The sequence below is a fragment of the Leptotrichia trevisanii DSM 22070 genome (assembly GCF_000482505.1).
In the GTDB taxonomy this organism is placed as follows: domain Bacteria; phylum Fusobacteriota; class Fusobacteriia; order Fusobacteriales; family Leptotrichiaceae; genus Leptotrichia; species Leptotrichia trevisanii.
This window is the reverse complement of sequence record NZ_AXVL01000005.1, coordinates 57,672-165,141: the sequence shown is the minus strand read 5'-3', so window position 1 is coordinate 165,141 and position 107,470 is coordinate 57,672. Positions and strand designations below refer to the sequence as shown.

Genomic DNA, 107,470 nt, shown 5'->3' with positions numbered 1-107,470 from the left:
AGTCATTGTTAAATTGAAATTGAAAAACAGGCTGCAAGTTATCATTACAACAGAAGCAGTTGTGTTTGTCTTTAGAGACATCGATACCGATATAGAACATAAGAATACCACCTTTCAAAAAGAAAATATTGATACTGTAAAACCACAAACTCTTTGCGAATGTAACCTCGTTCTATATAAACCGTCAAGCGGTATCTAACTAATTAACAATTTAACAAAGAGACTGTGGCTAGAGCCTTTTTAAAACCATCAAGTGGTAGGAGGAGATTAACTAATCCACAGTATCTTAATAATAGTATATTACAAAATCCTTGAAGAGGGATGTAAAAAACTACAAATATATTATACGAGGAGTCAAAATGAGCTATATTGAAAATCTGGAAAGTGTCAATAAAAAGATGATTGTAAGGGAAAAAGGGCTAAAAATAACACAGGATGCCATTTTACTGTCTGAATTTATAAAAAAATATTTTGATACAAAATATAAAAACATAAAGAAGAAAAAAACATTTCTGGAAATTGGGGCAGGACAGGGAATAATTTCCCTATTGCTTTCTGAGATGGATATTATTTCAAAAATTTTTGCAATAGAAATACAAAAAGATATTTTTAAAATATTGGAAAAAAATATGGGAATAAATAATTTAGAAGAAAAAATAATGCCAATTAATGAAAATATAAAAAATATTAATGGAGAATATGATTTTATTTTTTCAAATCCTCCATATAAAAAAATAAATTCTGGAAAAATGCCGGAAGATGAAGCGGAGAAAATCAGTAAATATGAAGTTTTGCTTACATTAGAAGAGCTTTTTCAGGAAATAAGAAGGCTTTTAAAAAATTATGGGGAATTTTTTATAATTGTGCCGAATGACAGGCTAAATGATGTGTTTAGATATATTTATGCGAATAATATGAATATATTGAAAATTGAAGTTAATAAATATAAAAAAACGGATTTAGTGATTGTACATGGAAGAAAAGGGGGAAAAGTAAATTCTGGAATTGAAATTAATAATCAAATATAAAAAATATTTACCAAGAAACTGGAAAATAATAAAAAGGAATTATTTCTAATTTGATTAGTTATAATTCCTTAAATAAAATCTGTTGTTTAGTTTTTTTATATTTTTCCAGTTTAAAATAAAAAAACTATTTAGCTAATTCTTTTATTACTTTCAACGCTTTTTCATAATCTGGATGTTCTCCAACTTCTGATACATATTCCACATATCTTATAACACCATCTTTATCAACAATAACTGTTCCTCTTGACAACAGTCTCAACTCTTTTATTACAAAACCATATTTTGTCCCAAAATCCAACTCTCTATGATCTGATGCTGTCAAAGCGTTTGCAATCCCCTTATCTGCACAATATCTGCCAAGTGCAAAGGGTAAATCAGCCGAAATAGTTAATAATTGGACATCATCTCCAAAACTTGCCGCCTCCTGATTAAATCTTGCCAGCTGTAATGCACACACTCCTGTGTCAACTGATGGAAATACTGCTATTACCACAACTTTTCCTTTATAGTCGCTCAATTTCACTTCCTTTAGCTCGGGTGATAAAACTGTAAAGTCAGGTGCTGTATCACCGGCTTTTACTTCATTTCCCACAAGAGTTACTGGGTTTCCTTTAAATGTTACTTTATTTTTAATTTCTGTCATATTTTTATCTCCTTTACTTTTTTGTAATTATATCATATTTAATATTGTTTGTATAGCAAAATTATTTGACTTACAAATTTAAAGATTATCTTTTTTCCAGAATATGTGTCATCCCCTGCTCCACAATATGCTTTATATGCTCATCTTCCAGCGAATAATAGACAACTTTCCCTTCTTTTCTATGTTTTACAAATCTGCCCTGCTTCAATACCCGAAGCTGATGTGAAATAGCAGACTGTGTCATTTTCAACAGATTTGCAATATCATAAACACACATTTCCTCATGAAATAAGGCGCTTAATATCCTCATTCTCGTGGTATCTCCCAGTATCTTAAAAAAATCTGCCAAATCATATATAACTTCCTCTTCTGGCATTAATTTTTCCACTTTTTCCACAATTTCCTTATGAATAGCCTTTGTTTCATAATTTATATTTTCTTCTTCCATTATTTTAGCCATTTTCACTCCCAATTTTTGAAATATATGTTGTTATTATATCACGTATTTGAATTACTGCAAAATAAAACCTCCCCAGGGACAGAGAAAAGTAAATTGCAAGTGTAAATATCACTTTTATTAAATTTCATCTAAGATAAAAAAAAGTGAAAAACTGTTAAAAAGTTGTTATAATGTAATAAAATTACTTTTGTATTTTTACTAAAAAAGCTAAATATTTTAAAACGATAATTTTAATAAAAAAGGAGTGGACTTATGAAAAGAAATAAATGTAAATTATTAATTTTAGCCAGTATTATGGCAATTTCGATGGCGTCATTTGGACTTTCCAATAAAAACGTGGCAAAAATGCCTTCAAAACCTGATGCCATGGATACGAATAAGAAAGCTGGACTTACAATTTCAAAGGCGGAACTGGATGTTGTGGCTGAGAAGATTTTTAAGAATGAGGCTGGCGGAAAAAAGGAGGATCTTGTTTACTGGAATACAGGGGAAGATTTCCCATCGCTGGGAATTGGGCATTTTATTTGGTACAAACAGGGGCAGCGGGGAAGATTTGCAGAGAGTTTTCCGCAGCTTGTTGCGTATTATAGGAAGCATGATATAAAATTGCCTAAGATTGTTGAAGAAAACAGTTATTCGCCTTGGGAAAGCCGTGAGGAACTTTTTAAACTTAGAAGTATTGGAAATAAGGATATTGTCGAATTGATAAATTTCCTTTATAATACAAAGGCTATTCAAGTTTCGTTTATTTTTGAGCGACTTGAAAACTCGTTGGAGAAAATGTTGGAAATAGCGGATAATCCAGAAAATGTAAAAAAACAATTTTACCGTGTTGCACACTCTCCAAACGGGCTATATCCATTGATTGATTACGTGAATTTCAAAGGTGAAGGAACTTCCCGGACTGAAACTTACAACGGGGATGGCTGGGGACTTCTGCAAGTCTTGGAAAATATGAAAGGTACCGGCAGTGGGAAAGCGGCTCTTGAAGAATTTAGCGACTCTGCAAAATTCGTTCTTGAAAGACGTGTAAAAAACTCTGATCCTGCAAGAAACGAGAAAAAATGGCTGGCAGGATGGTTAAATCGTTGCAATACATATAAAAACTGAATTTGAATAGAAAACGTCTTATTGACAAAGCTGGAACTATAAATATGCCTGAATGGGAATAAGCAGTTTAACAGCACATAAATATAGCCATAACTTTTATTCTGAATCGAATTTTTTTATAAATAAACAAGTAGTCTAAATTTTTATATTTAATTTTAATATAAATTTAGGCTATTTTTTATATTGCTTGAAATTCAGTAAATATATTATATTTAGAGAACTATTATTTATCCATAAAAAAAATTAATAGTAAAAAAATACTCATTATAAACAAAATTGCTTGCAAAACTTACTGAATATAAGATATAATATAGGTATATAAAATTTTAGTGAAAGGAAGCGAGTATGAAAAATATTTTAAAGTTTTTAATTAAGAGAATCGCAATGGGGCTTGTAACGTTGTGGCTGGTTATTACTATTACATTCTTTCTGATACATATGTTACCGGGTGATCCGTTTCAAAGTGAAAAAGCGATTCCACCTAAAGTAAAGGAAAATCTAATGGCAAAATACCATTTGGATCGTCCACTTGGGGAACAGTATGTTGAATACCTGAAAAACATAGCAAAAGGGGATCTGGGGGCATCCATGAAAGTTCGGGGAAGAACTGTTAATGATGTTATTAAGAAAAGTTTTCTGACATCAGCAGATCTGGGAGCCAGATCTATTATCTTTGCATTGGCTTTAGGAATTCCACTTGGGATTGTCGCAGCTTTGAAAAGAGGAAAATATCAGGATAGGTTAGCGATGATTGTGGCAATAATTGGAATATCCGTACCGAGTTTTGTATTAGCGGGACTAATGCAGAAGTATTTTGTCGATATACATAATGGTATCTTAATCGATGAATATAATTTACCACTTGTAAGGATTTTGTTATCAGGATGGGACAGGCCTGAGAAAAAAATATTGCCGGTTGTTGCACTTGGACTTTACACAGTGGCATTGATTGCACGGTTATTAAGAGATAAGATGATCGAGGTAATGGGACAGGATTATATAAGATTGGCGATTGCAAAAGGGGTAAAACCAAAAAATATCGTTTTTAAACATGCTTTAAGAAATGCAATTTTACCAATTATTACAATAATGGGGCCGACAATTGCTGCGGTTCTGACAGGTTCATTTGTAATTGAAAAGATGTTTTCGATTCCAGGATTAGGAAAATACTTTGTAGACAGTATCAATGACAGGGATTACACGATGGTACTTGGAGTTACTGTGTTTTATGCGATATTCCTTATTATAATGATGATACTTGTTGATATTGTATACGTTATGGTTGATCCTAAAATTAAACTTGGAAAAGGAGATGAAATATAGTGGCAGAAAATATAAAAAAAATTATAACTGAAAATGATTATATCCCAACACCTGAAGATTTTAAAATCGTAGGTGCAGACACCACTCAAAGTGAAGAAATCTACAAACCAAGTTTAACATTCTGGCAGGATGGATGGAGAAGATTCAAGAAAAATAAATTAGCTTTATCGTTTTTAGGAATAACACTTATTTTCCTATTTTTAGCAATTTTTGGGCAAAGTTTGACAAAATATTCTTATAGAGCTCAGGATTTATCAGCTAAATTTTTAAGTCCAGCAAAGGGACTTGCAAAAGGGCATTATTTAGGAACGGATAACCTTGGACGTGACTTGTTTGCAAGACTTTCGCAAGGAATAAGAATTTCAATGGAACTATCCTTGATAACGGCTGCAATTTGTGTTGTTTTTGGAACAATTTATGGGGCTGTATCAGCATATTTTGGCGGAATTATTGATACCATAATGACTAGAATTGTGGAAATCTTATTAATCATTCCATCAATGATTTACATAATTTTATTAATGGTTGTAATGGGAAACAGTGTAAAAACAATAATTATTGCAATGTCATTGACAAGATGGCTAAACTATTCGCTGTTAGTGCGTGGAGAAGTGCTTAAAATTAAAGAAAATGAATTTGTACTGGCTTCAAAATCACTTGGCGGTAACTTTTTATGGATAACGTTGAAGCACTTAATCCCAAATACACTAAGTGTAATAATAATCAGACTTACAACAGACATACCAAACATTATCTTTACAGAAGCATTTTTAAGTTTCATCGGACTTGGAGTTCCAATTCCACAGGCATCACTTGGAAACTTGGTATTTGATGGTTTCGTAAATATGACTTCATATCCATATTTATTCATTATTCCATCAGTTGTAATTTCATTAATTACATTGGCATTCAATATTGTTGGAGATGCTTTAAATGACGCATTAAATCCAAAATTAAGAGATTAAAAATAAAAAACAATCCATATTAATACAGAGAGGATTAGAAAATGGGAAAAAAATTATTAGAAGTAAAGGACTTGAGTGTTTCTTTTAATACGTATGCCGGGGAAGTTCAGGCTCTTAGAGGGATCAGCTTTTCTGTGGATCGTGGGGAAACGCTTGCAATCGTTGGAGAGTCTGGTTCAGGAAAATCAGTTACTGTACAGACAATTATGAGATTAATACCAATGCCACCAGGAGAAATTAAAAATGGGGAAATACTTTTTGAAGGGGAAGATTTGGTAAAAGCTCCTATCGAAAGAATGAGAGAACTTCGTGGTGGAAAAATCGGGATGATATTTCAGGATCCTATGACATCGCTTAATCCAACGATTAAAGTTGGAAAACAGATTATGGAAGGAATCCTGATTCATAAAAATGTAACAAGGGAAGAGGCAAAACAGCAGGCTATCGAAATGCTTAGAAAAGTCGGGATCCCTAAACCGGAAGAAAGATTTCATCAGTATCCGCATGAGTTTTCTGGAGGAATGCGTCAAAGGGCGGTTATAGCCATTGCCCTTTCATGTGAGCCAGACTTGTTAATCTGTGATGAGCCAACAACGGCTTTAGACGTTACAATTCAGGCACAAATACTGGATTTGATAAATGAACTGAAAAAAGAATTAAACATTGCTGTAATACTTATAACACATGATTTGGGAGTAGTTGCCGAAACTGCTGACAGAGTGGTTGTTATGTATGCTGGAGAAAAACTGGAAGAAGCTCCTGTAAAGGAACTTTTCAAAAATCCAAAACATCCGTATACTTGGGGCCTTTTAAAATCCTTGCCAAGACTGGATATGAAAATTGGGGAAAAACTGGCTTCCATTCCAGGAACTCCTCCAGATTTGTTAAAACCGCCTGTGGGAGATCCGTTTGCGGCACGTTCTGAATATGCAATGAAAATTGACTATGAAAGAAAACCTCCAATGATTGACTTGGGGAACGGACATTTTGTAAAATCGTGGCTTTATGTTGCCGGTGCTCCAAAAATAAAATCTCCTTTTGAACAGGAAAATTCCCTAAAATCAGATAATATAGAAACGGAGGGGAAATAATGTCAGCTAATGAAAATAAAAAAGAAAAATTAATAGAAATGAAAAACTTAAAAAAATATTTTCCAATGAAAAAAAGACAAGTGCTAAAGGCTGTGGAAAATGTTACAATGGACATCTACAAAGGTGAAATTCTAAGTCTTGTTGGAGAATCAGGTTCTGGAAAAACTACACTTGGAAGAACTGTCAGCAGACTTTACTCAAAGACAAATGGGGATATTTTATTTAATGGAAAACCAATTGAAGATTATGGAAGAAAAGAATTTACAAAAAAAGTGCAAATGATATTTCAGGATCCGCAGGCTTCCCTTAATCCAAGAATGACTGTCGGAGATATTATTGCCGAAGGGATTGATATTCATAAACTGGCAACTTCAAAACAGGAAAGAATGGAAAGAGTTTACAGCCTTTTGGAAATTGTTGGGCTTAACAGGGAGCATGCCAGCCGTTTTCCACATGAATTTTCTGGAGGACAAAGACAGAGAATCGGGATTGCAAGGGCACTTGCAGTTAGTCCAGAAGTATTAGTGTGTGATGAGCCAATCTCGGCTCTGGATGTGTCAATTCAGGCACAAGTTGTAAATTTGCTGAAGGATTTGCAAAAGGAAAGAAACTTAACTTTATTATTTATCGCACACGACTTGTCAATGGTAAAATATATTTCAGACAGAGTGGCAGTTATGTATCGTGGAAAAGTGGTTGAACTGGGAACTCCAGAAGTTGTTTACAGCGATCCTGTCCACAGCTACACAAAATCACTTATTTCTGCCGTACCGATAGCAGATCCTGATTACAAGAAGACAACAAAAATTGATATGGATGAATCATATTTAAGAAGTCCAATGGGAGATGCCTCTGAAATAGGGATTATCCCTGAAACTCCCGAATTAACCGAATATAAGCCCGGACATTTTGTAGAAACTTCTTTCTTAAAGGAAAAAGGACTTATTTAATAAAAAAGCAACAAAAAAGTAAATAATAAATGATTTGGAAAGGAAGTATCTATGAAAAAAACTTTTTTAATATTTTGTTTAATTGTATCAATGCTTATAGTTTCTTGCGGAAAAAGTGCCAAACCTGCGGGAAATTCAGTATCGTTTAATATGGAAGCTGAGCCAACTTCATTGGATCCGCAACTTTTGACTGATATGAGTGGAATTTTTATTACAAGTATGACTTATGAAAGTCTTGTAAGATTAAATGATAAAAATGAAATTGTTCCTTCTGGAGCTGAAAGCTGGACTAAATCAGATGACGGAAAAGTATGGACATTTAAAATCAGACAAGGAATGAAATGGAGCAATGGGGATCCGCTTACTGCCAAAGACTATTTTAACGGTATCAAAAGAGGACTTGATCCTAAAACAGGCTCTGAATATTCAGTGCTTGCTTATTATATTGAAAATGCCGAAAATTACAACAATGGAACTTTGAAGGATTTTGGACAAGTTGGAATAAAAGCAAAAGATGATTATACACTTGAATTTACCTTATCAAAACCAGCTCCATTCTTCTTAAAGACATTAATTATGCCTGTCTACTTCCCAGTTAATGAAAAAGCATTGGCTGATAATGGGGAAGGATATGCAACAGAAGCTGGTAAATCTGTTTACAGCGGGCCGTTTATAATGGAAGAATGGGTACATGATAACAAAGTTGTTATGAAAAAAAATCCTAACTACTGGAATGCACAAAATATAAAGGTGGATACACTTACAGGTTTAATCGTAACTGATTTTGAAGCTGCTACAAACCTTTTTGAAAATAAAGAATTGGACTTGACAAAAATTTCAGTTGAAAAAATGGCAAACTTTGAAGGAAAACCTGAATTACATAAATTTCCTGATGGAAGAGTCTATTACTTAGGATTTAATACATCAAATCCTGTATTAAAGAATAAAAAGGTTAGACAGGCGCTATCACTTGCAATAGATAGAAAAGAATTAGTAAACAGCATCTTAAATGGTGCCGGAATTATTGGTTCTGGAATTGTTTCAAATGGAACAGTTGGTGAAAAAGGCGATTTCAGGGAAGAAGCTGGAGATTTGTTTGCAGAATTTGCAAATGTTAATGTGAAACAAGTGTTTGAAGAAGGGCTAAAAGAGTTAAATATGACTCCTGCACAAGTTAAATTGCATTTACTTGTGGATGAAAATGGAACTGGTAAAAAGGAAGCTGAATTTTATCAATCTCAATGGAAGGATAAATTAGGAATTGATGTGGAAGTGGAAGTTCTTACTAAAAAAGAAAGAATTGCACGTGCAAAAGCTGGAGAATTTGAAATTGTAAGATATGCCTGGGGGCCTGACTATGCCGATCCAATGACTTATCTGGAAATGTTCCATTCGAAAGTAAAAGATCTTAACTTTGCAAAATATGCGGATCCTAAATACGATGAACTGGTTGATCTAGCTAAAGTTAATCAAGATAACAAAACAAGAATGGATGCAATGAAACAGGCTGAAAAATTACTGTCTGATGATTTCAGATATTCTGTACTTTATTATGAAGTGGGAGTTTATTTGATAAATCCTAAGTTAAAAGGTGTTGTAATACGTTCTGTTGGAGATTCCATTGATTTTTATAATGCATCTATAACAAAATAATTTTTACATTTTCCACTAAAGCAGCAGCTATTTGGATGGATAACTAAGATTAATGATAAAATATTTTTAATTTTACTATTTTATTCTAGTAAAAGGAAAGAGGGAGTATGAGTATGAAAAAAATCTTATTAGTTTTGACAATATTAATGGCTTTTGTAATTTCTTGTGGAAAAAACGAGGATGCAGAAACTCTTAAATTGAATCTGAAGGAAGAGGGAAAATCTTATGATCCTCAGCTGGCAAATGATTCAACCAGTGAATTTGTTGATTCGCTTATTGCTGAAACATTAACTAGACAGGCAGAGGATGGAAAATCTCTTCCTGGTGTGGCAGAAAAATGGGAACACAATGAAAATTCAACAGTATGGACATTCCATTTGAGAAAAGATGCAAAATGGAGCAACGGTGATCCGATTACGGCAAAAGACTTTAAAGATGGCTGGGTTAGAGCATTAAATCCTGAAACCGCAGGAGAATACGCAGATAAATTATTTTACATAAAAAATGCAAAAGAATTTAATGCTGGACAGATTAAGGACGAAAATCAGCTGGGAATTAAAGTCGTTGACGACTATACGTTGGAAGTTACGTTGAATAACCCTCTTACATACTTTGATTCAATTGTAAGAATACAAACTTATGCTCCTCTGAACAAGAAGTTCTATGATAAAGTTGGAGAAAAATATATGACATCTCCTGAAACATCTATTTCATCTGGTGTCTATACAATAAAATCATGGACAAGGGATTCAGAAATTGTCTTTGAAAAAAATGAAAATTACTGGAATAAAGATAATATCAAGTTGAAATTTGTAAAAATATTATTCATAAACGACGCCAGTGCCAGTGTGAATGCCTTTAAAAATGGAGAAATTGACTCAACAAACATCTCTATCGAACAGGCTAAGGAATTTAAGAATGATAAACGTAAATTACTTACAAAAGACGGTTCTGTCTGGTATATGACATACAATATGAAAAATAAAGTGCTTGCAAATAAAAAAATTAGACAGGCATTGTCACTTGCGGTAGACAGGGAAAAATTAATTACAGATGTACTTGATAACACAGGAGAAGTGGCTTACACCTATACAACAAAAGGAGTAGGAATTACTGGCGTTTCAAAAGATTTCTCTGAAGAAGCGGGAAAAGTGTTCCCAGCTTATGATCCACAAAAAGCAAAACAACTACTAGCTGAAGGATTAAAGGAACTGGGATTACAAAAATTGCCTGATTTGACAATGATTTTCAATGATTCTGGAAACAATAAGGTTATTTCTGAATATATTCAGGAAAGTTTAAGAACAAACCTGGGAGTAAACCTTAAAATTGAAGGAATGACATTCCAGTCAAGACTGGATAAAATGCAGCATAGAGATTATGAAATCGCCCTTGCAGGCTACAACGGGGATTATAACGATGCAATTACTTATCTGGACAGATTCCTGACAAAAGACGGAAACAATTATTCAGATTACTCAAATCCACGTTACGACGAGCTTGTAAAAAAAGTTAAAAGTTCTGGAAATCAGGAAGAAAGAGTTAAAGATATGATTGAAATGGAAAAAATAATTGCCGAAGATATGCCTGTAGGATTACTTTATTACAGACAACATACAAAATTATTAAATCCAAAAGTCCACAATATCGTATTTAGCCCAATTGGAAAAGATTTTGTACTGGATAATACTTATATAAAATAATACACAAACTTATTTAATTTTTAAATTTAGATTATTAATATAAAATTTTGAAAGAGAGGAAAACTATCATGAAAAAAATATTAGTTTTATTAATGATGCTAATTGTCATCATTTCTTGTGGGAAAAGTGGTGGAAGCAGCAAAACATTCACATTAAATTTATCAGATGAGCCAAAATCTATTGATCCGCAATTATCAACAGACGTGCTAGGTGGAACTGTCGATGATCTTATAACGGAAGGATTGACTAGAAAAGGTAAGGATGGGACATTTGTACCAGGGCTTGCTGAAAAATGGGATAAATCTGCTGACGGACTTGTATGGACATTCCATTTAAGAGATGGAATAAAATGGAGCAACGGTGATCCAATTACTGCAAACGACTTTAAAAATGGATGGCTTCGTGCATTAAAACCTGAAACAGCTTCAGAATATGCTTATATGCTTTATGCAATAAAAAATGCCGAAAATTACAACAAGAAAAAAGGAACTGCTGAACAAGTTGGAATAAAAGTTATTGATGATAAGACTCTGGAAGTAACATTGGAAGCTCCAGTTCCATATTTTGACAGCCTGGTGGCATTTAAGACATATGCACCTCTAAATCAGAAATTCTTTGATGAAACAGGTGACAAATATTTTACAGAAGCTGATAAGACTGTATCTTCAGGAGCATATACTATGGAAAGCTGGACACATGGATCAGAAATGACATTCAAAAAAAATCCTAACTACTGGGATAATAGCAACGTAAACCTTGAAACTGTCGTATATAAAATAATTCCTGATAATAATTCAGCATTAAACGCATTTAATAACAAAGAAGTAGATGTAACTGCCATTACATCTGAACAGGCAAAAGGATTCAAGGACAATCCAAAAATGGTTTCTAAAAATGACGGTTCAGTATGGTATCTGCTATTTAACTTTAATAACAAGACATTGGCAAACTTGAAAATCAGAAAAGCACTTCTTATGGCAATCGACAGGGAAGGACTTGTAAATAATGTATTAAATGGATACGGAACAGCAGCAAAGACATTTGTTCCAAAAGGAATTGGGATAAAGGGGCTTAACGACAAAGACTTTACAGAAGGTGTTCCGACTTCAATACTTACATACAATCCTCAGGAAGCGAAAAAATTACTTGAAGAAGGACTGAAGGAAACAGGGGCAACTAAATTCCCTAGTATGTCTATGTTAATCAATGAAAGCGGAAACAACAAAGTTATCGCCGAATATATTCAAGAGCAATTAAGAAAAAATTTAGGCATTGAAATAGCGTTAGAAGCAATGACTGCTCAAGAAAGATTTTCAAGAATGAGTCAAAAAAACTTTGATCTAGTATTTGCAGGATGGTCTGGAGATTACCCTGACGCAATTACATACCTTGATTTATTTGAATCAACAGGTGGAAATAATCACGGTTCATACAAAAATCCTCAATACGATGCATTAGTTAAAACTGTAAGAAGTACAGCTGATCAAAATGTAAGAATTCCTGCACTTATGCAAATTGAAAAAATAATCGCAGAAGATGTACCAGTTGGTGTACTTTTCCACAGAGAAAAACAATATCTGGTTGATAAAAAAGTGAATGGAATTGGATTTACTCCAATTGGTGGAGAATTCTATTTTGGAAGTTTATCATTAAAATAACAACTATTTAGGGGTGTAACAGCCCCTTTGGCCAATTATTCTTGAAAAAAGAGGAGGAAACATATTAATGAAAAAATTGTTCTTTATATTGACATTACTGATGTTTGTACTTTCATGCGGAAATAAAAATGGAGGTAATGGCAGCACATTTACATTAAATATTGTTACAGAGCCAACTTCGATTGATCCTCAAATAACTACGGATATTCCAGGTGGGACTGTTGATGAATTGATTTTGGAAGGACTTCTGAGAAAAGACAAAACTGGAAAATCAGTAGCTGGACTTGCTGAAAAATGGGAAAAATCAGAAGACGGACTTGTATGGACGTTTCACTTAAGAGATGGAATAAAATGGAGCAATGGTGATCCAATTACTGCAAACGACTTTAAAGCGGGATGGCTTCGTGGATTAAACCCTGATACAGCAGCAGGTAATGCAAGTATGCTATTTGTAATAAAAAATGGAGAAAATTACAATGCAAAAAAAGTCTCAGAAAATGAAGTTGGAATAAAAGTTATTGATGATAAAACTTTACAAGTAACTTTGGAAGCACCTACTCCATATTTTGATGATTTAGTTACATTCAAGTCATTTATGCCGTTAAATCAGAAATATTATAATGAAGTAAAGGATAAATACTTTACAGAAGCTGAATACACAATTTCAAACGGGCCTTATACATTAGAAAGCTGGACTCATGATTCAGAATTAAAATTCAAGAAAAACCCTAATTACTGGGATGCAAAAAATGTAAAGACAGATAACGTTGTATTAAAGATAATTGCTACAGACTCAGCTGTAAATGCCTTTAAAAATAAAGAAGTTGATGTAACAGCCGTTACATTTGAACAGGCAAAAGAATTTGCTGGAAAAAAAGAACTTGTAAAAGCAGATGATGGTGGAATCTACTATTTACTATTCAACACAGGTGAAAATGTATTTAAAAACGCAAAAGTAAGACGAGCATTAACTATGGCAATAAACAGGGAAGAACTTGTAAATAAAGTTCTTGAAGGTTCTGAAAAAACTACTAAGGCATTCACTCCAAGTGGAATTGGATTAAATGGACTTGAAAAGGACTTTGCTTCTGAAGTTACAACTGATCAGCCTAAATTTAATGCAGAAGAAGCTAAGAAATTATTAGCAGAAGGCCTTAGGGAAGAAGGACTGTCAGAACTTCCAAGATTTGAAATTTTATTTAACGATACAGGAAGCAGAAAAGCCATTGCCGAATACATTCAAGAAAGTTTAAGAAATAACCTGGGTGCAAATGTTGAATTAGACGTTGTAAGCGGTAAGGAACGTATTGAAAGAACTAAAAAAAGGGATTACCAAATTTCCCTTATGAACTGGACTGGAGACTTCTTGGATCCAATTACATATTTAGATTTATTTGACAGCACAAACGCAAACAATCGTGGAGATTTCAAAAATGCAAGATATGACGAATTAACTAAAATTGTAAAAAGCTCTGCTGATCCAAAAGTAAGAGTTCCAGCAATGTTAGAAATGGAAAAACTTATCTCTGAAGAGCAGCCAGTTACAATCCTTTTCCAAAAACAAAAACTTTACTTAGTAAATCAAAAAGTTAAAAATCTAGGATTCGTATCAATTGGTGGAGAATTCTTTATTAGAGATGTTGTAATGAATTAACTTAATGTAATGTTTTATTAAATACATTTTACTATTTACAAAATTTAACAGAAAATTTTTCTAGTAAATTTTTTATAAATTTTAGTTATTTTAAGCACTACAATTAATATGACTAAATTAAAAATATAAAAAATAAGAGGAAATATAATTTTATGAAAAATAAATTTATCCTGCTGGATAGAGATGGTGTAATAAATGTGGAAAAATCATATTTATATAAAATCGAAGATTTTGAATATGAAAAAAATGTAATCGAAGGACTTAGGAAATTACATGATTTAGGCTATAAATTTGCGATTATAACAAATCAGGCGGGAATTGCGAGAGGCTATTACACAGAAGATGATTACTTAAACTTACAGAATTACATCGAAAAGGATTTGATAAAAAATGGTATAAAAATCGAAAAATCATATTTTTGTCCACATCATCCAAGCGTTGATGGAAAATACGGAATTGAATGTAACTGCCGAAAGCCAAATACTGGTAATTTTGAGCGGGCAATAGACGAATTTAATATTGATACAGAAAATTCCTTTATGATAGGTGATAAGACAACTGATTTAATTCCTGCGGAAAAATTGGGAATCACACCAGTTCTGGTAAAAACAGGCTATGGACTAAAAAGTCTTGAAAAATTAAAGAATACCAACTTAAATCCAATTGTTGCAAATGATATTCTGGATTTTGCAAAAATTCTAAAAAATAGAAAATAAATTTAAAAAGGGCATTATTCAAATTGTAATGTCCTTTTTGATTTATACTAAACCTCATTAAAAAATAGAAATTGTACTAATTACAAGAAATTTTAAATACTTGCTAAATCATATATAATTCAAAATTTATAAAATGTCTACTATATTAAACGAAGAACAGTATTAGTTATTATTTATTATATAATTTTGATTTTTCTTCCAAAAGTAAAAAATTCACAGTTTGATTTACATATCCAATGGAAAAATTTTTAATTTTTTGTCTATATAACGTATTTGCATATTTAATTATTAATTTTTTATTTGAATTTATAAAGTCTAATTGATCAAAAACTAAATTTTTATATTTTGTATCAATCTCATGATTTATATCGTATTCCTTAATAACTGATTTATCATACACAGGAACCATACTGCTCAACTTTATTTTTCCAAGTAAAGTTATTTCTCCTGATTTTGATTTAACAATTCTTACTATCGGAATAATAGATTTTCTTATAGCTCCATTTAAATAATCTGTTTGACTAGGTGATGACAAAGGTGCTATATAATCACAATCGTTAATTTTTAATAAAATTCCCAAATACTTTCTTGTATGTCTATATTTTTCCCCTAATCTATTTAATACTCTGTTATCAAAGGACTTTAAATAATCAAGGTAGCTATCACTTATTTCGTATAATTTCATTTCCCTCCCCTATATTTATAGAAAAAGCCACCATAAATGGTAGCTTTGAATTTACAACTCCTCACTTCTTGGTGGCGGATCACCTGAATTTACAACTCCTCGCTTCTTGGTGGTGGATCACCTGAATTTAATTATTTATCTCTTTAATTAATATTATCATTTTTTCAATAAAGATGTCAAGATTTTTTCTGTATTTAAAATTTTTATGAATATAATTGTTTTATAAAATCAAACTTATGTCTTTATAATAAATTTAATCTTTCATAGAATAATCTTTTAATTTAAAATTTATAAAAATCATTGACTTTTTGAAAAAATGTGGGATAATATTAATGTAGGGAAAAAATAATGTTGAATACAATTATAAACAATTCTATAGGTTAAATAATAAAGAATATGTATATTGAAGGTGAGATTACATAGACTTTCAAAATACATTTTTAAAAAATATTTACTATAAAATTGTGATTTTTTGATACATACTCATATAAAATACAATTTATTTTGAATAAATCATTGAAAATTTTTTAGATTAATTTTTAAAATAAAATTATTATAAACTTAATATCACCCAAAAAATTCAAAATCAGATTTTTTTAAATAAAAGTTTTAAAAATTAATATTGTTTTGCCTTTCCCTACATAATGTAGGGGTTTTTTTGTAATTTGAATTTATAAAAAAATAATAAATAAAAACATAAAAAATATTATTAAAATTTTAAAATTTAAAATTTTCTAAGATACGGAGGAAATATTATGAAAAAATTGACAAAAGACTTGGAAAAATTAGGAATCGTAAATGTGGCAGAAATTCACAGAAACTTAACACCGTCAGAATTGATTGAGCATGCCTTGAAGAGAGGAGAGGGAACGTTGTCAGATACAGGAGCCTTGGTTGTAACAACAGGGAAATATACTGGGCGTTCGCCTAAGGACAAGTATATTGTTGATACTGCCGGTATTCACGATAAAATTGCCTGGGGAAATGTAAATAAACCAATTGAAAAAGAAAAATTTAATTCTATTTATAATAAATTAATTGCATATTTGCAAAATCGGGAAATTTTTATATTTGATGGAATGGCAGGGGCAGATCCAACTTGCAGACGAAAATTTAGAATAATAAATGAACGGGCAAGCCAAAATTTGTTTATTCATCAATTATTGATACGTCCAACAGAAGAAGAGTTAAATGATTATGGACACGCTGATTTTACAATCATTGCGGCACCTGGATTTAAATGCAATGCCAAAATTGATGGAATAAATTCTTCAGCTGCAATAATTATTAATTATGAAGCAAGAGTTGGGATTATATGCGGAACAGAATATTCTGGGGAAATTAAAAAGAGTGTATTCTCAATAATGAACTTTGTAATGCCTGAAATCGATGTACTGCCTATGCACTGTTCTGCCAATATGGATCCACGAACTGGACAGACTGCTGTATTTTTTGGACTTTCCGGAACAGGGAAAACTACTCTTTCAACAGATCCTAACCGTAAATTAATAGGAGATGACGAACACGGCTGGTCCGATCACAGCATTTTCAACTTTGAGGGAGGATGTTATGCAAAATGTATAAACCTTGATCCTGAACATGAACCAGACATTTTTAATGCAATAAAATTTGGAAGTTTAGTGGAAAATGTTGTAATGAACCCTAAAACACGAGAGCTTGACTTTTATGATAAAAGTTTGACAGAAAATACAAGGGTTGGTTATCCGATTAACCATATAAAAAATGCACAGATTCCAGGAATCGGAGGAATTCCTAATGTTGTAATATTTCTGACAGCAGATGCCTTTGGAGTTTTACCGCCTATTTCCAGACTTTCAAGAGATGCGGCAATCTATCACTTTGTAACAGGATTTACATCTAAACTGGCTGGGACAGAACGTGGAATTACAGAGCCGCAACCTACATTTTCAACTTGTTTTGGAGAACCATTTATGCCATTAGATCCATTAGTTTATGCAGAAATGCTAGGTAAAAAAATAGAACTTCACAACACAAAAGTATTTTTAATAAATACAGGATGGTCTGGCGGCCCTTACGGTGTCGGAAACCGTATGAACTTAAAATATACAAGGGCAATGGTTACTGCTGCACTAAATGGCGAATTAGACGAAGTGGAATACAGACATGATGACATTTTCAACGTGGAAATCCCACAATATTGTCCAAACGTTCCAAGTGAACTGCTAAATCCAATAGACACTTGGGCAAACAAGGAGGCATATGGTGCAGCAGCAAGAAAACTGGCTAAAATGTTTAGAGAAAATTTTGCAGAAAAATATCCGAATATGCCGGAACATATTGTAAATGCAGGGCCAGTATTTTTTGAATAGAAATTTTTAAATGTTTACTAAACAATGGAGGTTTTTTATGGGGAAAGTAAAAATAACGGAAACATCACTAAGGGACGGACATCAGTCACTTATGGCAACGAGAATGACTACCGCCGAAATGCTTCCAATAATAGAAACTATGGATAAAATCGGGTATCACGCAATGGAAGTCTGGGGTGGTGCAACTTATGATGCAGCAATCAGATTTTTACACGAAGATCCTTGGGAAAGATTGAGGGAAATTAGGAAAAGGGCTAAAAATACGAAGCTGCAAATGTTATTAAGAGGGCAGAATTTGCTGGGGTATCGGCATTATGCAGACGATATTGTGGACAAGTTTGTGGAACTTTCTATAAAAAATGGTATTGATATTATTAGGACATTTGATGCTTTGAATGATACAAGAAATATTAGAAAAGCGTCAGAAAGTACTAAAAAATATGGAGGACACAGCCAGCTTGCGATTTGCTACACAATAAGCCCTGTTCACACGATAGAATATTACAAAAAACTGGCACTTGAAATGCAGAACATGGGGGCGGATTCCATCGCTATAAAGGATATGTCTGGAATTTTATTACCTAATGTGGCATATATATTAGTGAGCGAATTAAAGAGTATTTTGAATATTCCGCTTGAACTTCACACACATTCTACGGCGGGACTTGCTGAAATGAGCATAATAGAAGCCATTGACGCAGGGGTGGATATTGTTGATACTGCTATTTCTCCATTTGGGGGAGGAACTTCACAGCCGTGTACAGAACCACTTGTAAGAACATTGCAAGGTACAGAATACGATACTGAATTAAATCTGGAACTTTTAAAGGAAGTGGCAGAATATTTTAAACCGATAAGAAAAAAATACATTGATAACGGGATATTAAACCCAAAGGCTTTGGGAGTAGAGCCAAATATCGTGGAGTATCAGCTGCCAGGAGGTATGCTTTCAAACTTGCTGTCGCAACTGAAATCACAAGGGGCAGAAGAAAAATATGAGGACGTACTTCGTGAAATTCCAAGAGTCCGAAAGGATATGGGTTATCCACCACTTGTAACTCCAATGAGCCAGATGGTTGGAACCCAGTCAGTTATGAATATTTTGACAGGGAAAAAATATCATATGATTCCTAAGGAAATAAAGGATTATGTAAAAGGGATGTACGGAAAATCTCCTGTTCCAATTTCTGAAGAAATTAAAAAAACTGTAATTGGGGAGGAAGATCTATTTAATGGACGTCCTGCTGATTTATTAAAAGATGAATATGACACAATGAAAGCTGAAATTGGAGATTTGGCAAAATCTGAGGAGGATGTGCTGACTTATGCTTGTTTTCCTCAAATTGCCAAAGGTTATTTAAAAGAAAAATATTCTGAAAAAAAAGATAAAGAAACTAAAATAGAGAATAAAGAGGAGGTGAAAATTCAAAATATTAACGTAATTTTTTAAAAGATTTTGAGGTAAAATAAATTTTTATTGATATCGCTTATCAGGATAGTCAAAAACTAAAGTAAAAGTTTAGGCTATGCAGCTCAAATTTAATATTTGAGCCTGTTCAAAAAGAGAGGTGAAAAGATGAATTTAGATATAGAATATTTCAAGAATAAATTAAAGGAAATATCAGAATGGTATGAAAATAATAGATGGAACAAAAAAACACTACTTGAAAAAATATCAGAACTGGAAATAGAAATCAATAAGACACGTGATGAAGAACACTTGATAGATTGGGATAAATTAACATATATGGAAGAAAAAATTATAACTGATATGGTTCATTTAAGAAATAAAATGAAACTTTCCCACAAGGAAAAATTTGACAGTTATTACAAAATAAAATGAACATAATTAAAACCAAACTTAAAAGTGATGATTATACTACTCAAACCCCAATATTATCTGATTTTAACGGTTTGATATTAAAAGGGCTTGAGTATGAATTCAGACACAAAAACTTTATAGGTTTGAGTTTAAAAACTTGAAAGGAATAATTAAAATATGAAAAGTATTTTATTTGGGAATTCGGCCGTGTCAATCGGAGATGCTGTTTATATTACTGTTGTAAGTATGCTAATCGTTTTTTTCATATTGTTTTTAATTTCATTTGTACTGTCGTTTTTTAAATATTTTTCAAATTCTGAACAATTAAATCAGGATGTTATAAATAAAAAAACAAACGACAACAAAACTTTTCAAAATTCAGAAAAACTTGACTCAAAAAGAATTGTTAATGAAAAAAAATTCAGTCTGGAAAAAATAAAAGATGAAACTATGCTGGCAGCAATGATGGCGGCTCTGATTGAAGCGGCTGGAGAAAATGAAAACTGCTGTATAAGAGTAAAAAGCGTAAAAGAAATCAAGTAAACTTTGATAAACGAGGAGTAGACAGATATGATTAAATTATACAAAATTAGAATTGGAGAGAAAGTTTATGAAGTGGAAGTGGAAGCCGTTTCAGAAAAAGAGGGTTCTATTGCAACTTCAAAAGATGTAAAAAATGAACCAGAGGAAAAAATGGATGAACATAATTCAGCCCAAAACAATATTAGCAATTCCAGTGAAAATGGTGAAGCTATAAATGCACCTATGCAGGGACTTATTGTTGATGTAAAAGTTGAAGCTGGACAAAAGGTAAAAGCTGGGGACGAAATTGTCATTCTGGAAGCCATGAAAATGGAAAATCCCATTGTGGCATCAAAGGATGGTACAGTCCTTGCGGTTAAAGTATCAAAGGGAAGCACTGTAAATACTGGTGATACTTTAATAATATTATCATAAGAACATTTTTAATTCATCTTTATATACTCAAAAACAACAATTGATTTTATAGTAACACCACTTTAAATTTTAATGCAACAATGATATTACATCACTATAAAACCTGAAAGAAAGGAATGGTTTTGAAATGGAATTACTAAAAATTCTTTACGGAACAACAGGATTATCAATGATAACTGTAAAACAGATTATTATGATAATAATAGCCTTAACTCTATTATATCTGGCAATAAAAAAACAATATGAACCATATTTGCTGCTTCCAATTTCTTTTGGAATGCTGCTGGCAAACTTACCTGCCATGGCAAATGAAGGACTTATGGAAAAGGGCGGACTCCTGTGTTATCTTTATCAGGGAGTAAAATTAGGAATTTATCCACCAATGATATTTCTGGCAATCGGAGCAAGTACAGACTTTGGGCCACTTATTGCAAATCCAAAAAGTTTGTTACTGGGAGCCGCTGCACAATTTGGAATTTTTGTGGCATTCATAGGAGCGATTTTACTCGGATTAACTGGACGAGAAGCAGCTTCAATCGGGATTATTGGAGGAGCAGACGGGCCTACCGCCATTTATACCGCAACAAAATTAGCCCCTCATTTACTAGGTTCCATCGCTATTGCAGCCTATTCCTACATGGCTCTGGTTCCTGTTATCCAGCCACCAATTATAAAACTTTTGACAACAAAAAAGGAAAGAATGGTGGAAATGACACAACTGCGATTTGTAAGCCAGCGTGAAAAGATTATTTTTCCAATAGCGGTAACAATTATCGTAATTCTTTTAGTTCCATCATCAGCACCGTTAATTGGAATGCTAATGCTGGGAAATCTTATAAAGGAAGCTGGAATTGTTTCAAATTTAGTTGAACATGTGCGAGGGGCATTACTTTACTGTATCACAATCGTACTGGGAATGACAGTTGGAGCAACAGCCAATGCAGAAACTTTCTTAAGTATTAAGACAATAAATATTATTATTTTAGGACTAATTGCATTTTCCTTTGGAACAGTTGGAGGAGTAATATTTGGAAAAATAATGTATAAACTTACGAAAGGAAAAGTAAACCCAATGATTGGAGCGGCTGGAGTTTCCGCAGTACCAATGGCAGCAAGAGTTGTGCAAAAAATAGGACAACAGGAAAATCCAAAAAACTTTCTGCTAATGCACGCAATGGGGCCAAATATAGCTGGTGTAATCGGTTCAGCAGTTGCAGCAGGAGTTCTTTTAATCATATTTAAATAACAAATTATTGCTCTCATTTATTGATATAGTTAAAATGGTTAAAAACTGTTTAATTGTATTTAATGAGAGTTTTTTTATAAATTTAAAATTTAAGAATAAAACAATATTCCCCATTTAAATAACAAATTTATCAGAAATTTTATAACAAATATCTTTGTATTTAATAAACCGACGGAGCTTTCATTTGTTCAACTACGACTGTTTGACGACTGTAAGGAGAAGTTTTGGAGTTGGGCAAATAAAAGTTGGAGTCTAGCCATAAGTATTGCATAGCAATCTTGCCACAATTTTAATTATCAGGATAAACCTTTACTGCAAGATAAGGATTTGCGGCAATGAGTAATCCTGCGAAAAAGTTTGTAATAAATTCGTTATTTAAATGGGGGATTAATATAAACAATTTTTTAAAAAATTATGATATAAAATCATTTAAAATATGATATAATAACTCTGTATATAGAAACTTCATAACATTTATGTAAAAGATGTAAAAAATCCTTTATTTATAAGGAGTTTTGGAAATAAATTGGTACTTATAAAAGGGAGAGAGAATGAAAATATTGATAATACATACGGCGTTTATAGGAGATATTGTACTGTCTACACCATTGATACAAAGGCTAAAGGATATGTACCCAAATTCTGAGATAGATTATCTGACATTGCCAACAAATCAAAGTGTGATAACCAATAATCCTAATTTACACGAAATACTGCTTTATGATAAAAAAGGGAAAGACAAAGGAATAAAGGGATTTTTGAGGGTATTAAAAATTTTAAGGCAAAAAAAATATGACTATGCCGTGATACCGCATAGATTTATAAAATCAATATTGCTTGCAAAACTGGCAAAAATTCCCAATATTGTTGGTTTTGATGTAGCAACAGGCTCATTTCTGCTAAATAAGAAGGTTCATTATGATATGAAAAAGCATGAAGTGGAAAGATTGCTTGATTTGGTTGAATACAAAGAGGAAAAAATTCCGATTAGAATTTATCCTGCAAAGGAGAATTTTATTAAAATTGATAAAATTCTGGAAAATCATGGATATTTGGGGAATGAAGGACAAAAGTTGATATTAATTGCACCGGGCAGCCAAAGGGCTGAAAAAATGTGGCCAATAGAAAAATATCATGAGGTTATTGAAAAATTGAAAAAAAATAAAAATTATTTTATTGGAATAACTGGCTCAAAAGCTGAAAAGGAACTGCCCCTAAATTTTGAAAATGATAAAAATGTGATTGATTTTCGTGGGGAAATTAATCTTGTAGAATTTGGAGCATTGATTTCAAAGGCTGATATCGTTGTAGGAAATGACAGTTCCCCAGTTCATATTGCGAGCGGATTTGAAAAGCCATTTGTAATTGGGATTTTTGGGCCGGGAAAACGGGCTTTGGGATTTTTTCCCTGGACTGAAAAAAGCAATGTTATTGAGGACAATGAGTTTTATGAAAATAATATTGTAACCATTCCCAAAAATCAGCACAAATATAAAAAGGACTATTATAGAGGGATACCTTTAATTAGTGTAGATAGAGTTTATAATGAAATTATGAAACAAATTTAGAAAAATATAAAATTATAAAAAGGATGAAAATAATTAAATATGAAGAATAAATTTAACTTAACTATAAATATGATGGGATATATCGTAAGTTTGTTAGTTGGAATATCTCTGTTTTTATCAGAAAAATTTGAAAATAATGTTTTAATTCCTTTATTATTGCTAGTATTTGTAATTGCTATGTTTTTAAAGGAAAATCGAAAAAAACTTTTGAAAAATATAGATATAAAATTTTCAATCGTATTATTGCTATTTGTTTTTGTACCATTTGTAATAGCGTATTTTGATGGAGGGATTGACACTCGATTGGATAGCTACATTTTAAGATTTTTATTGTTTTTTCCATTTGCGTTCTTTTTAAGCAGCACAAGAAAAGTTTTGAATCTTTTAAAGGCGTGTTTATTTGGCGGAACAATAATTTCAATTTTGGCCACTTTTGATTTTATAAAAAATTATAATGCGTGGGCTCATCCTATAGGTGCTTATTATCCGAGAGTTACTGCTATTTTAACTGTTCAGGATTTTGCCAATATTATGTGTATAGTGCTTTTATTTTTACTATCTTTTTTATTTTTTTATAAAAATGGAAACAATAAAAAAAACATGATAATTAAAATTTGTTTAGCTATTTTGTCTGCATTTATACTTTTTCTAGTTATTGTAAACAGATCCAAAATGGTTTATATCTGCCTAATACCGACAATTTTATACATCTTGTACAAAATAAGAAAAAGATACGTCTTAATTGGAATTTTAATATGCTTTGGAGGTTATTTTGCACTTCCAAGTTCAATTTCAAGCAGATTGCAATACATAGTAAACTATAAAAATGATCCATCCAGTAATTTAAGAGTGATTTTCTGGGAAACTGGAATAGAAGCATTTAAACAGAAACCATTATTGGGCTGGCAGGCGGAAGATAGAAAGCAGTTTAATCTTGACTACTATGAAAAAATCGGAGTTAAAGATTATGTATATAAAAATTTTCTTGATAAGCTGAGCGAATGGCCGATTTATTATGTCCATACACACAATGCCTATTTACAGTTTATTCTGGATTATGGAATTGTAGGATTTGCATTTTTAGTAATTTTCTTTGTAAGCATACTTATAAAGGCGATTGGCATAAACTTTTCAAAAGACAGGGAAAACTCAGATTCCAGACTGGTTGCACTTGAAATTGGGACAAAAACCACTTTAGCAGCTTGGATAATACAGGGAACTACTGATATTAACCTGAATAACAAATACATGATTATAACTTCTGCAATATTAATATTTGTATTAAATCACTTGTGGAAGAAAAAAATAAAAGCAGAAAAAGGAAAATAGGAGATGAATAACTATAAATTTAATATTTCAAAATTGGACAGGCTTAACAAAAAATTACGTCAAAAGCCATACAAATACATATACAAGGAAATGATGCCAAAAAAATTGTTTAACAAAATTCAAAACAGAGTTTACTTTATAACTCAAAAAATGGTTGGGCAAGACTGGAATGAACTTTTGAAGGAATATTTTACAAAAGGAATAGAAACAGAGCAAATTAAGCCTAAAAAATCATTTGAAACCGAAAAAATTATATGGCAATTCTGGGGGCAAGGTTGGAATTTTGAAAAGTTGCCTGATGTTGTGAAAATAAGCTATAAATCTGTACAAAAGTATAAAAAGGACTACACAGTTATACATCTAGATATGAATAATATAAACGATTATTTAGAAATCCCAGAATATATTTTGGAAAAAGTGAAAAGTAAAAAAATTAATTTTGCCCATTTTACAGATATAATAAGGCTTGCACTGTTAATTAACTATGGTGGTGTCTGGATTGATGCGACAATTTTGTTTACGGACTATTTGCCGCAGGAGTATTTTGAAATGGATTATTTTATGTTTCAAAGGGACGACAGCCTTAGTTTAGAAGAGAAAAAGGACTGGGAAGATTATGATGATTTTTATTTTTCGTGGAATGATGAAATGAAAGTCAGAGTCCTAAATAGCGTAATTTTTGCGAAAAAAAATAACGAAGTGATAAAAGTATTACTGGATATGTTGCTAATCTTCTGGAAACATAATGATTTAGCTCCAAATTACTTTTTCTTTCAAGTACTGTATACTGAGTTAATTGAAAATTATTACAAGGATAAAAAATGCAAAGTTGTTTCAGATACATTGACGCATGAAATGATAAGAGTCTGGTTTGATAAATTTTCGCAGGAAAAACTGGATGAAATGACAAAAAGAATTAATATTCATAAACTTACGTACAAAATAGACGCTGGGAAACGTAATACAGCAGGAAGTTTTCTGGAACATTTCAAAAAAATGTATGAGATAGACTGAAAAAGTTATATAAAGCAATTAAAATAATATTTTTTGTAATAATTTTTTTGAAAATCAAAAAGATATTAATAATATAGATTGATATAAAAAAATAATATTTTATAGTAATTAAGAATGGGGAAAAAATGAAAGTATTGGTATTGCATGGACATCTTAGTATGGGTGGAGAAGAGAGAGTTTTACTTAATGTTTTAAAAAATCTGGTGGAACTGGATTACGATGTTGATTTGCTTATAACTTGGAATCATGGGGAAAATAACTTATTTGAAAATGAAATTCCTGAAAAGGTGAATTATAAATTCCTATTTGATAATTATGATGGTAAAAGTAAGATTATCAAAGAAATTTATCGAATAAAGGCAAAGACAGTTTATTTGAAAAAAGTTGAAAAAATAATAAAAGAAAAAAAATATGATGTTATTATAGATTATTCTTCAAATTTATTGAAATATAATAATTTTGATATAAAAGTGCCTGTATTTGCATGGATTCATTTTTCACTTACTTTTGGGGAACAGCTAAGTACAGACAAAATAGAAAAATATAAAAAACAATATAAAAAATATGATAAAATACTGGCAATATGTGATACAATGAAAGATGAATTTGTAGAAATTCTAGGGATAGATAAAAACAAGGTGGAATTGGTTTATAATCCAATAAATCTTGAAATAATCAAGGAAAAAGCAGAAGATATAAACCCTGAGTATGAAAATTATTTAAAAGAGGATTATTTTTTACAGGTATCACGACTGACACAGCAAAAGCAGCCTGAGCATCTGGTTGACATTTATTACAAATTAAAGCAGCGGGGAATAAAGGAAAAACTTTATTTCATTGGAGATGGTGAAAAAGTAGAACTGATTAAGCAGAAAATCAAGGAATATAATTTGGAAAATGATGTAATTCTGCTTGGACAAATTGAAAATCCATATCCATTCTTTAAAAATGCAAAATTATTTGTGCATACGGGAAGATATGAGGGATTGCCGACTGTACTGCTGGAAAGCCTTGCTTTTGGAACGCCTGTCGTGGCTTATGACTGTCCTACAGGGCCAAAAGATATACTTGGGAAAAATAGTAAATATGGAGCGTTAATTCCATTAAATGATAAAGATACATTTGTGGAAAAAGTTTATGAATTAATGAACAATAACGAAAAATATGAAAATTATAAAAATCAGTCACTTATAAGGGCTAATGATTTTTCAATGGAAAGTAACAGGACAAAACTGAAGGAATTAATAGAAAATACAAATTTCTAAAATATAATATAAATAGCTATTTAAATAATGTAAAGAAAGGTTACACATGAGTATAGTAAATGGAATAAAATCCAAAATAATAATATGGCTGTTTGGTACTAAAAAGAGGCATAAAAATGTTGATTTAAAAAATATGGAAACGATACTTTTAAATCCTAAAGACTCTATTGGTGATACTTTAATGTCTTTTTGCTATGCAAGGCAATTAAAAAAAATATATCCTAATGTCAAATTAGGAATGGTAGTAACAAATAGAAATATGGAATTTACGAAATTATGTAATGAAAATGAAAAAATAATAGATACTGTCGTAAAACGGAATGATGTGCTTAAAAATCATAAAAAATGGGATATGCTGCTTGATTTTTTAAGTAAGGAAAATACAAAGCGGATGATTTGGAAAAAGGTGTTAAGTCCAAAAATTACAATGATTTTTGGAGAAAGTGACGAAGGGCATTATTATAATAGAAAAAATGTGAAAAATTATGATTTTGACTGTACTCCACCTATTGAAACCCACATTATAGATTATTTGATAAATTCTGAGTTTTCTAAATATTTTAAAATAGAAAAACAGAAACCGCATATCGAACTTTTGAAAAAAGATATTATTAAAATGGAAAAATTTTGGAAATCTGATTCTGAAAAATTGGAAAAAAAGACAAAAACAGTAAAAATTTTATTAATACCGCAAGGCAGTGATAGGGAAATGAAACCTAAAGAAATTGCTGATTTATTGAATAATATTGAAATCGAAAAAATAAAAAATGTGAAAATTATTATGGGTAAAACTAATGGAAGTGAAGAATACTATAAAAAACTGATGACTTATGTAAATAAGGATTTGAATATTGCCTTATCTGAAAAATTCGATATTAAGGAGTATGTCTTATTTATGGCGGCAGCTGATCTGGTAATCGGTGTCGATGGAGGAGGTGTTCACATAGCTTCTTCGCTAAATAAACCTCTTTTGAGCTTCTATGCAAACAACAAGTACAATTTATGCAGATGGTCACCTAAAACAACCGCTGACAGCCTGCAAGTAATTTCAAAAACCATCGGAAACCACAATCAGACATATAATTTTTCACTATCTGAACCAATAAAATGGTTAAATGACAAAATAGAAGAAGTATTAAAAAATTAACTACAATAAAGGATTATACGTTATCCACAAACTAACGTAAATAAACGTATCTATACAAGGAATAATAATATAATGAAAAAAATAAACTGGAAATTTTATAGGCCTTACAGGGATAGACTGGTTGATAAAAAAAATGAAATGTTAAGCCACATATTCGATAAAAGTAAAAAAAATATCAATTTAGTGCCTACAAAAATAAATCGAATTTTATTTTTAAGAACTGATGGAAAAATTGGAGATTTCATAATAAGTTCATTTATTTTTAGAGAAATAAAAAAGCATTATCCTAATATAAAAATAGATGTTGTTGCTGACAAATCTTTAGAAAATTTATTGAAATTAAATAAAAATATAGATAAATACTATATTCTTGACAGAAAGAAGATGCACGAATGGAGAAATATTGTAAAAATATTGAGAAAAAACAAATATGACGCTCTGTTTGATTCGACTGAAGGACTGAAATATAAGCAGGTTTACCTCTTGAACAGGGTAAATGCCACTGTTAATGTTGGATACAACAAGGACGATTATAAAATATATAATAAAAATATAAAACAGAATAACACTTTAAAAATGATTGAAATTTATAAACAGATGATGAAAAGTATAAATATTGAAATAGAAGATACGAAGTATGATGTTCCAGTTTCTGAAGAATCTGAAAAAAATGTAGCCAAATTTCTTGAAGAAAATAATGTGAAAGGGAAAATAATAGCATTAAACTTTTTTGGAGCTTCAAGAGGAAGGAAGATAAACGAGGAAAATGCACTTATTATAATAAGAAGGCTAGGAGAAATGTACAAGGATTATACAATTATAATTCTAGATTCGCCAAATGACAGGGAAACAATACATAATATCCTAAAAAGAACAGATAATAAAAATATTTTATTCTTTGAAAAATCCAGAACAATTCTGGATTCTATATCAATAATTAAGAGCTGTGATTTAGTAGTGTCGCTTGATACTTCAATTTTGCATATTGCTGAAGGGCTAAATAAAAAGGTAATGGCTTTTTACGGGCCTAAAATCAATAAAAATAAATGGCGGATAAAGGAAGAAAACAATATATTAATTGATTATTCTGAAAATCGAATTAATGATGTGGATTTTGAAAAAATGTTTGATGATTTATGCAATCAGATTGGCCTGCCTGTTACTAAAAAAATAAAAAATATGAAATAGGAGAAATGCTGATGAAATTATCGGTAGGAATAATAACTTTTAATGAGGAAAATAGAATCGGGAAAACTCTGGATTCAGTAAAGGGAATAGCTGATGAAATAATAGTTGTAGATAGTGAAAGCAGTGATAGAACCGTAGAAATCGCCCTTTCCAAAGGTGCAAAAGTTTTTTCTGAAAAATGGAAGGGCTACGGGCCACAAAAAAATTCCGTACTTGAAAAATGCAAAGGTGAATGGATTTTACTAATAGACGCTGATGAAGTAATTTCACCAAAACTGAAAGAAAAAATAAAATCCATTATAAACAGTGATAATCCATCAAGTGATGTCTACAAAATAAAATTAAGAAATATTGCATTCAGGAAAGAAATAAAATTCGGGGGCTGGGATGACTATGTAATTAGACTTTGGAAAAATGGAAAAGTTAAAATTAGTGATAGGGAAGTCCACGAGCAGTACCAGACTGAAAATAAAATAAGAAAAATAAATGAAATGATAATACATTATACATACGACAGCATCGAAGAATTTTTAGAAAAATTGAACCGGTATACTTCACAAAGTGCAAAAGAATATATAAAAAAAGAAAAAAATCCAAGTTTTATAAAAATATATTCCAAAATGCTGTTTAGGTTTATAAAGATGTATATTTTGCAATTGGGGTTTCTGGACGGTTACGAAGGCTATCTGCTCGCTAAATACAGCTCAATTTACACAATGACAAAATATACGAAATTACGTGAAGAATATTATAACAATCTGGGAAATGATACTTCCCTCGTCATTACCACATATAACTGGCCAAAGGCTCTGGAAGCCTGCCTAAACAGTGCATTAGATCAGACTGTAACTCCAAAGGAGATTATAATTGCCGATGATGGCTCAAAGCAGGAAACTATTAACTTGGTAAAAAGTTTTCAGCAAAGCTATCCAAATAATAATATTATTCACTCGTGGCAGGAGGACAAGGGATTTCGGGCTGGAATGTCTCGAAACAGGGCTATAAGCAAGGCGACTGGAAACTATATAATAATAATAGACGGCGATTTGATATTAAATAGGCATTTTGTTGAAGATCATATAAAAAATATGGAAAGAGGATGCTTTATTCAAGGCTCAAGGGTAATAACTTCGCCGATTGTTGCCCAAAAAATGATGGAAGGCAAAAAGATAAACCTTTTTACTAAAGGGCTTAAAAACAATATGAATATGGTGAGAAGCAAGCTCCTTTCTAAAATTTTTACAAAAGTGGATAAAAACTTACGTGGAATACGTTCCTGCAACATGTCGTTCTTCAAGGAGGACTTAATTAGGGTAAACGGCTTTGAAGAGGAAATAAAAGGCTGGGGAAGGGAAGACAGTGAACTTGCTGTAAGGCTGTTTAATATTGGCTGCAAAAAGAAAAAATTAAAATTTGAGGCTTTGACTTGCCATTTGTATCATAATGAAAACGACAGAAGCAGACTGAAAAAAAATGATGAATACTTGGCAAATGCGATAAAAAACAAAAAAACGAAAGCTAAGAAAGGGCTTGATAGATATGAAGGAAGTAACGCTGGTAATAACTAGCTGCGGAAGATTCGACTTGCTGGAGGAAACACTTGACAGTTTTTTTGAATACAATACTTATCCGATTAAAAAAATTATAATAACCGAGGACAGCACAGAAGGAAAAAAGTTGGAAAAGCTGATTTCCAAATACTACAGTAAAAATCAGAATTTTAGGCTTATAGTGAATGAAACACGGCTGGGGCAGTTAAAGTCCATCGACAAGGCTTATCGTGAAATTGATACCGAGTACATCTTTCACTGTGAGGATGACTGGAAATTTTTAAAAAAGGGATTTATTGAAAAATCAATGAAATTGCTTGAAGAAGATGAAAAAATTCTAGTTGTCGGCTTACGTGATAAAAAAGATTTTGCAGAAGATTTTTTCTATGATGAGGATTATATTTCCAAAACTGGCGAGAAATATTACAATGTGAAAGGGGAAATATTTACCTATAATCCAGCTTTGAGAAGAAAAAAGGATATGGATTTATTTGGGCTCCATGAAAAACTGGAAAACCAGCGATATGAGGAAGTATTGTCGAATTTTTACAAGGAGCGTGGATTTAAGACAATATTTTTTAAAGAACCATATGTAACTCATATTGGAAATAAACGACACGTTCACTTTAGTAAAAACAGGAAAAATACTGTACTTAGCTTTAAAATTGATAGACTAATTAAAAAAATACGAGCTAAAATTTTGAAAATCAAAGGAAAAATTTAATCATTTTTCAATAAATATTTTTTCAATTTTTAGTTGTTATTTTTTTATATTTCGTATAAAATATAGGTGTAAAAATTTGTAATAATTTTCTATTAAATTAAACGTAATAAATTAAGATTATTCTATTTAAACTTCTAATATTTTAACTTTATTCATACAATTCAAGTATTAGAATAGATAAATTAAGTAATATTTTTATATTTTTTTTAATAAAACAAGATAATTTTAGTAAAACAATAATAATTCCTAATGGAAAAGGAAGGAAAAAATGTTATATACATATTTATTTTTAGTAATAGTTCTGATATTTTTAATATTTATTATTTATAACAGGACTAGAAAAAATTTCGTTTTATGCCTTATGTATCACAGTGTTGACAGTGAGAAGGGGAAAGGTGGGATTTTTGTAGATGAATTTGAAAAGCATATAAAATGGATAAAAGATAAAAAAACTTTTAAAATGGAAGAATTAAAGGGGTTAAATTATACATTGCCACAAAATTCAATACTTATAACTTTTGATGATGGCTATAAAAATAATTACACTTTAGCTTTTCCAATTTTGAAAAAGTACAATATGAAGGCTACGATTTTTTTAAATACAAAATTCATTGAAAAAGACGAGGCTTATCTCAATTGGGATGAAATTAGGGAAATGTATGAAAGTGGACTTATTGATTTTCAGCTTCATACACATTCACATCAATTAACAATAAAGGATATTGATGTGCTTGCTTTTTATGATAATGAAAGTTCGCCATATTTTAAAAGGGAAAGTTATAATTTATTTTTTGAAGGAAATTATGATGAAAAAAAAGATATGGAAAAATTAAATGGACTTCCTGTTTTTAAATTAAGAAGTAAAATTTCAATTCCTGGATACAAACCTAAAAAGGATTTCGTCAAAAAATATGAAAATATTGCAGAACTTCAAAAAAATAATAAATCAGAAAAAGAAAAAATAGAATTTTTGAATAAATTATTTAAAGAAAAACAAAATGAATTTTTTAACAAAATCAGTGAGGAAGATTTTGGAAAAATTGTAGAATTTGAAATTTTGGAAAACAAAAAGATTATTGAAGAAAAACTGGGGAAAACTCCAGATTGTCTGGCTTATCCTTGGGGACACCGATACAAAGGGAACCGTGAAGATATAAGAAAACTAGGTGTCGATGTGTTTATTACTACTAGAAAAGGCGCAAATTCCTTAAAACTTAATAAAAATTGGATTTACCGTGTAAGCGGAGATGACTTTGAAAGTTTTGATGAGTTTAAGAGGGAATTGACTGATGGTAGCGGTGCATATTACAGAAAATTACGAAATATTTTTGTAAAAAAACATTAATCTGAAAATAAATAAAAAATGATTTAAAATTTTTTCAAGTCTAAAAAGATTGAACTAACTTAAAGAATAATAAATCATAACTTGGCGTAAAATGTAAGTTCACTTTTAAAATAATTTTACATACAAGTAAAGAACGAAAGGCAAATTAAACATATGAAAAATATAAAATTAGATTTTGGAGGAATTCAAAAACTGAAAAAATATATAAAAAAATACTATATATTAATTATACTGAATATTCTGTTGGCAACAATGTCATCTCTTGTTTCATCCGCTCCAATAATGCTTATACAAAGGCTGTTTGACAAGGGGATTGCAGGAAAAAATGAAAAGGATATTCTTTATGCGGCTGGAGCAATGATAATGCTCGCTATAATTGGTGCGATACTGATGTACTGGAATACTATTTTTTCAACGGTAATATCGTCATCTATTTATAAAGATATTGTTACTGATATTTACAATAAAATACAAACTTTGGATATGGAATATTTTGCAGGGAAAAAAATAGGCGATATGATGACACGGGTAATGACAGATCCCAGCAATATAAATTCCATTATACTGGAAGTTTTCAATATGATACCCGAAGTTATAAAAGTAATAGTCTGTATGGGTATAGCATTTTACGTAGATTTTGACTTGACACTTGGGGTAATGATTGTAACTCCAATTTTAATAGTAACCGTCAGAAGATATGCAAAAAAACTGAAACGTTCCGGTAAGGACAGACAGGAAGCAATCGACAGCTTAAATTCAAAATTACAGGAAACATTGGCTGGAATACGGATTATAAGGGCATTTGCAACAGAAAAGTCTGAAATAAAGGATTTTAACAAAAAAAATATAAATCTAAAGAGAATTGCTATCAGAACCGCCCGATATAATGCAAAAGCCAATTCAATAATGGAAGCCTTGAATTATATAATTGTAGCACTGCTGTTATTGTTTGGAGGTTATCGTGTTTTAAGGGCTCATAACTTTACTGCAGGAGATTTTATCACAATAGTAGGTGCAATTTCATCAATGTATACACCTGCAAGACGTGCCATAACCAGATTTAACGCAATAAGTGTAAATTTATCCTCAATTACAAGGGTTTCTGAAATTCTGGAAGAAGTTCCGTCTATCATAAATCATCCAAATTGTGTAAAATTTGAAAACTTTTCAAATGACATAAATTTTGGAAATGTTGATTTTAAATATAAGGATAATCCCGAAAGAATATTAAAAGATATTAATTTAAATGTCAAAAAGGGAGAAACGGTTGCATTTGTTGGAAATTCCGGTGGCGGAAAATCCACACTTGTGAATTTGATACCAAGGTTCTTTGATGTATCACGTGGTTCATTAAAAATCGACGGAACTGATATTCGGGATTACGATATTAAAAGTTTAAGAAAGGGGATAGGTATTGTACCACAGGAAACATTTCTATTTTCAGGAACAATACTTACTAATATTAGATATAGCCGTCAAGACGCTACCTTTGAAGAAGTTGTTGAAGCCGCAAAGCAAGCTAATGCACATGAATTTATCCAAAACCTTCCTGATGGATATGACACAGAAATCGGGGAACGTGGTGTAAAATTATCTGGTGGACAAAAACAAAGAATTGCAATTGCACGTGCAATCTTAGAAAATCCTCAAATATTAATTTTGGATGAAGCTACATCAGCTCTTGATAACGAGTCTGAAAAGCTGGTTCAGGACGCACTTGAAAAACTTATGAAAGGAAAAACTACATTTGTTATCGCTCATAGGTTGACAACAATCGAAAATAGTAATAAAATAGTAGTAATACAGAAAGGTGAAATAAAAGAAATAGGAAGTCATAATGAATTATTAAGTAAAGACGGAATTTACAAAGCATTATATAATAAAAACTTTGATATATCTAATAAAAGTTAATAAAAAAACGGCGATTAGTATATTTAAATTATATTTTGCTAAAAGAATTAAAAAAGAAGGAGAAGAAAGATGAAACAGATTAAAGGAATTATCTTATTTTTAATGTCAATTGTATTAGTAGCATTTGGAAGCCAAGATTCAAGAAGTTCTAAAAATTTAGTAAAACAGCTTGAAGATGAAACTAAAAAAGTAGGAGATAGAATAAAAGACGTAAAAGAAGAAAAAGCTGCAAAAGTTGAAACTAAAAAAGCCGAGCAAAAACAAACTACACAGCAACCTGTACAACAAAAACAAACAGTTGTCGCAACAACTCCTGCACAGCCTCAACCAGCCACACAACAACCAGCAGCAGTACCGGCAACCCCTGCACAATCTGCACAAGTAACAGCAGATCCGGCAAATCCAACATTTGCACTTAATGAAACTGACAAGGCAAATGGTAAAAAAGAAAACAGAAGAAGCAGAAGAAATGGCAAAAATGGTTTCAAATCACCAAGACATAGCCGTCTAAAAGATAATTCTTCATCTGCTGGACATGAAAAACCATCCAAATCACAAGATTCTGCTCCAAAATCATCAGGAAGCACAAGTTCTGGTGCAGGTAGCAGTTCAGGATCGTCTTCATCAGGTGGTGGAGATTCAAGTTCATCAGAATAATTTTATAATAAAATCAGTTTAAAACCAAACTCAAAAATTATAATTATTCTACAAAATTAGACAAAACACAAAATACAGATAAGAAAGGTAGTGAAATTTTAATATGTTTAGACGTAAGAGTAGAGAATTACAGGAAAATATAACAAAAACAAATATAGATATTTTAATATCCCTAATTCCGATGTTGCTTGTAGCATTTTTTGTTTATGAAGTAACACCCGTTTTAGTGATTTTATCATCAGTAGTCGCATCAGAAGCGTCAGAAATGATATTTTCATTTTTAGTACAGAAGAATAGTGATACTGTAAAGGATTTTTCAGGAATTACAATAGGAGCCTTGACAGGATTTGTACTTGCCCCATTTACACCACTTTATGTGGCAGCATTTGCAGGGGCAATGGCAACACTATTTGGAAAAATCATATATAGAGGGACTGATAAGAAAATTTTTAATCCAGTAATTTTAGGAAAATTATTTGTATTTACATTTTTTCCAGCTGTACTTGCACCAGAATCGGCAGCTTGGACTGATGCAGAAGGAATGAGAGTTGTCAGTGACAATATTTCAGGATTAGCTTCATTAGTTTTAATAAATAAAGGGATAATCGGAGAGCTTTCAATAGCTGCAATGGTTATTGGGGCAATCTATTTAATTTATAGAACAAAAATGACTTGGCACATACCAGTATCGTTCTTTGTTACTATTTTCTTTGGGTATTATATTACTTCGAGTCATAATGTAAGTGTATCAACTACTCTTGGAGAAATTATCTTTATGGGTATTTTCGTTCTGACAGACAGTTTCACTACCCCTCAACATGGACTTGGAAAAATATTTTTTGGGTTTTTGGCTGGACTTTCCACAATCATATTTTGGTTCCTAGGGATTCAAACTGAAGCAATTATTTATTCAGTATTAATTTTAAATCCCTTCACAAGGCCAATAAATACAATATTCAAACCAAATGTTTTTGGTGATGAAGCAGTTTCGTTTGCAGAAATTATACAGGGGCTTGGTTTCGCCATTATTATAGTTTTACTTGCTTTTGCTGTTTCATATTTACATAAGTTTGGATTTGTGCCATATATTGTTTATATTTATGTTGTATACGGAATATGGCGATTATATAACAACAGATAAAAATAGGGAAGGCTTTTTATGAACTTTAATTTAAGTTTTTTAAATAAAATAGAAAAATTAAAAGATAAAAAAATAGATATTTTACAATCTGAAAATAATTTTTACCGCGGTGCAATTCCGTGGTTTTTATTATGTTCGGAAAAGAAAAAGATAATTTATATTTCCACATCCAATAGAAATTTGGAAAATTATCATGCAATGCTGGAAAATTACTATGAAATGTCAGAAAAACAAAAGGATATTTTAATGGAAAAATCTAAAACTGGCAAAAAAAATAGTAAAGAGAATATAAATAAGCTGGAAGATAAAAAAATAATTGATATTTTTGAAAACATCTCACAAAATAAGGAAGATATTACAGGAATAAATATAAGACTGCTGGATATTTTAAAAAATCAGGAAAAATTTATTTTATTTGTAAATTTACAGATTACTTTAGATATATTTTTTGAAAAAGTTAAGTTTTTTTCCTTTAAAACTGGGAAAGAATACAGTTTTTCAAAAATTGTGGAATTTCTTGTGGAAAATGGGTATGAAAATTCATATTTGATTGAAAAAAAAGGGCAATATAGCAGACGTGGAGACATTCTCGATATTTTCCCGCCAGATTTGGAAAATCCTGTCAGACTGGAATTTTTTGGGGATGAACTGGAAAGTATAAGAATTTTTGACATTGATAGCCAGATTTCTGTGGAAAAGATGGAAGAAATAAAAGTTTTTGGAAATTTACTTTCTGGAAATAATTATGAACTTATTGAGTTGATTGATGAATTAAGAGCGGAAGATGTAACAATTGTTATTGAAAATGAGGAATTGCTGGACTATAAAATGGAAGAGTTTATCCTGCTGGATAGAAGCCGTGAGGAAACTTATCGAAAAAGGTATGAAAATCTGAAGAAAAAAAGTATTTTCGTGCAGACTAAAAATTTCTCACAGGAGCAGATTGAAACTTTTAGGGATAAAAATAGGCTTGAGAAATTGTCAAAAATTGAAGATGTTTATATTTTTACAAATAGTTACGAAAAGAAAATGGCTGAATTTGGACAAATTCTAACTGAAAAGAAAAACAATCTGGCAATTGAAAAATATGAGCTGTTTGAAGGATTTATCTTTAATGACGATTCAGAAAATCTAGATAATAAAAATAGAAAAAATAATTTTATTGTGTTGACAGACAGGGAGCTTGACGGATATATTTACGAGCGGAAGAAAAAAACGACAAAAGCAATAAAATATAAAAAAATCAATCAGATAATTGAAGGTGATTATGTAATTCATGTTCAATACGGTGTTGGAATTTACAAAGGGATTCAGACAATGGATGAGCGGGATTATTTGAAAATTAAATATGCCGATGAGGATATTTTGTATATTCCTGTAGAAAAACTTGATAGATTGGAAAAATATGTGTCAAATGATACAGAGCCACAGTTATTCAGGCTGGGGACACGTGGATTCAAGCGGAAAAGGAAGAAAATTGAAGAGGATATTCAGAAATTTGCGGCGGAACTTATCAAAATACAGGCAAGACGGCAAAGCCAGAACGGTTTTGTCTATCAGAAGGATACTGTGTGGCAGGAGGAATTTGAAGCGAATTTTCCATTTGAGGAAACCGAGGATCAGAAAAATGCAATAAATGACGTGAAAAAGGATATGGAAAGTCCACAAATAATGGACAGGATTGTCTGTGGAGATGTTGGATACGGGAAAACGGAAGTTGCGATGAGAGCCGCATTTAAAGCGATTGACAATGGAAAGCAAGTTGTTATGGTGGCTCCGACTACGGTGCTTGCAGAACAGCATTTTGAACGGTTTAAAAGAAGATTTGAAAATTATCCGATTACGATTGAGAATTTATCACGGCTTACGAAAAGTAAATCCAAGGACATTTTAAAAAATCTGAAAAGTGGAATCATTGACTTGGTTATTGGAACTCACAGGCTTTTGAGCGATGATGTGCAGTTTAAGAACCTAGGGCTTTTAATTATTGATGAAGAGCAGAAATTTGGGGTTAAAGCTAAAGAGAAATTAAAATCTCAAAGAGAAAAACTGGATGTGCTGACATTAACTGCGACTCCGATTCCACGTACTCTAAACCTTGCGATGCTTGGAATCCGTGAAATTTCCATAATTGACACTCCTCCAACGAACAGGCTTCCTATTATAACAGAAGTGATGGATTGGAACGAGGAAACGATAAAAATGGCGATTTTGCGTGAATTGTCACGTGATGGACAAGTCTTTTATATTTACAACGATGTAAAAAATATGAAGGAAAAATTGAAGGAACTGAAGGAAATGCTTCCAGACTTTGTAAAAATTGAATTTATAAACGGACAGCTTCCGCCAAAGGAAATTAAAGATAAATTACTACGTTTTGAAAATGGGCAGTTTGATATTCTAATTGCTTCAACAATCATTGAAAATGGAATTGACGTGGGAAATGCCAATACCATCCTGATTGAAAACTTTACTGGCTTGGGATTATCTCAAGTTTACCAGCTAAAAGGGCGTGTAGGACGTAGCAACAGACAAGGCTACTGTTATTTATTAAAAACAAGAAATATTACAAAGCAGGGGCGACAGAAGGAAGAAAGCATGCTAAAGGTGGAAGGTATAAAATCAGGCGGTTTTCAAATTTCGATGGAAGACTTGAAAATACGTGGTGCTGGCGAAATTTTGGGAGATAAGCAGCACGGAACGATTGAAACTTTTGGATATGATTTATATATAAAAATGCTAAATGAGGAAATTCGTAAGCAGAAGGGCGAGTTTATCGAAAAAATTGAAAATGTGGAAATTATTCTGGATGAAAGAGGATTTATTCCAGAAACATATATTGAAAAGGATGAGAGGCTAAATATCTATAAACGTTTTGCAATGCTGGAAACAGATAGCGAATTAACTGGTTTGCTTGATGAAATTAGAGATAGATTTGGGAAAATTCCAGAACAGATGAAAAAATTTATTTTAAGCATTAAATTAAAATTATTTGCTGAAAAATACAAAATTCAGAGAATTTTTGAAACAAGAAATCATTTTGAACTGTACTTTTTGGAAAATGCACAGAAAGAGCAGGCAGAATTAAATAAAAAAATTGAAATGAGAAAAATTGTAAAGATTGTTGAGGCAGTAAGTCCGAAGGGGAAAAATAAAAAAGAGGATGTAATTGAAAATTTAGTTGTAATGAAGGTAAAAAAAGGAGATTTTTTAAAAATTATTATTAATCAAAATTAACTCGTTTAAAAAGTAACATTTGGAACAGTGGAAAAATAGGAAAAAGTGTGGTAAAATTTAATAAAGATTTTTAATTATTGAGGATTAAGAAATAATAAAAAATAGAAAAGGAGAATCGCCTATGAAAAGAGTATTATTATTTTTGACAATATTTGGAATGTTGTTATCAACAGTTGGATTTTCAGCGGAAACTACCACGTTGAAAATGGAAAAAATAAAATATCCTAAAGGTATTAGAAATGTAACATCCGTAACAGAAGTGTTCGGAACAGGACAGCAGGTTACACATATCATTGTGGAATTTAATGAAAAAGTTATAAATTCCCAGCTGACTAAAAATACTTTTACAGTGGCTGGAAGAAATGTAGAAAACATTTATTCAAACACACGTCCAGAAAAAACTAATATTGTAAAAGATGGAAAATATGTAATTATTGAATTAAATCCTAAAGATACCGGGGCTTCTCTTCGTATCGAAGGAGGGCAGGGGGCTGGATTCCAAATGAAAAAAGCCACATCAAGCATTACACAAAAGGAAGATATTTTATTTGCAAATGGTAAAAAATTGGAAAAAAGCATTGCTATACTTGAAAATAACAAAACAAAAAATTTAGTTGTAGAAAATTTTAAACAATTTGAATATAAAGATCCAAAAACAGGGACAGTTGTAAAATACAATTTGTATACTCCAAAAAATTATGACAGAAATAAAAAATATCCACTTGTGCTGTTTATGCATGATATGGGTGTCTTGAGTGAAGATACAAAAGCCACTTTGCTACAGGGAAATGGTGCGGTTTCATTTGCGACTCCTGAAGAACAGGCAAAACACGAAGCATTTGTACTGGCTCCACAATACTCAAGACAAGTAGTAAATGATAACGGAGATATTACAAGCGATCTGGATGCAACAGTCAATCTTATAAAAGATCATCTGCTTTCAAGATACAGCATTGACGAAAAAAGATTATATGCAACAGGACAGTCTATGGGCGGAATGATGGCAATTGTCATGAACTTTAAATACCCAGATTTATTTGCTGCTTCATATCTGGTAGCCTGCCAGTGGAATGAAAAGGAAGTTGCCCCTATGGCAAAGAATAATCTCTGGATTATGGTTTCAACTGGAGATGCAAAGGCTTATCCAGGAATGAACACTATTACAAGTGAACTTATTAAAAGAGGGGCGGTTGTAGCAAGGGATAGCTGGAGAGCAGATTACACGAATGAGCAATTTCTGGAAGGTGCAAGAAAAGTTATTGCCCAAAAATCAAATATTAAATATACAACACTTGAAAAAGGAACAAATCCATATTTAACAAAAGACGCTAATCCCGGCTCAGAACACGCAGGAACTTGGAAGGTTGCTTACAGCATTTCAGGAATAAAAGACTGGATGTTTTCACAAACAAAACAATAAACAGCGTTGAAAAATTTTACGTAAAAAATAAAATATAAAAAAATTATAATAAAAAATAGAAAAGAGGTAAAAATGAAAGAAATAAATGAATCATTAAAAAATGAAAATTTGACACAAAAAGAATATTTTATAAAATCCTTTGCAGTTTTAAAGGAAATGTTTAGTAAAGACAGAAAATATTTGCCTTCAATCATAGCATTATTTGCACTTAGCGGCTATACAATGTTTAATTCATTCGAGGCTATGATAAGAGCTTCTGTCGCTAAACAGCCTTTCCCTAAATTACCGTTATCTGCTATGTTAATCAATCTTTTAATCGTAATTGTGATAGAGTATGCCTTGAATTTATTCCAAAATGATGTTATCACCAGAATTGATGAAAAAAATGAACTGACAAGAAAAGACATATTGTCAAGATCCATAATTTTAGCTATAATTATGACATTTATAAGTAATTTTATAAAACCTTTAGGAATAGTAGGTATCGGAGTTTTGTTTGCACTTGCATATTTTGCAGCATTTTTCAGACAAATATATCTATCAAGAAATGTAAGCCTAACAACTGCATTTGAAAAAAATACAGCACTATTAGAAGGCAATAGAGTAAAAATAATTTTACCTTTATTTTTAATAAATGTAATCTCAGCCATTGTATCAGCCGTTTTAACAACTGCTGCTTCAATAATTGTATTAAAATCGCCAAATTCAGCTATGATAGTAATAATTATTCTTATTATTTCCAGAATTTTAATTGGAATATTTGAAATTTATAAAAAAACTCTGGCAAGTGTGATTTTCTTGAATGTAGAAAATAATAAATAATTAAATTTTTAAATGGAAATTTAGAAAGGAGATATTTTGACTTTTAGTTATTTTAGCCCTATTCATATAGAAACTTTTATTGTATCTATTTTATTTTGCGTATTTTTATTTTATATTCCTAAATTTTTTAAAAATATGGATATAAATAAATATTCAACTTTTTTGGGGTATTTTTTGCTCATATTTAAATTAGTTGATTCAATTTACAGGTTAATGTATCAAAATGAACCTATAACCAACGTTACACCTGTCCATCTTTGCAATTTCGCAGCAATTTTCGCAGGACTGTATCTGATTTTTAAAACGAAATTTTTGTATAATGCCGTATATTATTTGACTTTTGGCCCGATATTAGCGTTAATTTTGCCGGGAATAATATATTATCATGATAATTATTATGTCTATCTTTTTATGATAATGCATGCACTTATTGTTTTTACAACCTTTTTTGGATATGAGTATTTGGATGACAAGCCAACACAAAAAGGATTTTTTCAGTCAGTAATTACGTTGCTTCTGATATTTCTTTACGCATTCATTTATAACTCGGTATTCAAAGAGATAAATGCAATGTTTTTAAAAAGTCATATTATTTCACAAGTGAAATTTATAAATCCAATTTGGCTATATGATATTGTCTTGATACTGACAATGATATTTTTGCAATTTGTACTGTATTTACCAGTTATGAAAAGAAACAAAAAGGATAAAGCTGTTTTGGAAAAGTTAAGTAATACGAATTGATTTTAAAATATAAAAAAAAGTACACCACTGATATTAGTATTAATGTATATATATTTTAGTATTTTTAGGTGTACTTTTAATTTACGAATTTTTTACTCTGCTTCAGCCTGAGCTGCACTTTCCTGTTCAAATTTTTCTAAAATAACTTGTGTTATTTCAGCTCTTAATTCAGGTTTTATTGGATGAACAATATCCTTAAATTCTCCATTTGGCATTCTTCTTGAAGGCATTGCCACAAAAAGTCCGTTTTGTCCATCAATTATCTTTAACCCGTGAATAACAAAACTTTCGTCAAATGTTATGTCGGCATACGCCCGTAACCTTTCGTTGTTTTCCGTCTGTTTTCCAATTCTAATACGAATATCAGTAACTTTCATAAGTCTTCTCCTTATTTTGTAATTTATATCTTCCGATATAATTATACCCTATTTGTTAAAAAAAACAAGAGAAAACATCAATAAAAATACAATATTTACTGTTATTTATCGTGATTTTAAGTAGATTTTTTTTATATAAATTAAAATTATTCAATTATTTGGATATATTCATCAATAAATTCCTTTTTCAGACTTTCAGGCGGTAAATCCAGTACTTTTACCTTTATATTTTTATTAAAATATTTTATTTCAAAAATATCGCCTTTTTTTACATCATAGGAAGATTTCTTTACATCTCCGTTTACGACGATATTTCCATTGTCAGCCAGCTCCTTTGCCACTGTTCTTCTTTTTATAATTCTTGTTACTTTTAAAAATTTATCTAAACGCATTTTTTTCCTCGATTTTTATTATTTTATATCTTTCATTCCTTCATACCAGGCTGTATTTGTTTCCACAAATCCAACATTTGGGTTTTCTTTTAAGAAAAGTCCTCTTATTTTACTTTTCTTGTCACTGAAAATATGTGGATTGTCAGTTGTTGATTTAGCTAAAAGCGCCTTTTTGATTTTTTCCTGATCCTCTTTTGCTAAAGTTTTTGTATTAAATACTATTGGCCCATTGTAAACAGGTATTGATTTTATAACTGTAAAACTTTTTCCTGCATAATCCCCAAATGGTGCGACTGCCCCTTTTCTCACTTTATATGTAGCTCCTGAATTAAAGTCCTTTCCAGCAGTCAGCTCATAAATTGTAAATGATTTTGGGATAGCAAATGTTGCAACGTCAACATCCCCTTTAAATAATAAAACTTGTGCTCCAGGATGTGAATTTCCAAACATAACTTTTGAAAATACTTTATTTCCAAGCACTTCATCTGTACTTTTCAATCCAAACTCTTTTACAATGTAATTAGCAGGTATTTTAAATCCTGATGTAGAGCTGTTTGTAACAAATCCTATAGACTTACCTTTTAACTTTTTCAAGTCAAACCCATCTCCAGAACGGTACTGATTGGCATCTTCTGCTCTAACTGCAATAAAACTGTAATAACGTGCATCTTCTAACGTTCCGCTTTCTCCAGCATTTGTAAGCACTGCTTCAATATCTTTCGTTCTCTGTCTGGCATTCAAATACGCCTCAGCTCCGATATACGCAATCTGTGACTGTCCAGAAATAATATTCTCAACTGTAATATTATAATCTGTAGTTGTAACAATTTCAACCTTTTTCCCAGTTGCTTCTTGTACAACCCGTGCAAACTCTTCCCTTGATTTTTTCAACGAATCATTGGTTTCATTAGGTAAAAATACAATTTTAATTGTATCATTCTTTTTACCACAACTAATTGCAAATAACAAAATTGCCAGCAATAACAAACTTCTTAAAATATTTTTTCTCATAATACCTCCTAAATAGTATAAATAAATCTGCCTTATTATAGCATTTGTTATTTGCATAGTCAATTCTATATTTTTTGTGGTATACTTATAATAGATAAATTAAAAAAACTAAATAAAGAACTACAATTTTTAGGAGGTTTTCATGAAAAAAAATAAATGGAAAAAATTATTAATTTTAAGTATTGCACTTTTAGTCTTGACAGCCTGCTTCAATAAAAAAGAAGATATAGACAAAAAGGAAGACAAGAAAAAAGAATCAGAAAAACAGCTTTCAGAAGAGGAACTCCAAAAAGGGAAAGGCGTTAACGGGGATTTGCCTGATATTGTGTACACATATGAGGGAATAGTAGATGCGGCACCTGGAATCTACCAGTTTCCTGATACTTATGAAGAAAATATAGTAAAAAAATCAGATATCTGGAGAGAAAATGTTCAGAATGAACTGAAAAAAATTAAACCTGCCTTAGGTGAAGATGCTTCTGATGAAGAAGTTGAACGTCTCTTCAAGAAATTTTTATACATAGCCGGCTATGATTATGAGCCGATTGAAACTCTTGACAGATTTTCATATGTCATCTTCAAGGATGACATGGTAAATCCTTTTACAAAACAAAAAATTGAAGAAAATATGAATGTCAATCTTGAAATCATTTTAGATGCCAGCGGTTCAATGAAACAGAAAATAGGCGATAAAACAATGATGGAAATTGCAAAGGAATCTATAGAGAAAGTTATTTCCGAAATGCCTGCAAACACAAAAGTAGGACTGAGGGTTTTCGGCCATAAGGGAGATAATACGGCAAGTAAAAAACAGGAATCATGTTCCGCCAACGAACTGATTTCACCGATTGAAACTTTAAATAAGGATAAGCTGAAAAGCTCTTTAGCTCCAATTCAGCCTACAGGATGGACTTCCATAGCAAAATCGATTGAAAACGGAACAAATGACTTGAAAGCATTAAAAGGCGAAAAGACATTGAATATCCTGTATATCATTACTGACGGAATCGAAACATGCGACGGTAATCCTGTTGAAACAGCGAAAAAATTTAAAAATGAAAATACAGATATAGTTTTAGGAATAATAGGGTTCAATGTGGATGCCAATCAGAATAAAGTGCTGAAAGAAATTGCAAATGCCGCAAACGGTTATTATTCTTCAGCAAATGATGCCGCTAAATTGACAGAAGAACTGCAAAGAATACATGAAATAGCTTTTTCTGACTATAAATGGGAACCTTTAAATGACTATATGATAAACAGAATAATAGCATCTCATAATTTGACACTGTCAATGAACAAATTTCTTATAGAAAGATCTCTGGGAGAAAAAAATAATATGAGCTCTCTTATAATGTATGGGTCAAAAAGTTATTCAAATGATTCTAAATTTGCAGGATTATATGAATTTAACGGAAAAATATCTAAAAAACTTAAAGCGCTCAGCGAAGAGAGAAGAGAGAAAATAAAGGCACTGTATAAAACTGAATTTGAAAAAATTGAAAAACAGTCGCAAGACTATATAGCACAGATTAAAGCTAGAAAAGGAGCAACAGTGGCATATATTCCAACAACAAGCAGAAAAAATCCTATGAGCAAATATTGGAACGGACATGGTGGAAAAGGTGGTACGATTAAAGATGCTAAAAAAGATAATGAAGAGTTAAGAAAAAAACAATAATAAAAGAGGCCTATGCCTCTTTTTTAATTTACTAATATCCCAAAATTTAGACTACTTTTAAACTATATTGATTTTACAATTTTTTAACAAAAATCTAAAAAAAATTATGAAGAATAAACTATCTTTTCAAAAACTTCCCCAACTGAAAAACTCCTAACTTCAGGCTTTCGATTATCTGTTTTTTCCATCAAAATCTGAAGCTCCCCATTTTCATCAATATTCTGAGCAACTCCTGAAATAACTTCATTGCCAAATTTTAATTCAATTTTTTTACCTTTCAAATAATTTATCTGATTAATTTCCTTTAAAATATCCTTCCAGAATCCATTTTCTAAATTTTCACACAATGTTTGAAATTCTAAAACAATATTTTTTATAACTTCATCAATTTCATATTTTTTATTTCTTATTTGAGTCAATGAAATGGCTTTACTTTTTAAGTTTTCTGGCAACATATTATTTACATTTATCCCAATTCCCGTAATATAAACATCTTCAGTTTTTTCTATTAGAATACCACATAATTTCATATTTTCCACATAAACATCATTAGTCCATTTGAATTTATATTCCAAATTTTCAATTTCCTTCAAACCGTTTACTGTTGCAAGTCCAGCAATCAACGGCAATTTCAAATAATCCTCAATTTCCCAGTTGTCTCTTTCCTTCAAAAAAAAGCTGAAAATAGCCATTCCATCCATAGAAACCCAGTCGTTCTGTCTACGTGCCTTCCCATGTGTCTGTGTTCTGGCAGAAATAACATCAAATTCCTCATAACTTTTATGATTTTTTCGTAAATATTCATTTGTTGAATCAATTTCGTTAAACTTATACAGTCTTATATTTTTTTTCATTTTGCCTTCCTTTCATTATTATTATCTTATTTTACGTCAGTTAATTATAAAAATCAATATATTTTGGATAAAAGTTTTTTACTCTGTCCATTTAATTTTTAATTATTGAAATAAAAAATAGAATATGTTAGAATAAAAATCAGATTGATAATTTAAAGTTTGTGTAACATAGCTATAAACTATGAACTTCGCTTTAAATAATTTTACTATGAAAAGAATAAAAAATAAAGGAAAAATGATAAAAATGCAGGAAAATAAAAATTTAAATATAGATAATGAAAAAAAATTTTTTTACAAAACTTATGAATATAAAAGCAAGAAGGCTTTGAAGATTTTTTTTGGATTTACACGGGAAAAGGGAAAAAATTCCTTTGAGATTGCAAAGTATCTGGAAAAGGATTTTCCAGAATTGAATTTTATGAAAATTACAGAATATAAGGTTATAAAATATACACCTTTACATATAAAGATAGAAACTGTTTCGGAAAATATAAATAAAACGTTTAAAGGGGATTTTATATCTTATTATAATTATTTAGTTGAAAAGGATGATTTTGAGCTTGCATATAAAACAGTTGATTTGTGGTTAGATTTTGAAACAAAGTTTTTTGAAAAGGGATATTATCATATGGACTTTAGTTTAGGTAATTTTTTTATAGATAGGAATAGCGGTAAAATTGCCTTTATTGATTTTGACGATATTGTGAGAAAGCCGCCTTTTTTTAGAAAACGTCTTTTTTTAACAAAGTCTATCAGAAGTTTTGAAGGTTCAATGAAATTTTTTTTATCGGTAAAAAACTTTTCAAGAGAAGAGAATCAGAAGATTATTGATAAGCTGGAGGAAATTAAGAAAAAATATGGTGTTGCTTCGAGAGAAAAAGATTTGAAGCAGACTGAAAAAATTTTGAACAGATAAATTTTAAGTCCATTTAATAAACAAAAAAACTCTAAATTGAACTAACTATACACCAGTTTTCTTTAGAGTTTTTTATTTATTTAAATTTATTCCAAATTTAGCTTATTTTTTAACAAATAATTTACCACAAAAAATAAGATAACTGAAAATACTATACTTGTGAAAAGCATTCCCAGATTAGTATTAAATACATTTTCAAATGTTCTTAAAACTTCCCATTCTGAATTATCATAATTACCATAATTTTTATCAAAAATATATGTAAAAGTTAATATAACTTGTTTTATTAAACCTATAATCCCTCCAAGAATTATATATGCTCCAATTCCAGTCAAAATTCTGTAAGACTTTACCATATTTGCAATACTTACACAAAGAAATAAAAATAATATTTTTTCAATTGTCATAACTAGCATTGAAATAATACCGATAATCAGAGCTGTCCCTACAGAATGACGTAAAAACATTTCTATTTCACGCAAAACTTCAGGCCTGAATATATTTGCCTTAAATATTCCCTCCACGGGAATAATAAACCAGAAAGTAAAAAATATTATAATCCCATTTACAACAAACCAGCTAAAAAATGTTAATAATTTTGCCAAAATTATTTCGTATGTTTCAATTGGAAGAGTATTTGTCAAATATCCCTCATTTCCATAAATAGAACGGTAATAACGGATTATTACCGCATAATAAGTCATCAAGATTATCCCAATAATTGCAATTACATAGCCAAAATACGACATAAACTGAAAAACACCTGTAGAAATTCTTACCCTGTCATCAATTTTCTCATTTAATAAAATGAACCAAAATACTCTTATAACAATTCCCATTACTCCCATTCCGATATAAAACGGTATTATCAGTTTGCTCACATCCATAAAATCATATTTGATTAATTTGCCTAGATTCTTCAATATTTAAACACCTCCCTAAAGTATTCGTCAACTGTTTTATTATGCTCACTTATTATACTTTTTACATCCTGATAAAGCAAAATTTCACCTTTACTTATGAAAATTGCTTCATCCAGCACCTTTTCCACATCCGCTATTAAATGTGTGGAAATAATAACTGCTGCTTCCCTGTTATAATTTTTTATAACAGTATTTAAAATATAATCCCTTGCCGCAGGATCGACTCCCGCTATTGGTTCATCCAATAGATACAACTTGGCACGTCTGCACATAACCAGTATTAACTGAACCTTTTCCTTCATCCCTTTTGAAAGCAGCTTAAACCTTCTTGTAATGTCAATTCCTAGATCCTTTAACATATTTTGTGCCTTTTCCAAGTCAAAATCATCATAAAAGTCTGCAAATAGCTGTAAAATCGCCTTTACTGTCTTAGAATTATCCAAATAATTTTTATCAGGCAAATATGCAACAATCTTTTTAGTTTCTACTCCTGGATTTTTTCCGTCTATAAAAATTTCTCCTTCAGTAGGTTTCAGAAGTCCATTTAACAGCTTTATAAAAGTTGTTTTTCCACTTCCATTTGGTCCTAATAATCCAATAATTTTACCAGTTTCTATTGATAAATTTACATTATTTAATGCATTATCAAAATCATAAGTTTTGGATAAATTAGTGCATTTTAAAATAACGTTACCCATTAAACCATTCCTTTCTTTTTTATTTAGTGTTATATTTATTCATTAACTTTGAAATTATCATATCATCTTTTATATCGTCAATCAAATTAAATATTTTCTCTCTTGAATCTTTCACAACTTCCTTTTCCTCAGGCGAAAATTTTCCTAGTACAAATCCCAGTGTTTCTTCCTTCGTCTTTGGTTTTCCAATTCCAAATTTTATTCGCACAAATTCATTTCCAACATGGGAAATAATGGATTTTATGCCATTGTGTCCCCCTGCACTTCCATTTTGCTTAATTTTCAGTTTTCCAAACTGCATATCCATATCGTCATAAATTACAAAAAGTTCCGTTTTCGGATCAATTTTAAAAAATCTGACAGCTTCTCCAACTGCTTCTCCACTCAAATTCATAAATGTAGTTGGCTTTTGGTAAAAAACTTTATCCCCTTTATAATTAGTCTGTACAAACAGCGACTTAAACTTTTCCCTTACATCATTTATATTATTTTCCTTCAAATATTCGTCAATAAATATAAAACCGATATTATGCCTTGTCAATTTATACTGTTCTCCAGGATTTCCCAGTCCCACTATTAATTTCATTAAATTTTTCTCCTTTTTCAATCTTTTTAATTGTCTTCATCCAATTTAGGAATTCTTTTCATTTCCTTTTTCAAAATGATTACCGATACAATAAATGCTACCAGATCCGCTATTGGAAAAGCGAACATAATTCCATCAACTCCCATAAAATACGGTAAAATTATAAGTAGCGGCAAAAGTGATATAATTTGTCTTACAAGTGACAAAAAAGCCCCTTGAAATGCCCTTCCAATTGATGTTAAAAACATTGTAATCGCACCTTGAATACCATTTAAAAATATGAAAAATAAAAATATTCTCATATATTTTGTTCCGTATTTAAAGTAAAGTTCGCTTCCACTTCCAAATACAGAAATTATCTGTACAGGGAAAATTTGGAATATCGCAAATGCTACTATTGAAATAACAAAAGCGGCTTTTAATGTCAAATTTAATATTTCACGGACTCTCGTATATTTCCTTGCTCCATAGTTGTATCCTGCAATAGGCTGTGCTCCCTGTGTCAGTCCCAATACAATCGCTATAAATATAACATTTATTTTCATAACAATTCCAGCAACAGCAATTGGAATTTCACTTCCATAAATGGATTTTGCCCCGTATATCTTTAGCAGATTATTTGTTACAATTTGAATAACTAAAGCAGAACATTGAAAAATAAAAGGCGATGTCCCTAATGCAAATAAAATCCCTATTTCTCGTATTCTTATCTTAAAATCCCTTAACTCAAATTTCACGCTTTTAAATCTGAAAAAATACAAAGCTAGCATAACTGCTGATACAAACTGCCCAATTACAGTTGCCCAAGCCGCACCATCCATCCCCATATCAAATCCAAACATAAATAACGGATCTAATATAGTATTTACAAGCGATCCAACAACTATCGCAAGCATCGAATAAAAGGCATTTCCATCAGCTCTTACCAAAGGGTTTGCCCCTATTGAAAATAATAAAAATGGTATCCCTAAAGATGTAATCCGAGTATATTCAATAGCATAGTCAAAAATCTGATTTGTCGCACCGAATGCTGTTAACATAGGCTTTAAAAATATATTAATCAATATGCATAATATAATTCCACCTAAAAGAAGCATCGTTACTGCCGTTCCAGCCACACTTTTTGCTCTTTTTGGACGCTTTCTACCTAATTCCAGATTAAAGTTCGTCGCAGCCCCCACTCCCGTCATAAGTCCAATCGCAAGACAAATTGTCGTAAGTGGAAAAGCCACATTCGTAGCCGCATTTCCCAAAAATCCGATTTTCTGCCCGATAAAAACTTGATCCACAATATTATAAAGCGCATTCACAAGATTGGCAATAATTGCCGGTATTGCAAGTGAAATCAGAAGTTTTGGGATTGATTCCGTTCCAAACCTTGTTTTTTTGTTATCTGCTAAACTGTTTTTTTCTTTTATACTTTCTTCCATTCTTTTCCTTCCTAAATTTTCAAATATCATAATAAAATTAATTAAAACTGAACTTGAAAACCATAACTATGCTATTCAAACTCCAGTATTATTTAACTTTATACATCAATTCTTCAAAATCGCAATTAAAAGTGAAATATCATTATAAGTAACTCCACTAATTCTGCTAGCCTGCCCAATTGTTTCAGGCTGTCCACATATAAGCCCCGAAATGGCAATATTACTAAGCCCTTTTACACTTTCATAGTCAAAGTCCTTTGGAATTATCATTTTTTCCAGTTTTTTAAATTTCTCAATCTGTGCCTTTTCCCTTTCAATAAATACGTTATATTTCGCATTTATTTCTACTTGTTCCTTCGCTAAATCCGATAATTCCACAGTTTCCACAAATTCACTTAAATTATCATAATTAATTTCTTTTCTCGCAAGAAATTCAAAGGCTGAAACAGGGCTGTTCATACTATTTTTACTATTTTTTTCAATTTCCTCACTTTCAGATTGATTTTGTTTTTCTACAATTTCAAGTAATTTTTCATTATTTTCCTTAGTTGGATAAACTGTAATGCTCTTTAGTCTTTCGATTTCATTTTCAATTTCCTGACACGTATCTTCAAGTTCTGTCAATTTTTCAGCATCTAATAACCCAATTTCCTTCGCTTTTTCCAAAAGTCTTATAAAAATGTTGTCTTGACGCAAAGTCAGTCTGTATTCAGCTCTTGAAGGCAATACACGATAAGGCTCTGGCGTTTTTTTGTTTATTATATCGTCTATCAAAACACCGATATATCCCTCACTTCTGTCAATCACAATTTCCTTTTTTCCTAAAATTTTTCTCGCAGCATTCACTCCAGCCATAAATCCTTGACAGGCAGCCTCTTCATATCCACTCGTTCCATTAATCGTCCCCGCTGTATAAAGTCCATCCAGAACTTTTGTTTCAAGAGTTAATTTTAACTGATACGCAGGTACAAAGTTATATTCCACCGCATACCCGTAACGTACAATTTTGGCATTTTCAAGCCCGCTGATTGTTTTTAACATCGCTTCCTGTGCAAATGGTGGCATTGCTGTTGTAAATCCATTTATATAGATTTCGTCCGATTCCACAGATTCCTGCTCCAGAAATATCTGATGATTTGTTTTTTCTGGAAAGTTCATAATCTTTCTATCAAGTGAAGGACAATGTCGTGGCCCCTTTGTACTTACAATTCCTGTAACAATTGGCGAATATTTTAACATTTCCTGTCCCACTTTTATTGTTTCAGGTGTTGTGAATGTAAGCCAAGTTGGTAAAGTCGAATTATATTCTTTTTTTGTTTCGTAAGAAAAATATCGTGGCTTATCTTCTCCCTTTAATTCCTCTGTTTTTGAAAAATCAATTGAAGATTTGGCAATTCTCGGAGGAGTGGCTGTCTGGTATCTATCCAGCTCAAAGCCATATTCCACAAGCCTATCAGGTAAATCAACGCTCGCAGGCTCTCCTTGCCGTCCTGCCGAATATTTTACATCCCCCATAACATATTCTCCGCCTAAGAAAGTTCCAGTACATAAAACAACAGCCTTTGCCCCATATTTTATCCCAAGATTGTCTTCAACTCCCATAACTTTCTTATTTTCTACAATCAAATCTACAACAATTCCCTGCACCAAATCCAGATTTTCCTGCTTTTCAATAATTTCCCTCATTTTAACCCTGTACCAGTATTTATCGGCTTGAGCCCTTGTAATTCGGGAAGCCAGCCCCTTTGTATGATTCAAGTTCTTTAACTGCAAGTTGTATTTGTCAATGTGTCTTGCCATTTCTCCGCCAAGCATTCCAAGTTCTGACACCAGATGGCTTTTTCCCGGACCTCCAACCGACGGATTGCACGACATCATCGCAATATTGTCAAGATATATCATAAACAATGCTGTTTTCAGTCCATGTCTCGCTGCAGCAAGTGCAGCTTCCACCCCAGCATGTCCCGCTCCAACAACAATTATGTCATAATTTTTCATTTTTTAAATTTTCCCTTTCAATTTAATCTATTTTTTTATATTCTTATTTAATAACCTTATCAAAAAATTTAATTTAAACTCTAAATATTTATCTTAATAATTGTATTTAAAATTGACAAAGATTATTTTTATTAATATTTATTTTTTTGTTTATCTCAATACTTTTATTTTTTTAAACGTAAAGGGGATCAGTCGCCATCCCCTTTACAATCCCGGCTCGTCTAAGCATTTTTTTGAAATAAAATTGAAACTCGCTTTTTAACAAAAGTTATTGTCAACTCTTTAAACTAATCAAAATTTAAAAAGTCTGAAAAAGCTCAAACAATCAATTTCATTCCAAAAAAATCACGACAATTTTAGTTTAATTATAATAGATTGTTTGACTAATAATAAACCCCATTTAAATAACGAATTTATTACAAACTTTTCTAATAAAGGATTATAAACCTAATGTTTTCGAGTAATTTTAAGATATAATTTTCATTTTTTAAACAAAGCCTAGTATAAACTAATCCGTCGGAGCATTTTTCTGTGCTGGCAAAACTGTCTGAGCATAGCGAGTTTTTTGTCAGTGCAGAAAAATGTCGTAGACTAGCCATAGGTTGTAGGATTTGCGGCAATGAGCAATCCTACGAAAATAAACTGAATGATTATTAACTATCGAACAACCCTATTATAAAAATTTCTTCTTATTTTCAAACGGGGTTTAGTATTAAATAAATTTTAAAATTATTAAACAAATTTACTTTTTCTCTTTAAAAATATTCCTTACTGGACGAGTAATATCCTTAAAATACACATATCTCTTATGCTTTCTAATATAATATCTCAAATATCTAAAAACTAAATCTTCCCTCTGTTTGCAGTACTTCGCATATTCGTTTGCAAAAATTCTGGCTATTTTTTCATCTTCCATCATCCGTGAAACATTTTTCATCCTTTTATCCAAATTCAGTTTCACTCCGAATTTCATTCTATTTAAGTCAACCAGATAAAATTCATAATTCCCACTTTTGTCCTTAATCAGTACATTTCCTGGTGAGTAATCTTCAAATTCCACACCGCTTTCATGCAAGTAAAACGAAAATTTTGCAAACTGTCTTATGATTTTTTCACGATTTTTTTCTACTTTTGCAAGCATTCTTTCGGTTTCTTCGCTTATCTTGTAGTTTTCTCCCTGCTCAGCCTTGTCCCGCTCAATATCCTCAGGCCAGAAAACTTCCCGGCAGGTAAAATCATATTTTAATTCCTCGCTTATATAATAACTGTTTTTTTTATTATTTTCATTTACAAAGTCATCAAAATATGCGATTGGCTCTGGCGTCTTTATTTTATATTCCAATAATTTTTTTGCATATTCATAAGAACGTTTTGCTTTTGAGCCTTTAAACTTGTAGAAAAAGTTTGTAATGAAATCTTTTTGTTTAAATTTTTTTACATTTACCATTTTTTTTGTTTCAGTATTTTCAATGTTATTATTTTTTTTCTCTTTTTCATTCCCTTTTTTCAAATTATTTTCTATATCTATCTCAAACTTTTTTATTTCATTTCTTCCTGGCTCTACAACATATTCCCCAGTTTTATCAAAATTTTTCAGTACATTTATCAATATTTTTTCATCATATTTCTTATTAACTTCATAATTTTTTTCTTCCATTTAAAATCCTCATAATTTCTAATTTTTTTACTTTTCTTTATTTTCTAAACTTTTTTCATTTTCCTTTTCAAATTTTCTCTTATTTTTTCTCAATCTCTTTTTCAGTTCCTTCAAAAATGCCTTGTCTTCCACAAATTTATCCATCTTGTCAACATATTCAAGTGCTTCATCATATTTATTCTGCAATTCCAGTACGTATGCCAAATTTACGTAATGACGAGAATTTTCAGGTTCTAAAATAATCATCTTATTACAAACCTTCTGTGCATTTTCATAATCTTCCGTTTTCACAAAAAACCTTCCCTGCAAATTCAGCATTTTTATTCTAGAAAGCCCTTTATTTTCGTTCGTCGCATTCTCATAATTTAAAAGTAGAAGTTTTATTTCCTCAAACTCCTCTGCCCTGAACAATATTTCAAAATAATCCTCAAATATATAATCTTCCACATTATCACAATTTATGGCGATATTATAATATTTCACAACTCCCTTTATATTGTTTGAATAAGCCATTGTGTCGCCCATCCGTGCATAAAGTGAAAATTCCTCCACCTCGTTAAATTTTGCATTTAAAAGTCTTGTATATTCACAAATTGCCTCATCATATTTGCCCATCATTGTAAGGCAATCACCTTTTTCCACATATGCTTCTGAGCTTTCAGGCTCCATTTCAATCGCCTTGTCAATGTTTTCAATCGCCTTTCTATAATACTTTAGCAAAGCATAGGACATTCCCATATTAAGATACACAAAATAATTTTTTTCTATTTCCAGAAATTTTTTATAAAGCGAAATCGCCTTTTTCAATCTCCCAAGCGACTGGTAGACAAATCCCAACGTAAAAAGCGTATCCCTGCTATCAGGATACTTTTTCTGCAATTTTTCCGCATATTCCTTCGCCTGTTCAAACATTCCAAAGTCTGAATAAAGTTTGGAAAGTGTCATCAGTGCCGAATAATTATTCTCATCAATTTCAAGCACTGACTTTAAATATACAAGTGCATCATCGTACTTGTAATTTTCCATTGATTTATCCGCTTCCTTCAATAATTCTTCTATATACATCTTTTCTCCATCTATATTTTAACTTTTTTAAATCAACCGATAAAAACTAAACAATCGTAAAATCAAATAATATCAAAACTAATTATTAATCATATTTACCATTTCTATAAATTTAGACGGCTTCTTATCATACGGATTTGGCATAATATCATCCGTTATCATCAACCATCCTGCATTTCTTTGTCGAGAAAGTCTTACAATCTCAGCATATTCCTTAGGAGTCGCACTATGCACAATATGCCAAATATGTTTTGCATTTGACTGATTATTTTCAAAATTGGATTTTGGCTTTTCAAATTTGTTAATATATGTATTTGCACTTACCTCACTTGTCACAAAAATATCCGCATACGGCGAAATTGCATCTGTAATCGGTGCTCCAGGATTGGCAATTACAAGATTATTTTTTGACTTGCTTTTTACATATTCAAAAACTTCCTTCATGTAGCTTACCTGCTGAGGAGTACCAGTAGCAATTTCATCAAAAAAGAACCCATTTATGCTATCCACCCCATAAAATTCAAAATATTTGTCAACTTCAGCCTTTACTTCCTTAATATTTCTCTTCTGATAATTTGTCGGAATATAAGCAATATTCTTAATTCCAGCCTCCTTATTTTTCTTAATCTGAGCCGCATAATTCACTTCCACCTTTTTCCCTGCTCCATTATTTGGATTTATCAGCACATAAGGAACCTTAGCTTTCCCGAGCGTCAAAACATCGCTCCAAAATGGATTTTTCCCATCTGGATAAGTATACGTCGTAGCTATCACAGACTGCTTTATTTTCACATTATTTTTATTAATATTTTTTTCTGCAAACCCATTAATTCCCAATAACATTCCAATCATTAAAAATATTTTCTTCATATCCTTTTTACCTTCTTTCAAAATTAAAATTTTAAAGTTCCGTTTTTTTAAATAATACTATTTTTATCCGAGTTATATTATTTTAACATATTTTGATAAATAATTGTAATTTTTTAACAAAATAAAAAATAGTATAAAATCAATATCTCCTGTTATTCTCAAGCCTAAATTTCATATCCTTTCTTAATCTTCTCAAAGCCCACTTTCTCTCAATCTTAAAAACCTCCTCATTGTCGCTCCCAATCTTATAGTCTACATAATTTTTTATAAATCTTTCCACATCTTCCCTTGACTCACTCCGAATTTCAAATTCATAATCTTCATTTAAAGAAATTTCCCTGTTTTTTTCAAGGCAGTAATAAAGCATATCGTTGTAAGTCTGCTGTGCCAAGATGTCTCTTGCCTTATAATATGTGGATTTGTCGGTATTTGTCATTCGGACTGCCTGTTTTTCTGAAATATACGGTTTATTTCTTATTAAATCTGCCATTTTCTGAAATTTTCTATTTTTTTCATTCATTCTGCACTCAAAACACATTTTCTCCTTGTTTTCCTGCAAAAATAAAATTTTACAGTTTTCACATTGAATATATCCATTATTTTTCAGATATTTTTCCCTCTTTTTCAGTTTTATTGCAATTTTTTCCAGCTTTTTGGCAATATCTTCATACTTTTTATCAATTTTATCAATATTCTCGTGAATTTCCTCAACTTCTTCAGGCAAAAGCACAATATCCCTTACTTTTTCCGTAATTTTACTTTCAGAATCAATATTTCTATTTTTTTCCCTAACATTTCCTCTTGGAATTTCCCCAGCCCGAATTGTCCCTCTATTTTCCTCATTTTCAATAAGTTCGTCCAGCAAATCACGCTTTATTTTGTAATTTACCTTCGCAAATTCAATACTTTCCAAAAATTTCCCATTCAAAAATGTGTTTACTTTTTCCTTTATATTTTCCGCATACATTATCGTCGTATGGTAAATAACGCCATCATTGATAACCACAACAAGATTTCCATTAAATAGACTTTTTGGATAAGTTTTCTCACCAATTGGCCCACTCACAATCTGCTTCCAATTTTTCTTGATTTTCCACAAAATATACTTTTCGTTTTTCAAAAGCGAACTTCTTTTCTCAACCGCTTCCAGTGCCAAATTCTTTAAATCCTTAATTCCTTCCATTTTTCAACCCCTTTTTACTCATTAATAATCTCCCCCTTTTCCACAATAAATTTTTTCCCCTCTATTCCCAAATCCTCTGTCGAAGTTATAAAACATTGGATTTTTTTATTTACAAAATAACTTAAAATACTTTTTTTTCTCGCTTCATCAAAATACGAGGCGATGTCGTCCATTATAAATATCGGATACTCGTTTTTTTCCTTTATTAAAATATCAATTTCTGAAATTTTTAGCGAGAATATTATAGATTTTTTCTCCCCTTGTGAAGAATACGCCTTTGCATTTTTTCCATTCAACTCAAAGACAAAGTCATCTTTTTGAGGGCCAAGCAGGCTGTATCCAAGAAACTTTTCCCTCTCACTTTTCCTTTTGCACAAAATCTCAAATTTTTCCTTCAGTTCCTCCCTAGTCTTCTTTTCCACATCCCCAAGAAAACAGTCATATTTCAATTTTAATTCTGAATTTTCATCAAATAATTTACGATAATTCAAGTTTAATAAAATTGATATTTTTTTTATAAATTCTCGCCGGTTTAAAACAATATTCAGCCCCTCCTCAATAAATTTTTCATTATAAATCTTATAAATTTCCTCTCCAGTCTTTTTTTCCTTTATAAGTTTATTTCGCACCTTCAATATTTTCTCAAAATTCACAATCGCCTGTAAATACTCCTTTTTCGCCTGTGAAATCTCATAATTAAAAAAATTCCTTCTAATGCCAGGATTTCCAATAATCAGCTCAATATCCTCAGGAATAAACGAAATAATGTTAAGTAGCCCCACATAATTTATATATTTATTTTTTTCCCTGTTAATATAAAAATCCTTCTTATCCTCATTCACATCAATAGCAATAGTATTTTCCGACAAATCCTTATGTCTGTACTTCCCAAACACAATCAGCCTGTTCAAGTTATACTTGCGTATCTCCTTCACTTTCTTAGTCCTAAAACTTTTCCCCGTAGCCAAAAAATGGACAGCCTCAATAAGCGATGTCTTCCCCTGTCCATTCTTTCCGTATATTAAATTAAAATACCTATCAAACTTCAACTTCCCATCCACAAGGCACCGAAAGTTATTAAAACTAATCTGATCCAAATACATCGCTATTTCTTCCCTTTCACACTATAACTATCTGTAACTACTTTCCCCAAAATTTACATCAATAAATTTCTTCCTAAAAAACTCCCTTACCTCCCTATTAGGCAATCTCAAGGAATACACATCCTCATAGTCTTCCCCAATTTTTTCATTAATAGTTAAATATCCGCTAAATAAAAGAAGTTCCCAAATTTCCTCCTGTCCCAATAAACTAGATAAATCATCAAACTATTTAATGCTTTGCTCTTACAACAACTTTTTCTCCAGCAAACTCCACAACATCCCCATCATAAATTTTTTTCCCACGTCTAGTTTCCACAGCGTCATTTACCTTCACTTCACCATTCTGAATAAACATTTTCGCTTCCACTCCAGAACCTGTAAAATTTGCCCACTTCAAAAGCTGATCCAATTTAATAAATTCAGTATTTATTATAACTTCTTCAATTTCATTATCTATATTTTTCATTAATTTCCCTCCGTAATTTATTTTCATATTTTTTGTAAATTCCCACTGTTACTCCACTCAACCATTAACCAAACTAATGGTTAATTTCATTGTGGAAAATCCAATTTTTACGTGGAAAACTTTTCCCACAACTATTTCCACATTTTTTCCACAATTATAATTTCTTCGCTTTTTTAGTAATTTCTTTTAGTTACTTTTTTCCACATCACATTGTGGATTTCATTTTTTCTTATGTGGATAAATTTTATCTATTTTTATTTCTATTATTTTATTACAATTTTTATTTAATTATAAATTAATATTTTTTATGTTATCCACAAATGTGGGAAACTTTGTTTATAATTGTGGATATTCTAATTTTAGTTTTACACAATAAAATTTTATTTTTCCACAAAACTGATTTTAATGCAATATTTTTAATTGTTTTTTTCCACAATTTTTGTGGATAAATTTTCAACATATAGTGGAAATTAATTTTTATTTTTCCACATCAAAATTTTCTAATTTATTTTGTTAAATAAAATTTAATTGTTTTATTAAAATTTTTTTATAAAAATTATTTATGTAGAAAACTTTTTCAACTGTGGATAATTTTTTAAATATCTTTATTCTTTTTCCACAAAATTTTCAACATTCTTTCCACATTTTCCACAGTCTTCTATGCTCCAAATATTTTTCTGTTTAATGCGTCAATTTCCTTTTTAAATACTGTATCTTCCTTCGTTTTTTTATCAATTTTTCTGATACTGCTTATAACCGTGCTGTGATCTTTTCCACCAAAAAGTCCACCTATTGCTGTTAGGCTTAAATCCAGTTCGTCGTTGTTTTTTAGCAGATACATTGCGATTTGTCTTGTTTCGACTATCTTTTTCTGACGCTTTTTGGATTTCATGTCGGTTACACTGACACCGTACTGCGTGGAAATCATTTCGATTACTTTTTTGGCTGTTACTTTAGACTGTTCACGTTTTACGTTGTGCATAAGCATTTCCTGCACCAGCTGCATTGTTATCTGTTCATTTAGAAGTTTTGCACGGGCATTCAAGTTTGTGAGTGTTCCCTCCAGTTCTCTTACGTTCGTGTCAAGAAAGTCCGAAATGTATTCGAGAATGCTGTCGTCTATTTCGATTCCCTGTGCCTTTGCCATATTTTTTAGAATCATCATACGGGTTTCATAACCTGGCCTTTGGATTTCCACCGTTAAGCCTGACAAAAATCTTGATTCCAGACGTTTTGACAGATTTTTTATTTCCTTTGGCGACTTGTCGCTTATCATTATTATCTGTTTTCCAAGCTCCTGCAATTTGTTAAATGTGTGGAAAAACTCCTCCTCCACAGTTCCTTCCCCACGTCCAAATACCTTTTCAAAAAACTGTATGTCGTCTAAAAGAAGTACATCTAATGCACGGAAAGTATCACGGAAATGCTGAATCCGTCCACTGTTCAAAACCTTGAAAAATTCATTTGCAAATTCTTCCGAAGTGGAATAATAGACACGCTTGCTTGGATTATTTTCCAGAATTGCATTTCCCACAGCTTGCATTAAATGGGTTTTTCCAAGTCCTGAACTTCCATAGATGAAAAGAGGGTTGTAGACTGGAGTCGGATTATTGACAACAGCAAGACAGGCGTTGTATGCAAGTTTGCTGTTTTCCCCTACAACAAAGTTATCAAGCCTATGTTTAGGATTTAAGCCTGTGTGGAAAACTTGTGTTTTTTCCTTTGTGTCTTTTGCAAAACTGTGTGTTTCAGTCTTGTACGTCATTACATCCTGCTGTTTTACTTCAAAGTTTATTGTAACTTCCTCATCTGTTACGATTTCCACAATATCTTCCATCTGACTCTTATGCTTTTCCATATTCTGCTGTATCAGCTTTGAATTACATACAAGCGTAAGTTTTCCACCTTCCAGTTTCGTTGCTTCCACATTATTAAAAAATGCCTCAAATTCTGCCTCGTTTACTCTTTTTCTCATAATTTTCTTTATTTTTTCCCACAATTTCACAACATCCATCTATTTTTCTCTCCTTTTTCGTTAATTTTTGTTATGAATAAAAATTTTATATTTTTCCACATCTTGTCCAGCAATTTTATTTTGGTAATTTCCCCCTTAAATTTGTACTTTTATTTGATTTTACTATAACATAAATAAAATAAATAATCAAGATTTTAAAGAAAAGTTTTCCACAGACTTTTCCACATAAAAAATACAATATTTTTCTGCTGTTTATCAAAATATTTCTAATTTTTAAATTTTTATCCACAGAAATTAACTATGCTCATTTTCAGTACCTTACCACATATTATCCACACGCTTTCCACTTTTCCACAAAGCATGTTGATAATTATGTTTACAATTTTGTTGATAATATTTTTCCACAAATTTGCCAAAAGTTTTCCACAGGCTTTTCTCTGGCAATCCCTTTATTTATCAGTATTCCCACATTTCCACAGTGCATAATAATAATATATTTAATTATATATATACTATTATATATTATAGAGATGTGGATAAAATACTCTGTGTAAAATTTACCTGTAAAAAAAAATTAAATAAAATTTACTTTTTGAATAGAGCATTAAACTTGACTTTTTTTTGAATATTGTATATAATGTTGATAAAAGACGAAGAAATTTTTTTAAAATAAAATAGAAAGGAAAAAAGATGACTAAAAGAACATATCAACCAAATAAAAGAAAAAGAAAAAAAGATCATGGATTTAGAAAAAGAATGCAAAATAAAAGCGGAAGAAATGTTTTGAAAAGAAGAAGAGCTAAAGGAAGAGCTAAATTATCAGCATAACCCGGTGTTAAATTCAACACTGGGTTTTTAAAAGCATTAATATCTAAATTAAAAGGGAGCTTTCTTATAGCAGAACCTTTTTAAAACTGGACACAAAAGTTAAACCTATCCTACACAAATTCGTGTTTAGTTAATTTTTTTGTCTAATTTTAAAAAAGTTCAATATAATAAGCTCTCACTCATTTTAAATAAAAGAAGAGAAAGATGTCTATTAACAAGATAAAAAAAACAAAGGATTTTTCATTAATATATAACAAATCAAAAAAGATGCATACAAAGTATGCTATTATTTTTATAAAGGAAAATATAAATAACGAACAACGTTTTGGCTTTGTGGCAAGTAAAAAAACAGGAAATGCAGTTCAACGGAACAGAATAAAAAGAATTTTTAAGGAATTTGTAAAGACACATAAGGATAAATTTAAGAAAAATACTGATTATATATTTGTCGGCAAATCTATTTTAAAAGAAAATATAAAAACTTTGAAATACAAGGATATTGAAAAAGATATAAGCAAGGTAATAAAATGATGAAGAAAATATTATTATTTTTAATAAAAATTTACCAGAAGGGCATTTCACCATATTTTGGAAGAAGATGCAGATTTTATCCAACATGTTCGGAATACTCAAGACAGGCAATTACAAAATATGGAGCAGTAAAAGGGAGTTATCTGACAATAAAAAGATTATTAAAATGTCATCCCTTTCACAAGGGTGGCTATGATCCGTTAAAATAAAAAAGTGGAGGAAATAATATATGTTTAAAATACAGGCACTTGTCGATTTTGTCGTACATGTTTTAAATGCGATATATAGTGTTGTAGGAAATTATGGTATAGCAATAATAATTGTTACAATTTTAATGAGAATAATTGTATTTCCATTGACATTAAAACAGGAAAAGTCAATGAAAAAAATGAGGGAATTACAACCTGAACTTGAAAAAATAAAAGAAAAATACAAGGATGATCCACAGGAATATCAACGAAAAACAGCAGAGCTTTACAGGGAAAGTGGAGTAAACCCATTAGGAGGATGTCTGCCACTATTAATTCAAATGCCAATATTTGTGGCACTATACTGGGCTTTCAGTGGAAATGCAATTCCAGCAGATGCCAAATTTTTATGGTTTACACTGAAACAGCCAGACAGACTGTTTATGATGGGGAAATTTGCATTTAATTTATTACCAGTTTTAAATGTAGGTGTGACATACATTCAGCAAAAAATAATGACGAGTGCAACTGGTGGACAGGAAAATAATCAGCAAATGCAGACAATGATGTACATGTTGCCTCTTATGATGCTGTTCATATTTTACAACATGCCATCAGGAGTAACGTTGTATTACTTAGTTTCAGGGGCCTTGTCATTGGTTCAGCAGTATTTCATTTTGAAAGGAAGAAGTGATGATGGAAAAGATAGTATTAAAGGCACAAAATGAAGAAGAACTTAAGAATATGGTAAGCCGTTCATTGACACTGAAAGAAGATGAAACTTATCGTGTAAAAGTTTTGAAATATCCGAAAAAGATATTGTTTATCAGCATAAAAGGTGAATATGAAATTGAAATTATTAAAAAATCAGAACTAAAAACTGATGAAATTAAGACAGGAACAGAAAAACCGAAAGTACAAAATGAATACAAAATTGCAAAAAAGGATAAAAAAGAAACAAGAAGGGAAAGTGGAAATAACTTTCAAAAGGACAGCAACAAAAATTACAGAAATGAAAATGCAGAAAAAACTGTAATTAATCAACCTGATACAAATATAGATAAAATCAGGGCATTTTTTAAAGAGTTCATTGTAAGTATAAAATTGGATATACGGATTGTTAATATAAAAAAAGAAAATAACAACAAATATCTGGTTATTCTTGATGGAAAAGATATGAGATTTTTAATTGGGGAAAAGGGAAATACATTAAACAGCTTTGAATATTTACTTAGTACGACAAAACAGTTTAAAAATCTGAAAATAGTTGTAGATTCCAACAACTATAAGGAAAAACGTGAAAAATCGTTAAGGGATCTGGCAAGAAAAAAAGGTAGGGCAGTTCTTGCTACAGGAAATGCCATAAAATTAAACCCGATGTCGGCACGTGAGCGTAAAATCATTCATGAGGAAGTTTCCTTTATGAAAGGGCTAAAAACTGAGAGCATGGGAGAAGAGCCAAAAAGATATTTAGTTATTAAAAAGTTAGATGAAAAATTTTAAAAAATTAAGTTATCATGCTTAATTAATAATAAACTTTAATGAATTTAAGAAAGATAAAAAGTTAAGAAAAAATGATTTTGGAAAACAGAGGGATAAATAAGATGTTGTTTGATACAATTGCGGCGATTTCCACTCCAAAAGGTGAGGGTGGGATTGCCATAATAAGAATATCCGGCGATAAATCATTTGAAATATTGGACAAAATATTTATTAAAAAGAACCCAAATGCTGATTTGGGTTTTTATAAATTAAATTATGGATTTATCAAGGATGGGGAGAAAATAGTAGACGAGGTAATGACTGTAAGGCTAAAAGCCCCAAAAAGCTACACCTGCGAGGACATTGTAGAAATAAACTGTCACGGCGGTACGCTTGTTTCAGAAAAGGTGCTTGAACTTGTGCTAAGAAATGGGGCAAGACATGCTGAAAGTGGAGAATTTACAAAAAGAGCGTTTATGAACGGACGTATAGACTTGTCGCAGGCTGAGGCAGTTATGGATATTATTCAGGGGAAAACTGAAAAGAGTGTGTCATTGTCGCTGGATCAGTTAAGAGGAGACTTGCGTGATAAAGTAAATGGATTTAAAAAGGCGCTGCTTGATATTACGGCACATGTAAATGTGGTGCTGGATTATCCTGAGGAAGGAATTGACGATCCGTTGCCAGTAGAACTTCGGGATAATCTTGAAAAAGTCTATGAAGAGGCAAATCGGTTAATTGACTCGTATGATACAGGGAAAAAAATTAAAGAGGGAATAAAGACGGTTATTGTGGGAAAACCAAATGTTGGAAAATCTACATTGTTAAATGCCCTGCTTCATGAGGAGCGTGCTATTGTAACGCATATTGCCGGCACTACGAGAGATATTATTGAAGAAATAATCAATATAAAAGGGATTCCGTTAGTTCTTGTGGATACGGCAGGAATTAGAAAGACTGATGACATTGTAGAAAATATCGGCGTGGAAAAATCGAAGCAGTTTATTGAAAAGGCTGATTTGGTGCTGCTTGTACTGGATGCTTCAAAAGAGCTTGAAAGTGAAGATATAGAAGTTATAAATCAGATAAAAGAAAATAAAAAGAAAGTTATAGTATTATTGAATAAGATTGATTTGAATAAAACTATCAATCTTGAAGGCTATAACTTGGAAAATATTGTCGAAATTTCGGCAAGGGACAATATCGGAATTGAAGATATGCAGGAAAAAATCTATTCATACATTGTGGAAGAAGATGTGGAAAACTCGTCAGAAAAACTAATAATTACAAATATTCGGCATAAAACTGCACTTGAAAAAACAAAAGACGCAATAAGAAATATTTTTGAAACAATAGACATGGGACTTCCTATGGACTTAATTTCTGTGGATTTGAAGGAAGCACTTGATTCGCTTTCGGAAATTACAGGAGAAATTTCATCTGAGGATATTTTGGATCATGTGTTTGGGAATTTTTGTGTTGGGAAATAGATATAGAATTTTATATTTTGTATAAAATATTTAGAAAAGTTTTGAAAAAAATGGAGGAAATAAATAATGGCTAACAATTATGGAGCAGAAGCGATTACCGTCCTGGAAGGGCTGGAAGCAGTTAGGAAGCGTCCAGGAATGTACATTGGATCAACTTCGGCACGTGGACTTCACCATCTGGTGTGGGAAATTGTGGATAACAGCGTGGATGAGGCACTTGCTGGAATTTGTGATAAAATTACAGTAAAGATACTGGAAGGAAATATTATTGAAGTATCTGATAATGGACGTGGAATCCCTGTGGGAATGCACAAGACTGGAAAATCAACTTTGGAAGTTGTACTTACTGTACTTCATGCCGGAGGGAAATTTGATAATGACAATTATAAAGTGTCGGGTGGACTTCACGGAGTTGGGGTATCTGTTGTAAACGCCTTGTCAGAATGGCTTGAGGCAACTGTAACACGTGATGGGAAAGTTTTTAGGCAGACATATCAGCGTGGTGTACCAACTTCGCCTGTGGAGGAAATTGGAGTAGCAGATGCCAAGGAACATGGAACAGTGGTTAGATTTAAGGCAGATGATGAAATATTTGAAACAACGGTTTACGATTATTCTGTGTTGGAATCACGTCTGAAGGAGTTGGCTTATTTAAACAAGGGCTTAAAAATTGAATTAGCTGATGAAAGAAAGAAAGATGAGATAAAGGCTGAAGAATTTTTGTTTGAAGGTGGAATAAAGGACTTTTTAAATGAAATTATTGACGACGAAAAAATTGTTGATGATGTGATTTATATGGCTGATACGATGCAAATTGAGGAAGCGAAGGAAGTTGAAACTGAGGATGAAGATGGAAACACGGTGATAAAACAGCGAGGTGCAAAATTTGTGGAAGTGGAAATTGCGATGAATTACACAACTTCACAAAGAGAAACAGTTTATTCATTTGTAAATAATATAAATACTCACGAAGGTGGAACCCATGTCAGCGGATTTAGAACTGCACTTACGAGAACAATTAACGATATTGCAAAACAGATGAACTTAATCAAGGATAAAAATGGGACATTTCAAGGAACAGATGTAAGAGAAGGACTTGTCTGTGTAATAAGTGTAAAAATACCTGAGCCTCAATTTGAAGGGCAGACAAAAACAAAACTTGGAAACAGTGAAGTTACAGGAATTGTATCAAATATTGTTGGAAGCAACTTGAAATTTTATTTGGAAGATCATCCGAAGGCAGCCGAAAAAATCATTGAAAAAATGGCAATGTCAAAAAGGGCAAGAGAAGCTGCGAAAAAAGCAAGAGAACTTGTACTTAGAAAAAATACATTGGAAGTTGGATCATTACCTGGAAAACTGGCTGACTGCTCTTCAAAGGATCCCGCTGAATCAGAAATTTTCATAGTCGAAGGAAACTCGGCAGGAGGTTCTGCAAAACAAGGAAGAGATAGAAGATTTCAGGCAATATTGCCACTTCGTGGAAAAATCTTAAACGTAGAAAAATCAGGAGTGCATAAAGCTTTAGAAAATGCTGAAATTAGAGCAATGATTACAGCCTTTGGAGCTGGATTTGGCGAAGAAATGGACTTAAAAAAACTAAGATACCATAAAATCGTAATAATGACAGATGCCGATGTTGACGGAGCTCACATTAGAACATTAATGCTAACATTCTTCTACAGACATCTAAGAGAATTAATAAATGAAGGTTACATCTATATCGCACAGCCGCCTTTATACAAAATTCAGGCCGGAAAAGCAATCAGATACGCCTATTCAGACGATCAGATGAAACAAGTAACAAGAGTGCTGGAAGGAGAAGGAAGAAAATACACAATCCAGCGTTACAAAGGGCTAGGAGAAATGAACCCGGAACAGCTTTGGGAAACAACTCTTGATCCAGAAGTAAGAACATTATTAAAAGTATCGATGGAAGACGCTTCTTATGCCGATAAAATGTTTAATATTCTGATGGGGGACAAGGTTGAGCCAAGAAGGAAGTTTATCGAGGATAATGCAAATTACGTAAGGAATTTAGATATTTAATCTATTTTAATTAATAAATATTTTTTCATATTACTATGTTTTTTCTTTTTTATTTCCGTAGGATTGCTCATTGCCGCAAATCCTACAACCTATGGCTAGTCTACGACATTTTTCTGCACTGACAAAAAACTCGCTATACTCAAACAGTTTTGCCAGTGCAGAAAAATGCTCCGACGGGTTATTTATACTAAACTCTGTTTAAAAAATGAAATTTATATCTTAAATTATTTTTAAAAATATTAGGTTTATTCTCTTTATTAGGAAGGTTTGTAATGATTTCGTTATTTAAAAGCAGTTTAGTATTAAATTGTGTAATTTTAAGAAGATGGATTGTAAAGAAAGAGAAGAAAAGAGGTGCAGGATGTCAGACGATTTTAGAGATGACGATGAAAGAGAAGAAGAGATAACGGAAATGGATGAGAACGATGATAGGGAAATCATTGTGGAAGGATTGCCTAAGACTACGGATTTATCAAATGAATCTAATGTTTATATTGAGGATGAGATAAAGGCGGCTTATTTGGATTATTCGATGAGTGTAATTGTGAGCCGTGCTTTACCAGATGTGCGAGATGGATTAAAGCCTGTACATAGAAGAATTTTATTTTCCATGAGTGAAATGGGGATGAGCCACAAGACTCCGTTTAAAAAATCGGCAAGGATTGTCGGGGATGTATTGGGGAAATACCATCCGCATGGAGATTCATCAGTTTATGGTGCAATGGTTAGAATGGCACAGGACTTTAATATGAGATATGAACTTATCGACGGACATGGAAACTTTGGTTCGATTGATGGGGATGAAGCGGCGGCAATGCGGTATACGGAAGCTAGAATGGCTAAAATTACTGAAGAATTGCTTGCGGATATTGGAAAAGATACGATTGATTACAGAAAGAACTTTGATGAAAGTTTGGATGAGCCAGTTGTATTGCCTGCAAAACTTCCTAATTTGCTACTAAATGGGGCAAATGGAATTGCAGTTGGAATGGCTACAAATATTCCTCCACATAATTTAGGGGAAGTAGTTGACGGAATTATCGCATTGATTGATAATCCTGAAATTTCGATTGATGAACTGATTACATATATAAAAGGGCCGGATTTTCCAACTGGCGGTATAATTAACGGGAAACAGGGAATTTATGATGCTTATAGAACTGGACGTGGAAAACTGCGGGTTGCAGGACGTGTGGAAGTTGAAACTTCAAAAACTGGAAAAGAGTCGATTATTGTTACAGAATTACCATATCAGGTAAATAAAGCTAGACTTATTGAAAAAATTGCAGATTTGGTAAGACAGAAGAAAATTACGGGAATATCTGACTTGAGGGATGAAACTGACAGGGACGGTATCAGAATTGTAATTGAACTGAAAAAAGGTGAAGAAAGTGAATTAATTCTGAACAGCCTTTATAAATTTACTGATTTGCAGAATACATTTGGTGTAATTATGCTTGCGCTTGTGGATAATTCACCAAGAGTGTTAAACTTAAAGCAGGTTCTTCAGAAATATCTGGAACATAGATTTGAAGTAATTACAAGAAGAACTGAATTTGAGCTGAAAAAGGCTAAAAATAGAGCTCACATCTTGGAAGGATTCAAAATTGCACTTGATAATATTGAGGAAGTAATTAGAATTATAAGAGCTTCAAAGGATGCAAATGTTGCACGTGCTGAATTAATTGCAAAATTTGGATTCTCGGAAATTCAGGCAAAAGCTATTCTGGATATGAGATTACAGAGGCTTACTGGACTTGAAAGAGATAAGATTAATCAGGAATACAACGAACTTATGTTATTAATTGAAGAATTAACTGGAATTTTATCTGATGATTCAAAAATATATGGTATAATTAAAGAGGAGGCACTTAAATTAAAAGATGATTTTGGAGACGAACGTAGAACTGAAATCAGAAATGCAAGAGCCGAAATTAGCATAGAAGACTTGATTAAGGACGAGGAAGTTGTTGTAACGCTTACAGAAAAAGGTTATGTAAAACGTGTGGCAATTGACACTTACCGTTCTCAAAAACGTGGTGGAATCGGAGTAAATGCTACAAATACAATAGAAGACGATGTCGTAAAAGACATGTACATAGCAAAAACTCTTGATACATTGCTTATTTTCACAACAAAAGGAAAAGTATTCAGCATAAAAGTGTACGAAATCCCTGAAACTGGAAAACAGGCACGTGGAAAACTGATTGGAAATATTATAAATCTGGATGATGATGAAAAAGTCAGCACAATAATAAAAGTTCGTGAATTTGAAAAGGATAAAAATTTATTCTTTGTAACACGAAATGGAGTTGTTAAAAAATCTGAACTGACTTTGTTTGACAATATCAAAAAAGCTGGAAAACGTGCAATCAAGTTAAATGATGATGATGAAGTGATGTATATCGGACTTACGAGCGGAACTGGCGAAGATGAAGTATTTGCCGCTACAAGAAACGGTATTGCCATAAGATTTTCTGAAAAAGACGTAAGAAGCATGGGAACTGGAGCTACCGGAGTAAGAGGAATAACTCTTCGGGATAAGGATAGAATTGTAGGAGCGGCAGTTGTCAATTCTGAAATGAATAATGATGAAATGAGAATCCTTACAATTACTGAAGAAGGGTATGGAAAACGAACTAAGTTATCAGAATACAGACTGACATCTCGAGGTGGAAAAGGGATTATCAATGCAAAACTTAATGATAAAACTGGAAAAATCGTGGATGTAAAAATTGTCAAGGAAAATGATGAGATTATGCTTATCACATCAGAAGGTACATTAATCAGAACGAGTGTTAATAACGTATCTGTAATAGGACGTTCAGCGTCTGGTGTGCGAATAATGAAAGTTAGAAATAATGAAAAAATTGCTTCAGTGGTAAAAATTACAGAAGAGCCTGAATTGAGCGGAGATGAACAATAAAAAGGATAAACAAAAAAATTATCATATAGAAGGAAGTGGTTAAAATGTTACAAAAAAAAGCATTATTTTTAGTTACGGCAGAAAATGAAATACAGCCATTGGTTAGTTTTGCAAAAGTGTTTAAGCAAAAATATAACGCTGACGTTGACGTTATTTACATCAAGGATGTCCTGAAATATGAGGTATTTCCTGTAAGTATTGAAGGAATGGGATTAAATATCGGAGCAAACTACGCCTTTAAGGAATACAGGGAACTGGAAGAAAAAACTGTAAAAAAATTAAAGGAAAAAATGACTGCTGATGTTTCAAACTTTTATACAAAAGACGGAGAAACATCTGAAATTGTTTTGGAAGAGTTAAAAAAATACGATTTACTTGTACTTGTAAAAAATGACAAAGTAACTCCTGTATTAAAGGAAATATTAAGAAGTATATTTAAACCTTTAATTATATTGCCGAATGTAGAAAATTTCAAGTTAGACAATCTGGTGCTGCTTGATGACGGTGCTTATAATGCAAATAAAACATTGTTTACCTTCTTCCATATATTTGGTGAGCAAAAAATGGATGTATTGCGTGTAAACGTTGAAGAAGAGGACGAAAGCAGTTTAACAGAAAGATTTGGAGATAATTACAACCTTATTCACAAAAAAGGGGATACTTTCAAGACAATTATGAATGAAGCCCAAAATTATGACTTGGTTCTGATGGGAGATTTGAGATATACGGTGATGGTGGAAAGAATTACCGGTAAATTGGGAGTCAGAATATTGGAAAATCTTCAAAAACCAATATTTATTGTATAATCTAAATCATTATTAATGCAGAATTTTAAGTTGAAATCTGATTCTGAATTATTTGTCCATAAATAGATTTTACTCAAACAGTTTTTATAGAAAATATAATTTCTGTTTGGGTAAATCTGATTTTTAAACAAAAATTATTTTTTTTAATAATGATATTTGAGTATATTTTTAAGACATAATCTGAAGAATTAAATTAGATTAAAAGTTATGTTTTAAAAATATTTGTTTAGTAAATTTTCTCCACAAGAAAACATATAAAAAACACTGTAACTTATATTTTCATTATTTAAATGTATTTATTATACATATAAACCTAAATTATTTAAAAGATTTTTGGAAAATAGATATTAAAAAAAATCTTATTTAGAAACGTTAATTTTTTTTGGACAAAAATTTTCCTATAATAATTTCATTTTTAGAACAAAATAATTGGTAATTTAAAATTATTATAAAATTAATACGAGTAATTGTGCTATATTTCACAAGCAAAATATGCTTAAAAAGCTATCTAGATAATATTTTTCAGTAAGAATGGGAATTTTTGATTTTTAGAAATTCTTAAAAATAAAGAAAATTATAATAAAAATAATATACTTTATAAAATCTTTTAGATTATAATATATAATACATTACCGTAAATGTAGTTTTCTTATATATAATATAGAAGGTTAGGAATAAATTAAAAAGTATGCTATAATATAAATAATAAATTACTTACTAAAATATATTTGGAGTTTAAGATATTTTGTCAAAAAAGATAATGTTTACTAAAAACTCCTACAAATTGAACTAAAAATAAATTTTGAAGCCTGAATTTAACATATCTGAATTTTAGTTTTGAGATAAATTTATTAAAGTTTGAGTTTGAATTTAAGTATGTAAAAAAGTTTTTTCAATGGAGAAATAAACAAAAAGGAATATGGAGAGAGGAGATTTAATGAAGGTATTAATTTGTTCCGATAGTCACGGAAGGCTTGATTATTTTCAGCAAGTAATGGATTTGGAGCAGCCGGAAATTGTAATCTTTGCAGGAGATCACAGCACAGATGCAATTGATATGTCGTTGGTCTACAGAGATGTACTCTTTGCTATTGTAAAGGGGAATACTGATATAGATGATTATGAGTCTAGGGAAACTAAAATATTTGATTTGATGGGAAAAAAGGTGCTATTAACACACGGACATCTATACAGTGTAAAAACTACACTTGAAGAATTAGAAAAAAAAGCACATTTAGAAAAGGCTGAAATTTGTGTTTTTGGGCATACACATAAGGAATTTATGGCAGAAAAAAGTGGAGTAATATTTGTAAATCCAGGAGCACTACAAGATAAAAAATATATGATTTACTATGGTGGTAAAAAATTTGAACAAAAAATATTAAAATAATTTGAGCTATTACTGGCTTTGGATAATGAAAAGACATGATTATTGAGTGAAATCAAGGTTGTGTCTTTTTTTATTTTCGTAGGATCGCTCATTGTCGCAAATCCTTATCTTGCAGTAAAGGTTTATCCTGGTAATTAAAATTGTGGCAAGATTGCTACGCAATAAATTCGTTATTTAAATTGGGAAATAATATTAAAGCAACTTTACTTTGTATTCAAAATTTTTTTAAATGTAATTATACAAACTTAAATATAATTTTAAAATTTTTTTTAAAACTATTGACAAAATGGAAAATCATAATATACTCAAATTAGAAGAAGTGTTACAATGGAGTAATGTGAATATAAGAAATAATAATATAAAATTATAAATAAAAATACAAAGAACAATAATATTTTGGAGCAAAGGAGCTTGAGAAATTATTTAAATTTTTTAGTTCCTTTTTTATTTTTCGATAATTAATAATTTGTATGTGTAAATTTACTGCTTGAAAAGATAAGGAGGTGAATTTGAGATTAAATTATTTATTGACAAAAAAATAATTTCAGGAGGAAAGACATGGCAACATTGAATGCGTTAGGAATGATAGAAACAAAAGGATTGGTGGCTGCGATAGAAGCGGCGGATGCGATGGTAAAGGCTGCTAATGTAACACTAGTTGGCAAGGAACACGTTGGTGGAGGGCTTGTGACAGTGCTTGTAAGAGGAGATGTAGGGGCTGTCAAGGCTGCAACAGATGCAGGGGTAGCGGCTGCTGAAAGAGTGGGAGAATTGATTTCGGTTCATGTAATTCCACGTCCACATTCAGAAGTTGAAACAATATTACCTAGATAGAAAAAATTTTAGAAAGGATTTGTCAGATGGAAGAAGAAAAAAAACAGAGAATGATACAGGAATACGTGCCTGGTAGGCAATTGACGCTGGCTCATATAATTGCAAATCCTCAAAGAGATTTATCAAAAAAAATAGGACTTCATGAAAACAAGGTAAATGCTATCGGAATTTTGACAATTACTCCAGGAGAAGCGGCAATAATTGCGGCGGATCTGGCTACGAAAAGTGCTGAAGTGGAGATAGGATTTGTCGATAGATTTACGGGTTCCGTTGTTATTAGTGGAGATGTTGGAAGTATAGAAGCTGCTGTAAGTGAAGTGGTTTCGTACTTTGAAAATGTGTTAAGATTTAGCATAACTCAAATAACGAGGTCGTAAAATTGAAAAAAATACTTTTAATCGGAAAATCCATGTGCGGTAAAACAACATTGACTCAAAGAATACATGGATTGGACATAGAATATGAAAAAACTCAAATGCTTACATATTCAGATGATATTCTTGACACTCCTGGTGAATATATGGAAAACAGAATGCTTTATAAGGCGTTAATTGTAAGTTCCTATGACTGTGATGTCGTAGGAATGGTGCAAGCCTGTGATGAAGAGCGTAATATATTTCCCCCAAACTTTTCAACAGCCTTTTCAAAACCTGTAATTGGAATTGTAACGAAGGCTGATTTGGGTGGAAATCCTGAAAAAGCGAAAGAAATATTGGAGATGGCAGGAGCTGAAAAAGTTTTTATTGTAAGTGCCTATGAAAATAAGGGGGTTGAGGAACTTGTGAAATATTTGGAAGATGATTCCGAGTAGATTAGAAGGTGATAAATAGATGGATTCGTACGGATATGTGGAAACACGGGGGCTTGTGACTGCAATAGAAGCGGCAGATGCCGCCTTGAAGGCAGCTGATGTAACACTTATGAACTGCTACTATGTAAAAGGTGGAATTGTAACTATTGAAGTGACAGGGGATGTGGCTGCTGTAAATGCCGCTGTGGATGCCGCAAGTGAAAGTGCCAGGAGGCTTGGGAATTTCTTGAGTTGTAATGTTATTGCAAGAGTGGCTTCTGAAACAAAAAAAATTTTGATAAGTGATATTGGAAAAAAATCAGATAAAAAGGCTGCTGCTGTACAAAATGATAAAAAAATTATTGAAAAAATTGGCAATGAAAAAATCGGGGAGGAAATAGGGGTAGAAGAAGCAACTAATCAGACGGTGGCTGAAAATGTAAATATTGAAAAGGAAAACCAGTTTGCTGAAAACCAGTTTGAAAATATTGCTGAAAAAATTGAAACAGAAGGAAAAACAGAGGCTGAAGTTCAGGAAATAACGGAAAATACAGAAACAAAGAAGCAAAATAACATTATTTGGGAAAATAAAGAAATTTCCATGACGGAAACTTTAAAAAAAGAAGATGAAGAAACAAAGAAAATAAAAAAACAATATCAGGAAATGAAAGTGGCGGATTTAAAGACAAAGGTAAATAGTCTTAAACTTGGTTACACATGGAATCAGATAAAAACTATGACTAAGAAAAAGCTGGTAGAAATTTTGATGAAAAATAATAAGGAGGAATAACAATGGCGACATTAAATGCGTTAGGAATGATAGAAACAAAAGGATTGGTGGCTGCAATAGAAGCGGCAGATGCGATGGTAAAGGCTGCAAATGTAACATTGGTTGGAAAGGAACACGTTGGTGGAGGACTGGTAACGGTGCTTGTAAGAGGTGATGTGGGAGCTGTAAAGGCTGCGACAGATGCAGGGGCTGCGGCCGCTGAAAGAGTTGGAGAATTGATTTCAATTCATGTAATTCCACGTCCTCATAATGAAATTGAAGGTATATTGCCTAAGCCAAGAACAGTTGAGGCTGAATAAGAGAACTTAAATAACCGGTAAACGGTGGTTATTTGTGGAAAGGACAGACTATGGATAAAGATTTGCAATCAATACAGGAAGTAAGGGATTTATTAAATGATGCAAGCAGGGCATTTGAAGAATACAGTCAGTTCTCACAGGCTCAAATTGATGAAATAGTAGGGGAAATATGTGAAGAAGCCCAAAAACACGATGTGGAACTGGCAAAACTGGCTAATGAAGAAACAGGGTTTGGACGCTGGGAAGATAAAGTGCTGAAAAATAGACTGGCTTCAGCTGGTGTGTATGAGGCAATAAAGGATTTGAAAACAAAAGGGATAATTTGTGAAGATAAGGAAAAGGGAATAATAGAAATAGGAGTTCCAATGGGAATAATTGCAGCATTAATCCCTTCCACAAACCCTACTTCCACAACAATATACAAAATAATGATTTCATTAAAGGCAGGAAATGCAGTAATTGTAAGTCCTCACCCGAATGCAAAGGACTGTATAATAAAAACTGCTGAATATTTAATAAAGGCTGCTGAAAGAAAAGGTGCTCCGAAAGGCTTAATTGGAGTTATAAGGACACCTGCACTGCAAGGTACGCAGGAACTTATGAAACATAAAAAAACTTCATTGATTCTTGCGACAGGTGGGGAAGCGATGGTAAGAGCCGCTTACAGCTCTGGAACACCTGCGATAGGAGTGGGGCCGGGAAACGGGCCTTCATTCATTGAAAGAAGTGCAGACATCAGAAAGGCGATTAAGAGAATAATAGACAGCAAAACTTTCGACAACGGGATAATTTGCGCATCAGAGCAGTCAATTGTTACGGAAGAAGTAATAAAACATCAGGTTGTGGACGAATTGAAGCGGCAAGGTGCATATTTCTTGAACAAGGATGAAAGGGAGAAAGTTGGAAAAATTCTGATGAGAGCCAACAATACTATGAATCCGAAAATAGTTGGAAAAACAGCTTTGTATATAGCTGCAATGGCGGGAATAACAGTTCCTGTAGCTACAAAGGTATTAATTTCAGAAGAAACGGAAGTTTCGCACTTGAATCCTTATTCGAGAGAAAAATTATGTCCTGTATTAGGATTTTACATAGAGGAAAATTGGGAAAAAGCGTGTGAAAAATGTATAGAAATACTTGAAAATGAAGGAATTGGACACACAATGTCAATGCACACAAACAACGAAAATATCATAAGGGAATTTTCACTCAAAAAACCAGTTTCAAGACTGCTTGTAAACACACCTGCGGCACTTGGAGGAGTTGGAGCTACAACTAACCTTATACCTGCATTCACATTAGGATGTGGAACAGTTGGAGGAAGTGCAACTTCTGACAATATAGGGCCTTTAAATCTTATAAATATTAGAAGGGTGGCTTACGGAACAAAGGAACTGGAAGCATTGAAAAATGAAGGCAACTGTACAGACGAGTGTGGACTGAATACTGGAAGCGGTTCACAAATTAGTGAGAGTGATATAGAAAGTATCATAAGAAAAGTATTGGACGGAATTTATAAAAAATAGATAGGGTGTGATAAAAAATGCCTGTTATAACAGAAGGAATGCTTAGAAAATTAGATAAGGAAGGGCAGCTTGAAAAAATACATATAACTGAAAAGGACATCCTTACACCGTCAGCAAGAGAATTTTTAAATGTAAAAAAAATTGATTTCAGGATAAAGAAGTCGCAGGAAAAATTTGTCAATAATGAGAAGACTGCTGAAAACAAAGTTAAAGATTCTCCGGCTAATGCTTCCGAAGAAAAAGTTATTAAAAAACGGCAGTACAGGGATTATATAACGGGAGCAGTTTACGATAAGAAGCCTGAATTTATGACTCAGCTTTTTGGAGATAATCTGGTTGTAAAAAATCATAAAAGAATTGTTTTAAGAGGGAAATTTGATATTTTACAGGCTGAAATAATAAGATATTGGAAAAAATATGAGAAGAATAAAAAGCTGGAAGGCGACTTTGCACAAGTATATAGATTTGTACGGGATTTATTTATAAGCGAAATGACTGATATGGAATTTCAGGAAAAGGATGTGCTGGGATACGATATTGACACATTAAAGGACATAACTCATAATACGGTAAAATATTTTAAAACAGGGCATCTGTTTGAAATAAACATAGATTTTGATGAATCAGTTATTGATATAAATTATCTGAGAGCTTTGTCGAGGGAATGTGAAGTTGCCGCAGTTGACGCTTTTTACAAGGAAGGAAAAGTGGAAAGGGTGGATATGCTAAAGGCATTGAACCGTCTGAGCAGTATATTGTACTTAATGATGCTAAAGGCAAATAATGGAGATTATAAGTAATCTCAAATTTCGGGAGATACTATGGACAGAAATGAATTGGAGAGAATAATAAGGGAAAAATTACAGAAAATTTTGAGTGCAGAAAAGGATAACATCTTTATGGTGGAGGCTTCGGGACGGCATGTACATCTTACAAGGGAACACGTGGAAGCACTTTTTGGAAAAGGTTATGAACTGACACCAGCAAAGGACTTATCACAGCCGGGACAGTTTGCGGCAAAGGAAAGAGTCAGAGTAATCGGGCCGAAAGGAGAGTTTTCAAACGTTGCAATATTGGGGCCGTGCAGAAATTTTTCACAAGTGGAATTATCGCTTACTGACTGCCGTGAAATAGGAGTCAAAGGAGTGATAAGGGAAAGCGGAAAAATCGAAGGGACGCCTGGAATACTGCTAGGTGTAGGCGATAAGTACGTGCAGCTGGATAAAGGCGTCATCGTTGCCAAAAGACATATTCATATGACAAATGAAGATGCAAAAAGACTTTCTGTAAAGGACGGTGAAACTGTGAAAGTGAAAATTCACAGCGACAGGCCGTTAATATTTGATGATGTCTTAATAAGAGTAAAGGATAGTTTTAGACTGAGCATGCACATAGATTATGATGAAGCTAATTCTTGCGGGTATACTTCAGGAGTAACTGGAAGTATTGAAAAATAGCTGTAAAAGGCATTGTGAGGAGATAAAATGGATACTCAGAATTTGATAGAAGTGCTTGCAAGGGAAGTGTTAAAGGAAATTGCCAAAAAGGAAAATGAAAATTTGTCTGAAAATAATGAGATTATTTTTAAAAAATCAATAATAGTGGCTTTTTTGGGAAATGATGAAATTTTAAAGGACGAATTAAAAAAAGAAACATCATTCGTAGAAAATGTAAAGTTAGACAGCAAATGGGAAGCCATTGGACAATGTGAAAATAAAAAAATACTTGTCGTATCAACACTTGGAATAAATGAACTGATTGAACTTTCACAAGGGAGAAAAAGCATTATAACGGAATTTCTTTTTAACGATGGTAAAGTCGTGCTTGTGGAGGAAGGGCTGGAATATAAAAAATATACTAAACCTGCTGCATTAATCAATCTTTATGACGGGTATCTTGACAAAGTCAGGGAATTTGGAATAAAGGTTGTAAAAAGAACGGAAGTTAAAAATATTTTTAATGCCAAAGAAAAGGTTTATTTGAAGGGCTTGGTAACAGAAAGTGGGCTAAAAAAGCTGGGACTAAAAAATCAAACACTCGTAGTTGATGGAAAAGGTAAAATAACTTCCCTTGCGATGGATTATATAAAAGAAAATAGCATTGAATTGTGCTATGAAAGAGGGAAATAATATGTTAATTGGAAAAGTTGTAGATAATGTCTGGGCAACAAGGAAGGATGAAAAACTGAAAGGACTAAAACTAATGGTAGTTGAAGTGGAAGGGACAGATGAAAGACGTGGAAGCAGAAAAATTGTGGCAGCTGATTACATTGGCGCTGGACAAGGCGACAAAGTGATAATTGTTACAGGAAGCTCTGCAAGACATATATTTGATGCTGAAACTCCAGTGGATGCAACTATTGTGGGAATAATAGACAGTTTGGAATCAGAAAAGGAGTAAAAAAAATGAGAAAAAGATTGATAACGGTAAAAAATCTTTTTGAATATGTTCAAGATAAGGAACTGGTGGTTCAGGCTGATATGATTATTACTCCCGGGGCAAAGGACATGATTAGGGAACAGGGAGTTGAAGTAAGATATGAAAAATCTTGCTGCAAGTCAAACTGTGAATCGGGAAATAACATCAGAAAAGATGTGGGAAAGGATTGTGGAGATTTGGAAAAGAAAGCGATTGAAATACTCGTAAAAGATTACAAAATAACAGATCCTGAAACAGTCCAGAAAATATTATCCAAATTAAAGGAACTACAGTAAACCTACTTTAGAACTAAATTTAAAAGTTATGACTATTTTGCTCACCCCTGGAATTACTTACTTTTAAGCTGGACATTAAAGGGGCTTGAGCATGCAATAGAAAGGAAGTGGATTTGATGGGGTTATTTCAAATAAAGCCGGATATCCATTATGGTGCTAACTCTTTGGATATATTAAGAACATTGGAAATGGAAAAAGTATTTTTAGTTACAGATGAAAATATGGTAAAGCTAAAAGTTGTAGACAGAATAACAAATATCTTAAAATCAAGAGGAATAGATGCCAAAATATATTCGGATGTTAAACCGGATCCTACAGATGAGGAAATTATAGAGGGAATGCTGGAATTAAGTGCATATGATCCCGACTGCATAATAGCACTTGGAGGAGGTTCACCAATAGATGCCTGTAAATCAATGATTTATTTTACAAATCAGATAAAAAGGGCAATGGGACAAAATAAAAAGCCAAAATTCATTGCTATTCCAACAACGAGCGGAACAGGTTCGGAAGTGACATCTTATGCAGTTGTTACAACAAAAGATAAAAAAATACCGCTAAGCGATAGCGAAATGCTTCCTGACATAGCAATCTTAAATCCAGAATTTATAAAAACTCTTCCGCCATCAATAATTGCGGACACAGGAATGGATGTTTTGACACATGCTATAGAAGCATATGTTTCAAAATCTAGAAACCTGTTTACAAATACATTTGCCATTGGAGCGATAAAGACAGTATTTGCTGACTTGGTAAGTAATTTTGAAAATCCGCAGCTGGAAAGAGAAAGAATTAATTTACAGATTGCCTCTTGTATGGCGGGAGTTGCATTTAGCAATGCAGGACTGGGAATAAATCACAGCATAGCACATTCTCTGGGAGCAAGATTTCATAAACCGCATGGAAGATTAAATGCTGTAATCATGTCAAAAGTTGTACAATTTAATGCACGAAATAAAAATGCGGCAAAATATTACAGGGAAATTGTGGAAGCGTTAGGATTTTCTCCTAAAGAAGATGTAGAAGGTGTGGAGATACTGGCAAAGGCTATTAAAATGAGAGCAGCTAAAATGGGAATACCAAACAGTTTAAGTGAACTTGGAATCCCGAAAGAACAATATTTTGATGAAATGGAAGGCATAATTGATCAAATAGAAAATGATATGTGTACAGGAGAAAATCCACGAAGATTTAGCAGAATTGAAATGAAGCAGTTATTGACAGATTTATATTAAATTTTAGGAAAAGAGAAAAAGATGAGAAAAATAATAGTTGTAGACGATGAGCCGATAACAAGAATGGACATTTGCGAGATACTTAGGGAAGCAAATTACGATGTAGTTGCTGAGGCGGGAGATGGATTTGATGCAATAGAGCAAAGCAGGAAGTATAAACCTGATTTTGTAATAATGGATATTAAGATGCCTATACTGGATGGACTGAAAGCGGCGAAAGTAATAACGAAGGAGAAATTGTCTAGAGGTATTGTTTTACTTACAGCCTATTCCAACAAGGAATTTATAGAGGAAGCTAAAAGTATAGGAATAATAGGATATATAGTGAAGCCCATTGACGAAAAGTCCTTTATTCCTAATTTGGAAATCATATTTAACAAACAGGAAGAATTTGAGGAACTGGAAAAGAAATATTTAAAAACGAGTCAGAAGCTGGAGGATAGAAAAAAAATAGACATAGCCAAAAGCATTTTGATGAAAACAAGGAATTTCACTGAAAATGAGGCATACGAGTACATAAGGACACTTAGCATGAACAAACGGTGCGACATGGGGAAAATAGCCGATATTATAATTTTATCTGGAGATGAAAATGCTTAGAACGATATGTAAACAATATACGGGGCTTTCAAATAAGGATATTGAAAAGCTGGAAAAAATATGTGAAGGGCTGCCTGTTATGAGCAAACTATTAAAGGCGGACGTATTTATTGATTGTATGACAGAAAACAGGGATACGGCGATTGTAGTTGCTGAGGCAAATCCAAGACGGGGTTCAAGCTATACTCGAAGCGTTGTAGGAAAATTTGCCTATAGAAAAAATGAGCCAGCAGTATTAAGAACACTGGAAACTGGACATCCGTCACGAGACTACAAGGCATTGACGCAGGAAAATAAAAGTGTTACGCAAAATGTGGTGCCTATAAGAAGCGATAAAACAGATGGTGCAGTGATAGCCGTTCTTATAGTCGAGGAAGGTGTGAATGAGGAAAGCATCAATAAGGAGCTAAGTTTTTTAAACAATGCGACTGATGAAATTCTTATGAGTTCCGTTGGAATGCGGCGGGAGCGGAAAATAATCGACTATATTAACGATGGAATTATAATCTTTAATGAAGAAGGCGTGTGCATATATGCTAATTCCAGAGCAAAATATGTGTACAGGAAGATAGGCTATAAGGATTTTTTCCTTGGAGAGAAATTTGATAATATTGTAATTGACAATGTTGAGTTTGAAGAGGTGCTAAGCGGGAAAGTAAAGGAGAAATCGGATGTAAACATATCAAATATGGTTTTAAGTCTGGAATATATTCTGGTAAAGGAAACAAAAGATGTTAAAAATGTGGTTTTATTTATAAAGGATATTACAGAAATAAAAATCAAGGAAAAGGAACTGATTTTAAAATCTGTTGCAATTAAGGAAATACATCATAGAGTGAAAAATAACTTACAGACAATCGCAAGTCTTCTTAGGATACAGGCAAGAAAAACTGATGATAAAGCTGTAAAAGCTGCATTTAGCGATAGTATAAACAGAATTTTAAGCATATCGGTAACTCACGAGCTGCTTGCTCAAAATGGATTGGATGAGCTGGAAATAAAGGAGGTTATAAATAAAATCCTAAAAAATTCGGTGAGAGAAAATCTGGAGGGACATTTGAAATTAAAAATAGATGTAATTGGAGATAACTTTGAAATTAATTCAGATAAGGCTACAACCATTGCACTTATAGTGAATGAACTTGTGGAAAATTGTATAAAGCACGCTTTTAAGGAGCGGGACAGGGGACATATAACGATTAAAGTGAAAAAAGGGGAAATGAAGTCCTGTGTTTCCATAAGTGATAATGGAATCGGAATGAATGAAAAGGATTTTGAAAAGGGAAGCATCGGGCTAAGGATAGTAAAAAGTCTTGTGAAGGAAAAACTTTATGGAAATCTGGATATAAAGACTGGAGAGAAAGGAACAGAAATCAGCTTTGGTTTTGAAAATTGATTTATCTTTTGGGATAAATATTAATTAAGACAAAGGAGTCTTGTGTAATGATAGAAGAAATATTAAGTGTAGGAATAGATATTGGGACTTCTACGACACAGCTTATTTTCTCAAAAATTTACATAGAGAACAGAGGGACTGCATTTACAGCACCTCAACTTAAAATAATAGGAAAAGAAGTTGTTTACAGAAGTGAAATTTATATTACCCCATTAGAAAATGAAACAAAAATAGATGCAAAAAAGGTTAAGGAAATAATAGAATCTGAATACAAAAAAGCCAATATTCAATACAAAGATGTTTCGACAGGGGCTGTAATAATAACAGGAGATACTGCAAGAAAGGAAAATGCGAAGGAAGTGCTGCAAATTCTTAGTGGAATGGCGGGAGATTTCGTAGTCGCAACGGCAGGGCCCGATCTGGAAAGCATTATCGCTGGAAAAGGTTCAGGAGCTTACGGATATTCTGATGAGAAAAATACAAGTATTGTAAACTTTGATATTGGGGGAGGAACTACAAACATTGTAGTTTTCAACAGAGGGGAAGTCGAAGATACTACCTGTCTTGACATTGGGGGAAGACTTATAAAATTTGATGGAAATGGGAATATACGTTATATTTTCAAAAAAATGTATGATATTGCCGATGATGTGAATGTAAAAATGGAGTTAGGCAGAAGAATAAGCGAGCAGGATGTAAGAAAAATAACAAGAAGAATGGCACAGCTTATTTTTGAAAGCGTTGAACTTTTGCCAAAGACTGATTTATATCGTAAAATAGTAACTTATAAGGATTTTAGGAAGCATAATGGCAATATTGAGCATTATTCGTTTACTGGAGGAATTGCAGATTTTGTTTATGGAAGAACTGAAAAGGACTTGTACAAGTATAACGATATAGGAGTAATTTTTGGAGAGGAAATGGTAAAAGTCCTGAAAGAGTTAAATATAGAGCCTCTGAAATTAAGCGAAACAATTGGAGCGACAGTAGTTGGTGCAGGAAGCCATACGACAGAAATAAGCGGAAGCACAATAACTTATACTGAAGGAATTTTCCCAATAAAGAATATTCCTGTGCTGAAAATGTCTGAGGGAGACGAGCAGTTGCCAGTTAATGAGCTTGGAAAAGTTATTGAAGATAAACTGAACTGGTTTAGCTCTGAAAATGAAATTGAAAATGTAGCACTTGCCTTTAAAGGGCAGCATAATATGGCATATACTGACATAATGGAACTGTCTTCGGTAATTTCAGACGTTGTAAAAAGAAAACATAACAAAAGTCATCCTGTAATCGTCATAGTCGAAAATGATATGGCAAAAGTATTGGGACAATGTATGAAGCTGGAACTTGACGGTTATGATATAATTTGCATAGACAGTGTAAAAGTGAGGGATGGAGATTATATTGATATAGGAGCGCCACTGGGAAATGGAAATGTTTTGCCAGTTGTAATAAAAACGTTGGTATTCAGTTATTAAATAAAAAAATTTAGAGAGGTGGCATGTAACAATGGTATTAAAAACTAAATTATTTGGACATACGTATGAATTTAAATCTGTAAAAGATGTGCAGAATAAAGCAAGTGAATTTAGATCAGGAGATGAACTTGCTGGAGTAAGTGCAAGCACAGCGGAAGAAAGAGTAGCTGCCAAAGCCGTATTAGCTGAATTGACATTGGCGGATTTGAGAAATAATCCAGCGGTACCTTATGAAGAAGATGAAGTTACAAGAATTATACAGGACGCTGTAAATGAAAAAATTTTTGGAGAAATAAAAAACTGGACTGTAAGTGAATTAAGAGAATGGATTTTGGATTCACATACGACAGGGGACGATATAAAAAGAATAAGCAAAGGGCTTACAAGTGAAATGGTGGCGGCAGTTGCTAAATTTATGAGCAATATGGATCTTATTCAGGGAGCAAGCAAAATAAGAATTAAAAAATTCTGTAATACTGAAATAGGTGGGGAAGGAATACTTGCTACAAGATTGCAGCCTAACCATACAACAGATGATCCAGATGGAATTATGTTATCAACTTACGAAGGGCTCAGTTTTGGGCAAGGAGATGCTCTTTTGGGATTAAATCCAGTTGATGACAGTGTTGACAGCGTTATGAGAGTCTTGCAAAGATTTCACGAAATAAAGACTAAATGGCAAATTCCTACACAAATTTGTGTACTGGCTCACGTAACTACGCAAATGGAGGCAGTTAGAAGAGGGGCTCCAACAGACTTGATTTTCCAAAGTATTGCAGGTTCTCAAAAAGGAAATGAAGCATTTGGTATAACTGGGGATATGATTCAGGAAGCAAGAGAATTGGCTTTAAAACACGGAACAGCTACAGGGCCTAACGTAATGTACTTTGAAACAGGACAAGGTTCAGAGTTGTCGTCAGACGCACATCACGGATGCGATCAGGTTACAATGGAAGCAAGATGTTACGGATTTGCCAAAAAATTTGATCCATTTATCGTAAATACAGTTGTTGGATTTATCGGGCCAGAATATCTTTACAACAGTAAACAAGTAATAAGAGCTGGACTTGAAGATCATTTTATGGGTAAACTTACAGGAATTTCAATGGGAGTTGATGCCTGTTACACTAACCATATGAAAGCGGATCAGAATGATATTGAAAACTTGAAAATATTATTGACAGTTGCAGGATGTAACTATTTTATGGCTATTCCAGCAGGAGATGACATCATGCTTAACTATCAGACATCTTCCTACCACGATGACGCCACATTAAGAGATTTGTGCAACAGACGTCCAATAAAACCTTTTGAAAAATGGCTGGAAAAAATGGGAATAATGAAAGATGGAAAACTTACAGATAGAGCTGGAGATGCTTCAATTTTCTTAAAATAGGGAGGAAAAATCAATGTTATCAGAAAGAGAACTAAGGGATGTAATTGAAAAAATAATAGGTGAAATAAAAATAGACGAACCATCGACAACTATGGAAGAAAAAGCACCAATTGTGAGTACAAGTTCAACTTATATGGAAAGTGGAAGTGAATCAGTTGATAATCCACATATTGTAAATGGGGAAGTAAGAGATGTTGGACAAATAAATATTAAGGATCAAATGCTTGTGGATAATCCTGAAGACAGGGAAGAATATATGAAATTAAAACAAAAGACATCTGCAAGACTGGGAATTGGAAGAGCTGGAACAAGAATGAAGACGGAGGTTCTGCTAAGACTACGGGCAGATCACGCAGCTGCACAGGATGCTGTATTTAATGATGTTCCAACAGAGTTTCTCGATGAACTTGGGTTATTTGAAATTACTACAGAATGTGAAAGTAGAGATCAATATATAACTCGTCCTGACTTGGGTAGAAAAATTTCACAGGAAGGAATAAAAACCATAGAGGAAAAATGTAAAAAGAATCCGACAGTTCAAATATTGTTGTCAGACGGGCTAAGTTCAACTGCGATTGAAGCGAATGCTAAAAATATAATTCCTGCATTGTTAAACGGGCTTAAAGGATATGGAATTGACACAGGAACACCGTTCTTTATCAAATATGGAAGAGTTGGAGCGGGAGATCACGTTGGAGAAATCCTGAACGCTGATGTTGTGTGCATATTAATTGGAGAGCGTCCAGGACTTACAACTGCGGAAAGTATGAGCGCCTACATTACTTACAAGGCTCGTCCAGGAATTTCTGAAGCAAAAAGAACAGTTGTGTCAAATATTCACAAGGACGGAACTCCATCATCAGAAGCGGGGGCGCACGTTGCAACACTGATTAAGAAAATAATTGACGCAAAAGCAAGTGGACAGGACTTGAAATTGTAAAAATAACTTAAATAAACCGAACTTTGAGAATAAAAATAAAATTAACATTTTTAGGAGGAACAATGAAAGGCGATAGACTAAAGGCTAATGTATTAGCTGTGAGATTAATTCCGAATGTGGACAGAGATATGGCTAAAGAGCTGGAATTACCTGATGAGCATAGAAGTATAGGTATTATAACTGCAGACTGCGATGACGTTACTTACACAGCATTGGATGAAGCTACGAAAAAAGCCGTTGTTGACGTGGCTTATGGAAAATCATTCTATGGTGGGGCTGCAAATGCAAATACAAAACTGGCTGGAGAAGTAATAGGAATCTTGTCGGGACCTACTCCTGCGGAAGTAAAAAGCGGACTTGCTGCGGCAGTTGACTTTATTGAAAACGAAGGTGCATTTATAAGTGCAAATGATGATGACAGCATTGCTTACTATGCACACTGTGTATCAAGAACAGGAACTTATTTATCAAAAATAGCAGGAATTGAAGAAGGGGAATCGCTGGCGTACTTAATTGCACCGCCACTTGAAGCAATGTATGCTCTGGATGTTGCATTAAAAGCTGCTGACGTGAGATTAGTTGCATTTTATGGGCCACCTTCAGAAACAAACTTTGGTGGAGGACTTTTGACAGGAAGTCAGTCTGCATGCAAGGCTGCGTGTGATGCGTTTGCAGAAGCCGTAAAATCTGTGGCAGACAATCCATTGACTTATTAATGAACAAATCATTAATTATGGTGAAATCACTTTAAAACCAGACTTGAAAAAGTTATGACTGTTTGATTTTGAAAAGGATTGAGCAATAAATAGAATTGCCTTGTAAATTTATAATACTATTTTTCCATTAGGTAAAAAATTATTTTGGTTAGGCAATTCTATATTTTTCTAAAATATTTTGGAAAAGGTTCCTATAAATATAACTTTACTTGTATTTTTATTATTAGAACTTCTGCATGATTGGGAGATAATGCAACTAAAAGATATTTTATGGGAAGTAATCTTGTATAAACATAATTTTGAGTATTTTCGTTTAAAATAAAAAAATTAAATGAAAATTTGGGAGGAATGTAAAATGGGAATAGATAAAATAATAATTATTATTATGACTATTTTTATGGCAATAGGTGGAATAGATAAGATATTTGGAAACAAACTGGGGTATGGTGAAAAATTTGAAGAAGGGATAATGGCTATGGGTTCACTTGCAGTTGCCATGGTTGGGATTATTTCTTTAGCACCAGTTTTAGGAAATCTTTTGACACCAGTAGTAGGGCCGATTTATTCAGTATTAGGGGCAGATCCTGCAATGTTTGCGACAACACTTCTTGCAAATGATATGGGAGGAGCACCACTTGCATTAGGAATGGCTAAAAATCCTGAAGCGGGGAGATTGGCAGCGTTTATACTAGGTTCTATGATGGGGCCAACTATCGTGTTTACAATACCGGTAGCGTTGGGGATAATTCAAAAGGAAGATAAACCTTATTTGGCAAAAGGTATTTTGGCTGGAATTACTACAATACCATTAGGAGTGCTTGCAGGTGGAATAGTGGCTGGATTTCCGATAGGATTGATTTTAGTCAATTTGATACCAATAATAATTGTTGCAGCATTAATTATTTTAGGATTAATTTTCATACCTGAAAAAATGACAAAAGGATTTGCCGTTTTTGGACAGGCAGTAGTAACTATAATTACAATAGGGTTGGTGGCAGCTATAATTCAAGAATTAACAGGGTTTGTAGTAATTCCTGGAATGGCTTCGATAAAAGATGGTTTAGGAACAGTTGGAGCAATTGCGATAGTGCTGGCTGGAGCATATCCATTGGTTCATTTTATTACAAAAGTATTTGGAAAACCGCTGGAAGTATTAGGAAAAGGACTTGGAATGAATGAAGCTGGAGCGGCTGGATTAGTTGCAACTTTGGCTAACAATATTCCGATGTTTGGAATTTTAAAAGATATGGATGCAAATGGGAAAGTAATGAATATTGCTTTTGCAGTAAGTGCGGCATTTGTGTTTGGAGATCATTTAGGATTTACAGCTGGATTTGAATTAAATGGAGAAAGATTTACTCAAATGATTTTTCCGATGATAGTTGGAAAATTAGTGGCAGGAGTAACAGCGATATTGGTAGCAAAAATATTGTTCTGTAAAAAGGAAACAACAAAATAGTTTATTAAAAGAAAGCCTGAAGACTTGGTAAAAGACATGAGGACATTGATTCAGACAAGAAATAAACAAACAAGATTATTTGTTCCTAAAAATTAATAAAAGGACTTGGGAGGAAAAAATGGATTTAAAAAATTTAGACAGGGAAACATTGGAAAAAATACTTAGAAAAGTGGTGCAGGAAGAATTAAACAGGAAAGTTGGAGGATTTGAAAAACATATTGATAAAAGTGGAGTTGGAGTTGTTAAGATTCCTACTGTAAAGCCTAAAAGATTTGATACAGGAAATCCAAATGCTAAGGTATTTTTGACAGATGTGTTTACAATAGAGGAAAGTGGAAGATTGGGATGCGGAGTAATGGAAATGGAAGAATCCGCTTTTGACTGGACTTTGAGATATGATGAAATTGACTACATAATAGATGGAACATTGGAAATTATAATAGATGGTAACAAAGTTACAGGAAATAGAGGGGATGTTATTTTAATTCCTAAAGATTCCAAAATAACATTTAGTGCACCAAACTTTGCAAGATTTATATATGTAGTTTATCCTGCAAATTGGGAAGATACTTGTAAATAAGAAAATAAATACCCCTAAAGATAGAGGCTGTAAAATGATATGATAATAACAGCCTCTTTACTTATTTTAGAAAAAATATAAAACGAGGTTAATTATGGAAAAATTTTTTAAATTTTTAAATTCAGACAGATACCAGTACACAGAAAGTGAGATTTATCTAAAAAATAATATGCAAAATAAAATTGCAGCTTTTGATGTGTTTTTGCGTACAAAAAAGGAAAATGACTATGCTGTGGTGTATGGAATATCTGATGTTCTTGGGCTTATTGAGATACTTAACGAAACTTCTTGCGAAGATAAGAAGAAATATTTGTCAAAAATATTTGATAATGCTGATTTTATCGAATATATTGCCAATATGAAGTTTACAGGTACAATAAAAGGAGTGAGAGATGGAGAGATTGTATTTTCAAATGAGCCGATATTGACAGTTACTGCTCCGCTTATACAGGGTAAAATTATTGAAACTCCTATTTTGAATATTCTTCATTATCAGACGCTTGCGGCAACAGTCACTTCCAAAATTGTGCTGGCGGCTGAGGGTAGGGGAGTGCTTTCGTTTGGGACAAGAAGGACGGCAGGATTTGAAGCGGCGATGACAATGACAAAGGCCAGCTATGTGGCAGGCTGTATATCCCACTCAAATCTTGCGGCAGAATATTTTTATGATTTGAAAAGCACAGGAACAATGACACACGGCTTTATCCAGACTTTTGGAATGGGAGAAAATGCTGAATACAAGGCCTTTGATGCTTTTATAAAGATGTACAGAAACAAAAATCAGGCACTTATAATGCTAATTGACACTTATAATACTCTTGAGAGCGGAATAATCAGTGCTGTGAGGGCATTTAAGGACAATGGCATAAATGATGAATATGAAGGAATGTATGGGATAAGGATAGATTCAGGGAATTTGGAGAAACTATCGAAGGAATGTAGAAGAATCCTTGATAAAAATGGACTTTATAAGGCAAAAATTGTATTAACAAGTGGACTTGATGAAAAAAAAATAAGAACATTGATAAAAAATAATGCAAAAGTAGATATATTTGGAGTGGGAGATGCCATAGCATTACCTGAAAGAGCAATAAGCACAGTTTACAAAATGGCTAAAATCAATGAAAATAACGTAATGAAAATTTCCGATGAAAGCGGGAAAACATCATTACCGGGAAATAAGGATTTATATAGAGTTTATAAAAACAATGATTTTTATGATGTTATAGCACTAGAAGACGAAAAGCTGGAAGATACAGGAAATATTAAAAAATTAACAATTGATTATATTTCAGATGGTGAAAAAATTGTAGAAAATTATGAATTGCTAGACTTGAAAAAGGCAAAGGAGTATTATGACAGCAATTTGTCCTTTGTGAAAAAAGTATATGGTGAGAAGTTGAAAGTGAAGAGAGTGAAATTGTCAGAAAAATTGGAGAATTTGAAAAGGGAACTTTTGAAAACAAAAAAAATATGTAAATAAAAAAATACCTCAATCAAAAATGAAAGAGGTGTATTTTTTGAATTGTACTCAAAATCTTGGACATAAATAAAATTGTAGATTTTTCCTTAATGTTTTTAAGTTTTTTCTAAATTAAATTTTCATATCATAAAAATTTTCCAGAATCAGTAAAATTTCTTCCCCATAATCCCTGACTTTCCGTTTTCCCATTCCCTTTAACTGGGAAAGTTCTTCAATGTTTTTAGGATTAGTTTTTGCAATATTCACCAAAAGCTGATTTGAAGCAATGATATATGGCGGATAGCCCAAAAGTTGTGCTTCTCCTGCCCGCCATTCTTTTAATATCTTGTATAGTTCCATTTCATCTTCTGTCAAATATTCCATATAATTTTTATTAGTTTCTTTAAATTCTTTCACATCTTGTGTAAAATTATCTTTTCCAGAATTTTTATTAACCTTTTCAATTTTTTCACATTCAACAAAAACCGTCCAGTAATATTTCCCCTCAATTTTTACCAGTTCAGCCTGATACTTCACCATTTGAACATCTCCTAGCACCCTTTCCAATTTTTTTTGCTCAAATTCTTCCATTTTCTCGTCAAATGGCAATGTTACTATTTTTAACACCTCAATTCCCCCTCTTTTTTAAAATTTGTAACTTTTATTCATTCAAATATTTTATAAATTCCTTTTTATTCATCCCAATTTCTTTAGTATTTTTATTCACTTCAGCCTTCAAGTAATTATCAATTTCATCTCTCGTAAATTCGGCTATAATTTTATCATCTGAAACATCTGTATATTTTACAAATGATAAATTTTCAATCAAAGCAAACATTACAACTGTATTCTTAAGAAAATCATTTTTTTCAGAAATTTTTCCAGAATTTGTATTTAATTTCACAAGTATTCCATAAGGCTCTTTTTCCGACAAAATTTGTACAGAATTATAGCTTGTTTCCTTGGGATATTTTAAATTTGATAAAATATTTATTACTTTAGAATTGTCGCCTACATATTTTGTTTTGTATTCATAAATATTTTTATTAGAATTTTGTGATTTACCACATGCTGTAAAAATAACACAGACAATTAATGAAATTATTATTTTTAATTTTTTATTTTTCATAGCAATCACCTCATAAATTCATAATAATTTTTATTGTCTTAAAACTGCACCATAGTCCTTCTCAACCTTAGCCACAATTTTATTGGAAATATCAATAATTTCCTTTTCTTCCAGCGTTTTATTCTTATCTCTTAACACCACGCTGATTGCCACGCTCTTCATTCCAGGCAGCACTCCAACTCCTTGATAAATATCAAACAGTTCCACTTTTTCTATTTTCTTGTCAACTTTCTGAATTGTTTTTAATACATCTCCAACTAGGATTTCTTCCTTCATAACGAATGCAAAATCTCTTGGAACTGCCGGATATTTTACAATTCCTTGATAATTTACCTTTTTACCAATATATTTCTGAATCAAGTCAATGTTAAATTCTCCAACTAGAACAGATGTTTTCCCTAAGTCAAAGTTTTCCAGCACATCTGGATGAATTTCTCCAAAGCTTCCAATTAATTCACGTCCCACAAACACATCAACTGAACGTCCAGGGTGGAACTGACTTTGCTCAGAACGTTTTATCATATAGTTATTGAATTTAAGCTGTGTAAAGATTTCTTCTACAATTCCCTTCAAATCGTAAAAATCGTAAGGAACAGGTTTTGGATTCCACAATGTCTTGTCGTTTTCTCCAGCCAGAATTATTCCCAATTTCACTTCTTCTTTTGCCAATTCTTCGGATTTTTCAAAAGTTCTGCTCACTTCAAAGAATCTAATATTTGAAACATTTCTGTTAATATTGTCCTTTGCGTTTTTGATAAGGCTGTAAAGCAATGTCGGACGCAATGTTACAAAATCCTCTGTAATTGGTTTTAACACATCAATCAGTTTTTCCTGTGCAACTGTATATTTTATTTTTTCCATCGCATCTTTTGGCACAAAGCTGTAGTTGATAACTTCCTTCAGTCCTGCATTTGCCGAAATAAGTTTTACCTGCGTAGAAAGTTTTGTTGTGTCAATAACTGGCTGTTCGCTAATATCCAGTTTTGGCAAAATGTTTTCGATATTGTCAAAACCATACATTCTGATAATTTCTTCAAAGTAGTCCTGCTCATTTTCCAAATCGTCACGGTAACTTGGTGCAGTCAATGTCAAAGTTTCTCCATTATCTACAACTTCAATTTCAAGTCTAGTTAAAATTCCAACAACAGTTTCACGAGGAATTACTTTTCCAACGAAACGGTTCAGTCTTTCAAAATTAAGTTCAGCAGACTTTTTCTCATAAGGAACAGGATAATTATCAACAGCTCCAGCCAATATTTCTCCACCTGCTACTTCCTGAATCAAGTTTGCAAGTCTATTTATCACATTAACCGCATTTTCCTCGTCCACTCTTCTTTCAAATCTATATGAAGAATCACTTGATAAAGTCAATCTTCTTGAAGTTTTTCTGACATTTTGCGAGTTAAAGTTTGCCACTTCTAGAAGGATATTTTTGGTATTTTCAGTAATTTGTGAATTTTCTCCGCCCATTACACCACCAAGTGCTACGGCTTTCACTCCATCCGAAATTACAATATCATCACTATTTAACTCTCTTTCCTGCTCATCAAGCGTAACCAGTTTTTCGTTTTCAAGCCCTGCTCTCACAACAATCTTTCCACCTTCAATTTTATCAAGGTCAAAAGCATGATTAGGCTGATTAAGTTCCATCATCACAAAATTTGAAGCATCTACAATATTATTAATACTTCTGATTCCAATAGATTCTACTCTTTCCTTAAGCCATTTTGGACTGTCCTTAACCGTCACATTTTTAATAATTCTAGCCACATATCTTTTTGCCAAATTGCTGTCTGCAATTTCAACTGAAATATTGTCAGCAGTTTTTTCGCTATTTTCAGTATTTATCACAAAACTAGGATATTTAACTTCCTTCCCGTAATAAGCCCCCAGTTCTCTTGCAATCCCAATATGCGATAAACAATCAGGACGATTTGGCGTAATTTCCAGCTCAAACACAGTATCATTAATTCCCAAATATTCCTTCATTGGTATTCCGGCAGGTGTATCTTGAGGTAAAATCATAATCCCGTCAGAATCCTTACCAATATTCAGTTCTTCTTCTGAACAAAGCATTCCATTTGATTCCACTCCTCTTATCTTCCCTTTTTTAATAACAAAGTCTTCAGCCAGTTTTGCTCCAACCTGTGCTAAAACAACCTTATCCCCAGCCTTATGATTAGATGCACCACATACAACCTGCAAAATTTCCTTCCCATTATCCACTTTACAAATCGTCAAATGATCCGAATCAGGATGCATCTCCTTTTCAATAATATGTGCCGTTGCAACATTTTCCAAGTTTTCCCCCAGCACCTCGATTTTTTCCACTTCCTGCCCAATCATAGTAAGGGCATTTTCCATTTCATTTATTTCTATTCCATCTAAATCTATATACTGCTTTAACCAGTTCAACGAAATCAGCATTCTTTTTTTCTCCTTATTTTTTATTTTTCTTTATTTCAAATATATTATCTATTTTATTTTTTTATTATTAATAAATATTTTTCCTATAATTTTATACTTATCCTTTTTAAAAGCAAAGGGGAACAGTCGCCATCCCCTTTGCAATCCCGGCTTGTCTAAGAATTTTTTTGAAATATTCCCAAATTTTATTTGGGAAAGTAGTCTAAACATTTATTGTTTGAATAAACCTTGATTACTATGAAAACGAAACTCGCTACGTAAAACTTCGCTCAAACAATCGTTTTCATTCCAAAAAAATCACGACATTCTTAACTTAAATAAAATATTAAGCAAAATTTCGTTAAAGGAAAAAGAATTGTCTGAGCTTTTGAAAAATATTTTAAATAAAATCTATTTATCAATATTAGAAAAACTTATATTCAAAAGCGAGTTTTCTTTTTCTTTTATAAGAAAGTTTTGCGTAAAGTGGGGATGCAAGGGCATGGCGTTTGATGCCCTTGCGTTAAAAATAAATATGAAAAAAAAATTATTAATCTACAAATCTAAAATCAAAATTCAAAAAATATGTTTTTATTATTTTTATAAATAATTCAGGTTTTTCTATATACTTCATATTTTTTGAAAAAACTACTTCTCCAGTCTTCTTCTCAATTTGTATATTTTTATTGTTTTTATTTTCTAAAACCGTAATTTTTCTAATTTCCTTCCAAAAATAATTTTCTAAAAGTTTGCCATTTTGATTTTCCACTCTAATTCCATCTTTATTAAAAAAAATATATTTATGTATCTTGACTTTTTCTAAGTTTTTATCCATATTTAAACTAAAAATTCTGTCTTTCATTAAATTATTTTCTTCAATAATTCCGAATTTAAATTCAAATTCATCCTTATTTTTTATATCTTCATTAAATTGATTCCTTAAAACAAATTCAACATAATTTTTTACAAACAATTTTGAAGCCATCCTGTTTAATTTCAAATTTATTATAATTTTTTCTAAATTATTATTTATTATATTTTGTTTATTTTCCACTTCAATAACGAGAAATTCAACATTATCAGAACCATTTTTTAAATTTAAATAGAAATAATTTTTCACATCTTCAAAAAATATTTTTTTCTTTTTCAAGATATCTTCAAAGCCATTTTCATAAAAAATATATTTCCCAACTGAACTTTCTTCCATTTTTAGCCATAAAAACTGAATTGGTGTAAGTGATATAATGAATATTCCAATCCAGAATAAAAACTCAAAATAATTTTTTCCCCAGTTTACAAGCGACGAAATTATAAGAAAAAATCCTAAAATAATGCAAATTGCCATAATAAATGTAGTTTTTATAATTAGAACTTGTGAAATTCCAGCTTTTCCAACTGTTTTTCCTAATATTTTTTCTTTCATTTTCCAAAATTATCCTATTTTTATTTTTAACTGCAATCCCAGTTATAAAGAATTTCTGAAAAATCTTTATTTTTCAACTTTTCACGATTTATAAAAAAGTTTATTACGCCAGCATCTCCGATACAAATTTTCCAATTCCGAGTATTTTCGTCAAATTCGCTATTAAGTTGAAATAACACTGTATCAAATTTTTTATATTCTTCGTTATATTCTCTCGGATCTTCTTGTGTAAAAAAGGCAAATCCATCACATTGTGAATAATAATTTTCTGAATATTGCATAAAGTTCAATAATTTTCTATAAAGCCAATCTTCCTGTGTTTGTTTTAATTCTTTTTCCTTGCAGATTGTTGTGAATATATCATAAAACATGTCTTCAAATCTTTCCTTTTCGCTTATCAATTCAAAGTTCATTTTATAACTTTCATTATTGTTTGTAATGTAGCTTTCTTCAAAATTATAAGGATTATAAATACTTTTTAATTCATTTTCATCATAAAACTCTTCGATTTTTTTATGATAAATCACACGAAAACTATCTTGAACAGTCTGATTATCAAAGTCAAGCCCTAACAATCCATCCTCATCATTTAGAACGAAAAATTGTAAAATCCCTTTTTCTGGAAAATCTGCAAGCCCTTGTAAATCGTCACAGTTAATCTGTGCAATCATCATCATTTTATCGCCATTAGCTGTTTGGGGAATTTCTGCTCCTTTAGGGATATAAGGCAATCCCATAACTTTGCTATCTGTTATTTTTAGTTCATTTTCCGTCAATATAATTTTTGCAAAAGTCTTTGTCTGTGCAGTTTTTTTATATTCAGCCCAAATTTCATCATAAACTTTTTTTGCAAATTCATCATCAATTTTTATTTCTAATTCATTTTCCATTTTTAACCTTCCAATTAAATTAGTAACTTATTATCTAAATTTTTCCATTCTTATAATTCCTTCATCATCTGCTTTGTTTATTCCATTTTTGCAACTATATCCCATTTTCTTATAAAACGGGACAGCTGTAATGGACGCAGGTACCTCGATTCTTTTGGCTCTTAAAAAATATTCATCTTTTTCCATTGTTTCAATAATTTTTTGTCCTATTCCCTTTCCCTGATGTTCAGGCGAGATAAAAATAGTAAATAAAGAACTTTCATCAACTTTATCCCAATATGGTGCAATTGCTCTACATCCAATAATATTGTCCTTTTCTTCTGCAACATAAAAATGTGTCCACGAAGCTCTTTTAAGAACATTTTCAGGATGGAAATTATTTACATAATTTTCTATTAAATCAACAGAATAATCTTTTATATTTGTTTTTCGCAATGTTTCCACTATCAATTCAGATACTTTTTTAGCGTCTTTTTCTTCAAATCTGCGTATTTTCATATTTTTCTCCTGAATTACACTAATTAGATCCTAAAATTGATTCAAAAACCTCTCATCATTTTCAAAAAATGCCCTCAAATCATCAATTCCATATTTTAACATTGTAATTCTTTCAAGCCCCAAACCAAATGCAAAACCTTGATATTTTTTCGGATCAATTCCAACACCTTCCAGAACTTTCGGATTTACCATTCCGCTTCCTAAAATTTCAAGCCATCCAGTCCCTTTACAAACTCTACATCCAGCTCCTTTACAAACTCCACATTCTACATCCATTTCAGCTGATGGCTCTGTGAATGGGAAAAAGTGCGGACGGAATCTTACTTTTCTGTCTTCTCCAAATATTTTTTTCACGATATTTTCCAAAATCGCCTTAAAATTAGCAAAAGAAACATCTTCTCCTACCATAAGCCCTTCCATCTGATGGAACATTGGTGTATGCGACACATCGTAGTCTGGACGGTAAACTTTCCCAATCGAAATCATTCTAAATGGTGGTTTTCTGTCTTCCATATATCTAATTTGCATACCAGAAGTCTGTGTTCTTAATACAACATTTTCTTCTTCGATGTAAAATGTATCTGAAATTTCACGTGACGGATGTGTTTTTGGAATGTTTAATGCATCAAAATTATATTTTACATATTCCACTTCTGGTCCGTCCACAATGTCAAATCCCATTGTGGAAACGATGTCCTTTATTTCCATAACTGTCTTTGTAAGCGGATGAAGTGACCCCACGTTAGCCTTTCTCCCTGGCAAAGTCACATCTATAGTTTCGTTTTTCAGTCTTTGCTGTTTTGCAATTTCCTTCAAGTCAGTATTTACTTCATCAAATCTATTTTGCAGTACATTTTTTATTTCATTCGTAACTTTCCCAAATTCAGCCCTCTTTTCAGCCGCAATATCAGCCATTCCCTTCATAATAGCTGTAAATTCCCCTTTTTTCCCCAATATCTTAACTCTTAGGTCATTCAGCTCCTCAAGATTTTCCACCTCTTTAAGTTTTGCTAACACTTCTTCTTTCAAGTGTGCCAATTTGTCTAACATTTTTCCTCCTGTTTGCTTCACTTTTCTATATTTTATACTATAAAATTTATGTTTTTATTATATCACACTTTAAATATATTAAAAAGTTTAAATTTCCCAAAACAAAAAATAGGCATTGAATAAAATTGAAAAAAATGTTATAATACTTTCATATAAAAAACAATCTGTGTGGAATTTTTTATAAATTTGTGAAAAAAAATCCTTGTTCTTAATTGAGCAGGGATTTTTTTTATGATATAATAAGCAAGTCAAAAAGGTTTCACAAGCCTTTTAGACAGTTTCACACAGATTGGAGGTGGTAACGATGATTAATCAAGACTGGGCTATTTTGCTGGTTATAATCGTTCTATTTTTGATTTTTAGCCGTCAAAGATAGTCGGCACTTGATAATCTCCTTTCTACCTTATGCTCACTGGTTTATCTGCTAGCCAGTGGGTTTTATTATTTACTTTAAAAAAAAATACAATAGATTTTAATGTTTCTCAATTTTTTCAAAAAAAGAAGCAGAATCTCGAAAATTCCACTTCCAAACACAGCAATTCATTTCACTAAATTTACAAATTAATAAACTCAATTTTCGTACTTATCCTCACAATAGACATTTTCACTAGGATACTTATAACATTTCACAGCTATTTCATTGTCTGGTAAACTTCATCTTTATATTTCTTTTGTCTAGTATAAAAAGGTGTTCCTTATCCTCTTGCTGTCTGTTTCAAAATTTCATCAAACAAATCTTCTTCAGTGTATTTCTTCGGCTCTATTCCTACTTTTAATCCATATTTTTCAATAGTTTTTGTAGTAACAGGACCGATTGAGGCTATAATTTTATTTTTCAGAATTTCTTTTATTTCCTCATTTTCAGTCAAGTTTATGCTGTCAGCAAAGGCTTTAAAGGTTGAAGAGCTTAAGAACATTAAGATGTTGCTTTCTTTTATGTATTTTTCAGCTTTTTCCTTTTCCACTTCAACTTTCTGAGTTTTATACACTACAAGTTTTTCATAATTTCGATTGTATAAATCTGAATATTTTTTTTCATTTACTGGAGAAATGTCAGATACTATAAACAGTATTTTTTCTCCTTCCTTAGTAAAGTTCACACTTTCGCTAGCCAGTCTTTCTACCGTATATTCTTTTGGATAAAAATCTGGAATTATTTTATATTTTTCAATTTCTTCAGCAGTTTTTTCTCCCACGACACCTATTTTAACATTTCCCAAAGCACGAATATCCTTTATTTTTTTCATAAATCCAATAACAGAATTTATACTGTTAAATAGAAGGGTGCTGTATTCCTTCAAATCAGGCATTTCAAAATCGACATACTCTATATTAATAAATGGAATGCTCAAAGCCTGTCCGCCAAGTTCATTTATTTTATTTGATATATTTCCTTGTTTTTCCCTATTTCTTGTAACAAGAATATTTTTTCCAAATAACGGCTTATTTTCAAACCATTTCATTTTTTCCCGTAAATTTACTACTTCTCCAATCAAAATAATGGAAGGCGATTTTACATTATGTTCTTTTACTGTATTTACTATTGTTTCCAATGTTCCTGTGTAAGTTTTCTGTCTTGTCGTTGTTCCATCTTTTATTATTGCGACAGGTGTTTTCGGATTTTTTCCGTTATTTATCAAGTTTTCTGCTATTTTTTCAAGATTACTTAATCCCATTAAAAAAACCAAAGTTCCTTCCAATTTTGCAATAATTGGAAAATCAAGTTCTATTCCATTAAATTGCGTATGTCCAGTAAATACGTGAAAAGAAGTATTAATTCCTCTGTGAGTAACAGGAATTCCAGCATAAGCTGGCACAGCGATTGAAGAAGTTATCCCTGGAATCACTTCAAAGTCTATATTTTCAGCAATTAAAGCCTCTATTTCTTCTCCTCCTCGTCCAAATACAAAAGGATCTCCTCCTTTTAGTCTTAGAACTGCAAGTCCTTCTTTACTTTTTTCCACTAATTTATTATTTATATCTGCCTGTAATTTTCCTCCAGCAGTATTTTCTTTCCCCATATAAATCATTTCTACATCAGACTTTGCATACTGTAAGATATTTTCATTTACAAGCCTGTCATAAACAATGCAGTCCGCTTTTTCTATCACATTTTTCAATTTTAAAGTTATAAGTCCTTCATCTCCACAGCCTGCTCCTGCGATATAAACTTTACCTTTTCTCATTTTTCAACTCCTCTTTTTTTATTTCTTCAGCCAATTTTTGTGCAGTTTCCTTTGGATTTTCCCTATTTCCTTCAACTTCTTTAAATATTCTGATTCCGTTATCATTAAACATTCCCTTTAATTTTAATGTATTCCCTTCAATAACCGATGAACAGCCTATCGGAGTATGACATCCTCCATCAAAAATTTTTGAAAATTCTCTTTCAGCTTTACACATTATTGTAACTTCATCATCATTTATAATTTTTAGAAGGTGTCGTATTTTATTATCATTTTCCCTGCATTGAATACATAAAATTCCTTGTCCTGGTGCTGGCATAAAAACATCTGCATCAAAATACTCAGTAATTCTGTTTTCCAGCCCAACTCTTTTTAATCCAGCCGCAGCCAGCACAATCGCATCATATTCTCCATCATCAAGTTTTTTGAGCCTTGTGTGAATATTACCTCGAATTGCTTTTATCTTTACATCATTTCGCAAATTTAGAAGCTCCTTTTCCCGTCTTATGCTCCCTGTCCCAATTACAGAATTTTCATCAAGTTCTTTTAATTTTTTTCCATTTTTTGAAACAAGCACATCACGGTTGTCTTCCCTCATTGGAAAACATGCATTCAAAAGCCCTTCTGGAGTATTCTGTGGCATATCCTTTAACGAATGTACCGCCAAATCTATTTTATTTTCCAGCATTTCCTTTTCAATTTCCTTCACAAACAAGTCCTTTTGCGTAGTTCCTTTTATTTTTGTAAAGTCCCTTAAATCTTTATCTCCCTTTGTAACTATAACTTTCAGTTCTATTTCCAGTGGATTTTTTTTCTCAAATCCTTCAATTCCGCAAAAATTCTCATTTTCTCTTAATTCATCATATTTTTTAATAAGCATTTCCTTCACTTTTTCCGCTTGTGCAAGTGCCAAAATACTTCCTCTCGTTCCAATAATTATTTTATTTGATTTCATCTATTTTCACCCATCTGAATATTTTTCTGATTTGTATATTTTCTTCTTTTTTCAAGTTTTTCCGCTATTTTTTTTAACTGCTCCTCAATAATGTAAGAATATTTTTCTACAATTTCATCCCGTTTTTCCACATTTTTATTATATTCATCCCAAATATTTTCCAAATGATAAAGCGAAACATTTTCAAAATCACCAATACTTGTCTCAATGTCTCTCGGAACGGCTAAATCAAGGAAAAATCGTTTTTTTCCATCATTCAAAATATTTTGAATTTTCGCTGTTTCAAGAATCAAATGTGGTGCGGAAGTGGCACTTATTACAATATCCATATTTTTTATAACATTATATTTCTCGTTAAATTCTGCAGTTTGAACATCTGGATACACTTTCTGCAATTCAATTGATCGTCGCAAACTTCTATTTGTCATTGTCAAATGGCAATTGTTCATTTTGTGAAGAAGTACAAGAATCGACTGGCTCAAATCTCCCACTCCAATTACAAATATTTTTTTATTTTCAAGGCTCTCAAATTTTGTTCTTATAAATTTTACAGCTATCGAATCAAGTGAAATATTTTTTTCGTTTATCTTGCTTTCCGCCCTAAATCTTTTCCCAGTTTCTATCGCCTGATTAAACATTATATTCAAAAATGAAGACGTAATATTTTTGTCAAGAGCATCAAAATATGCCTTTTTAAGCTGTACAAGAATCTGATCTTCTCCCTTTATTATCGAATCCAGCCCACAAATCACCCGCAATAAATAATTCACGGCTTCAGCCCCTTTATAGTCCTTCATCTTCTCAATCCTAAAATCCCTCTTTAATCTCTCAATTTCAAATTCCTTGCTAACATCCAAATAAAGTTCTATCCTAAGGCAAGTTTCAACAGCCACATACCCTTTTATAATCCTTTTTTCCAAATACTCCCTCAAAACATGTCTATACCCCTCTTTTACAAACTTTTCCCTTTCTTCTAAACTCAAATTTTTATAACTAAAACTTAGAATATAAAAATTTTTTACTAAATTTTCCTTCATTTTTTTCTCTCTCCAATTTTTTATTTATTTTTCAGTTGCAGATTTTAAATTTTTTAAAAGAAATTCTTTTAGCGTAGGAAATTTTGTTATATATTTTAAATTTTCAATATTAATTACTATTTTCCCTTCTTTTCTTGAAGAATTTTGATAAATAAAACTTTTTCTGCTTTCACATAATTTTTTTTGATTCAAATTTAAAATTTCTATTGTTTTCATTGCCATTTCATACTCTATTCCATTTTCATATTTTGGAATTATTTCGCCTGTACTAATACTATATTCAAAATAATCTCTAGGATTATATTCAACTGGATTCACAAATTTATCATCCCATTTGTTCCCTTTTGTTGAACCACAAGTTTGATTTTCAAGACAACCAGTCAAAAAATTACTGTAATTATGAAACAACTTTGGAAATTTATCTTTAGGTTTTATATGCTCAATTTGACTTTTCTCAACAGAAATCTGTCTTTCACAATAAGGACAAAAATAATTTCCATCTATTTTCTGCTCATTTTCAAGCATATACTCTTTTAGTTTGCTCTTTATTTCAAAATCAAAATCTTTCCAGCTTTTCCGATTACTTTTCTTTTTAAATTCCGCAAAAAATTTTGGCTCATCATTTTTATTTACTTTCAGCATTTTTTCTCCCCTTCTTCACTTGCAAATCCATATCCACTAAAAATAAATCTCTATCATCTTCTCCTAGAATATCTTTTATTTTACTGTATTTTCTTTCAAATTCAAAACTTTCATAATTATCATTTTTAACCATTTCTTTTACTTGATTAAGCAGTTCGTACACACTAGGATTTCTATCTGTCTCAAGACCCATTATATCTTCCAGAATTCTTTCCATAGTCTGTCCATACGAATTACCAAGTTCTTTCCCAAGTCTAGTCTCTATATTTCCATCTCGATTTTTTATTAATAAAATTATATTCTCTTTTTCCACACTTCCTAAAATATGCGGAGAATGTGTTGCCAAAATTATCTGGTTATTTTTACCAATTTTTTTATAAACATCGACAATTTTCTGTTGCCATTTTGGATGTAATGAAAGTTCTGGTTCATCAATCATAATTATCGAATTTTCAGGCTCTAGCATTTTTATCGCCAAAGTCCGTAAAAACAACTGCTTTTCTCCAGAAGAAAGTTCATTTATCCCAAATTTTTTTCCACTAGAATCTGTAAAAATCGGCATACTATTCTCATCTTTCGATATTTCTGAAAGTTTCACATCCAACTCCAAAATTTCAAAAATCCCATTAATTTCCTCAAAAACTTTTTTTCTGACTTGTCCCATTGTCAAATCTTCCTCTTCATTCGCAACTTTAGAAATCCGAGTTGCAATATAGGACGGAATATCCTTAATTTCGTATGAATCTACGATATTAATAAAACTATATTCTTTTTTCAAATTTGTTTGAGCTTTCTTAATTTCTTCAAAATTAATTTCAATTGGAACATAAATTATTTTGGGAAATATTTTTAATTTTTCAAAACTTCTGCTTATTATTTTTGAATTATAATTTCGATTTTCTGTTTTATTGTGTCTGTAATCATAGTTATAAAATTTTATATTTCTCAAGCAATCTGTAAATTCAATATCTTTTTGTGCTTCTTTTTCAACTTCTGTCAATCCTTCACTATCCATAAGACTTTCCAAGACTTCTATTTCATTCTCTTCATAAAATAATTCCACATTAACAGCTTTACTTCTAAACATTTCAAACCAATAACGAATACTTTCCAAAACTCTAGTTTTCCCACTCCCATTAATCCCAGCCAGAACTATCAAATCTAAAACTTTTCCTTCTGACTCAAAATTCAAATCTAAATTTTCAAGTCCGTTATATTCTTCTATGTGAAGATTTTTTATTTTCATTTGTGGTCACTCCTTTCTATTTATATTTTTATAAATTTTAATTAAAACTATAATTTGAATTATCAATAATTTTATTTTCTTTATCAACATTTATCAATTTAATTCTATTCTCAATTAATAATTTATGTAATAAATTTTTTCCTTTATCTTTATTTTCTAATTTTTCTCCATAATTGTTCATTAATTTTACAACATTATTATGTGTTTCTCTTTTTGCTCTCGTTAAATCATTTTTATCGTATTCAGAATACATAAAGTTTAATTTTATATTTGAAGAATAAATATCGTAATAATCAAATAAACTTTGAAAATATGAATAATCTGCTTCTGACAAAGAATGTCCAAAAAAATTAATTGTTCCTAATTTTTCAGGCTTTGGTAATTCAAAATTTCCTACTGTATCATTATTTAAAATTCTTGATGTTTTAGTAAAATTTTGAAATTGTTCTTCTGAATTATGGCTATCTATTCCAAAAATTGGATTTTTAAAATCACCATGTATATTTACTATACTTTCTATCGACTTTATTCTCCTAGCAATTTCTATTTCTGAAAAAGCTATATCTTTGTATCTATCTATTAAATCTTGTAAAAATATACTATAATTAAAATTTATAATTTTTTTTCGACAAGTCGTTCTAAAAATATTTATTAGTCTATTTTTATTTTCTTCTTTTATTTCTAAACTTCCTATATAATTCCCAAAATCTTTTTCAAATAAATTTAATTGTTCCATCATAAAATCTAAAAAACTTAAATTTTTTCTATCTTTAATAATAACTTTAGCTATTAATAAATATTTATACATTTCATTTTTTTCTATATTTCCTAATATTGTTTCCATTTTAAGTTTAAAAATTTTAGATGTATCTCTTATAAAAGGAAGTATGTTACTTTCAACCTCATTCCAATTCAAATCACATTTTTTTAAGAATATTAAATATAAATAAAATAAATTTTTTTCTATATCTTTATACAGTTGGATTATTTGCATATTTAATAGAGTTTCATCATAATCAAATACAGCATAAACTTTACCTCTTGCATCATAATTATAACTTCCTATTGAATTTTTGAAAATTAATTTTATTTTTTCAAAAAATTCTTCACTAATTTTTCTATTTTTAAAATAATCCGAATATCTTGTTTTTAATCCTAAATATAAATCAAATCCATTTCCTAAAATATATAATTCTTCCATCATTATTTCCCTTTTTTCTCAAATTTAATTTCTTCTATTTTTAATATTTCACTTTCATCAAATATCTGGTATTCATCATCTGATACTAAAACTGCGTAGCCTATCTTTTCAAATGGATCGCACACATTTATAAATTCACAATATAAATGAGGATTACTATAAAATTCATCTCCTTCCATATCGTACTCTATGATATTTTCAAAAGGTATATATCCAAGTCTCAGTGCTTTCATATTATGATTAATTTTTTTACCATTTTCTAACTGTGTTAATTTTACTCCAACAAATCCATCTGTTACTATTAAACCATTAAAATAAAAATCATATATATCTACTCTGAAATATCCTGTATAATCATTATTTAACAACGTATTTTCATAAGGATAATTTTTATCATAAATTGAATGTATAATCATTTTAGTAAATCCAAATTTTAAAAATGGCTTTTTTAGATGTTCTGTTACACTATAATTACCTATACTATTATTATTCAAAAAATCTAAGTGCATCTTTTTTTTCAATGCTATATTTTGTCTAATTGTTTTTATTTTATTATTATGTTCTTTTATTAAATTAATTCCAAAATATGCAAATAATAAATTTTGATAATCTGTATATAACATTGTTTCTAAAATTGATT

Annotated in this window: 102 protein-coding genes and 1 pseudogene (1 of these 103 running past the window's edge); 68 read left to right on the top strand and 35 right to left on the bottom strand. The window is 31.7% G+C overall.

What is annotated here, in order from left to right:
- Together K324_RS15935 and K324_RS0101650 are read left to right on the top strand one after the other, a co-directional pair.
- Positions 1 to 199, top strand: a 199-nt coding sequence (locus K324_RS15935; protein ID WP_026747613.1) for a hypothetical protein, incomplete at its 5' end; no start/stop codon positions are given.
- A gap of 160 nt (positions 200 to 359) precedes the next feature.
- Positions 360 to 1,028: a methyltransferase gene (locus tag K324_RS0101650; RefSeq protein WP_036094950.1), complete on the top strand. Its 669-nt coding sequence runs from the start codon at positions 360 to 362 to the stop codon at positions 1,026 to 1,028.
- A 124-nt stretch (positions 1,029 to 1,152) separates the two neighbouring features.
- On the opposite strand, the gene tpx is transcribed toward K324_RS0101650, so the two are convergent.
- Together tpx and K324_RS0101640 are read right to left on the bottom strand one after the other, a co-directional pair.
- On the bottom strand, positions 1,153 to 1,671 hold the full coding sequence (gene tpx / locus K324_RS0101645; RefSeq protein WP_026747611.1) for a thiol peroxidase: 519 nt from the start codon (positions 1,669 to 1,671) through the stop codon (positions 1,153 to 1,155).
- Between the two features lie 85 nt (positions 1,672 to 1,756).
- A complete protein-coding gene (locus K324_RS0101640) occupies positions 1,757 to 2,131 on the bottom strand; it encodes an ArsR/SmtB family transcription factor (RefSeq protein ID WP_172618275.1) in 375 nt (124 codons plus the stop codon).
- Between the two features lie 252 nt (positions 2,132 to 2,383).
- Here K324_RS0101640 and K324_RS0101635 point away from each other — a divergent pair, with 252 nt between their 5' ends.
- The 10 genes from K324_RS0101635 (at position 2,384) to K324_RS0101590 (ending at position 14,954) form a co-directional block, all read left to right on the top strand.
- On the top strand, positions 2,384 to 3,241 hold the full coding sequence (locus K324_RS0101635) for a hypothetical protein (RefSeq protein ID WP_026747609.1): 858 nt from the start codon (positions 2,384 to 2,386) through the stop codon (positions 3,239 to 3,241).
- 345 nt (positions 3,242 to 3,586) lie between these two features.
- A complete protein-coding gene (locus K324_RS0101630; RefSeq protein WP_026747608.1) occupies positions 3,587 to 4,564 on the top strand; it encodes an ABC transporter permease in 978 nt (325 codons plus the stop codon).
- Entirely contained in the window at positions 4,564 to 5,529 is a 966-nt protein-coding gene (locus K324_RS0101625) for an ABC transporter permease (protein WP_026747607.1), read from the top strand. The genes K324_RS0101630 and K324_RS0101625 overlap by 1 nt, the downstream gene beginning before the upstream one ends.
- Before the next feature lie 41 nt (positions 5,530 to 5,570).
- Positions 5,571 to 6,620 (top strand): ABC transporter ATP-binding protein, encoded by a 1,050-nt coding sequence (locus K324_RS0101620; RefSeq protein WP_026747606.1) that lies wholly within the window; start codon positions 5,571 to 5,573, stop codon positions 6,618 to 6,620.
- Positions 6,620 to 7,570, top strand: a complete 951-nt coding sequence (locus K324_RS0101615) for an ABC transporter ATP-binding protein (protein WP_026747605.1) — start codon at positions 6,620 to 6,622, stop codon at positions 7,568 to 7,570. The genes K324_RS0101620 and K324_RS0101615 overlap by 1 nt, the downstream gene beginning before the upstream one ends.
- A 51-nt stretch (positions 7,571 to 7,621) precedes the next feature.
- Positions 7,622 to 9,223, top strand: a complete 1,602-nt coding sequence (locus tag K324_RS0101610) for a peptide ABC transporter substrate-binding protein (RefSeq protein ID WP_026747604.1) — start codon at positions 7,622 to 7,624, stop codon at positions 9,221 to 9,223.
- Positions 9,224 to 9,336: 113 nt separating this feature from the next.
- On the top strand, positions 9,337 to 10,926 hold the full coding sequence (locus K324_RS0101605; RefSeq protein ID WP_026747603.1) for a peptide ABC transporter substrate-binding protein: 1,590 nt from the start codon (positions 9,337 to 9,339) through the stop codon (positions 10,924 to 10,926).
- 68 nt (positions 10,927 to 10,994) lie between these two features.
- Complete coding sequence (locus K324_RS0101600; RefSeq protein ID WP_026747602.1) at positions 10,995 to 12,584, top strand: peptide ABC transporter substrate-binding protein; 1,590 nt, start codon at positions 10,995 to 10,997, stop codon at positions 12,582 to 12,584.
- 67 nt (positions 12,585 to 12,651) lie between these two features.
- Positions 12,652 to 14,238: a peptide ABC transporter substrate-binding protein gene (locus K324_RS0101595; RefSeq protein ID WP_026747601.1), complete on the top strand. Its 1,587-nt coding sequence runs from the start codon at positions 12,652 to 12,654 to the stop codon at positions 14,236 to 14,238.
- 152 nt (positions 14,239 to 14,390) lie between these two features.
- On the top strand, positions 14,391 to 14,954 hold the full coding sequence (locus K324_RS0101590; RefSeq protein WP_026747600.1) for a D-glycero-alpha-D-manno-heptose-1,7-bisphosphate 7-phosphatase: 564 nt from the start codon (positions 14,391 to 14,393) through the stop codon (positions 14,952 to 14,954).
- A gap of 169 nt (positions 14,955 to 15,123) precedes the next feature.
- Here the strand turns inward: K324_RS0101590 and K324_RS0101585 are convergent, their stop codons facing one another.
- Positions 15,124 to 15,639, bottom strand: a complete 516-nt coding sequence (locus tag K324_RS0101585; protein WP_026747599.1) for a type III toxin-antitoxin system ToxN/AbiQ family toxin — start codon at positions 15,637 to 15,639, stop codon at positions 15,124 to 15,126.
- Positions 15,640 to 16,394: 755 nt separating this feature from the next.
- On the opposite strand from K324_RS0101585, the gene pckA reads away from it, so the two are divergent.
- From pckA to K324_RS0101470, 22 genes are all read left to right on the top strand, one after another.
- Positions 16,395 to 17,990 carry a phosphoenolpyruvate carboxykinase (ATP) gene (gene pckA, locus K324_RS0101580; RefSeq protein ID WP_026747598.1) on the top strand — a complete coding sequence of 532 codons (1,596 nt, stop codon included), beginning with the start codon at positions 16,395 to 16,397 and terminating at the stop codon, positions 17,988 to 17,990.
- Positions 17,991 to 18,027: 37 nt separating this feature from the next.
- The gene (locus K324_RS0101575; RefSeq protein WP_026747597.1) at positions 18,028 to 19,440 is read left to right on the top strand and encodes an oxaloacetate decarboxylase subunit alpha; all 1,413 of its coding nucleotides are present in this window, start codon (positions 18,028 to 18,030) and stop codon (positions 19,438 to 19,440) included.
- 126 nt (positions 19,441 to 19,566) lie between these two features.
- Positions 19,567 to 19,833 carry a hypothetical protein gene (locus K324_RS0101570; RefSeq protein WP_026747596.1) on the top strand — a complete coding sequence of 89 codons (267 nt, stop codon included), beginning with the start codon at positions 19,567 to 19,569 and terminating at the stop codon, positions 19,831 to 19,833.
- A 156-nt stretch (positions 19,834 to 19,989) separates the two neighbouring features.
- Positions 19,990 to 20,355: an OadG family protein gene (locus tag K324_RS0101565; protein ID WP_026747595.1), complete on the top strand. Its 366-nt coding sequence runs from the start codon at positions 19,990 to 19,992 to the stop codon at positions 20,353 to 20,355.
- Between the two features lie 27 nt (positions 20,356 to 20,382).
- Complete coding sequence (locus K324_RS0101560) at positions 20,383 to 20,769, top strand: biotin/lipoyl-containing protein (RefSeq protein WP_036094944.1); 387 nt, start codon at positions 20,383 to 20,385, stop codon at positions 20,767 to 20,769.
- 127 nt (positions 20,770 to 20,896) lie between these two features.
- A complete protein-coding gene (locus tag K324_RS0101555; protein ID WP_026747593.1) occupies positions 20,897 to 22,015 on the top strand; it encodes a sodium ion-translocating decarboxylase subunit beta in 1,119 nt (372 codons plus the stop codon).
- A gap of 551 nt (positions 22,016 to 22,566) precedes the next feature.
- Positions 22,567 to 23,583 carry a glycosyltransferase family 9 protein gene (locus K324_RS0101545; protein WP_026747592.1) on the top strand — a complete coding sequence of 339 codons (1,017 nt, stop codon included), beginning with the start codon at positions 22,567 to 22,569 and terminating at the stop codon, positions 23,581 to 23,583.
- Between the two features lie 39 nt (positions 23,584 to 23,622).
- Positions 23,623 to 24,912 carry an O-antigen ligase family protein gene (locus K324_RS0101540; RefSeq protein ID WP_026747591.1) on the top strand — a complete coding sequence of 430 codons (1,290 nt, stop codon included), beginning with the start codon at positions 23,623 to 23,625 and terminating at the stop codon, positions 24,910 to 24,912.
- A 3-nt stretch (positions 24,913 to 24,915) separates the two neighbouring features.
- The gene (locus K324_RS0101535) at positions 24,916 to 25,926 is read left to right on the top strand and encodes a capsular polysaccharide synthesis protein (protein ID WP_026747590.1); all 1,011 of its coding nucleotides are present in this window, start codon (positions 24,916 to 24,918) and stop codon (positions 25,924 to 25,926) included.
- Between the two features lie 125 nt (positions 25,927 to 26,051).
- Entirely contained in the window at positions 26,052 to 27,191 is a 1,140-nt protein-coding gene (locus K324_RS0101530; protein ID WP_026747589.1) for a glycosyltransferase, read from the top strand.
- 46 nt (positions 27,192 to 27,237) lie between these two features.
- Positions 27,238 to 28,338 (top strand): glycosyltransferase family 9 protein, encoded by a 1,101-nt coding sequence (locus tag K324_RS0101525; RefSeq protein WP_026747588.1) that lies wholly within the window; start codon positions 27,238 to 27,240, stop codon positions 28,336 to 28,338.
- 72 nt (positions 28,339 to 28,410) lie between these two features.
- Positions 28,411 to 29,526: a glycosyltransferase family 9 protein gene (locus K324_RS14120; RefSeq protein WP_051354364.1), complete on the top strand. Its 1,116-nt coding sequence runs from the start codon at positions 28,411 to 28,413 to the stop codon at positions 29,524 to 29,526.
- A gap of 11 nt (positions 29,527 to 29,537) precedes the next feature.
- Positions 29,538 to 31,094: a glycosyltransferase family 2 protein gene (locus tag K324_RS0101515; protein WP_026747587.1), complete on the top strand. Its 1,557-nt coding sequence runs from the start codon at positions 29,538 to 29,540 to the stop codon at positions 31,092 to 31,094.
- Positions 31,066 to 31,800 carry a glycosyltransferase gene (locus tag K324_RS0101510; RefSeq protein WP_026747586.1) on the top strand — a complete coding sequence of 245 codons (735 nt, stop codon included), beginning with the start codon at positions 31,066 to 31,068 and terminating at the stop codon, positions 31,798 to 31,800. Before K324_RS0101515 ends, K324_RS0101510 begins: the two co-directional genes overlap by 29 nt.
- A gap of 268 nt (positions 31,801 to 32,068) precedes the next feature.
- Positions 32,069 to 33,145, top strand: coding sequence for a polysaccharide deacetylase family protein (locus K324_RS0101505; protein WP_036094941.1), 1,077 nt, complete (start codon positions 32,069 to 32,071; stop codon positions 33,143 to 33,145).
- Between the two features lie 153 nt (positions 33,146 to 33,298).
- Positions 33,299 to 35,056, top strand: coding sequence for an ABC transporter ATP-binding protein (locus tag K324_RS0101500; protein WP_026747584.1), 1,758 nt, complete (start codon positions 33,299 to 33,301; stop codon positions 35,054 to 35,056).
- Positions 35,057 to 35,125: 69 nt separating this feature from the next.
- Positions 35,126 to 35,713: a hypothetical protein gene (locus tag K324_RS0101495; protein WP_026747583.1), complete on the top strand. Its 588-nt coding sequence runs from the start codon at positions 35,126 to 35,128 to the stop codon at positions 35,711 to 35,713.
- Positions 35,714 to 35,816: 103 nt separating this feature from the next.
- Entirely contained in the window at positions 35,817 to 36,854 is a 1,038-nt protein-coding gene (locus K324_RS0101490; protein WP_026747582.1) for an RnfABCDGE type electron transport complex subunit D, read from the top strand.
- A gap of 18 nt (positions 36,855 to 36,872) precedes the next feature.
- Positions 36,873 to 40,091 (top strand): transcription-repair coupling factor, encoded by a 3,219-nt coding sequence (gene mfd, locus K324_RS0101485; RefSeq protein ID WP_026747581.1) that lies wholly within the window; start codon positions 36,873 to 36,875, stop codon positions 40,089 to 40,091.
- A gap of 121 nt (positions 40,092 to 40,212) precedes the next feature.
- Positions 40,213 to 41,511 carry an alpha/beta hydrolase-fold protein gene (locus tag K324_RS0101480; protein WP_026747580.1) on the top strand — a complete coding sequence of 433 codons (1,299 nt, stop codon included), beginning with the start codon at positions 40,213 to 40,215 and terminating at the stop codon, positions 41,509 to 41,511.
- A gap of 72 nt (positions 41,512 to 41,583) precedes the next feature.
- Entirely contained in the window at positions 41,584 to 42,333 is a 750-nt protein-coding gene (locus K324_RS0101475) for a hypothetical protein (protein ID WP_026747579.1), read from the top strand.
- Positions 42,334 to 42,369: 36 nt separating this feature from the next.
- Positions 42,370 to 43,077, top strand: a complete 708-nt coding sequence (locus K324_RS0101470; RefSeq protein WP_026747578.1) for a YwaF family protein — start codon at positions 42,370 to 42,372, stop codon at positions 43,075 to 43,077.
- A 92-nt stretch (positions 43,078 to 43,169) separates the two neighbouring features.
- Here K324_RS0101470 and spoVG read toward each other — a convergent pair whose 3' ends face one another.
- The 3 genes from spoVG to K324_RS0101455 form a co-directional block, all read right to left on the bottom strand.
- On the bottom strand, positions 43,170 to 43,454 hold the full coding sequence (gene spoVG, locus K324_RS0101465) for a septation regulator SpoVG (protein WP_026747577.1): 285 nt from the start codon (positions 43,452 to 43,454) through the stop codon (positions 43,170 to 43,172).
- A gap of 146 nt (positions 43,455 to 43,600) precedes the next feature.
- A complete protein-coding gene (locus tag K324_RS0101460) occupies positions 43,601 to 43,846 on the bottom strand; it encodes an RNA-binding S4 domain-containing protein (protein WP_026747576.1) in 246 nt (81 codons plus the stop codon).
- An 18-nt stretch (positions 43,847 to 43,864) separates the two neighbouring features.
- The gene (locus K324_RS0101455; protein ID WP_026747575.1) at positions 43,865 to 44,857 is read right to left on the bottom strand and encodes a phosphate/phosphite/phosphonate ABC transporter substrate-binding protein; all 993 of its coding nucleotides are present in this window, start codon (positions 44,855 to 44,857) and stop codon (positions 43,865 to 43,867) included.
- Between the two features lie 142 nt (positions 44,858 to 44,999).
- On the opposite strand from K324_RS0101455, the gene K324_RS0101450 reads away from it, so the two are divergent.
- Positions 45,000 to 46,538: a vWA domain-containing protein gene (locus tag K324_RS0101450; RefSeq protein WP_026747574.1), complete on the top strand. Its 1,539-nt coding sequence runs from the start codon at positions 45,000 to 45,002 to the stop codon at positions 46,536 to 46,538.
- Positions 46,539 to 46,642: 104 nt separating this feature from the next.
- On the opposite strand, the gene K324_RS0101445 is transcribed toward K324_RS0101450, so the two are convergent.
- A complete protein-coding gene (locus K324_RS0101445) occupies positions 46,643 to 47,392 on the bottom strand; it encodes a biotin--[acetyl-CoA-carboxylase] ligase (protein ID WP_051354363.1) in 750 nt (249 codons plus the stop codon).
- A gap of 244 nt (positions 47,393 to 47,636) precedes the next feature.
- Here K324_RS0101445 and K324_RS0101440 point away from each other — a divergent pair, with 244 nt between their 5' ends.
- Positions 47,637 to 48,308 carry a hypothetical protein gene (locus K324_RS0101440; RefSeq protein WP_026747572.1) on the top strand — a complete coding sequence of 224 codons (672 nt, stop codon included), beginning with the start codon at positions 47,637 to 47,639 and terminating at the stop codon, positions 48,306 to 48,308.
- Between the two features lie 86 nt (positions 48,309 to 48,394).
- Here the strand turns inward: K324_RS0101440 and K324_RS0101435 are convergent, their stop codons facing one another.
- From K324_RS0101435 to K324_RS16490, 14 genes and pseudogenes are all read right to left on the bottom strand, one after another.
- Entirely contained in the window at positions 48,395 to 49,231 is an 837-nt protein-coding gene (locus tag K324_RS0101435) for a hypothetical protein (RefSeq protein WP_026747571.1), read from the bottom strand.
- The gene (locus tag K324_RS0101430) at positions 49,228 to 49,929 is read right to left on the bottom strand and encodes an ABC transporter ATP-binding protein (RefSeq protein ID WP_026747570.1); all 702 of its coding nucleotides are present in this window, start codon (positions 49,927 to 49,929) and stop codon (positions 49,228 to 49,230) included. The genes K324_RS0101435 and K324_RS0101430 overlap by 4 nt, the downstream gene beginning before the upstream one ends.
- A gap of 19 nt (positions 49,930 to 49,948) precedes the next feature.
- Positions 49,949 to 50,515: an aminoacyl-tRNA hydrolase gene (gene pth, locus K324_RS0101425; RefSeq protein WP_026747569.1), complete on the bottom strand. Its 567-nt coding sequence runs from the start codon at positions 50,513 to 50,515 to the stop codon at positions 49,949 to 49,951.
- A 26-nt stretch (positions 50,516 to 50,541) separates the two neighbouring features.
- Positions 50,542 to 51,945: an MATE family efflux transporter gene (locus K324_RS0101420; RefSeq protein WP_026747568.1), complete on the bottom strand. Its 1,404-nt coding sequence runs from the start codon at positions 51,943 to 51,945 to the stop codon at positions 50,542 to 50,544.
- A 105-nt stretch (positions 51,946 to 52,050) separates the two neighbouring features.
- Positions 52,051 to 53,943 carry a tRNA uridine-5-carboxymethylaminomethyl(34) synthesis enzyme MnmG gene (gene mnmG / locus K324_RS0101415; RefSeq protein WP_026747567.1) on the bottom strand — a complete coding sequence of 631 codons (1,893 nt, stop codon included), beginning with the start codon at positions 53,941 to 53,943 and terminating at the stop codon, positions 52,051 to 52,053.
- A 742-nt stretch (positions 53,944 to 54,685) separates the two neighbouring features.
- Entirely contained in the window at positions 54,686 to 55,600 is a 915-nt protein-coding gene (locus K324_RS0101410) for a hypothetical protein (protein ID WP_026747566.1), read from the bottom strand.
- Positions 55,601 to 55,627: 27 nt separating this feature from the next.
- The gene (locus tag K324_RS0101405) at positions 55,628 to 56,665 is read right to left on the bottom strand and encodes a tetratricopeptide repeat protein (protein WP_026747565.1); all 1,038 of its coding nucleotides are present in this window, start codon (positions 56,663 to 56,665) and stop codon (positions 55,628 to 55,630) included.
- 78 nt (positions 56,666 to 56,743) lie between these two features.
- A complete protein-coding gene (locus tag K324_RS0101400) occupies positions 56,744 to 57,535 on the bottom strand; it encodes a spherulation-specific family 4 protein (RefSeq protein ID WP_026747564.1) in 792 nt (263 codons plus the stop codon).
- 139 nt (positions 57,536 to 57,674) lie between these two features.
- Positions 57,675 to 58,718, bottom strand: a complete 1,044-nt coding sequence (locus K324_RS0101395; RefSeq protein ID WP_026747563.1) for a DciA family protein — start codon at positions 58,716 to 58,718, stop codon at positions 57,675 to 57,677.
- A 14-nt stretch (positions 58,719 to 58,732) separates the two neighbouring features.
- Complete coding sequence (recF, locus tag K324_RS0101390; protein WP_026747562.1) at positions 58,733 to 59,821, bottom strand: DNA replication/repair protein RecF; 1,089 nt, start codon at positions 59,819 to 59,821, stop codon at positions 58,733 to 58,735.
- Between the two features lie 30 nt (positions 59,822 to 59,851).
- Positions 59,852 to 60,040: pseudogene (locus K324_RS16290) on the bottom strand (AAA family ATPase); the annotation flags it as partial.
- Between the two features lie 10 nt (positions 60,041 to 60,050).
- Positions 60,051 to 60,287 carry a S4 domain-containing protein YaaA gene (gene yaaA, locus K324_RS0101380; RefSeq protein ID WP_172618273.1) on the bottom strand — a complete coding sequence of 79 codons (237 nt, stop codon included), beginning with the start codon at positions 60,285 to 60,287 and terminating at the stop codon, positions 60,051 to 60,053.
- 658 nt (positions 60,288 to 60,945) lie between these two features.
- Positions 60,946 to 62,301, bottom strand: coding sequence for a chromosomal replication initiator protein DnaA (gene dnaA / locus K324_RS0101375; RefSeq protein ID WP_026747560.1), 1,356 nt, complete (start codon positions 62,299 to 62,301; stop codon positions 60,946 to 60,948).
- A gap of 242 nt (positions 62,302 to 62,543) precedes the next feature.
- Positions 62,544 to 62,678 carry a hypothetical protein gene (locus K324_RS16490; protein WP_282705563.1) on the bottom strand — a complete coding sequence of 45 codons (135 nt, stop codon included), beginning with the start codon at positions 62,676 to 62,678 and terminating at the stop codon, positions 62,544 to 62,546.
- A gap of 274 nt (positions 62,679 to 62,952) precedes the next feature.
- Here K324_RS16490 and rpmH point away from each other — a divergent pair, with 274 nt between their 5' ends.
- From rpmH to pncB, 32 genes are all read left to right on the top strand, one after another.
- Complete coding sequence (gene rpmH / locus K324_RS0101360; protein ID WP_006805377.1) at positions 62,953 to 63,090, top strand: 50S ribosomal protein L34; 138 nt, start codon at positions 62,953 to 62,955, stop codon at positions 63,088 to 63,090.
- Between the two features lie 204 nt (positions 63,091 to 63,294).
- Positions 63,295 to 63,621, top strand: a complete 327-nt coding sequence (gene rnpA / locus K324_RS0101355) for a ribonuclease P protein component (RefSeq protein ID WP_026747559.1) — start codon at positions 63,295 to 63,297, stop codon at positions 63,619 to 63,621.
- A complete protein-coding gene (yidD, locus tag K324_RS0101350) occupies positions 63,621 to 63,830 on the top strand; it encodes a membrane protein insertion efficiency factor YidD (protein WP_026747558.1) in 210 nt (69 codons plus the stop codon). The genes rnpA and yidD overlap by 1 nt, the downstream gene beginning before the upstream one ends.
- A 20-nt stretch (positions 63,831 to 63,850) precedes the next feature.
- The gene (locus K324_RS0101345) at positions 63,851 to 64,537 is read left to right on the top strand and encodes a YidC/Oxa1 family membrane protein insertase (protein WP_026747557.1); all 687 of its coding nucleotides are present in this window, start codon (positions 63,851 to 63,853) and stop codon (positions 64,535 to 64,537) included.
- Entirely contained in the window at positions 64,503 to 65,312 is an 810-nt protein-coding gene (locus tag K324_RS0101340) for a Jag family protein (protein WP_026747556.1), read from the top strand. The genes K324_RS0101345 and K324_RS0101340 overlap by 35 nt, the downstream gene beginning before the upstream one ends.
- A 101-nt stretch (positions 65,313 to 65,413) precedes the next feature.
- On the top strand, positions 65,414 to 66,781 hold the full coding sequence (gene mnmE / locus K324_RS0101335; protein WP_026747555.1) for a tRNA uridine-5-carboxymethylaminomethyl(34) synthesis GTPase MnmE: 1,368 nt from the start codon (positions 65,414 to 65,416) through the stop codon (positions 66,779 to 66,781).
- Between the two features lie 66 nt (positions 66,782 to 66,847).
- Entirely contained in the window at positions 66,848 to 68,830 is a 1,983-nt protein-coding gene (gyrB, locus tag K324_RS0101330; RefSeq protein ID WP_026747554.1) for a DNA topoisomerase (ATP-hydrolyzing) subunit B, read from the top strand.
- Between the two features lie 272 nt (positions 68,831 to 69,102).
- Entirely contained in the window at positions 69,103 to 69,237 is a 135-nt protein-coding gene (locus K324_RS16485) for a hypothetical protein (RefSeq protein WP_255349259.1), read from the top strand.
- Positions 69,192 to 71,756 carry a DNA gyrase subunit A gene (gyrA, locus tag K324_RS0101325; protein WP_172618369.1) on the top strand — a complete coding sequence of 855 codons (2,565 nt, stop codon included), beginning with the start codon at positions 69,192 to 69,194 and terminating at the stop codon, positions 71,754 to 71,756. Before K324_RS16485 ends, gyrA begins: the two co-directional genes overlap by 46 nt.
- 44 nt (positions 71,757 to 71,800) lie before the next feature.
- Positions 71,801 to 72,562, top strand: a complete 762-nt coding sequence (locus K324_RS0101320; RefSeq protein ID WP_026747552.1) for a hypothetical protein — start codon at positions 71,801 to 71,803, stop codon at positions 72,560 to 72,562.
- 937 nt (positions 72,563 to 73,499) lie between these two features.
- On the top strand, positions 73,500 to 73,952 hold the full coding sequence (locus tag K324_RS0101315; protein ID WP_026747551.1) for a YfcE family phosphodiesterase: 453 nt from the start codon (positions 73,500 to 73,502) through the stop codon (positions 73,950 to 73,952).
- Positions 73,953 to 74,510: 558 nt separating this feature from the next.
- Complete coding sequence (locus K324_RS0101310) at positions 74,511 to 74,786, top strand: BMC domain-containing protein (RefSeq protein WP_026747550.1); 276 nt, start codon at positions 74,511 to 74,513, stop codon at positions 74,784 to 74,786.
- A gap of 26 nt (positions 74,787 to 74,812) precedes the next feature.
- Complete coding sequence (gene eutS, locus K324_RS0101305; protein WP_026747549.1) at positions 74,813 to 75,163, top strand: ethanolamine utilization microcompartment protein EutS; 351 nt, start codon at positions 74,813 to 74,815, stop codon at positions 75,161 to 75,163.
- Positions 75,164 to 75,165: 2 nt separating this feature from the next.
- Positions 75,166 to 75,597 (top strand): EutP/PduV family microcompartment system protein, encoded by a 432-nt coding sequence (locus tag K324_RS0101300; protein WP_026747548.1) that lies wholly within the window; start codon positions 75,166 to 75,168, stop codon positions 75,595 to 75,597.
- A gap of 19 nt (positions 75,598 to 75,616) precedes the next feature.
- Entirely contained in the window at positions 75,617 to 76,366 is a 750-nt protein-coding gene (locus K324_RS15115; RefSeq protein WP_051354362.1) for a BMC domain-containing protein, read from the top strand.
- A 2-nt stretch (positions 76,367 to 76,368) separates the two neighbouring features.
- Positions 76,369 to 76,665 carry an ethanolamine utilization microcompartment protein EutM gene (gene eutM, locus K324_RS0101290; protein WP_026747547.1) on the top strand — a complete coding sequence of 99 codons (297 nt, stop codon included), beginning with the start codon at positions 76,369 to 76,371 and terminating at the stop codon, positions 76,663 to 76,665.
- Between the two features lie 50 nt (positions 76,666 to 76,715).
- Positions 76,716 to 78,191, top strand: coding sequence for an acetaldehyde dehydrogenase (acetylating) (locus K324_RS0101285; protein WP_036094932.1), 1,476 nt, complete (start codon positions 76,716 to 76,718; stop codon positions 78,189 to 78,191).
- A 17-nt stretch (positions 78,192 to 78,208) separates the two neighbouring features.
- The gene (locus tag K324_RS0101280) at positions 78,209 to 78,991 is read left to right on the top strand and encodes a cobalamin adenosyltransferase (RefSeq protein ID WP_026747545.1); all 783 of its coding nucleotides are present in this window, start codon (positions 78,209 to 78,211) and stop codon (positions 78,989 to 78,991) included.
- A 21-nt stretch (positions 78,992 to 79,012) separates the two neighbouring features.
- Entirely contained in the window at positions 79,013 to 79,648 is a 636-nt protein-coding gene (gene eutD / locus K324_RS0101275) for an ethanolamine utilization phosphate acetyltransferase EutD (protein WP_026747544.1), read from the top strand.
- A gap of 27 nt (positions 79,649 to 79,675) precedes the next feature.
- A complete protein-coding gene (locus K324_RS0101270) occupies positions 79,676 to 80,320 on the top strand; it encodes an ethanolamine utilization protein (RefSeq protein WP_026747543.1) in 645 nt (214 codons plus the stop codon).
- Between the two features lies 1 nt (position 80,321).
- Positions 80,322 to 80,591 (top strand): EutN/CcmL family microcompartment protein, encoded by a 270-nt coding sequence (locus tag K324_RS0101265; RefSeq protein WP_026747542.1) that lies wholly within the window; start codon positions 80,322 to 80,324, stop codon positions 80,589 to 80,591.
- Between the two features lie 5 nt (positions 80,592 to 80,596).
- Positions 80,597 to 80,905, top strand: a complete 309-nt coding sequence (locus K324_RS0101260; RefSeq protein ID WP_026747541.1) for a hypothetical protein — start codon at positions 80,597 to 80,599, stop codon at positions 80,903 to 80,905.
- Between the two features lie 116 nt (positions 80,906 to 81,021).
- Positions 81,022 to 82,140, top strand: coding sequence for a 1-propanol dehydrogenase PduQ (locus K324_RS0101255; RefSeq protein WP_026747540.1), 1,119 nt, complete (start codon positions 81,022 to 81,024; stop codon positions 82,138 to 82,140).
- A 21-nt stretch (positions 82,141 to 82,161) separates the two neighbouring features.
- A complete protein-coding gene (locus K324_RS0101250) occupies positions 82,162 to 82,740 on the top strand; it encodes an ANTAR domain-containing response regulator (RefSeq protein WP_026747539.1) in 579 nt (192 codons plus the stop codon).
- On the top strand, positions 82,733 to 84,136 hold the full coding sequence (locus K324_RS0101245; protein ID WP_026747538.1) for a sensor histidine kinase: 1,404 nt from the start codon (positions 82,733 to 82,735) through the stop codon (positions 84,134 to 84,136). The genes K324_RS0101250 and K324_RS0101245 overlap by 8 nt, the downstream gene beginning before the upstream one ends.
- Before the next feature lie 47 nt (positions 84,137 to 84,183).
- On the top strand, positions 84,184 to 85,614 hold the full coding sequence (eutA, locus tag K324_RS0101240; RefSeq protein ID WP_026747537.1) for an ethanolamine ammonia-lyase reactivating factor EutA: 1,431 nt from the start codon (positions 84,184 to 84,186) through the stop codon (positions 85,612 to 85,614).
- Between the two features lie 31 nt (positions 85,615 to 85,645).
- Positions 85,646 to 87,010: an ethanolamine ammonia-lyase subunit EutB gene (locus K324_RS0101235; protein ID WP_026747536.1), complete on the top strand. Its 1,365-nt coding sequence runs from the start codon at positions 85,646 to 85,648 to the stop codon at positions 87,008 to 87,010.
- A gap of 13 nt (positions 87,011 to 87,023) precedes the next feature.
- Positions 87,024 to 87,950 (top strand): ethanolamine ammonia-lyase subunit EutC, encoded by a 927-nt coding sequence (gene eutC / locus K324_RS0101230; protein ID WP_026747535.1) that lies wholly within the window; start codon positions 87,024 to 87,026, stop codon positions 87,948 to 87,950.
- Positions 87,951 to 88,012: 62 nt separating this feature from the next.
- Positions 88,013 to 88,666, top strand: coding sequence for an ethanolamine utilization microcompartment protein EutL (gene eutL / locus K324_RS0101225; protein WP_026747534.1), 654 nt, complete (start codon positions 88,013 to 88,015; stop codon positions 88,664 to 88,666).
- Positions 88,667 to 89,021: 355 nt separating this feature from the next.
- Complete coding sequence (eutH, locus tag K324_RS0101220) at positions 89,022 to 90,125, top strand: ethanolamine utilization protein EutH (protein ID WP_026747533.1); 1,104 nt, start codon at positions 89,022 to 89,024, stop codon at positions 90,123 to 90,125.
- Positions 90,126 to 90,243: 118 nt separating this feature from the next.
- Entirely contained in the window at positions 90,244 to 90,705 is a 462-nt protein-coding gene (locus tag K324_RS0101215; protein WP_026747532.1) for a cupin domain-containing protein, read from the top strand.
- A gap of 94 nt (positions 90,706 to 90,799) precedes the next feature.
- Positions 90,800 to 92,188 (top strand): nicotinate phosphoribosyltransferase, encoded by a 1,389-nt coding sequence (gene pncB / locus K324_RS0101210; RefSeq protein WP_026747531.1) that lies wholly within the window; start codon positions 90,800 to 90,802, stop codon positions 92,186 to 92,188.
- Positions 92,189 to 92,299: 111 nt separating this feature from the next.
- On the opposite strand, the gene K324_RS0101205 is transcribed toward pncB, so the two are convergent.
- The 14 genes from K324_RS0101205 to K324_RS0101140 form a co-directional block, all read right to left on the bottom strand.
- Complete coding sequence (locus K324_RS0101205; RefSeq protein WP_026747530.1) at positions 92,300 to 92,794, bottom strand: HRDC domain-containing protein; 495 nt, start codon at positions 92,792 to 92,794, stop codon at positions 92,300 to 92,302.
- A 34-nt stretch (positions 92,795 to 92,828) separates the two neighbouring features.
- A complete protein-coding gene (locus K324_RS0101200; RefSeq protein WP_026747529.1) occupies positions 92,829 to 93,296 on the bottom strand; it encodes a DUF4825 domain-containing protein in 468 nt (155 codons plus the stop codon).
- A 30-nt stretch (positions 93,297 to 93,326) separates the two neighbouring features.
- Complete coding sequence (gene pheT / locus K324_RS0101195) at positions 93,327 to 95,723, bottom strand: phenylalanine--tRNA ligase subunit beta (RefSeq protein WP_026747528.1); 2,397 nt, start codon at positions 95,721 to 95,723, stop codon at positions 93,327 to 93,329.
- Positions 95,724 to 96,252: 529 nt separating this feature from the next.
- The gene (locus K324_RS0101190) at positions 96,253 to 97,125 is read right to left on the bottom strand and encodes a hypothetical protein (protein ID WP_026747527.1); all 873 of its coding nucleotides are present in this window, start codon (positions 97,123 to 97,125) and stop codon (positions 96,253 to 96,255) included.
- A gap of 26 nt (positions 97,126 to 97,151) precedes the next feature.
- Positions 97,152 to 98,015: a YwqG family protein gene (locus K324_RS0101185; RefSeq protein WP_026747526.1), complete on the bottom strand. Its 864-nt coding sequence runs from the start codon at positions 98,013 to 98,015 to the stop codon at positions 97,152 to 97,154.
- A 30-nt stretch (positions 98,016 to 98,045) separates the two neighbouring features.
- The gene (locus K324_RS0101180) at positions 98,046 to 98,513 is read right to left on the bottom strand and encodes a GNAT family N-acetyltransferase (protein WP_026747525.1); all 468 of its coding nucleotides are present in this window, start codon (positions 98,511 to 98,513) and stop codon (positions 98,046 to 98,048) included.
- A 30-nt stretch (positions 98,514 to 98,543) separates the two neighbouring features.
- The gene (gene pheS, locus K324_RS0101175; protein WP_026747524.1) at positions 98,544 to 99,563 is read right to left on the bottom strand and encodes a phenylalanine--tRNA ligase subunit alpha; all 1,020 of its coding nucleotides are present in this window, start codon (positions 99,561 to 99,563) and stop codon (positions 98,544 to 98,546) included.
- Positions 99,564 to 100,258: 695 nt separating this feature from the next.
- The gene (cobA, locus tag K324_RS0101170; protein WP_026747523.1) at positions 100,259 to 101,749 is read right to left on the bottom strand and encodes a uroporphyrinogen-III C-methyltransferase; all 1,491 of its coding nucleotides are present in this window, start codon (positions 101,747 to 101,749) and stop codon (positions 100,259 to 100,261) included.
- Positions 101,736 to 102,704 (bottom strand): hydroxymethylbilane synthase, encoded by a 969-nt coding sequence (hemC, locus tag K324_RS0101165; RefSeq protein WP_026747522.1) that lies wholly within the window; start codon positions 102,702 to 102,704, stop codon positions 101,736 to 101,738. The genes cobA and hemC overlap by 14 nt, the downstream gene beginning before the upstream one ends.
- Entirely contained in the window at positions 102,701 to 103,741 is a 1,041-nt protein-coding gene (hemA, locus tag K324_RS0101160; RefSeq protein ID WP_051354361.1) for a glutamyl-tRNA reductase, read from the bottom strand. Before hemA ends, hemC begins: the two co-directional genes overlap by 4 nt.
- 24 nt (positions 103,742 to 103,765) lie before the next feature.
- Positions 103,766 to 104,383 carry a retron system putative HNH endonuclease gene (locus K324_RS0101155; protein ID WP_026747520.1) on the bottom strand — a complete coding sequence of 206 codons (618 nt, stop codon included), beginning with the start codon at positions 104,381 to 104,383 and terminating at the stop codon, positions 103,766 to 103,768.
- Positions 104,367 to 105,629 carry an AAA family ATPase gene (locus K324_RS0101150; protein ID WP_026747519.1) on the bottom strand — a complete coding sequence of 421 codons (1,263 nt, stop codon included), beginning with the start codon at positions 105,627 to 105,629 and terminating at the stop codon, positions 104,367 to 104,369. The genes K324_RS0101155 and K324_RS0101150 overlap by 17 nt, the downstream gene beginning before the upstream one ends.
- A gap of 37 nt (positions 105,630 to 105,666) precedes the next feature.
- Positions 105,667 to 106,833, bottom strand: coding sequence for an AbiH family protein (locus tag K324_RS0101145; protein ID WP_026747518.1), 1,167 nt, complete (start codon positions 106,831 to 106,833; stop codon positions 105,667 to 105,669).
- Positions 106,833 to 107,470: the 3' portion of a PDDEXK family nuclease gene (locus K324_RS0101140; protein ID WP_155283229.1), read on the bottom strand. Its footprint extends 409 nt past the window's final position; only the last 638 of its 1,047 coding nucleotides appear in the window; the start codon falls outside the window, past its right edge; its stop codon occupies positions 106,833 to 106,835. The genes K324_RS0101145 and K324_RS0101140 overlap by 1 nt, the downstream gene beginning before the upstream one ends.

Coding starts and splice junctions, on each gene's coding strand:
- K324_RS0101650 (WP_036094950.1), top strand. CDS start 360: ATGAGCTATATTGAAAATCTGGAAAGTGTCAATAAAAAGATGATTGTA.
- tpx (WP_026747611.1), bottom strand. CDS start 1,671: ATGACAGAAATTAAAAATAAAGTAACATTTAAAGGAAACCCAGTAACT.
- K324_RS0101640 (WP_172618275.1), bottom strand. CDS start 2,131: ATGGCTAAAATAATGGAAGAAGAAAATATAAATTATGAAACAAAGGCT.
- K324_RS0101635 (WP_026747609.1), top strand. CDS start 2,384: ATGAAAAGAAATAAATGTAAATTATTAATTTTAGCCAGTATTATGGCA.
- K324_RS0101630 (WP_026747608.1), top strand. CDS start 3,587: ATGAAAAATATTTTAAAGTTTTTAATTAAGAGAATCGCAATGGGGCTT.
- K324_RS0101620 (WP_026747606.1), top strand. CDS start 5,571: ATGGGAAAAAAATTATTAGAAGTAAAGGACTTGAGTGTTTCTTTTAAT.
- K324_RS0101615 (WP_026747605.1), top strand. CDS start 6,620: ATGTCAGCTAATGAAAATAAAAAAGAAAAATTAATAGAAATGAAAAAC.
- K324_RS0101610 (WP_026747604.1), top strand. CDS start 7,622: ATGAAAAAAACTTTTTTAATATTTTGTTTAATTGTATCAATGCTTATA.
- K324_RS0101605 (WP_026747603.1), top strand. CDS start 9,337: ATGAAAAAAATCTTATTAGTTTTGACAATATTAATGGCTTTTGTAATT.
- K324_RS0101600 (WP_026747602.1), top strand. CDS start 10,995: ATGAAAAAAATATTAGTTTTATTAATGATGCTAATTGTCATCATTTCT.
- K324_RS0101595 (WP_026747601.1), top strand. CDS start 12,652: ATGAAAAAATTGTTCTTTATATTGACATTACTGATGTTTGTACTTTCA.
- K324_RS0101590 (WP_026747600.1), top strand. CDS start 14,391: ATGAAAAATAAATTTATCCTGCTGGATAGAGATGGTGTAATAAATGTG.
- K324_RS0101585 (WP_026747599.1), bottom strand. CDS start 15,639: ATGAAATTATACGAAATAAGTGATAGCTACCTTGATTATTTAAAGTCC.
- pckA (WP_026747598.1), top strand. CDS start 16,395: ATGAAAAAATTGACAAAAGACTTGGAAAAATTAGGAATCGTAAATGTG.
- K324_RS0101575 (WP_026747597.1), top strand. CDS start 18,028: ATGGGGAAAGTAAAAATAACGGAAACATCACTAAGGGACGGACATCAG.
- K324_RS0101570 (WP_026747596.1), top strand. CDS start 19,567: ATGAATTTAGATATAGAATATTTCAAGAATAAATTAAAGGAAATATCA.
- K324_RS0101565 (WP_026747595.1), top strand. CDS start 19,990: ATGAAAAGTATTTTATTTGGGAATTCGGCCGTGTCAATCGGAGATGCT.
- K324_RS0101560 (WP_036094944.1), top strand. CDS start 20,383: ATGATTAAATTATACAAAATTAGAATTGGAGAGAAAGTTTATGAAGTG.
- K324_RS0101555 (WP_026747593.1), top strand. CDS start 20,897: ATGGAATTACTAAAAATTCTTTACGGAACAACAGGATTATCAATGATA.
- K324_RS0101545 (WP_026747592.1), top strand. CDS start 22,567: ATGAAAATATTGATAATACATACGGCGTTTATAGGAGATATTGTACTG.
- K324_RS0101540 (WP_026747591.1), top strand. CDS start 23,623: ATGAAGAATAAATTTAACTTAACTATAAATATGATGGGATATATCGTA.
- K324_RS0101535 (WP_026747590.1), top strand. CDS start 24,916: ATGAATAACTATAAATTTAATATTTCAAAATTGGACAGGCTTAACAAA.
- K324_RS0101530 (WP_026747589.1), top strand. CDS start 26,052: ATGAAAGTATTGGTATTGCATGGACATCTTAGTATGGGTGGAGAAGAG.
- K324_RS0101525 (WP_026747588.1), top strand. CDS start 27,238: ATGAGTATAGTAAATGGAATAAAATCCAAAATAATAATATGGCTGTTT.
- K324_RS14120 (WP_051354364.1), top strand. CDS start 28,411: ATGAAAAAAATAAACTGGAAATTTTATAGGCCTTACAGGGATAGACTG.
- K324_RS0101515 (WP_026747587.1), top strand. CDS start 29,538: ATGAAATTATCGGTAGGAATAATAACTTTTAATGAGGAAAATAGAATC.
- K324_RS0101510 (WP_026747586.1), top strand. CDS start 31,066: ATGAAGGAAGTAACGCTGGTAATAACTAGCTGCGGAAGATTCGACTTG.
- K324_RS0101505 (WP_036094941.1), top strand. CDS start 32,069: ATGTTATATACATATTTATTTTTAGTAATAGTTCTGATATTTTTAATA.
- K324_RS0101500 (WP_026747584.1), top strand. CDS start 33,299: ATGAAAAATATAAAATTAGATTTTGGAGGAATTCAAAAACTGAAAAAA.
- K324_RS0101495 (WP_026747583.1), top strand. CDS start 35,126: ATGAAACAGATTAAAGGAATTATCTTATTTTTAATGTCAATTGTATTA.
- K324_RS0101490 (WP_026747582.1), top strand. CDS start 35,817: ATGTTTAGACGTAAGAGTAGAGAATTACAGGAAAATATAACAAAAACA.
- mfd (WP_026747581.1), top strand. CDS start 36,873: ATGAACTTTAATTTAAGTTTTTTAAATAAAATAGAAAAATTAAAAGAT.
- K324_RS0101480 (WP_026747580.1), top strand. CDS start 40,213: ATGAAAAGAGTATTATTATTTTTGACAATATTTGGAATGTTGTTATCA.
- K324_RS0101475 (WP_026747579.1), top strand. CDS start 41,584: ATGAAAGAAATAAATGAATCATTAAAAAATGAAAATTTGACACAAAAA.
- spoVG (WP_026747577.1), bottom strand. CDS start 43,454: ATGAAAGTTACTGATATTCGTATTAGAATTGGAAAACAGACGGAAAAC.
- K324_RS0101460 (WP_026747576.1), bottom strand. CDS start 43,846: ATGCGTTTAGATAAATTTTTAAAAGTAACAAGAATTATAAAAAGAAGA.
- K324_RS0101455 (WP_026747575.1), bottom strand. CDS start 44,857: ATGAGAAAAAATATTTTAAGAAGTTTGTTATTGCTGGCAATTTTGTTA.
- K324_RS0101450 (WP_026747574.1), top strand. CDS start 45,000: ATGAAAAAAAATAAATGGAAAAAATTATTAATTTTAAGTATTGCACTT.
- K324_RS0101445 (WP_051354363.1), bottom strand. CDS start 47,392: ATGAAAAAAAATATAAGACTGTATAAGTTTAACGAAATTGATTCAACA.
- K324_RS0101440 (WP_026747572.1), top strand. CDS start 47,637: ATGCAGGAAAATAAAAATTTAAATATAGATAATGAAAAAAAATTTTTT.
- K324_RS0101430 (WP_026747570.1), bottom strand. CDS start 49,929: ATGGGTAACGTTATTTTAAAATGCACTAATTTATCCAAAACTTATGAT.
- pth (WP_026747569.1), bottom strand. CDS start 50,515: ATGAAATTAATAGTGGGACTGGGAAATCCTGGAGAACAGTATAAATTG.
- K324_RS0101420 (WP_026747568.1), bottom strand. CDS start 51,945: ATGGAAGAAAGTATAAAAGAAAAAAACAGTTTAGCAGATAACAAAAAA.
- mnmG (WP_026747567.1), bottom strand. CDS start 53,943: ATGAAAAATTATGACATAATTGTTGTTGGAGCGGGACATGCTGGGGTG.
- K324_RS0101410 (WP_026747566.1), bottom strand. CDS start 55,600: ATGGAAGAAAAAAATTATGAAGTTAATAAGAAATATGATGAAAAAATA.
- K324_RS0101405 (WP_026747565.1), bottom strand. CDS start 56,665: ATGTATATAGAAGAATTATTGAAGGAAGCGGATAAATCAATGGAAAAT.
- K324_RS0101400 (WP_026747564.1), bottom strand. CDS start 57,535: ATGAAGAAAATATTTTTAATGATTGGAATGTTATTGGGAATTAATGGG.
- K324_RS0101395 (WP_026747563.1), bottom strand. CDS start 58,718: ATGGAAGGAATTAAGGATTTAAAGAATTTGGCACTGGAAGCGGTTGAG.
- recF (WP_026747562.1), bottom strand. CDS start 59,821: ATGTATTTGGATCAGATTAGTTTTAATAACTTTCGGTGCCTTGTGGAT.
- yaaA (WP_172618273.1), bottom strand. CDS start 60,287: ATGAAAAATATAGATAATGAAATTGAAGAAGTTATAATAAATACTGAA.
- dnaA (WP_026747560.1), bottom strand. CDS start 62,301: ATGGATGTTGTGAAATTGTGGGAAAAAATAAAGAAAATTATGAGAAAA.
- rpmH (WP_006805377.1), top strand. CDS start 62,953: ATGACTAAAAGAACATATCAACCAAATAAAAGAAAAAGAAAAAAAGAT.
- rnpA (WP_026747559.1), top strand. CDS start 63,295: ATGTCTATTAACAAGATAAAAAAAACAAAGGATTTTTCATTAATATAT.
- yidD (WP_026747558.1), top strand. CDS start 63,621: ATGAAGAAAATATTATTATTTTTAATAAAAATTTACCAGAAGGGCATT.
- K324_RS0101345 (WP_026747557.1), top strand. CDS start 63,851: ATGTTTAAAATACAGGCACTTGTCGATTTTGTCGTACATGTTTTAAAT.
- K324_RS0101340 (WP_026747556.1), top strand. CDS start 64,503: ATGATGGAAAAGATAGTATTAAAGGCACAAAATGAAGAAGAACTTAAG.
- mnmE (WP_026747555.1), top strand. CDS start 65,414: ATGTTGTTTGATACAATTGCGGCGATTTCCACTCCAAAAGGTGAGGGT.
- gyrB (WP_026747554.1), top strand. CDS start 66,848: ATGGCTAACAATTATGGAGCAGAAGCGATTACCGTCCTGGAAGGGCTG.
- K324_RS16485 (WP_255349259.1), top strand. CDS start 69,103: ATGATTTCGTTATTTAAAAGCAGTTTAGTATTAAATTGTGTAATTTTA.
- gyrA (WP_172618369.1), top strand. CDS start 69,192: ATGTCAGACGATTTTAGAGATGACGATGAAAGAGAAGAAGAGATAACG.
- K324_RS0101320 (WP_026747552.1), top strand. CDS start 71,801: ATGTTACAAAAAAAAGCATTATTTTTAGTTACGGCAGAAAATGAAATA.
- K324_RS0101315 (WP_026747551.1), top strand. CDS start 73,500: ATGAAGGTATTAATTTGTTCCGATAGTCACGGAAGGCTTGATTATTTT.
- K324_RS0101310 (WP_026747550.1), top strand. CDS start 74,511: ATGGCAACATTGAATGCGTTAGGAATGATAGAAACAAAAGGATTGGTG.
- eutS (WP_026747549.1), top strand. CDS start 74,813: ATGGAAGAAGAAAAAAAACAGAGAATGATACAGGAATACGTGCCTGGT.
- K324_RS15115 (WP_051354362.1), top strand. CDS start 75,617: ATGGATTCGTACGGATATGTGGAAACACGGGGGCTTGTGACTGCAATA.
- eutM (WP_026747547.1), top strand. CDS start 76,369: ATGGCGACATTAAATGCGTTAGGAATGATAGAAACAAAAGGATTGGTG.
- K324_RS0101285 (WP_036094932.1), top strand. CDS start 76,716: ATGGATAAAGATTTGCAATCAATACAGGAAGTAAGGGATTTATTAAAT.
- K324_RS0101280 (WP_026747545.1), top strand. CDS start 78,209: ATGCCTGTTATAACAGAAGGAATGCTTAGAAAATTAGATAAGGAAGGG.
- eutD (WP_026747544.1), top strand. CDS start 79,013: ATGGACAGAAATGAATTGGAGAGAATAATAAGGGAAAAATTACAGAAA.
- K324_RS0101270 (WP_026747543.1), top strand. CDS start 79,676: ATGGATACTCAGAATTTGATAGAAGTGCTTGCAAGGGAAGTGTTAAAG.
- K324_RS0101265 (WP_026747542.1), top strand. CDS start 80,322: ATGTTAATTGGAAAAGTTGTAGATAATGTCTGGGCAACAAGGAAGGAT.
- K324_RS0101260 (WP_026747541.1), top strand. CDS start 80,597: ATGAGAAAAAGATTGATAACGGTAAAAAATCTTTTTGAATATGTTCAA.
- K324_RS0101255 (WP_026747540.1), top strand. CDS start 81,022: ATGGGGTTATTTCAAATAAAGCCGGATATCCATTATGGTGCTAACTCT.
- K324_RS0101250 (WP_026747539.1), top strand. CDS start 82,162: ATGAGAAAAATAATAGTTGTAGACGATGAGCCGATAACAAGAATGGAC.
- K324_RS0101245 (WP_026747538.1), top strand. CDS start 82,733: ATGCTTAGAACGATATGTAAACAATATACGGGGCTTTCAAATAAGGAT.
- eutA (WP_026747537.1), top strand. CDS start 84,184: ATGATAGAAGAAATATTAAGTGTAGGAATAGATATTGGGACTTCTACG.
- K324_RS0101235 (WP_026747536.1), top strand. CDS start 85,646: ATGGTATTAAAAACTAAATTATTTGGACATACGTATGAATTTAAATCT.
- eutC (WP_026747535.1), top strand. CDS start 87,024: ATGTTATCAGAAAGAGAACTAAGGGATGTAATTGAAAAAATAATAGGT.
- eutL (WP_026747534.1), top strand. CDS start 88,013: ATGAAAGGCGATAGACTAAAGGCTAATGTATTAGCTGTGAGATTAATT.
- eutH (WP_026747533.1), top strand. CDS start 89,022: ATGGGAATAGATAAAATAATAATTATTATTATGACTATTTTTATGGCA.
- K324_RS0101215 (WP_026747532.1), top strand. CDS start 90,244: ATGGATTTAAAAAATTTAGACAGGGAAACATTGGAAAAAATACTTAGA.
- pncB (WP_026747531.1), top strand. CDS start 90,800: ATGGAAAAATTTTTTAAATTTTTAAATTCAGACAGATACCAGTACACA.
- K324_RS0101200 (WP_026747529.1), bottom strand. CDS start 93,296: ATGAAAAATAAAAAATTAAAAATAATAATTTCATTAATTGTCTGTGTT.
- pheT (WP_026747528.1), bottom strand. CDS start 95,723: ATGCTGATTTCGTTGAACTGGTTAAAGCAGTATATAGATTTAGATGGA.
- K324_RS0101190 (WP_026747527.1), bottom strand. CDS start 97,125: ATGAAAGAAAAAATATTAGGAAAAACAGTTGGAAAAGCTGGAATTTCA.
- K324_RS0101185 (WP_026747526.1), bottom strand. CDS start 98,015: ATGGAAAATGAATTAGAAATAAAAATTGATGATGAATTTGCAAAAAAA.
- K324_RS0101180 (WP_026747525.1), bottom strand. CDS start 98,513: ATGAAAATACGCAGATTTGAAGAAAAAGACGCTAAAAAAGTATCTGAA.
- pheS (WP_026747524.1), bottom strand. CDS start 99,563: ATGTTAGACAAATTGGCACACTTGAAAGAAGAAGTGTTAGCAAAACTT.
- cobA (WP_026747523.1), bottom strand. CDS start 101,749: ATGAGAAAAGGTAAAGTTTATATCGCAGGAGCAGGCTGTGGAGATGAA.
- hemC (WP_026747522.1), bottom strand. CDS start 102,704: ATGAAATCAAATAAAATAATTATTGGAACGAGAGGAAGTATTTTGGCA.
- hemA (WP_051354361.1), bottom strand. CDS start 103,741: ATGAAGGAAAATTTAGTAAAAAATTTTTATATTCTAAGTTTTAGTTAT.
- K324_RS0101155 (WP_026747520.1), bottom strand. CDS start 104,383: ATGCTGAAAGTAAATAAAAATGATGAGCCAAAATTTTTTGCGGAATTT.
- K324_RS0101150 (WP_026747519.1), bottom strand. CDS start 105,629: ATGAAAATAAAAAATCTTCACATAGAAGAATATAACGGACTTGAAAAT.
- K324_RS0101145 (WP_026747518.1), bottom strand. CDS start 106,833: ATGATGGAAGAATTATATATTTTAGGAAATGGATTTGATTTATATTTA.